This is a genomic window from Cytobacillus sp. QJM3NY_8, from assembly GCF_056173585.1.
Genome location: NZ_CM149681.1, coordinates 563,242 through 677,198 on the forward strand (window position 1 = coordinate 563,242; position 113,957 = coordinate 677,198).

126 protein-coding genes, 4 pseudogenes, 1 riboswitch and 4 other annotated features (2 of these 135 only partly in view) are annotated in these 113,957 nt (G+C 40.0%); of the genes and pseudogenes, 100 read left to right on the forward strand and 30 right to left on the reverse strand.

Annotated features, from left to right (window positions below; genetic code table 11):
* On the reverse strand, window positions 1-95 hold the beginning of the coding sequence (gene pdxR / locus AC0VZ9_RS03030) for a MocR-like pyridoxine biosynthesis transcription factor PdxR (protein WP_251156695.1). 1,339 nt of this gene lie to the left of the window's left edge; 95 of the gene's 1,434 nt are visible here — the first part of the coding sequence; the start codon lies at window positions 93-95; its stop codon lies off the left edge, out of view.
* Between the two features lie 767 nt (window positions 96-862).
* Here pdxR and spxA point away from each other — a divergent pair.
* From spxA to AC0VZ9_RS03045, 3 genes are all read left to right on the forward strand, one after another.
* Window positions 863-1,258: a transcriptional regulator SpxA gene (gene spxA / locus AC0VZ9_RS03035; RefSeq protein WP_009335456.1), complete on the forward strand. Its 396-nt coding sequence runs from the start codon at window positions 863-865 to the stop codon at window positions 1,256-1,258.
* A 79-nt stretch (window positions 1,259-1,337) separates the two neighbouring features.
* On the forward strand, window positions 1,338-1,751 hold the full coding sequence (locus AC0VZ9_RS03040; protein ID WP_009335455.1) for an RrF2 family transcriptional regulator: 414 nt from the start codon (window positions 1,338-1,340) through the stop codon (window positions 1,749-1,751).
* Window positions 1,752-1,834: 83 nt separating this feature from the next.
* Window positions 1,835-2,164 carry an IDEAL domain-containing protein gene (locus AC0VZ9_RS03045; protein WP_251264706.1) on the forward strand — a complete coding sequence of 110 codons (330 nt, stop codon included), beginning with the start codon at window positions 1,835-1,837 and terminating at the stop codon, window positions 2,162-2,164.
* Between the two features lie 59 nt (window positions 2,165-2,223).
* On the opposite strand, the gene AC0VZ9_RS03050 is transcribed toward AC0VZ9_RS03045, so the two are convergent.
* Genes AC0VZ9_RS03050 through AC0VZ9_RS03060 form a run of 3 tightly spaced genes read right to left on the reverse strand, consistent with a single transcriptional unit; the run spans window position 2,224 to window position 4,164 of the window.
* Entirely contained in the window at window positions 2,224-3,297 is a 1,074-nt protein-coding gene (locus tag AC0VZ9_RS03050; protein ID WP_475397006.1) for a zinc metalloprotease, read from the reverse strand.
* A gap of 13 nt (window positions 3,298-3,310) precedes the next feature.
* Entirely contained in the window at window positions 3,311-3,847 is a 537-nt protein-coding gene (locus AC0VZ9_RS03055) for a DUF2812 domain-containing protein (RefSeq protein ID WP_009335452.1), read from the reverse strand.
* The gene (locus AC0VZ9_RS03060; RefSeq protein WP_009335451.1) at window positions 3,844-4,164 is read right to left on the reverse strand and encodes a PadR family transcriptional regulator; all 321 of its coding nucleotides are present in this window, start codon (window positions 4,162-4,164) and stop codon (window positions 3,844-3,846) included. Before AC0VZ9_RS03060 ends, AC0VZ9_RS03055 begins: the two co-directional genes overlap by 4 nt.
* A gap of 181 nt (window positions 4,165-4,345) precedes the next feature.
* Here AC0VZ9_RS03060 and AC0VZ9_RS03065 point away from each other — a divergent pair.
* The 4 genes and pseudogenes from AC0VZ9_RS03065 to AC0VZ9_RS03080 form a co-directional block, all read left to right on the forward strand.
* A pseudogene (locus tag AC0VZ9_RS03065) lies at window positions 4,346-4,432 on the forward strand (ATP-binding protein); the annotation flags it as partial.
* A 70-nt stretch (window positions 4,433-4,502) separates the two neighbouring features.
* Window positions 4,503-4,922: a hypothetical protein gene (locus AC0VZ9_RS03070; RefSeq protein WP_475397007.1), complete on the forward strand. Its 420-nt coding sequence runs from the start codon at window positions 4,503-4,505 to the stop codon at window positions 4,920-4,922.
* An 18-nt stretch (window positions 4,923-4,940) separates the two neighbouring features.
* A complete protein-coding gene (locus AC0VZ9_RS03075; protein WP_251264711.1) occupies window positions 4,941-5,423 on the forward strand; it encodes a hypothetical protein in 483 nt (160 codons plus the stop codon).
* Window positions 5,424-5,754: 331 nt separating this feature from the next.
* A complete protein-coding gene (locus AC0VZ9_RS03080; RefSeq protein ID WP_475397008.1) occupies window positions 5,755-6,351 on the forward strand; it encodes a hypothetical protein in 597 nt (198 codons plus the stop codon).
* A gap of 69 nt (window positions 6,352-6,420) precedes the next feature.
* Here the strand turns inward: AC0VZ9_RS03080 and AC0VZ9_RS03085 are convergent, their stop codons facing one another.
* Window positions 6,421-6,858 (reverse strand): cell wall hydrolase, encoded by a 438-nt coding sequence (locus tag AC0VZ9_RS03085; protein ID WP_009335446.1) that lies wholly within the window; start codon window positions 6,856-6,858, stop codon window positions 6,421-6,423.
* 595 nt (window positions 6,859-7,453) lie between these two features.
* Between AC0VZ9_RS03085 and AC0VZ9_RS03090 the strand changes: the two genes are divergently transcribed.
* Entirely contained in the window at window positions 7,454-8,341 is an 888-nt protein-coding gene (locus tag AC0VZ9_RS03090; RefSeq protein ID WP_475397009.1) for a gluzincin family metallopeptidase, read from the forward strand.
* Window positions 8,342-8,374: 33 nt separating this feature from the next.
* Here the strand turns inward: AC0VZ9_RS03090 and AC0VZ9_RS03095 are convergent, their stop codons facing one another.
* Entirely contained in the window at window positions 8,375-9,760 is a 1,386-nt protein-coding gene (locus tag AC0VZ9_RS03095) for a sigma-54 interaction domain-containing protein (protein ID WP_071159732.1), read from the reverse strand.
* A 181-nt stretch (window positions 9,761-9,941) separates the two neighbouring features.
* On the opposite strand from AC0VZ9_RS03095, the gene AC0VZ9_RS03100 reads away from it, so the two are divergent.
* The 5 genes from AC0VZ9_RS03100 (at window position 9,942) to AC0VZ9_RS03120 (ending at window position 16,533) form a co-directional block, all read left to right on the forward strand.
* Window positions 9,942-10,961, forward strand: a complete 1,020-nt coding sequence (locus AC0VZ9_RS03100; protein WP_009335442.1) for an NAD(P)/FAD-dependent oxidoreductase — start codon at window positions 9,942-9,944, stop codon at window positions 10,959-10,961.
* Between the two features lie 31 nt (window positions 10,962-10,992).
* The gene (locus tag AC0VZ9_RS03105) at window positions 10,993-12,078 is read left to right on the forward strand and encodes an aromatic ring-hydroxylating oxygenase subunit alpha (RefSeq protein ID WP_192908112.1); all 1,086 of its coding nucleotides are present in this window, start codon (window positions 10,993-10,995) and stop codon (window positions 12,076-12,078) included.
* On the forward strand, window positions 12,071-13,519 hold the full coding sequence (locus AC0VZ9_RS03110) for an aldehyde dehydrogenase family protein (protein ID WP_009335433.1): 1,449 nt from the start codon (window positions 12,071-12,073) through the stop codon (window positions 13,517-13,519). Before AC0VZ9_RS03105 ends, AC0VZ9_RS03110 begins: the two co-directional genes overlap by 8 nt.
* 18 nt (window positions 13,520-13,537) lie before the next feature.
* Window positions 13,538-14,629, forward strand: a complete 1,092-nt coding sequence (locus tag AC0VZ9_RS03115) for a tartrate dehydrogenase (protein WP_192908113.1) — start codon at window positions 13,538-13,540, stop codon at window positions 14,627-14,629.
* Window positions 14,630-14,979: 350 nt separating this feature from the next.
* Window positions 14,980-16,533 carry a BCCT family transporter gene (locus AC0VZ9_RS03120; protein WP_009335424.1) on the forward strand — a complete coding sequence of 518 codons (1,554 nt, stop codon included), beginning with the start codon at window positions 14,980-14,982 and terminating at the stop codon, window positions 16,531-16,533.
* Window positions 16,534-16,628: 95 nt separating this feature from the next.
* Here the strand turns inward: AC0VZ9_RS03120 and AC0VZ9_RS03125 are convergent, their stop codons facing one another.
* The gene (locus AC0VZ9_RS03125; protein WP_019381064.1) at window positions 16,629-17,558 is read right to left on the reverse strand and encodes a DMT family transporter; all 930 of its coding nucleotides are present in this window, start codon (window positions 17,556-17,558) and stop codon (window positions 16,629-16,631) included.
* Between the two features lie 208 nt (window positions 17,559-17,766).
* Here AC0VZ9_RS03125 and AC0VZ9_RS03130 point away from each other — a divergent pair, with 208 nt between their 5' ends.
* From AC0VZ9_RS03130 to AC0VZ9_RS03145, 4 genes are all read left to right on the forward strand, one after another.
* On the forward strand, window positions 17,767-18,243 hold the full coding sequence (locus tag AC0VZ9_RS03130) for an Lrp/AsnC family transcriptional regulator (protein ID WP_009335421.1): 477 nt from the start codon (window positions 17,767-17,769) through the stop codon (window positions 18,241-18,243).
* A 367-nt stretch (window positions 18,244-18,610) separates the two neighbouring features.
* A complete protein-coding gene (locus AC0VZ9_RS03135; protein ID WP_192908114.1) occupies window positions 18,611-18,841 on the forward strand; it encodes a hypothetical protein in 231 nt (76 codons plus the stop codon).
* A 12-nt stretch (window positions 18,842-18,853) separates the two neighbouring features.
* On the forward strand, window positions 18,854-19,180 hold the full coding sequence (locus AC0VZ9_RS03140; RefSeq protein WP_192908115.1) for a hypothetical protein: 327 nt from the start codon (window positions 18,854-18,856) through the stop codon (window positions 19,178-19,180).
* 113 nt (window positions 19,181-19,293) lie between these two features.
* A complete protein-coding gene (locus AC0VZ9_RS03145; protein ID WP_009335418.1) occupies window positions 19,294-19,497 on the forward strand; it encodes a ChaB family protein in 204 nt (67 codons plus the stop codon).
* Window positions 19,498-19,542: 45 nt separating this feature from the next.
* Here AC0VZ9_RS03145 and AC0VZ9_RS03150 read toward each other — a convergent pair whose 3' ends face one another.
* Both AC0VZ9_RS03150 and AC0VZ9_RS03155 read right to left on the reverse strand, forming a co-directional pair.
* Window positions 19,543-19,683 (reverse strand): hypothetical protein, encoded by a 141-nt coding sequence (locus tag AC0VZ9_RS03150; protein WP_226280672.1) that lies wholly within the window; start codon window positions 19,681-19,683, stop codon window positions 19,543-19,545.
* A 50-nt stretch (window positions 19,684-19,733) separates the two neighbouring features.
* Window positions 19,734-20,012 carry an SRPBCC family protein gene (locus AC0VZ9_RS03155; protein WP_226280673.1) on the reverse strand — a complete coding sequence of 93 codons (279 nt, stop codon included), beginning with the start codon at window positions 20,010-20,012 and terminating at the stop codon, window positions 19,734-19,736.
* Between the two features lie 159 nt (window positions 20,013-20,171).
* On the opposite strand from AC0VZ9_RS03155, the gene AC0VZ9_RS03160 reads away from it, so the two are divergent.
* From AC0VZ9_RS03160 to AC0VZ9_RS03195, 8 genes are all read left to right on the forward strand, one after another.
* Complete coding sequence (locus AC0VZ9_RS03160) at window positions 20,172-20,372, forward strand: hypothetical protein (RefSeq protein WP_009335416.1); 201 nt, start codon at window positions 20,172-20,174, stop codon at window positions 20,370-20,372.
* A 188-nt stretch (window positions 20,373-20,560) separates the two neighbouring features.
* On the forward strand, window positions 20,561-21,124 hold the full coding sequence (locus AC0VZ9_RS03165) for a VanZ family protein (protein WP_192908116.1): 564 nt from the start codon (window positions 20,561-20,563) through the stop codon (window positions 21,122-21,124).
* Window positions 21,125-21,144: 20 nt separating this feature from the next.
* A complete protein-coding gene (locus tag AC0VZ9_RS03170; protein ID WP_009335414.1) occupies window positions 21,145-21,828 on the forward strand; it encodes a response regulator transcription factor in 684 nt (227 codons plus the stop codon).
* The gene (locus AC0VZ9_RS03175) at window positions 21,818-22,936 is read left to right on the forward strand and encodes a sensor histidine kinase (RefSeq protein WP_192908117.1); all 1,119 of its coding nucleotides are present in this window, start codon (window positions 21,818-21,820) and stop codon (window positions 22,934-22,936) included. The genes AC0VZ9_RS03170 and AC0VZ9_RS03175 overlap by 11 nt, the downstream gene beginning before the upstream one ends.
* A 185-nt stretch (window positions 22,937-23,121) precedes the next feature.
* Window positions 23,122-23,664 (forward strand): GNAT family N-acetyltransferase, encoded by a 543-nt coding sequence (locus tag AC0VZ9_RS03180; protein ID WP_192908118.1) that lies wholly within the window; start codon window positions 23,122-23,124, stop codon window positions 23,662-23,664.
* 394 nt (window positions 23,665-24,058) lie between these two features.
* Window positions 24,059-25,591: a maltose/glucose-specific PTS transporter subunit IIC gene (locus AC0VZ9_RS03185; RefSeq protein WP_009335411.1), complete on the forward strand. Its 1,533-nt coding sequence runs from the start codon at window positions 24,059-24,061 to the stop codon at window positions 25,589-25,591.
* Window positions 25,592-25,615: 24 nt separating this feature from the next.
* The gene (locus tag AC0VZ9_RS03190) at window positions 25,616-26,308 is read left to right on the forward strand and encodes an N-acetylmannosamine-6-phosphate 2-epimerase (protein WP_009335410.1); all 693 of its coding nucleotides are present in this window, start codon (window positions 25,616-25,618) and stop codon (window positions 26,306-26,308) included.
* Between the two features lie 158 nt (window positions 26,309-26,466).
* Complete coding sequence (locus AC0VZ9_RS03195; RefSeq protein WP_009335409.1) at window positions 26,467-27,306, forward strand: MurR/RpiR family transcriptional regulator; 840 nt, start codon at window positions 26,467-26,469, stop codon at window positions 27,304-27,306.
* Between the two features lie 49 nt (window positions 27,307-27,355).
* Here AC0VZ9_RS03195 and AC0VZ9_RS03200 read toward each other — a convergent pair whose 3' ends face one another.
* Both AC0VZ9_RS03200 and AC0VZ9_RS03205 read right to left on the reverse strand, forming a co-directional pair.
* Entirely contained in the window at window positions 27,356-27,703 is a 348-nt protein-coding gene (locus AC0VZ9_RS03200; protein ID WP_019380224.1) for a DMT family transporter, read from the reverse strand.
* Window position 27,704: 1 nt separating this feature from the next.
* Window positions 27,705-28,028: a DMT family transporter gene (locus AC0VZ9_RS03205; RefSeq protein WP_019380225.1), complete on the reverse strand. Its 324-nt coding sequence runs from the start codon at window positions 28,026-28,028 to the stop codon at window positions 27,705-27,707.
* Between the two features lie 168 nt (window positions 28,029-28,196).
* On the opposite strand from AC0VZ9_RS03205, the gene AC0VZ9_RS03210 reads away from it, so the two are divergent.
* The 15 genes from AC0VZ9_RS03210 (at window position 28,197) to AC0VZ9_RS03280 (ending at window position 45,280) form a co-directional block, all read left to right on the forward strand.
* Window positions 28,197-29,405, forward strand: coding sequence for an erythromycin esterase family protein (locus tag AC0VZ9_RS03210; protein ID WP_019380226.1), 1,209 nt, complete (start codon window positions 28,197-28,199; stop codon window positions 29,403-29,405).
* 46 nt (window positions 29,406-29,451) lie between these two features.
* On the forward strand, window positions 29,452-30,309 hold the full coding sequence (locus AC0VZ9_RS03215; protein WP_009335405.1) for a manganese catalase family protein: 858 nt from the start codon (window positions 29,452-29,454) through the stop codon (window positions 30,307-30,309).
* 135 nt (window positions 30,310-30,444) lie between these two features.
* Complete coding sequence (locus AC0VZ9_RS03220) at window positions 30,445-31,218, forward strand: TerC family protein (RefSeq protein WP_019380227.1); 774 nt, start codon at window positions 30,445-30,447, stop codon at window positions 31,216-31,218.
* A 233-nt stretch (window positions 31,219-31,451) separates the two neighbouring features.
* Window positions 31,452-32,564 (forward strand): sugar ABC transporter substrate-binding protein, encoded by a 1,113-nt coding sequence (locus AC0VZ9_RS03225; RefSeq protein WP_019380228.1) that lies wholly within the window; start codon window positions 31,452-31,454, stop codon window positions 32,562-32,564.
* A gap of 81 nt (window positions 32,565-32,645) precedes the next feature.
* Window positions 32,646-34,166, forward strand: a complete 1,521-nt coding sequence (locus tag AC0VZ9_RS03230; RefSeq protein WP_019380229.1) for a sugar ABC transporter ATP-binding protein — start codon at window positions 32,646-32,648, stop codon at window positions 34,164-34,166.
* Window positions 34,167-34,178: 12 nt separating this feature from the next.
* Window positions 34,179-35,354 carry a sugar ABC transporter permease gene (locus AC0VZ9_RS03235; RefSeq protein ID WP_019380230.1) on the forward strand — a complete coding sequence of 392 codons (1,176 nt, stop codon included), beginning with the start codon at window positions 34,179-34,181 and terminating at the stop codon, window positions 35,352-35,354.
* A 212-nt stretch (window positions 35,355-35,566) separates the two neighbouring features.
* The gene (locus AC0VZ9_RS03240) at window positions 35,567-36,544 is read left to right on the forward strand and encodes a sugar ABC transporter substrate-binding protein (RefSeq protein WP_019380231.1); all 978 of its coding nucleotides are present in this window, start codon (window positions 35,567-35,569) and stop codon (window positions 36,542-36,544) included.
* The gene (locus AC0VZ9_RS03245) at window positions 36,541-37,980 is read left to right on the forward strand and encodes a sensor histidine kinase (RefSeq protein ID WP_019380232.1); all 1,440 of its coding nucleotides are present in this window, start codon (window positions 36,541-36,543) and stop codon (window positions 37,978-37,980) included. The genes AC0VZ9_RS03240 and AC0VZ9_RS03245 overlap by 4 nt, the downstream gene beginning before the upstream one ends.
* On the forward strand, window positions 37,977-39,518 hold the full coding sequence (locus tag AC0VZ9_RS03250) for a response regulator (protein WP_475397010.1): 1,542 nt from the start codon (window positions 37,977-37,979) through the stop codon (window positions 39,516-39,518). Before AC0VZ9_RS03245 ends, AC0VZ9_RS03250 begins: the two co-directional genes overlap by 4 nt.
* Window positions 39,515-40,618, forward strand: coding sequence for a D-xylose ABC transporter substrate-binding protein (xylF, locus tag AC0VZ9_RS03255; protein ID WP_019380234.1), 1,104 nt, complete (start codon window positions 39,515-39,517; stop codon window positions 40,616-40,618). Before AC0VZ9_RS03250 ends, xylF begins: the two co-directional genes overlap by 4 nt.
* Before the next feature lie 384 nt (window positions 40,619-41,002).
* Window positions 41,003-42,247, forward strand: coding sequence for an MFS transporter (locus AC0VZ9_RS03260; protein ID WP_071157358.1), 1,245 nt, complete (start codon window positions 41,003-41,005; stop codon window positions 42,245-42,247).
* A gap of 118 nt (window positions 42,248-42,365) precedes the next feature.
* Window positions 42,366-43,061 (forward strand): Type 1 glutamine amidotransferase-like domain-containing protein, encoded by a 696-nt coding sequence (locus AC0VZ9_RS03265; protein ID WP_256814880.1) that lies wholly within the window; start codon window positions 42,366-42,368, stop codon window positions 43,059-43,061.
* A gap of 49 nt (window positions 43,062-43,110) precedes the next feature.
* On the forward strand, window positions 43,111-43,818 hold the full coding sequence (locus AC0VZ9_RS03270) for a DNA alkylation repair protein (protein ID WP_475397011.1): 708 nt from the start codon (window positions 43,111-43,113) through the stop codon (window positions 43,816-43,818).
* A gap of 156 nt (window positions 43,819-43,974) precedes the next feature.
* Entirely contained in the window at window positions 43,975-44,184 is a 210-nt protein-coding gene (locus AC0VZ9_RS03275; RefSeq protein WP_009335393.1) for a hypothetical protein, read from the forward strand.
* Between the two features lie 166 nt (window positions 44,185-44,350).
* Window positions 44,351-45,280, forward strand: a complete 930-nt coding sequence (locus tag AC0VZ9_RS03280; RefSeq protein ID WP_475397491.1) for a bifunctional helix-turn-helix transcriptional regulator/GNAT family N-acetyltransferase — start codon at window positions 44,351-44,353, stop codon at window positions 45,278-45,280.
* 297 nt (window positions 45,281-45,577) lie between these two features.
* Here AC0VZ9_RS03280 and AC0VZ9_RS03285 read toward each other — a convergent pair whose 3' ends face one another.
* Entirely contained in the window at window positions 45,578-46,093 is a 516-nt protein-coding gene (locus AC0VZ9_RS03285) for a hypothetical protein (RefSeq protein WP_009335391.1), read from the reverse strand.
* A 314-nt stretch (window positions 46,094-46,407) separates the two neighbouring features.
* Between AC0VZ9_RS03285 and AC0VZ9_RS03290 the strand changes: the two genes are divergently transcribed.
* The 4 genes and pseudogenes from AC0VZ9_RS03290 (at window position 46,408) to AC0VZ9_RS03305 (ending at window position 49,670) form a co-directional block, all read left to right on the forward strand.
* On the forward strand, window positions 46,408-47,445 hold the full coding sequence (locus tag AC0VZ9_RS03290) for an ROK family transcriptional regulator (protein ID WP_009335390.1): 1,038 nt from the start codon (window positions 46,408-46,410) through the stop codon (window positions 47,443-47,445).
* Between the two features lie 13 nt (window positions 47,446-47,458).
* On the forward strand, window positions 47,459-48,685 hold the full coding sequence (locus tag AC0VZ9_RS03295; protein WP_009335389.1) for an MFS transporter: 1,227 nt from the start codon (window positions 47,459-47,461) through the stop codon (window positions 48,683-48,685).
* A gap of 21 nt (window positions 48,686-48,706) precedes the next feature.
* A pseudogene (locus AC0VZ9_RS03300) lies at window positions 48,707-49,267 on the forward strand (sugar O-acetyltransferase).
* A gap of 244 nt (window positions 49,268-49,511) precedes the next feature.
* Window positions 49,512-49,670 carry a hypothetical protein gene (locus tag AC0VZ9_RS03305; RefSeq protein WP_009335387.1) on the forward strand — a complete coding sequence of 53 codons (159 nt, stop codon included), beginning with the start codon at window positions 49,512-49,514 and terminating at the stop codon, window positions 49,668-49,670.
* 274 nt (window positions 49,671-49,944) lie between these two features.
* Here the strand turns inward: AC0VZ9_RS03305 and blaI are convergent, their stop codons facing one another.
* The gene (gene blaI / locus AC0VZ9_RS03310) at window positions 49,945-50,331 is read right to left on the reverse strand and encodes a penicillinase repressor BlaI (RefSeq protein ID WP_009335386.1); all 387 of its coding nucleotides are present in this window, start codon (window positions 50,329-50,331) and stop codon (window positions 49,945-49,947) included.
* A gap of 34 nt (window positions 50,332-50,365) precedes the next feature.
* On the reverse strand, window positions 50,366-52,147 hold the full coding sequence (locus tag AC0VZ9_RS03315) for a BlaR1 family beta-lactam sensor/signal transducer (RefSeq protein WP_475397012.1): 1,782 nt from the start codon (window positions 52,145-52,147) through the stop codon (window positions 50,366-50,368).
* Between the two features lie 247 nt (window positions 52,148-52,394).
* On the opposite strand from AC0VZ9_RS03315, the gene bla reads away from it, so the two are divergent.
* Window positions 52,395-53,336, forward strand: coding sequence for a class A beta-lactamase (gene bla, locus AC0VZ9_RS03320; RefSeq protein WP_009335384.1), 942 nt, complete (start codon window positions 52,395-52,397; stop codon window positions 53,334-53,336).
* Window positions 53,337-53,862: 526 nt separating this feature from the next.
* Window positions 53,863-54,717, forward strand: coding sequence for a manganese catalase (locus AC0VZ9_RS03325; protein WP_009335383.1), 855 nt, complete (start codon window positions 53,863-53,865; stop codon window positions 54,715-54,717).
* A gap of 161 nt (window positions 54,718-54,878) precedes the next feature.
* Here AC0VZ9_RS03325 and asnA read toward each other — a convergent pair whose 3' ends face one another.
* A complete protein-coding gene (gene asnA / locus AC0VZ9_RS03330; protein ID WP_217026191.1) occupies window positions 54,879-55,841 on the reverse strand; it encodes an aspartate--ammonia ligase in 963 nt (320 codons plus the stop codon).
* A 610-nt stretch (window positions 55,842-56,451) separates the two neighbouring features.
* On the opposite strand from asnA, the gene AC0VZ9_RS03335 reads away from it, so the two are divergent.
* The 5 genes from AC0VZ9_RS03335 to AC0VZ9_RS03355 all read left to right on the forward strand — a co-directional run bounded on the left by AC0VZ9_RS03335 (window position 56,452) and on the right by AC0VZ9_RS03355 (window position 61,827).
* The gene (locus tag AC0VZ9_RS03335) at window positions 56,452-57,282 is read left to right on the forward strand and encodes a glycerophosphodiester phosphodiesterase (RefSeq protein WP_019380248.1); all 831 of its coding nucleotides are present in this window, start codon (window positions 56,452-56,454) and stop codon (window positions 57,280-57,282) included.
* A gap of 107 nt (window positions 57,283-57,389) precedes the next feature.
* The gene (locus AC0VZ9_RS03340) at window positions 57,390-57,911 is read left to right on the forward strand and encodes a GNAT family N-acetyltransferase (RefSeq protein ID WP_009335380.1); all 522 of its coding nucleotides are present in this window, start codon (window positions 57,390-57,392) and stop codon (window positions 57,909-57,911) included.
* Between the two features lie 247 nt (window positions 57,912-58,158).
* The gene (locus tag AC0VZ9_RS03345; RefSeq protein ID WP_009335379.1) at window positions 58,159-59,367 is read left to right on the forward strand and encodes a hypothetical protein; all 1,209 of its coding nucleotides are present in this window, start codon (window positions 58,159-58,161) and stop codon (window positions 59,365-59,367) included.
* Between the two features lie 18 nt (window positions 59,368-59,385).
* Entirely contained in the window at window positions 59,386-60,648 is a 1,263-nt protein-coding gene (locus AC0VZ9_RS03350) for a Zn-dependent hydrolase (RefSeq protein ID WP_192908121.1), read from the forward strand.
* 3 nt (window positions 60,649-60,651) lie between these two features.
* Window positions 60,652-61,827, forward strand: a complete 1,176-nt coding sequence (locus AC0VZ9_RS03355) for a M20 family metallopeptidase (RefSeq protein ID WP_475397013.1) — start codon at window positions 60,652-60,654, stop codon at window positions 61,825-61,827.
* Window positions 61,828-62,012: 185 nt separating this feature from the next.
* Here AC0VZ9_RS03355 and AC0VZ9_RS03360 read toward each other — a convergent pair whose 3' ends face one another.
* The 4 genes from AC0VZ9_RS03360 to AC0VZ9_RS03375 all read right to left on the reverse strand — a co-directional run bounded on the left by AC0VZ9_RS03360 (window position 62,013) and on the right by AC0VZ9_RS03375 (window position 67,437).
* Window positions 62,013-62,369 carry a cyclic-phosphate processing receiver domain-containing protein gene (locus AC0VZ9_RS03360; protein WP_019380254.1) on the reverse strand — a complete coding sequence of 119 codons (357 nt, stop codon included), beginning with the start codon at window positions 62,367-62,369 and terminating at the stop codon, window positions 62,013-62,015.
* 165 nt (window positions 62,370-62,534) lie between these two features.
* Window positions 62,535-63,023: an SRPBCC family protein gene (locus AC0VZ9_RS03365; RefSeq protein ID WP_192908123.1), complete on the reverse strand. Its 489-nt coding sequence runs from the start codon at window positions 63,021-63,023 to the stop codon at window positions 62,535-62,537.
* A gap of 153 nt (window positions 63,024-63,176) precedes the next feature.
* Window positions 63,177-64,376 (reverse strand): threonine--tRNA ligase, encoded by a 1,200-nt coding sequence (thrS, locus tag AC0VZ9_RS03370; protein ID WP_192908124.1) that lies wholly within the window; start codon window positions 64,374-64,376, stop codon window positions 63,177-63,179.
* 52 nt (window positions 64,377-64,428) lie between these two features.
* Window positions 64,429-64,661 (reverse strand) — a binding site (T-box leader).
* A gap of 40 nt (window positions 64,662-64,701) precedes the next feature.
* Window positions 64,702-64,935 (reverse strand) — a binding site (T-box leader).
* 40 nt (window positions 64,936-64,975) lie between these two features.
* Window positions 64,976-65,210 (reverse strand) — a binding site (T-box leader).
* 67 nt (window positions 65,211-65,277) lie between these two features.
* Window positions 65,278-67,437, reverse strand: coding sequence for a YhgE/Pip domain-containing protein (locus AC0VZ9_RS03375; protein ID WP_475397014.1), 2,160 nt, complete (start codon window positions 67,435-67,437; stop codon window positions 65,278-65,280).
* 220 nt (window positions 67,438-67,657) lie between these two features.
* On the opposite strand from AC0VZ9_RS03375, the gene AC0VZ9_RS03380 reads away from it, so the two are divergent.
* The 6 genes from AC0VZ9_RS03380 (at window position 67,658) to AC0VZ9_RS03405 (ending at window position 70,913) form a co-directional block, all read left to right on the forward strand.
* A complete protein-coding gene (locus tag AC0VZ9_RS03380) occupies window positions 67,658-68,119 on the forward strand; it encodes a GNAT family N-acetyltransferase (RefSeq protein ID WP_019379584.1) in 462 nt (153 codons plus the stop codon).
* 148 nt (window positions 68,120-68,267) lie between these two features.
* On the forward strand, window positions 68,268-68,471 hold the full coding sequence (locus AC0VZ9_RS03385; RefSeq protein WP_019379583.1) for a hypothetical protein: 204 nt from the start codon (window positions 68,268-68,270) through the stop codon (window positions 68,469-68,471).
* 242 nt (window positions 68,472-68,713) lie between these two features.
* On the forward strand, window positions 68,714-68,938 hold the full coding sequence (locus AC0VZ9_RS03390) for a hypothetical protein (RefSeq protein WP_019379581.1): 225 nt from the start codon (window positions 68,714-68,716) through the stop codon (window positions 68,936-68,938).
* Window positions 68,939-69,046: 108 nt separating this feature from the next.
* Window positions 69,047-69,343, forward strand: a complete 297-nt coding sequence (locus AC0VZ9_RS03395) for a short-chain dehydrogenase (RefSeq protein ID WP_236888049.1) — start codon at window positions 69,047-69,049, stop codon at window positions 69,341-69,343.
* 151 nt (window positions 69,344-69,494) lie between these two features.
* Complete coding sequence (locus tag AC0VZ9_RS03400) at window positions 69,495-69,893, forward strand: cytidine deaminase (protein WP_019379579.1); 399 nt, start codon at window positions 69,495-69,497, stop codon at window positions 69,891-69,893.
* A 258-nt stretch (window positions 69,894-70,151) separates the two neighbouring features.
* Window positions 70,152-70,913, forward strand: a complete 762-nt coding sequence (locus tag AC0VZ9_RS03405; RefSeq protein ID WP_019379578.1) for a class I SAM-dependent methyltransferase — start codon at window positions 70,152-70,154, stop codon at window positions 70,911-70,913.
* A 300-nt stretch (window positions 70,914-71,213) separates the two neighbouring features.
* Here the strand turns inward: AC0VZ9_RS03405 and AC0VZ9_RS03410 are convergent, their stop codons facing one another.
* Window positions 71,214-71,909 (reverse strand): ArsR/SmtB family transcription factor, encoded by a 696-nt coding sequence (locus AC0VZ9_RS03410; RefSeq protein ID WP_019379576.1) that lies wholly within the window; start codon window positions 71,907-71,909, stop codon window positions 71,214-71,216.
* A 93-nt stretch (window positions 71,910-72,002) separates the two neighbouring features.
* Here AC0VZ9_RS03410 and AC0VZ9_RS03415 point away from each other — a divergent pair, with 93 nt between their 5' ends.
* The 7 genes from AC0VZ9_RS03415 (at window position 72,003) to AC0VZ9_RS03445 (ending at window position 77,850) form a co-directional block, all read left to right on the forward strand.
* A complete protein-coding gene (locus AC0VZ9_RS03415) occupies window positions 72,003-72,617 on the forward strand; it encodes a flavin reductase family protein (RefSeq protein ID WP_009335370.1) in 615 nt (204 codons plus the stop codon).
* Between the two features lie 187 nt (window positions 72,618-72,804).
* Window positions 72,805-74,253 carry a sensor histidine kinase gene (locus AC0VZ9_RS03420; RefSeq protein ID WP_071157390.1) on the forward strand — a complete coding sequence of 483 codons (1,449 nt, stop codon included), beginning with the start codon at window positions 72,805-72,807 and terminating at the stop codon, window positions 74,251-74,253.
* Entirely contained in the window at window positions 74,250-74,936 is a 687-nt protein-coding gene (locus AC0VZ9_RS03425; RefSeq protein ID WP_009335368.1) for a response regulator transcription factor, read from the forward strand. Before AC0VZ9_RS03420 ends, AC0VZ9_RS03425 begins: the two co-directional genes overlap by 4 nt.
* Window positions 74,937-75,126: 190 nt before the next feature.
* Window positions 75,127-75,834: an ankyrin repeat domain-containing protein gene (locus AC0VZ9_RS03430; protein WP_475397015.1), complete on the forward strand. Its 708-nt coding sequence runs from the start codon at window positions 75,127-75,129 to the stop codon at window positions 75,832-75,834.
* Between the two features lie 29 nt (window positions 75,835-75,863).
* Window positions 75,864-76,832 (forward strand): DUF4822 domain-containing protein, encoded by a 969-nt coding sequence (locus tag AC0VZ9_RS03435; RefSeq protein ID WP_009335366.1) that lies wholly within the window; start codon window positions 75,864-75,866, stop codon window positions 76,830-76,832.
* A 203-nt stretch (window positions 76,833-77,035) separates the two neighbouring features.
* Window positions 77,036-77,236, forward strand: coding sequence for a hypothetical protein (locus tag AC0VZ9_RS03440; RefSeq protein WP_009335365.1), 201 nt, complete (start codon window positions 77,036-77,038; stop codon window positions 77,234-77,236).
* Window positions 77,237-77,367: 131 nt separating this feature from the next.
* Window positions 77,368-77,850, forward strand: coding sequence for a 2-thiouracil desulfurase family protein (locus tag AC0VZ9_RS03445; RefSeq protein WP_009335364.1), 483 nt, complete (start codon window positions 77,368-77,370; stop codon window positions 77,848-77,850).
* Window positions 77,851-77,936: 86 nt separating this feature from the next.
* Here the strand turns inward: AC0VZ9_RS03445 and AC0VZ9_RS03450 are convergent, their stop codons facing one another.
* Window positions 77,937-79,397 carry a DHA2 family efflux MFS transporter permease subunit gene (locus tag AC0VZ9_RS03450; RefSeq protein WP_475397016.1) on the reverse strand — a complete coding sequence of 487 codons (1,461 nt, stop codon included), beginning with the start codon at window positions 79,395-79,397 and terminating at the stop codon, window positions 77,937-77,939.
* A 172-nt stretch (window positions 79,398-79,569) separates the two neighbouring features.
* Between AC0VZ9_RS03450 and AC0VZ9_RS03455 the strand changes: the two genes are divergently transcribed.
* Entirely contained in the window at window positions 79,570-80,124 is a 555-nt protein-coding gene (locus AC0VZ9_RS03455; RefSeq protein WP_475397017.1) for a TetR/AcrR family transcriptional regulator, read from the forward strand.
* Between the two features lie 42 nt (window positions 80,125-80,166).
* Here the strand turns inward: AC0VZ9_RS03455 and AC0VZ9_RS03460 are convergent, their stop codons facing one another.
* Together AC0VZ9_RS03460 and AC0VZ9_RS03465 are read right to left on the reverse strand one after the other, a co-directional pair.
* Window positions 80,167-80,634: a DUF3291 domain-containing protein gene (locus AC0VZ9_RS03460; RefSeq protein ID WP_475397018.1), complete on the reverse strand. Its 468-nt coding sequence runs from the start codon at window positions 80,632-80,634 to the stop codon at window positions 80,167-80,169.
* A 140-nt stretch (window positions 80,635-80,774) separates the two neighbouring features.
* Window positions 80,775-81,191, reverse strand: coding sequence for a DUF1284 domain-containing protein (locus AC0VZ9_RS03465; RefSeq protein WP_009335360.1), 417 nt, complete (start codon window positions 81,189-81,191; stop codon window positions 80,775-80,777).
* A 205-nt stretch (window positions 81,192-81,396) separates the two neighbouring features.
* Window positions 81,397-81,613: a binding site (T-box leader), on the forward strand.
* A 63-nt stretch (window positions 81,614-81,676) separates the two neighbouring features.
* On the opposite strand from AC0VZ9_RS03465, the gene proS reads away from it, so the two are divergent.
* Complete coding sequence (proS, locus tag AC0VZ9_RS03470; RefSeq protein WP_009335359.1) at window positions 81,677-83,116, forward strand: proline--tRNA ligase; 1,440 nt, start codon at window positions 81,677-81,679, stop codon at window positions 83,114-83,116.
* A gap of 296 nt (window positions 83,117-83,412) precedes the next feature.
* Window positions 83,413-83,970: a cysteine hydrolase family protein gene (locus tag AC0VZ9_RS03475; RefSeq protein ID WP_009335358.1), complete on the forward strand. Its 558-nt coding sequence runs from the start codon at window positions 83,413-83,415 to the stop codon at window positions 83,968-83,970.
* A gap of 130 nt (window positions 83,971-84,100) precedes the next feature.
* On the opposite strand, the gene AC0VZ9_RS03480 is transcribed toward AC0VZ9_RS03475, so the two are convergent.
* Window positions 84,101-84,664, reverse strand: coding sequence for a restriction endonuclease (locus AC0VZ9_RS03480; protein WP_019379573.1), 564 nt, complete (start codon window positions 84,662-84,664; stop codon window positions 84,101-84,103).
* Between the two features lie 174 nt (window positions 84,665-84,838).
* Between AC0VZ9_RS03480 and AC0VZ9_RS03485 the strand changes: the two genes are divergently transcribed.
* Window positions 84,839-85,399: a DUF6434 domain-containing protein gene (locus tag AC0VZ9_RS03485; RefSeq protein ID WP_475397019.1), complete on the forward strand. Its 561-nt coding sequence runs from the start codon at window positions 84,839-84,841 to the stop codon at window positions 85,397-85,399.
* 155 nt (window positions 85,400-85,554) lie between these two features.
* A complete protein-coding gene (locus tag AC0VZ9_RS03490) occupies window positions 85,555-86,085 on the forward strand; it encodes a GrpB family protein (RefSeq protein WP_009335355.1) in 531 nt (176 codons plus the stop codon).
* A 48-nt stretch (window positions 86,086-86,133) separates the two neighbouring features.
* Here AC0VZ9_RS03490 and AC0VZ9_RS03495 read toward each other — a convergent pair whose 3' ends face one another.
* The gene (locus tag AC0VZ9_RS03495; RefSeq protein WP_019379571.1) at window positions 86,134-86,343 is read right to left on the reverse strand and encodes a hypothetical protein; all 210 of its coding nucleotides are present in this window, start codon (window positions 86,341-86,343) and stop codon (window positions 86,134-86,136) included.
* A 151-nt stretch (window positions 86,344-86,494) separates the two neighbouring features.
* Between AC0VZ9_RS03495 and AC0VZ9_RS03500 the strand changes: the two genes are divergently transcribed.
* The 10 genes from AC0VZ9_RS03500 (at window position 86,495) to AC0VZ9_RS03545 (ending at window position 92,418) form a co-directional block, all read left to right on the forward strand.
* Entirely contained in the window at window positions 86,495-86,944 is a 450-nt protein-coding gene (locus AC0VZ9_RS03500; protein ID WP_009335354.1) for an NUDIX hydrolase, read from the forward strand.
* Between the two features lie 226 nt (window positions 86,945-87,170).
* Complete coding sequence (locus AC0VZ9_RS03505) at window positions 87,171-87,824, forward strand: lysozyme inhibitor LprI family protein (RefSeq protein WP_019379570.1); 654 nt, start codon at window positions 87,171-87,173, stop codon at window positions 87,822-87,824.
* A 272-nt stretch (window positions 87,825-88,096) separates the two neighbouring features.
* A complete protein-coding gene (locus tag AC0VZ9_RS03510; protein WP_226280675.1) occupies window positions 88,097-88,417 on the forward strand; it encodes a hypothetical protein in 321 nt (106 codons plus the stop codon).
* A 323-nt stretch (window positions 88,418-88,740) separates the two neighbouring features.
* Entirely contained in the window at window positions 88,741-89,037 is a 297-nt protein-coding gene (locus tag AC0VZ9_RS03515; protein WP_009335351.1) for a DUF5316 family protein, read from the forward strand.
* A gap of 46 nt (window positions 89,038-89,083) precedes the next feature.
* Complete coding sequence (locus tag AC0VZ9_RS03520; protein WP_009335350.1) at window positions 89,084-89,257, forward strand: hypothetical protein; 174 nt, start codon at window positions 89,084-89,086, stop codon at window positions 89,255-89,257.
* A gap of 65 nt (window positions 89,258-89,322) precedes the next feature.
* Window positions 89,323-89,541 (forward strand): hypothetical protein, encoded by a 219-nt coding sequence (locus tag AC0VZ9_RS03525; protein WP_475397020.1) that lies wholly within the window; start codon window positions 89,323-89,325, stop codon window positions 89,539-89,541.
* Window positions 89,542-89,669: 128 nt separating this feature from the next.
* Complete coding sequence (locus AC0VZ9_RS03530; RefSeq protein WP_009335348.1) at window positions 89,670-90,119, forward strand: hypothetical protein; 450 nt, start codon at window positions 89,670-89,672, stop codon at window positions 90,117-90,119.
* A gap of 244 nt (window positions 90,120-90,363) precedes the next feature.
* On the forward strand, window positions 90,364-90,918 hold the full coding sequence (locus tag AC0VZ9_RS03535; RefSeq protein WP_009335347.1) for a sigma-70 family RNA polymerase sigma factor: 555 nt from the start codon (window positions 90,364-90,366) through the stop codon (window positions 90,916-90,918).
* On the forward strand, window positions 90,902-91,924 hold the full coding sequence (locus tag AC0VZ9_RS03540) for a hypothetical protein (RefSeq protein ID WP_475397021.1): 1,023 nt from the start codon (window positions 90,902-90,904) through the stop codon (window positions 91,922-91,924). The genes AC0VZ9_RS03535 and AC0VZ9_RS03540 overlap by 17 nt, the downstream gene beginning before the upstream one ends.
* Window positions 91,925-91,995: 71 nt before the next feature.
* Window positions 91,996-92,418, forward strand: coding sequence for a VOC family protein (locus tag AC0VZ9_RS03545; protein ID WP_009335345.1), 423 nt, complete (start codon window positions 91,996-91,998; stop codon window positions 92,416-92,418).
* 88 nt (window positions 92,419-92,506) lie between these two features.
* Here AC0VZ9_RS03545 and AC0VZ9_RS03550 read toward each other — a convergent pair whose 3' ends face one another.
* On the reverse strand, window positions 92,507-93,040 hold the full coding sequence (locus AC0VZ9_RS03550; protein ID WP_009335344.1) for a GNAT family N-acetyltransferase: 534 nt from the start codon (window positions 93,038-93,040) through the stop codon (window positions 92,507-92,509).
* 256 nt (window positions 93,041-93,296) lie between these two features.
* Between AC0VZ9_RS03550 and AC0VZ9_RS03555 the strand changes: the two genes are divergently transcribed.
* The 10 genes from AC0VZ9_RS03555 (at window position 93,297) to AC0VZ9_RS03600 (ending at window position 101,584) form a co-directional block, all read left to right on the forward strand.
* Window positions 93,297-94,022 (forward strand): DUF421 domain-containing protein, encoded by a 726-nt coding sequence (locus AC0VZ9_RS03555; protein ID WP_009335343.1) that lies wholly within the window; start codon window positions 93,297-93,299, stop codon window positions 94,020-94,022.
* A 121-nt stretch (window positions 94,023-94,143) separates the two neighbouring features.
* The gene (locus AC0VZ9_RS03560; RefSeq protein WP_019379566.1) at window positions 94,144-94,743 is read left to right on the forward strand and encodes a hypothetical protein; all 600 of its coding nucleotides are present in this window, start codon (window positions 94,144-94,146) and stop codon (window positions 94,741-94,743) included.
* A 308-nt stretch (window positions 94,744-95,051) separates the two neighbouring features.
* A complete protein-coding gene (locus AC0VZ9_RS03565; RefSeq protein WP_019379565.1) occupies window positions 95,052-95,264 on the forward strand; it encodes a hypothetical protein in 213 nt (70 codons plus the stop codon).
* Window positions 95,265-95,437: 173 nt separating this feature from the next.
* Window positions 95,438-96,409 carry an NAD(P)H-dependent flavin oxidoreductase gene (locus tag AC0VZ9_RS03570; RefSeq protein WP_026041542.1) on the forward strand — a complete coding sequence of 324 codons (972 nt, stop codon included), beginning with the start codon at window positions 95,438-95,440 and terminating at the stop codon, window positions 96,407-96,409.
* A gap of 141 nt (window positions 96,410-96,550) precedes the next feature.
* Window positions 96,551-97,180: a dienelactone hydrolase family protein gene (locus tag AC0VZ9_RS03575; protein WP_475397022.1), complete on the forward strand. Its 630-nt coding sequence runs from the start codon at window positions 96,551-96,553 to the stop codon at window positions 97,178-97,180.
* A 233-nt stretch (window positions 97,181-97,413) separates the two neighbouring features.
* Window positions 97,414-97,662 carry a hypothetical protein gene (locus AC0VZ9_RS03580; protein WP_475397023.1) on the forward strand — a complete coding sequence of 83 codons (249 nt, stop codon included), beginning with the start codon at window positions 97,414-97,416 and terminating at the stop codon, window positions 97,660-97,662.
* 269 nt (window positions 97,663-97,931) lie between these two features.
* A riboswitch (cyclic di-AMP (ydaO/yuaA leader) is annotated at window positions 97,932-98,081 on the forward strand.
* Between the two features lie 128 nt (window positions 98,082-98,209).
* Window positions 98,210-99,472, forward strand: coding sequence for a cation:dicarboxylate symporter family transporter (locus tag AC0VZ9_RS03585; protein ID WP_475397024.1), 1,263 nt, complete (start codon window positions 98,210-98,212; stop codon window positions 99,470-99,472).
* A 290-nt stretch (window positions 99,473-99,762) separates the two neighbouring features.
* A complete protein-coding gene (locus tag AC0VZ9_RS03590) occupies window positions 99,763-99,906 on the forward strand; it encodes a hypothetical protein (RefSeq protein WP_252245879.1) in 144 nt (47 codons plus the stop codon).
* A gap of 166 nt (window positions 99,907-100,072) precedes the next feature.
* Window positions 100,073-100,633 (forward strand): DUF4256 domain-containing protein, encoded by a 561-nt coding sequence (locus AC0VZ9_RS03595; protein WP_033196451.1) that lies wholly within the window; start codon window positions 100,073-100,075, stop codon window positions 100,631-100,633.
* A 174-nt stretch (window positions 100,634-100,807) separates the two neighbouring features.
* Window positions 100,808-101,584 (forward strand): SDR family oxidoreductase, encoded by a 777-nt coding sequence (locus AC0VZ9_RS03600; RefSeq protein WP_252246497.1) that lies wholly within the window; start codon window positions 100,808-100,810, stop codon window positions 101,582-101,584.
* Window positions 101,585-102,129: 545 nt separating this feature from the next.
* On the opposite strand, the gene AC0VZ9_RS03605 is transcribed toward AC0VZ9_RS03600, so the two are convergent.
* Entirely contained in the window at window positions 102,130-102,552 is a 423-nt protein-coding gene (locus AC0VZ9_RS03605) for a hypothetical protein (protein ID WP_019379556.1), read from the reverse strand.
* A 581-nt stretch (window positions 102,553-103,133) separates the two neighbouring features.
* On the opposite strand from AC0VZ9_RS03605, the gene modA reads away from it, so the two are divergent.
* On the forward strand, window positions 103,134-103,943 hold the full coding sequence (modA, locus tag AC0VZ9_RS03610) for a molybdate ABC transporter substrate-binding protein (RefSeq protein ID WP_251267359.1): 810 nt from the start codon (window positions 103,134-103,136) through the stop codon (window positions 103,941-103,943).
* Window positions 103,944-103,990: 47 nt separating this feature from the next.
* Window positions 103,991-104,139, forward strand: a pseudogene (locus AC0VZ9_RS03615) (molybdate ABC transporter permease subunit); the annotation flags it as partial.
* A gap of 226 nt (window positions 104,140-104,365) precedes the next feature.
* Here AC0VZ9_RS03615 and AC0VZ9_RS03620 read toward each other — a convergent pair.
* Window positions 104,366-106,009: a hypothetical protein gene (locus AC0VZ9_RS03620; protein WP_251157278.1), complete on the reverse strand. Its 1,644-nt coding sequence runs from the start codon at window positions 106,007-106,009 to the stop codon at window positions 104,366-104,368.
* Between the two features lie 2 nt (window positions 106,010-106,011).
* Window positions 106,012-106,791, reverse strand: coding sequence for an ABC transporter ATP-binding protein (locus tag AC0VZ9_RS03625; RefSeq protein ID WP_192908135.1), 780 nt, complete (start codon window positions 106,789-106,791; stop codon window positions 106,012-106,014).
* A gap of 198 nt (window positions 106,792-106,989) precedes the next feature.
* On the opposite strand from AC0VZ9_RS03625, the pseudogene AC0VZ9_RS03630 reads away from it, so the two are divergent.
* Window positions 106,990-107,519 (forward strand): annotated as a pseudogene (locus tag AC0VZ9_RS03630) (SF0329 family protein).
* Between the two features lie 77 nt (window positions 107,520-107,596).
* On the opposite strand, the gene AC0VZ9_RS03635 reads toward AC0VZ9_RS03630, so the two are convergent.
* Window positions 107,597-108,007 carry a VOC family protein gene (locus tag AC0VZ9_RS03635; RefSeq protein ID WP_009335329.1) on the reverse strand — a complete coding sequence of 137 codons (411 nt, stop codon included), beginning with the start codon at window positions 108,005-108,007 and terminating at the stop codon, window positions 107,597-107,599.
* Window positions 108,008-108,097: 90 nt separating this feature from the next.
* Here AC0VZ9_RS03635 and AC0VZ9_RS03640 point away from each other — a divergent pair, with 90 nt between their 5' ends.
* From AC0VZ9_RS03640 to AC0VZ9_RS03675, 8 genes are all read left to right on the forward strand, one after another.
* Entirely contained in the window at window positions 108,098-108,793 is a 696-nt protein-coding gene (locus tag AC0VZ9_RS03640; RefSeq protein ID WP_252245883.1) for an RNA polymerase sigma factor, read from the forward strand.
* Complete coding sequence (locus tag AC0VZ9_RS03645) at window positions 108,790-109,347, forward strand: GNAT family N-acetyltransferase (RefSeq protein WP_009335327.1); 558 nt, start codon at window positions 108,790-108,792, stop codon at window positions 109,345-109,347. Before AC0VZ9_RS03640 ends, AC0VZ9_RS03645 begins: the two co-directional genes overlap by 4 nt.
* Window positions 109,348-109,431: 84 nt before the next feature.
* Window positions 109,432-109,911, forward strand: a complete 480-nt coding sequence (locus tag AC0VZ9_RS03650) for a GNAT family N-acetyltransferase (RefSeq protein WP_009335326.1) — start codon at window positions 109,432-109,434, stop codon at window positions 109,909-109,911.
* A gap of 265 nt (window positions 109,912-110,176) precedes the next feature.
* Complete coding sequence (locus tag AC0VZ9_RS03655) at window positions 110,177-110,482, forward strand: metal-sensing transcriptional repressor (protein ID WP_217034665.1); 306 nt, start codon at window positions 110,177-110,179, stop codon at window positions 110,480-110,482.
* A gap of 230 nt (window positions 110,483-110,712) precedes the next feature.
* Complete coding sequence (locus AC0VZ9_RS03660) at window positions 110,713-110,862, forward strand: metal-sensing transcriptional repressor (RefSeq protein ID WP_475397492.1); 150 nt, start codon at window positions 110,713-110,715, stop codon at window positions 110,860-110,862.
* 100 nt (window positions 110,863-110,962) lie between these two features.
* Window positions 110,963-111,178 carry a copper chaperone CopZ gene (gene copZ / locus AC0VZ9_RS03665; RefSeq protein WP_282141892.1) on the forward strand — a complete coding sequence of 72 codons (216 nt, stop codon included), beginning with the start codon at window positions 110,963-110,965 and terminating at the stop codon, window positions 111,176-111,178.
* Window positions 111,179-111,289: 111 nt separating this feature from the next.
* Complete coding sequence (locus tag AC0VZ9_RS03670) at window positions 111,290-113,707, forward strand: heavy metal translocating P-type ATPase (RefSeq protein ID WP_475397025.1); 2,418 nt, start codon at window positions 111,290-111,292, stop codon at window positions 113,705-113,707.
* 22 nt (window positions 113,708-113,729) lie between these two features.
* Window positions 113,730-113,957: the beginning of a hypothetical protein gene (locus AC0VZ9_RS03675; RefSeq protein ID WP_475397026.1), read on the forward strand. 588 nt of this gene lie beyond the right edge of the window; 228 of the gene's 816 nt are visible here — the first part of the coding sequence; the start codon lies at window positions 113,730-113,732; the stop codon falls past the right edge of the window.

The window sequence follows — 113,957 nt, forward strand, 5'->3', positions numbered from 1 at the left end:
GGAGGGAATGTGCCATCTGCTATTCCGTTTTCTATATACATCGCCAGCTGCTTATAAATAGGTGTTTTTGATTTTCTATCAGGTTTCCAATCCAATTGAAACATCCTTTTTGAAGTGAAACTTTAAAATTATTATAACAGCCTTTTTCTAAAATAATGGATGGAGAGGGTTTAAAAGCGTAAAAAAAAGCAGATATATGGCTATTAAGGTTTGTTCTTTTCCATTAACTTCTGAAAGCCGTAATTAACATTTGCAAGTGCGAAGGAAATCAGGAACAGAGTAATGGGTTTGAATTTTTTAAGCTTGTAATGGCCAATCTTTTGGAATAGTGCATTTAGCGGGAAAGCAAAAATGATGTCCATCACGAAATTAAAGAAAAAATATAGCAGGTATTTACCATAAGTAAAATGAAATACCCATAAATTTATTGCGAAAAAGGGACCGAAAATAAAAGCTAATGCGTCCAATACAATAAATTTTGTACCGCCTTTTACTTTCCACCATTTAAAAAGAAGGTTTAAAAGGGTTTGCACTAACAAAATGCATGAGCAAAATAAGGTAACCGGCAGAAATCTTTTAAAGGACGACTTTGGGAGGAAAATGACTGTTATGGTCCATAAAAGGATTGCGTTAACAACTCTAAAGAAATTTACGTTCAAGAGTAACCCTCCTTTTTTATTATGGTGTTGAATTGTATGGCGATTATTCGAGTAGTAAAAGAAAATATTGACTTTTTTAACTGTAATGATTATCATTACAGTATACCCGATTGGGGAAAGAAGGATTTACTTTTGAATGTTAACTGTAAGAAATTATATTACATTTATAAAAAATATCTAAACAATAGAGGGAGTGTTTTTAAATGGTGAATTTATTCTTATCATCAAGCTGCGGTTCCTGCCGGAAAGCCCGTGCATGGCTTGAGGAGCATCAAATAGATTATGTTGAACGGAACATTGTAACAGATCCGCTTACAGTGGATGAAATTAAATCGATTCTGCGCCTTACAGAAAATGGGACTGAGGAGATTATTTCAACTAAATCAAAAGCTTACCAGGAGTTAAACGTGAATATTGATTCCATGCCGCTAAAAGAGTTATATCAATTGATTATCGATAATCCTCAAATGCTGCGCAGACCGATTATTCTCGATGAAAAAAGACTCCAGGTCGGCTTTAACGAGGACGAAATTCGCAGCTTCCTTCCACGGAAGTTTCGTACGTTTTCATACAATGAACTGCAAAGATTGGCTAACTAACCAGTCTGTAAATTGTTGACAAGTCGATCTGTAACACTTAGTATTACAGTACAGTATGAGAAAATATAGGAGGCCGGCCATGAATAGCGATTTTACTCTTGCCATTCACAGTCTAACTTATCTCGCCCTGCAGCTGGATCGCATGTCAACGAGCGATGCGATTTCTGAAAGTGCAGGTGTCCATCCGGTCCGCATCCGAAAAGTCCTGAGTTTATTAAAAAAACATGGATTTATTAAATCAAAAGAGGGAACGGGCGGCGGATTTATTTTTGCCCGGGATTTAAGCGAAGTGAATCTTTGGGATATTTATAAGATTACTTCTGAAGGCGCACTGCAGCCGAAGTGTCCGGATTCAAATGAAGCCTGTGTAGTGGGGGCTAATATGCAAAGAGTTCTGATCAACATCTTTTTAGGTGCAGAGGAACATTTAGGTGAATATTTAAAGCACTATACATTAAAGAATATTGTTGATTTGATCTATAAAGAAAATTAATTGGGAGCTAATAAGCTTTCCATTCGTTAAAATGTAATGAAAATTATTACAGTTTGAAAATCTCATTTAAGAAGGTGAAAAAAATGATGTCCAACAATAAGGCCATTTTAAAAGCGGGAGATTGGATTAAGGGGAAATCCCGTGAAGGGGAACTAATCGTTGGCTATATCGAAACCCTTGAAGAAGGAATTATTAAGACAAAAGTTATTTCAAGTGATAATAAAACTATTGAAGGCAAAATCATCCCCCTGCTTAGCAAACAGGTTAAGAAAATGCCGGCGGCAAAGGTAGCCAATAAAGAACAGATCCATTTCCTGATCGACCTTGCCCTTTCCACTGGAGATGAAGAATGGTTTTTTGAATTGACCTCGAAGCTGAATTCGATGAGAGAGCTTGTGAAGGATATTAAATAAAAACCAGGGAAGTGCCTGTGTCCGTCTGCTTATAAGCAGGCAGATGCAGGCACTTTGTTTTATATTGCTTTACAGTCTTGTGCATTCTGGCTGTCCATACGATTCCTTATTATTTCTGTCAGCTTTAGTTCTGCATGAAAATAACCGTATTGGGTGCTTCCTTTTCTGCAGGTCCTCTCCACTTCATCAAGAAGGGAATATGCTTTTTCGGCATCTCTATTTAAATAAGCCAGAATGGCTTCGCTTCTTTTGTAGCTGACCTTATCTATTGTATACATATTGCTATGCAAGGTTTTAATTAAAGTCAGATCAGGTTCTAAGGATAGGAATGAGTCGATTTGCCGGATATGTGAAGCAAACTGCAGACGGAATTTCGTTTTGTTGGTTATAGGAAGTTTTTTGAAGGCAGCAATTGATTCCGAGGCTTGCTCATAATTGCTATTCATGAGGTGATAGTAGAATAGCAGGAATGCGGTAGTCATGGCCTCTGGGGAAGCTTCTGTTTTATAAGCTTCCTGGATTAACTGTTCATCCCACTCGCTTGGGGTGCGCGGTGACATCATTTCTTTTAATAGGATAAGCCCGGCGAGATATGTCTGTGCTTCTTTGCCGCCTTTGTGCAGAAGCAGAAAAACACTGCCATCTGAGTTAAAGGTTCCTTTAAAGGGAATAGCCGTTGCAAAGAAAATGGCTAAGTTCAGCACTGTAAGCATCATAGCCATTTCGGCCTTTGTCATAGCCCAAATGGATAAACTGATTACAAATGCAATTAAAGTAAATACAGGACCGCCTGCCACAAGCCATTTGTGCTTCTTAACCATCTTCGTTAAGTTTATTTCGTCCGGCATGCAGCTGGCCAGTCCGCCAAAGGCAAGCCAGCTTTGGTTTGGCACTATTTTTAAAGCAGGGCTCTTTTCGATTGTGATAGGCCCGACTGTCAAAAATAAAAACGTGTAGCCGGCAAGCTTCCCGCCGATGACATGGCCGAGTTCATGGATAAAGAGAACGATGAAAGCACATGCGGCCACAAGCCCAATAGAGAAGGCTTTATCTGCATGGGAAGTAAAAGAGAAGCCGATTAGGAGAGCAATGCCTAATAAGCATATATAGAAGGGGGTAAAAATTTTACTCATTGAGATATCTCCTTTAATTTTTGCTGGATTTATTTACTTTTAACAGCTGTATGAAAAGCGCCATGGATGTCATAAGCATCGGGATAAATAAAACAATAGAGATGAAGAATCCTATTTTGCCTGCCTGATTAAGGAATCCCTCTGCTAATTTCATGAATGCTAGAGCAATAATTGTGAACAGGAGGGCAGCAATGGTTACTATGTATACTGGCTTAGCCGTTCGTTTTACCTGATCTGTTTTGGACGCAGCATCACTATAAATAGGCGGTGTGCCGGGAACCGCTTTAAACAGGTGAATTCCTGTATGTGAGTAAACATGTGTCCAGCCGGCAGCTGCAAATAAATCGCAGTATTCTTCTTCGTCTTCTGGTGTCAATTCATGATAGTCGATACTGAATATCACATCTTCTGGGCCGGACTTTGTAAATGTATACAGGCCGCCTTTAAAGGATTCGACCATCCACCCCTCTGCAGCTTTTTCCCGCAGCATCTGTAAATCCTTTTGTTCAAAAAAAGCGAGTCCATTCGAGATTTTATATGTTTTCTTCATTGTACTCTCCCTTTATTCAATCCATCTTCCGCAAATTGCACCATCGTTTTTCTCCTTTCAATATCAGCTTGAAGAATTTCACGGCCTCTTTCTGTCAGTACATAAACCTTCCTCCTCGAGTTTGCATCGTCGAATAGCTCAACATACTCCTGTTTGATCAGCTTTTTGATAATGGTATATAGGGACGCCGGCCCAATATTCACCTCGCCGTTTGTTATTTCTTCAACCAGGCTCATCACTGCATAGCCATGCCGGGGCTCTGTAAAGGCCGCCATTATATAAAAGACGGAATCTGTTAATTGTTCTAAAGATTTCATGCCAGCACCAACTTTGTATCATTTTTCGATATATCTAAAAGTAATATATCAGAAAGTGATATAATAATCTATAAAAATTTCCAATTTATTTGAAGGAAGTTGGATATTGGTTTCGAATATGTACAGGAAGGTATTAATATAAATTCATGTTAACAGCAGATTTTGAAACGGAGCTGCAGGTGTGAAAAGGTTAGCGATTATGACTGTCGGCAAAACGCATAGCGGGAAAACGACATTTGCGAAGGCTTTAGAAAAAGAATTGTCCAACGTGCCAGAGGTTATCCGTATTATAGCTGATATTTCGATGCGATTGGACTGAAGACTATTAAAGAAGGGGAGTGTTTTTCTTAAAGGTAAATATAGAAAGTATGCTGTATGCTCTGATGATCGCAATTCCCATTCAGCTTATGCTGAATGTCTGCAGAATCAGCAGACTGACAGAATGGACTATTGATACCGTTAATATTGTATCGTCTGTTATTATCATCAGCGGATTTATCCTTTGCTCTGTTTTCCTTATTAATTTAACAAAACGCTGGCTGTCTGAAACAAAGGCCTGGTATTGTAATGTCATACTCTGGCTGCCTTATGTTGTGCTGTTTTTATATATGACAACAAGTCTTTTTCCAATTACTTACCAGGGGGATGTTCCGAACACTGCTTCTGGCCTTATGGCAATTGGAGCTTTAGCTGTTTTTCCGTTTTACATTTTGTTGATCAGTCTGGTTAAGAAGAATGAGCAGGGATGGTATGTATGAAAAAGGAGCGGCAATAAGTTGGGCATCAGTCAAATGTTTGCAAGAAAAGTAATAGCTGCATCGATTTCAGGGTCACTGTTCGCGGTTGTGTTAGGTCTGATTGCAACGGATCCGTTTGTTGGAGAAGCTGGTTCGGCTGGTGAATACTTTCGGGGAGCTATTATATCCATTCCCTTCTATCTTTTATACAGCTTCCCGGTCATTTTGATTTATGGCACATTAACTTCTGCCGTTAGTGACTTATTAGCCTTTTTTATTTCGAACCATACAAACAGGAAACTGGAATTATATATTTCATTAATCCTGCACTTGCTTTTTGGGTCAATTCTGTATGGTTTAAGTTTAGGAGCGGCTGTGTTATTTTTTATAACGGATTATATTTTGCGCCGCAAACAATTCGGAAGCTGGAGAAATGCTTTGAAATCTTTAGGATTGCCTGTTTTGGTTTGGATTGTCTTTATGGGTGGCGTGTATGTTATGGATGCTTCCTTACTGAAATAGTAAGAAGAATGGATTGTTTTGATAAGTAGTTCTTCGAGAAAAAGGCGGCTATTTTTATTCGATCTGGGGTTACGTTCCATTTTTATTAATACCATTCAGTAAAGAGGCGGAAAAATGAACCTAATCCTTTTTGCTATTATCCACATTGTAATTGGGTGTGTGTTCATTTATACATACGGTAAATTGCCAAAAGCGATGTCCACATTTGCATTCGTTTTTCTTACTATGAGTTTTCTTTATTAGGGAGCAGTGTTAATCAATTTTGCTAGTTAGTCAGCTGCCAGAAGGGCGGCTTTTTATTTTTGGAACGATGGATGCAAAGGGGGATTTGATGAAGAAGACAAATGCGAAAAAGTATTTTAAGAGAATGTTAATTATATTATTGGTGTCAGCTTTTGTTTATAGCATTTATATAAATCTCGGATACAGGCACTTTATAAAACAAAGCCAGGAAAGGAATTATGCACATTTGAGGTCCATAGCTGCAGTAGGCGATAATTCGGCTCACTGGCTTGAGGAATTTGTTCAGATACCTATTGAGAAAGAGGATGAATGGAAAGACGAGTTATATAATTCATGGAGAGTTGTGAACGGAGAGAGCAGAAGTATCAATTCCTATTTGTCTGCCATGTCTGTTTTTGATATGGGAGAGGATGCACCTGATTGGAACTTGCTTCAATATAGCTTATTTCGTGTTGATGGGTTTATAAATGGCATGACGGATAAGTTTCTTGAAAATCAATCATATCGTATGAGTAAGGAAGAAACAGAAAGAATAGAAGCGGTTATTACAGTTTATAGCAGTGTTAGCGAAGAACTGGAAAAGGAATCTGTCAATGTAGAAAGACTCCTGGAATCTATAAAGGAACCGATGCTGGTAATAGATGATTATTATGCGGATGCCCTTGAGAAAGTGGATAGTAACTAAGAGCTTTCTTTTGGGATTTACATACACTAAAGGAAGGCAAATTATCCCCCACTAAACGTGGGGGTATGGTCACCTATAAACACTTTCACATGTATTAGCTTGGGGTTCATAATAGCAATGCTGTTTGAATTGTCCTGAAAAAGGCTGATCGTACCATGTTGGCGGACATGGAGCATATGGATTGAAATACCAGAGAGCAAACTTGGAAGGATGCTGCCTCCAATAGTCTAAGGTTTGTTTAGCCAATCGTTTCTCTACACCTCTGGCCCTGTTGTAAAAAACATTTCCTTTCTGTACAGCTTCAAAAGAGTAATTTCCTCCCTGCACTTGAAATATGACTTGAGGTATTGTCCGGAGACCTACAAAATCGAGGCAATCAGCCGCTCTTCGATTGACTATAACATTTCCGACCATAAGCATCCCCAGTTTTCCTTCACCTTCGGCTTCTGCCCTCATCATCCTTGCCATTAAAGCCACGTCACTGTCGGTATATTGTACTCTTGGCACTTTTTATCACCTCTAAAAGAATTGTATTAAGAAATCCTGTAAACATGCTAACGGGTTCAAAGGAAGAAATATTAATTGGGGGTGCAAACCGCATTGCGTGTTCAGCACCCCTTATTACAGATATATAAACAGTTAGTGTGGCTTAACTGCTTCGAGCTCTATTTAAATAAGCTACCTAATTTATATGCTGCCTCCGTTTGAAATATGCAAAAAAGGGGAGTTTAATGAAACCTTTTCTATGGAAATTCGTACCATTACTTATGAGGGGTGGGTATCTTGAAAACTCAAAATGATAAAAGTGCAGTAAGCCTGAAGAAATTTTTATATGGTATAGGCCTATTTATTTTCGGGGGATTGGCTTTAACAAATGTGACGGCGCCGCTGCCTTTAAAGGAATCAACCAAAGAATTTCTTTTGTTTATTTTTGGGTGTGTACTAATCTATTATTTTTTAGTAAGTGTCTACTTCATAGGCGGATTATGGAGGAAAGTTTTTTATGCGATTTTAATTTTGCTATGCGGGTTTAGTATATTAATGGTTTTTTATTTGATAACACATTCAATACCTCACTAATATTTAGAAAGGTGGAGATAAATTGAGCAGATCAATAAAAATCAGCTGTTTTGTATTTTTGCTGTTTTTGATGACTGGCTGCAGCCACTCTGATTCAGATCCGGTTACTTCGGAAAAAGCAGATTCAACTGAAGAGAGTAATCTAAAAAACTTTAAAACAGACGATGGAAAAATAGAAATTGTTACTTTTAATAAAGGAAATTTTTCCGAAGATGCATTAAAAGCAATCAAGGAAGAAACCCTCGATTACTACAATCATCTGCAAAAGAAAAATATTTCAATTCCCTCCCCATCTAAAATATATTTACATCTATATAAAGAGGAAAAGGTAAGTTATTCAAGCGGGAATACTATACACCTTTATTGGGTGAAAGATGGAGATTATCCTCTCGTTCACGAACTTACTCATGTATTATTTGGCCATAATCATGACCATGTTACACAAGAAGGTCTGGCGATTTTTATGCAGGATTCCTATTCGGACGAAAAAGTATTTCCTAATTATAAGGGAGATATCCATGGCATCATGAACTATTTAATGATGCAAGAAGTTATGCTGCCTCTGGAAACACTGCTGCAGAAGGATCAAATTTTTTCATATTTAAACCCAAATAAAGACTCTCATTCTTTAAGGTGGCTGGCTTATATTGAATCTGCTTCATTTTCGAGCTTCCTTATTCATGAATATGGTATTGAAAGTTTCCTTAAAATCTATGATAAGCCGAATTTAACCAACGAAATACATACTGTATACGGGAAAAAATTGGAACAGCTCGAGGATGAGTGGAAAGAGTTTGTTCAAGAGAAACCCGTACTAAATGAAGAATTAATTCACCGCAATGACTCTCAGCTTCCTGAGATTATTAATCACTTAGAACTGAATAAAAGTGAGTTATTAAAACCTTTATAATTTGAGAAGGGGACAGGAATACTGCCCCAATTTTCAATAGGGATGAGGAACCTGTCCCTCTGCTCCGCAATACTCTTTAATCAGCCTGGCTGCTTTCGTTTGGCTGATGCCAAGGTCGTTTGCCACTTTTCTGGAGGATTTATGGGTCTGATACGATCTTCTTACCAGAATCCTTTTGGTTTCATCCAGAGCTTTGTCCAGGCTAGTGGAATGAGATGGGTATACTGCTTGATGAGTATTTTCCTTGATCATGTCAGGGAGATCAGAGACCTGAATAATGGAATTGCTGATAATGACTAATCTTTCAATCAGGTTTTCGAGCTGGCGCACATTTCCCGGCCAGGAATAGTGAGTAAGAACATTAAGGCACTCTTCAGAAATGACTTTATTCTCTTTATATTTTTGGTTAAATTTATTCAGGAAATTATAGGTGAGCGGAATGATATCTTCCCTTCTTTCCCGCAATGGCGGCAGATGAATATCAATTACATTTAAACGATAAAATAAGTCTTCTCTAAATGATTTGTTTTCAATCATAGTGGTCAGATTCTGATTAGTTGCCGCTATGATGCGGACATCCACTTTCTTTATTTCGCTGCTTCCGACAGGGATGAACTGTTTCTCCTGTATGAGCTGAAGCAGTTTTGCCTGTACGGAAAGGGGCATTTCTCCGATTTCGTCCAGGAAGAGGGTGCCGCCGTCCGCTGCTTCAATTAATCCTTGTTTTCCTAATTTATTTGCTCCGGTGAAGGCGCCTTTTGAATAGCCAAATAGTTCGGATTCCAATAGTTCTTCCGGAATGGCAGCGCAATTGATGGCAAGAAATGGCCCTTTATTCCGGTTGCTGACTTTGTGAATATATTGAGAAAAGGCACCCTTTCCGGTTCCGGATTCTCCCAGAATAAGAATATTTGAATCTGTTGGAGCTACTTTTTTACAAAACTCCAATATTTCTTTAATCTCTCCGCTGTTGGTTACAATTGTTATTTCCTTTTCTTCATGCTGAGTCGATTTTGACTCGATTTTATCCTCCCTTGCATTCACCATATTAATTTTTTGTATTTCCGTAGAGGTGATGACAACCAGTTCAATTTCGTTTTTGTTATTTAAGATCGGGATGGCCGTAGTCATGAGCTCTGCCCCGATATATGTCTGCTGTCTTAAGTAGCACGGCTCTTTCCGCCGATATACCTCAGGAACAATAGAAGGCTTCCAGTAGCCCTTTTCAAAAAGTTCCACATTGTACTTTCCAATTACATCCCTTGGCTTAAGTCCATAGTGCCTCTCACATACTTTATTCACATATAGAATCCGCATTTCACCATCTAAAACGAAGATTTCATCAGAAGAATAATCAAGAATTTTTAACAGGGTTTCCAATGTCATTTCTACATTGCCTGTATTTGTTGGCATTTTCATTCGGTGAAGCCCTCCTGAGTCATTTTTGATTCAAGAATATCAGATATTGAGTATATTTTAACTCAATATCTGATATTTTTCAGTAAATTTTCAATTGTTTGTTTAATTATTAAGGGTTTGCACTATTGGCACAGTACTTGCATTAAAAAGGTGTATAGAACGATATAAAGGAGGTTCAGGAATGGGCAATTATCCAGATGCTTTCGATATCACCATTATAGGCGGAGGCCCAGTTGGTCTTTTTACAGCTTTTTACACTGGTATGCGCCAGGCTTCGGTGAAAATTATTGAGAGTCTTCCGCAGCTGGGCGGACAATTATCAGCACTATATCCGGAAAAATATATTTATGACATAGCTGGTTTTCCTAAGATAAGAGCTCAGGAACTGATAGATAATTTGATAAAGCAAATGAATCAATTTAATCCATCTGTCTGCTTAGGGGAATCAGTGGAAGGCATCGTCCGCCTGTCTGATCAATCATTTGCGATTCACACGAATAAAGGGACCCATTATACGAAGGCAGTGATTATTACGGCAGGGAACGGTGCTTTCCAGCCAAGGAAATTAAATATCGGCAGCGAGGACAAATTTGAAAATAAAAATCTTCATTATTTTGTCCAAGACTTAAATCAGTTTGCCGGCAAAAAGGTTGTGATCTTTGGTGGAGGGGATTCAGCGGTTGACTGGGCTTTGATGCTTGAGCCGATTGCCGGCAAGGTAACGCTCATTCATAGGAGAGATAAGTTCCGGGCGCATGAGCATAGTGTGGAACGATTGAGACATTCCAGTGTGGAAATGCTGACACCTTATATTCCAGTGGAGCTGGCAGGTGCAGAAGAAATTGAAAACGTAATGGTAGAAAACACGGCTAGCGGGGAGACAATGCTCATCCCGGCAGATGATGTACTAGTGAATTTTGGATTTGTATCTTCATTAGGCCCCATTAAAGAGTGGGGGTTGGAAATAGAGAAAAATGCGATCCTGGTAAACTCCAAAATGGAAACGAATATTCCAGGAATCTATGCGGCAGGTGACATCTGTACCTATGAAGGCAAAGTAAAGCTTATAGCCAGCGGATTTGGGGAAGCGCCGACAGCTGTCAGCAATGCAAAGGTTTATATTGATCCAGGTTCAAAGGTCCAGCCGCTCCATAGTACAAGCATTATGGCAGATAAGGAAAAAACCGGTTCAGCAATCTAAAGGAAAAATTCATTTAAGAAGGAGACAAATCATGACTGCTTACAATAAAGTGCAAAATGCAACAAATCGTACATTTGAAAGAACCTTAACCTATGACAAATACACAGATCCTAAAGTTCTGGAAAAAGAGATGGACCTTGTGTTTTCAAGGTCCTGGCAGCTCGTAGGACATGTTAGTCAGGTGGAAAAGGCTGGAGATTTCTTTACTGCAGAAGTGGCAGGCGAGCCTATTATCGTAAACCGCGGTAAAGATGAAGTAGTCCGTGCCTTTTACAATGTTTGTCCGCATCGGGCAACAAAGCTTGAAAAAAATGCAGCCGGGAATAAAAAGATTCTCCAATGTGCTTATCATGGATGGACATTTAAGCTTGATGGCCAGCTGAATAAAGCGCCTAACTTTAGAGGGGAAGACGAGGCTTGTGTAAAGGATGCCTGTCTGCGTTCGGTGCGGATGGAAATTTTGGAATCACTTATCTTTGTAAATTTGGATGACAATGCAAAGCCATTAAGTGAGTCATATGGAGATTTCTTTGAAAGGTTGAGCAAGAATTCCTTTTTAAGCGAACTAAAAAGAACCGGCCAAAAAACACGTACATTCAAAGCGAACTGGAAGGCTTTTATGGATAACTACCTGGAGTGTGACCACTGCCATGTTGCACATCCAAGCTTCGTTGCTGCACTTGATATGAATGATTATCAGATTATTACGTGTGAGAATTATTCCATGCAAGGGACAATTGTCAAGCCAGATAAAAAATATGGAACAGTTGATTTAAATGATGCCGAAATGCAAGGCGGCCAATTCTACTGGCTATGGCCAAATCTGATGCTGACCATTTATCCGGGGCCAGGCAATATGGCGACCATTCAAATTATTCCGATTGATCATGAAACATCCATGGCTGTCTACACCTATTATTTCCGTGATGAGAACCTGTCCCAGGCGGAAAAGGATTTAATGACGTTTGCGGAGCAAGTCCGCTCGGAAGATATTGAATTGGTAGAACTGGAACAGATTGGTTTTCGCTCCCGAGCTTTCAGCAAAGGCAGATATTCATCCTCAGAAAAAGCAATTGTTCAATTTCATGAAATGGTATTGGAGGCCCTAAATGAGTAAAATAACCGGAGTTCAGCCAGCAAAAAAGTATTTAATGATTAATGGCAAAAAAGTAGAAACAGATCGATACGCATCTCTTTTTTCACCTTATTCCGGGGAAGAAATTGCCCAAATCGCGATGGCAAATAAAGAACAGACTGAAATGGCCATTGTTGCTGCTTACGAATCCAGGCATTTGATGGCAAAAATGCCAGCTTACAAGAGAGCTGAGATTTTAGAAAAAGTCGTTTCGCTTTTGATTGAAAAAGCGGATCAGGCTGCAGAGATCATTACCCGAGAGTCGTCCAAACCTATTATGTTCTCAAAAGCGGAAGTTGCCAGAACGGTCGAAACGTATAAATTTTCGGCTGAGGAAGCGAAGCGCATTCATGGGGAAACCATTCCTTTTGATGCTGCTTCAGGCGGGGTTGGCCGTATTGGATATACATTGAGAGAGCCGATTGGGGTCATAGGAGCCATAACTCCTTTTAATTTCCCTATGAATCTTGTAGCTCATAAGGTAGGACCGGCAATTGCCGCAGGGAATACAGTTGTCTTGAAGCCAGCCTCACAGACACCGCTCTCGGCACTGTTTATAGCCGAATTATTTGAAGAGGCAGGTCTGCCGCCGGGTGTGTTAAACGTTATAACCGGTCCTGGAAGTGTAGTAGGGGAAGAAATTGTCAGAAATGACCTGGTCAGCATGGTCACCTTTACAGGAAGTCCGGAAGTTGGGATTGGGATACGCAGCAGAGCAGGCTTAAAGAAAACAACATTGGAGCTGGGATCGAATTCAGCCTTAATCATTGATAAAGATACAGATGTCGACCAGATTATTGACCGCTGCATAATGGGGGCTTTTTCGAATCAGGGTCAGGTTTGTATTTCGCTTCAGCGCATTTATGCACATGAAGAGGTATATGAAGAATTCACAGAAAAATTTATTCAGGCAGCAAAGCAGCTGAAAGTTGGCGATCCGCTTGCACCGGATACGTATATTTCTTCTCTAATTTCAAAAGGAGAGGCTGATAGAGTACTAGGATGGATTGAGGAAACAAAAACCACGAATGCATCTATTGCAGCCGGAGGAAGCCTTCGAAATGGGGTGCTTGAGCCTACGATTATTATCAATGCGGAGCATGATTTAAAAGTATCCTGCCAGGAAGCCTTTGCCCCCGTTGTTGTCGTAAACAAATTCAGTTCCATTGAGGATGCCATAAAGCATGTCAACAACTCACGGTTTGGCCTGCAGGCGGGAATTTACACAAATAATGTGAAGCATGCCCTCTTTGCTTCGCAGGAACTTCATGTTGGCGGAGTTATAATCAATGATGTTCCAACCTACCGTGTTGATCAGATGCCGTATGGCGGTGTAAAGGAAAGCGGCACTGGACGGGAAGGCATCAAATATGCAGTTGAAGAAATGACCGAGATGAAATTAATTGTCTGGAATAATAACTAAAGGTAAAGGGAGATTTTTGTGAAAATTTATAAAATTGCGGTTATAGCAGGTGATGGAATTGGACCTGAAGTGATTGGCGAAGGGATCAAAGTACTAAATAAAGTGGCGGCGATGGATTCAGGTTTCCGCTTTGATTTTACTTATTTCCCTTGGGGCTGTGAATTTTATGCGAAACACGGAAAGATGATGGATGAAAATGGCATGGAAGAATTAAAGAAGTTTGATGCCATTTATTTGGGGGCAGTCGGGTTTCCCGGCGTCCCTGACCATATCTCTTTATGGGATCTGCTTTTAAGAATCCGCAAAGAATTTGATCAATATGTGAATATCCGGCCAGTTCATTTACTGAAAGGGGCAAAAACTTCCTTAGTGGATGTAAAACGGGAAGACATAAATCTGCTTTTTATCCGTGAGAATACCGAAGGAGAGTATGCGGGTGCTGGTGAATGGCTGCTTAAGGGGCAGCAAAATGAAGTTGTCCTGCAAAACAGTGTGTTTTCCCGAAAAGGAACGGAAAGAATCATCCGGTATGCGTTTGAAGCAGCTCGTAAGGAAGGAAGGTCTCTCACAAGCATATCAAAGGCGAACGCATTAAATTATTCAATGGTTTTCTGGGATCAGGTTTTTGAAGAAATAAGCTCTGAATACCCTGATGTGGAAACAGCCTCCTACCTTGTAGATGCCGCTGCCATGCTGATGGTTAAGGATCCAAAGAGGTTTGAAGTGGTCGTCACTTCCAATTTATTTGGCGATATATTAACAGACCTGGGTGCTGCTATTGCAGGAGGAATAGGGCTTGCCGCTGGTGCCAACATTAATCCTGAAAGAAAGTATCCTTCCATGTTTGAACCTATTCATGGCTCTGCTCCTGATATTACAGGTAAGGGGATTGCCAATCCGCTTGCTTCCATTTGGTCAGCCAGTCAGATGCTTGACTTTTTTGGTTATGAGGAATATGGAAAACAAGTGCTTGGAGCCATTGAGGATTTGCTGATCGAGGATGAGACACTTACACCGGATATGGGAGGAACCGCATCTACCGCGGAAGTGGGTAATCGGATTATTGACATCATGGAGACCCGGCTTGTATCTGGTAAACTAAATGTTTAAAAGTCAGCGGATATCATAGGAAGAATTGATTCTTCCTATGGTATAGGTTGATTTTTCTTCCATTTCTTTTATACTTAACTTTTATTAGCGGCGGTCGTTATAAACCTGTTTCCACTTTTTAGATGGGAAGAATACTGATGCACCGCAAAGTCTGATAAATAGATAAAGTGACCGTTATGGGTCAGGGAATCTGCTAACGATCAAAATAATTGTGAAGGTGAAAAGGAAGAGTACTATTTTTTATGCGCTAGTCCGATTTACCTTTTCTCTCATTTATTTTTTGGAATAACAAGAAACCGCTTACATTTAAAATACTGAAAATTCAATATTCTGGAAAGAGGAGTGTTGGCATGAACGGTAAAAAAACTGTCTTTTTTTCCTCGTTAGCCATAAGTTTGGTTTTAATAAGTATAGGGGTCTTTGCCCCAAAGCAAATGGAAAGCTTTTCAAATCATTCACTGGAATTTATCTATAATAACTTGGGCTGGTTTATTCTGGGCAGTGTCTTTTTCTTCTTTGCTTTTTGTATGTATATTGGGCTTTCAAGATTCGGGAAAATCAGGCTGGGGGACGATCATGATCGGCCAGAATACAAAACAGCTACATGGGTAGGGATGCTGTTCAGTGCCTCTATTGGGATAAGTCTTGTATTTTGGGGTGTGGCAGAACCAGTTTCATACTATATTGATCCTCCCTTTGGGAAAGGATCTTCAGAAGAATCCGCAAAGCTGGCAATGCAATTTGTTTACCTGCATTGGGGGGTCTCTGCATGGGCGTGTTATGCAGTTGTAGGAGTCTCCTTAGCATTTTTCCAATTCCGCAAAAAGCTGCCGGCCTCACTGAGTTCTGTTTTTTATCCATTAATAGGCGACAAAATTAGGGGCCCTTTTGGCAAACTGATTGATGTCGTTGTCATTCTTTCCATTGTCATTGGCATAGCCACATCGCTGGGATTTGGAACGCTTCAAGTGAATAGCGGTATGAATTATCTGTGGGGTCTTCCGGTAAGCTTTTATACCCAAGTTGCTATTATTCTCGTTGTAAGTTTTATTTATGTCGGTTCCACTGTTTCAGGCCTTCAGGGAGCGATGAAGCATTTGTCCAACCTTAATATGCTGCTGGCATTTGCACTATTGGCATTCGTATTGTTTCTTGGACCAACCCAATCCATCTTAAAGATCTTTTTTCAAGGGATAGGGGATTACGCCCAGAATTTCATTGGGATGTCGTTTAGGACTGAGCCCTATAGTGATGGAACCTGGATTGCAAGCTGGACACTGTTTTATTTTGGCTGGTGGATCGCCTGGGCTCCGCTTGTCGGCAGTTTCGTAGCCAGAATTTCAAAGGGCAGAACCATCAAAGAGTTTATGATCGGGGCCATCTTTATCCCTGTTGCAGGAGCATTCTTCTGGTTTGCCGTGATGGGCGGATCGGCCATTGATCTCATTCAGAACATGGGCGAAACAGCGATTGCAACGGCGGTTTCCACCGATGTAACCTCTGCCTTATTTAAGTTTTTTGATTATTTTCCAATGAGTGTCTTTTTAAGTATTTTAGCTATGGTACTTGTACTTGTTTTCTTTATAACCTCTGCGAATTCTGCTGTTTTTGTATTAGGGATGATCAGTGAAAATGGAAACCCTAATCCATCTCACTCAACAAAAGTCATATGGGGGATTGTAATTGCTGGGGTCTCTGCTGTATTAATTATGACAGGAGGCCTATCCGGCTTACAGTCAGCCCTGGTTGCCACATCCATCCCGTTAGCCATTCTCATGCTTTTCATGTGTTACTCCACTTATAAGGGCTTAAAAGATGAGCTAAAAGCGATGAGTGAAAGCCGGAATCAAGATGAGCCTATCGTTAAAAGTATAAGAAAGAAAGCCGTTGCCAAAAAGGCATAAGCGGGGACAATGGGACAGGTACACTGTCCCTAATTACTCAAAAGATTAGAAGGAATCATAGTGCCTGCTCCCTATAAAGGGGCAGGCACTGCTTTTTATCTCTCCTTAACCGGCTCACTTATAAATACTGGTGCAGGAATCCCCATTGTTGTTTTTCCAGTCCTGGTTTTAAGTGCAGAGAATAAGAAACACCCCGCAATGACAATGATGCTTCCGACCGCTTGTATCCAGTTCAAGACCTCTCCTAAGAAGATAAAAGCTAAGATGGCTGTGAAAATGGGATTAAAGTTTAGGAACAGGCCGGAAGTGCTTGGTCCCAGCTGGTTGACCCCGATGTTCCAGAGTACCATGCATAGGACTGTTGAAATCAGACCCGTATACAGAATGGATAAAAGAAAGGAAGCACTGACATCTGTAACGGTGAAACCAGCAGTGTTGAACGGCAAAAGCACGAGAAGGCCAAATATGCCTGAGTATAAGATGGACATCATAGGTGTAACGAAAGACATGGCCCATTTGCTGCAGACCGAATAGATTCCCCACATGCCCACCGCGGCCATCATATAAAGGTCCCCATTATTAAACTGAAGAGAGACCAGCAACTCCAGGCTACCTTTTGAAAGGACCAGCAGTACGCCAAACAATGAAATGAACATGGACATGAGCTGCAGTATGTTTATTTTTTCTTTTAGAAAAATGAAAGAGAAGGCAGCAATGGAAAACATATTTAATGTAGAGATTAAGCCAACGCTGGTGGCCGATGTTTTTTCCAGTGCCATGAATTGCAGGGCCTGGAACAAAGCTACTCCCGTGATGCCCATTAGCAGTAATGGCAGGATTGCATTTTTCGGCGGCAGCAGCCGTTTCTCTTTATGCCAGACAAGAGGAACGAGACAGATAATGGCGATGGCCCATCTTAAAATGGTTAAGGTAATAGGAGATGCATGATCCACAAGCGTCTTTCCTACAATGAAATTTCCGCCCCAGAGAAGACTTGTTAAAAGAAGGAGAAGATAATAGTTCACGTCATTAAGCTCCTTTTCAGAGCCATTGTGCACAATGACATTATTTATATGAATAATTTTAACATTTATTTAAAAAAACAAAAGATAATTTTGTATAATGAAATTAATTCAAAATAATTAAAAGTATATAAGATTATAATTGTAGAATATTCAGTTTGAGTGTGTGATTTGATCCGTATTTTGAATAATTGAAAAGGGCTGATGGATAGTGGAATCAATTGTAAGCAAGGTATTAGATCACCTGGATATAAAAATCCTGGATTTGCTTCAAAAGGATGCTCGGATTAGCAATCTGGAACTGTCGAAAAAGGTGAATCTTTCTGCTCCAGCTGTACATGCAAGGATTAAGCGTTTGGAAGCGGAAGGGTATATCCAGAAGCATGTGGCTATTTTAAGCCATGAGAAGCTGGGCTTTGATTTATTATGCTTCGTGTTCATGAGCACCAATATGCACCAGGCTGAAAAACTGGAATCTCTTGAAAAAACGCTGGAATCAATGAAGGAAGTTTTAGAATGTCATTGTTTAACAGGGGAGTATGATTATCTGCTGAAAGTAGCCTGCAAGGATCGCAAGGGGCTGGAGATGTTTATCAGGAAGCTGAATGAATTGGGAATTACGAAGATTCAGACCAGCCTGGCATTGAGGGAGATTAAGGATTCGACGGTGCTGCCAATACAGGATTAGAGTCTTTAACGAATGCCTTGAAACCTTTTCCAATAATTATCGTAGAAAGCAGGAACAAAGGTCAGGAGGGATTAGTTTGACAAAAAAGCTCGAGCAGCTCGAAACACGTTATTATGTGCTTTTTGGCGCTGTAATTGGTTCTGTGATCGGATTAGTGGCTTATGTGAAAGATTGGATCTAATCGATGAAAATTATTGATACATTTCCGTTTTTTATGCGCAGCTGCTTTATCAGGAAGGAGCGGCTACCCACTTTTCCAGAATGACAGAGCCTGGTTTAAACACGTCTGTCTATTTTTCCTTCGATGATGGAGGGGACGAGTGGCTGGAATTCGCAATATCCAATCAGCATGATATCATGCTGGAATTTGCTGAAGATTATTTTATCTAAAACAGCGGATGCGATATTTCTTGAATGGTTTTCCATTCGTGGCGGTGAAAGATTGGGATATAGCCGATTGGGATATTTTTTGGGGGATATGTTTTTCCAAAGCCTTGTTGAACGGATGGAAGAAAGACATGCCATCACTGCATGGAAAAGACCTGACTTTATTGACTCTGCTGAAGTTTGGCTCGATGGAAAGGGGATTGTGACATGATGAGGTGGAAGAATGAATGATCATAAAGATAAACCTAATGCAGGGTATACGCTGTTTAAACCAACAGGTGTACGCCATGAATTTCCTCTTGTCGACTTGGTGAAACAACAAGTGACGGGAACTGTTCTTTACAAGGATAAAATATATATGACTGTTGTTGTTGACGTAAAGGCAGATACAGTACAAGTTCAAGGAGACACTGCTGATTTAGGGGATTTAGCCATTAGCAGAGAGTCTTACATTGATATGTTCAAAGATCAGGCGAAGTTTTTCATTGATAACCATATTTATAATCCGAAGGCGTATTATGATGAACTAATTAATAATCCTTCCGAGTGATGACGGGCAGCTGAGTGGCTATTCCTGGACATGGGGACTTCCTGGGGATGTGTTTAAAACACACATAATTAGGAAAAATACATAAAAGAACATGTGCAGGGGAGGAAGCAAAAATGCCTTATGATAAACTAAGCGATCTGCCTGATTCCGTCAAAGATAATCTTCCGCATCACGCACAGGAGATCTTTAAGGAAGCGTTTAATTCTGCAAGCGAAGAATATGACGAGGAAGAAACGGCCTTTAAGGTTGCCTGGAGTGCAGTGAAGAAGAAATATGAGAAGAATGATGATGATAAATGGGTGAAGAAGGAAGAGTAAATATGCTTTTACAGTAAAAGGTGTCCCGTTCCAGGACACCTTTTGTTATTCATCATCAACCGCTTCATTTTCCACATATCTCTTCAAGTTCTGATATTGCTCTTCAAACACAAATTTAGCCGTCCATCCTAATAGTCTGGTTGTCAGTTTATAGAAGAAGTTGCTTGGTACAAGGCTTGCTTCCACGATCAGGCGCGTGCCGTTGTGTTCTCTTGATAAGAGATACTTTGAAATGCTTAAGCCTTCTTTGGAATGAGAGTGCATAACAACTTTATGGGAGCTTTATATTCAATTAATTCGGAATCGATTTTGATGATTTTTTTATCTAGTTTCTGAACGGTGACAAACTTAGTGCCAGGCACTGGGACTGGTTTATTTTCCTCATTGTCATAGATGTTTTCGATCAGCATGGTATTCCAGAGCTTTATTTTTTCATCATCATCGACGTACTTAAAAACCAAATCTATTGGGGCATGAATTACATCTTCATACCTGTAAACCAGCATTTCTTTCATTTTAAAGTCCTCTTTCTTTCTATTTATTCAAAGGCATCTTAATAGTTTTTTCGGCAGAACTTGCCTGTTATTAACTTTATAAATGGATCGGTTATTTTGTTTCAATTTTCTGAAACTAAATAAACCATCATCCGTATATAAAAATAAGAGGTGATGGAAATGTCAGGATTCATTATTATTGGTTTACTTCTTATTATCATGATCGCTATTGGTGATTCCAGACCATCGAATCGTTCTTATGGCAGCGGAAAAAATCATTCTTCCTATCACCATACAGGAGATTATAGCAGTTCGCATAATTGTGATAGTTTTGGAGGGGGCTTTGGCGGAGATGGCGGAGGCTGCGGGGGAGGCGATTAGTCATTTGTTTTTTTTAACATCTGTATGCAAAATTTAAAGATTGTGTTAAATTCCATAATACAAAACCCGCCAATCAGGGCGGGTTTTATTTATGTACTAACTTTTTACTGATTCTTAATCTCTTCTTTAAAAACTCTTTAGAACTTCTTCCTATACTATGTTTATTGAAAGATAAGGAGGAAGTTAAATTGAAAGAAACAATGTCGATAATGTTTTCCATTCCATCATGGTATGTACTTCTGCCAGCTGCTTTACTGGGATTAATAGGGCTCTGGATCTGGATGAGGCACCGTAAGGAAAAGATAAGGCCGTTACAACTTGCCGTTCTGATTTCCTTCGGGATCTACTTGCTTTGCGTCCTGCATCTGGTCTTTTTCCCAATCGATGTGAATATAGGGATGTATGCAAATCGGACGCCCTGGTATAAGGCAATCAATTTTATTCCCATTTTGACAATCGATCTGAAAACGTTTTTGTTAAATATTATTATGCTGATTCCTTTTGGCATATACTTACCGTTTATAATGAAGTCGAAAGGCAGTTCTAAGAAAGCTGCAAAGCTTGGATTTCTGCTGAGTGCTTCCTTTGAGCTTCTGCAGCTGATCATTCGAGTGACGCTGGGAAGCGGAAGAAGCACAGATATCAATGACTTGCTTGCGAATACTCTGGGAGCAGTTATTGGATATCTGATTGTTAAGCGCATGTTTAAGGTAACTCCTTTAAATAGTATGCTCAAACAGTTTCAGCTTTAGCTGATGGGAGGAGACAGGCAATGACAAGAATCCTGATTGTTGATGATGATCGGCAAATTGCTGATTTGATAGAAGTATATCTGAAGAATGATGGCTATATCATTGATAAAGCCGGGGATGGAATGGAAGCACTTAAGAAACTGGAGCAGGATCCTCCTGACCTGATTGTTTTAGATATCATGATGCCGAAGATGGATGGACTTGAGTTTTGCAAATATGTCAGAAAAAACAATCAGGTGCCGATCCTGATGGTCAGTGCCAAGGCAGAGGATATGGACAAAATCATGGGTTTAATGACTGGTGCCGATGACTATATGATTAAGCCGTTTAATCCCCTGGAGCTGGCTGCGAGAGTAAAGGCATTGCTCCGCAGGGCAAATTATAAAACAACTGGAAAAGCTGATGATGTATTATATATCGGATCTGTCGCCATCGATAAGCGGAGCCATGGCGTTACCGCTGAGGGAAGCGAAATAAAGCTAACAGCACGGGAATTTGAGATTTTATATTTGCTGGCTAAGAATCGCGGCCGTGTGTATGCATCGGAGGAGATTTTTGAAAAGGTCTGGAATGAACCTGGTGAAGGGTCAAACAAGACTGTCATGGTTCATATCAGCAATATTCGCGAAAAGCTGGAAGCGGCGCTGCCAGGTGAATCGGTCATTCAGACCGTCTGGGGAGTGGGGTATAAAATTGAAAAATAATATTATGAATCTGCTCCGATATCTGCCTAAGTGGAAAGTCATGATGTATATCCTGCTGTCACTTTTCCTGGCGGTGGTTATGGGAGCTGTTCTCCTGCCGGCAGTATGGTTTTTAGAGGACAATTCCAGATTTTTTGAGAGCCTGTTTTTCATCCTATCCTATTTTCGTGAATTTTTCTTCCTTGTTTTCTATCTTTTGGCCACCGGGTTATTTTTGCTGATATTTTATCAGTTTGAGCGGAAACGATATCTTGCACTTAATCTTATTAAAGTGACAGAGGATGTTCAGCGATGGGTAAGGCAGGAGAATGCTTCAGAAGGTTTTTACGTGCAGCCGGAATTTCAGGCACTCGCAGATGGCATACAAAAGATAATTGAAAAATCGGAGGAGGCAATTAAGGAAGTCAAAAGGACAGAGCAGCTGAAAAATGAGCTTGTAACGAGTGTAGCGCACGACTTAAGGTCTCCGCTTACATCTATTATAGGATACCTGGATCTTATTAATAATGACCGGTACAGTAATGAGCTCGAGCTTCGCCACTATGTTCAAATCATTCATGCAAAGACATCAAGCTTATATGCGTTAATTAATGATATCTTTGAATTCACTTATATGCAGAACCAGCAGATCAAGCTGCATAAGGAAGCTATTAATATCGAGGAAATGCTTAATCAGATAGCCGTACAGACAAAGGTGCAATTGGAAGCAGCAGGAATGGAGTTCCGATTATTTTCATCTGTTGATGATCCTGTTGTAGAGGGGGATGGTGTAAAGCTGGCCCGTGTATTCGAAAACCTTATCCAAAATGCAATCCGCTATGGAAGTGATGGCAGGTATCTGGATGCTGCGCTACATGATAGAAAAGACATGATTGAGATCGAAATTGCTAACTATGGCCAGGCCATACCTCGCATTGATCTTCCACATATCTTTGATCGCTTCTACCGCGTTGAGAAGTCACGATCCCAGTATACAGGTGGTTCGGGTTTGGGACTGGCGATTTCCAAAAGCATCGTCGATCTTCATAGCGGGTGCATAGATGTGGAGAGTGCACCAGGGAAAACGGCTTTTACTATTAAGTTATTCAAGAAATACCGAAATAAGTGAGCAGAAGTGCGTTAATCCTCGATTAACGCACTTTTTTAATGGCTGACTGCGGCCTGATCGATGAATAAGCAGGAAACCTTAAGGATACATTTTTTTACTAAGTCTTTACCTGGGTATAGTAGAATGAGAGAAACAAAATGGAAAGAAGTATCCAAAGGAGTAACTATAAAAGGGGCAGATTAATAGTGAATAATGTCATGATAAGAAGGCCAGCTGCTGAGGATGCAAAAGATCTAAACCATTTCTTTCGAATGGTTATAACCGATACGTTTCTTAAAGAAGGCATTGGTGATTTGCTGGAAGACATGGAAGAAGAAATTATAGCCAAGAAAAACTATTTGAATATGGATATGAAAAGCGGCGGTAAAGAACGGTATTTTCTAATCGCTCTACTTGGCGATAAAATCGTTGGTTCAATAGAATACGGAGCAGCCAATGAGCTGATAATTAGAGGTTCGGATCAGGCACTTAATGGCTTTTATGAAGTGGGGACAGTCTTTGTACATCCTGATTATCAGAAAAAGGGCATAGGCAATCAATTATTAGCAGCTATGTATTTGACCTTAAGGAATAAAGGAGTAGAAGAATTCTGTTTAGATTCAGGATATAAACATTCACAAAAGATCTGGAGAAGGAAGTTTGGAGAACCGGATTATTTATTAAAGGATTATTGGGGAGAAGGGTCTCATCATATGATTTGGCGAATCAAGGTTAATTCTATTAAATAATCTTGCCTAGCTGTTTAGTTGACATCTCCTTTTGCAGGTTAATGGCTAAATGTCACTCTCTCCTTAATAAGGAAGGCTCTGTTAGCGATACTTCAATTTCAAAAGACCAGCCAGATATTTTCTGGCTGGTCCAGTATTGTAAATGAAGATTTAACGTAAATATATTAATCAAGTAAGTTTATTTTTAACTATTTTTCCTTTTAACGGCATACAAATTTCGCTTTATGTTTGTTAGGCACCTTAGCAACTGAACGTATTTTCAGCGTTGCCGGCAGAATGATGAAAAGGATTGAAAACGATTTCAATCCCATTGAACTGCTGCAACTGGGAATATATGATACGGATAGAAGGTTAAAGCATCAGGTTACTCAGCAAGATAAAGGGGGTTTATTCAATGAAAAAAGCTTTTGAAAAAGCTCAGCAATTTGGTAAATCGTTCATGCTGCCTATTGCGGTTTTGCCGGCAGCGGGTTTGTTATTAGGGATTGGCGGAGCGCTGTCTAATCCGAATACGGTTTCAGCTTATCCATTTTTAGATATCACCTGGCTTCAGGCCATTTTTACGATCATGAGTGCTGCTGGATCGATTGTATTTGCCAACTTGCCGATCATATTTGCGGTAGGGGTAGCGATCGGTTTAGCCCGTTCAGATAAAGCAACGGCTGGTTTAGCAGCCATGATTGGTTATTTTGTTATGAACAGCACCATTAGTGCGCTGCTTTCTTTAACCGGAGATCTGGCGAAGGATAACCTGGCAGGAGCCGGCCAAGGGATGGCTGTCGGGATTCAAACTTTGGAAACCGGTGTTTTTGGGGGGATTATCGTCGGGATAGCGGCAGCTGCCCTGCATAATAAATACAATAAAATTCAGCTGCCTCAAGTGTTAGGATTCTTTGGAGGATCCCGCTTTATTCCTATTGTCGTTTCATTTGCTTCGATTTTTGTTGGAGCCATTCTATTTGTGATCTGGCCATATTTCCAGGCAGTAATCAATGGGCTTGGATCAGTTGTTACTGGCACCGGGGAAATCGGAACTCTATTCTACGGATTTATTTTACGTATGCTTGGACCGCTTGGTCTGCACCATATTTTTTATCTTCCATTCTGGCAAACGGCTCTTGGAGGAACACTGGAGATTGGCGGGAAGCTAATCAGCGGTACACAAAATATCTTTTTTGCCCAGCTGGGTGATCCTTCGACTGAACAATATTACGAAGGGGTATCACGATTTATGTCAGGCCGTTTTATTACGATGATGTTTGGGTTGCCGGGTGCAGCATTGGCCATTTATCATTGCTCTAAAAAGAAAAACAGAAAAGTGGTTGCTGGAATTTTGTTATCCGCAGCATTAACCTCATTTTTGACAGGCATCACAGAGCCGCTTGAATTTAGTTTCTTGTTCGTGGCACCTCTTCTTTATTTAGTACATGCCATTTTCGATGGTTTTGCTTTTATGATGGCGGACATTTTCAATATTACTGTCGGCCAAACCTTCTCAGGCGGATTTATTGATTTTATTTTATTTGGAATTCTTCAAGGGACAGATAAAACAAACTGGCCATATGTATTGATGGTAGGTATTCCATGGTTCTTCCTATACTACTTTACTTTTAAATTCTTAATCAGAAAAAAGAATTTCAAAGTTCTGGGACGTGAAGATGAAGAACAGGCTGCGGAGCAAGTTGCAGCTACAGATCGTGCTAAAACGATTGTAGAAGGATTAGGCGGAACAAATAATATTGATATTGTTGATTGCTGTGCGACTCGTCTGCGGGTAACCGTAAAGGATGAATCCATGGTAAAAGATGAAATCATTAAACAGACCGGATCAAAAGGGATTGTGAAAAAGGGAACGGGAGTTCAAATTATTTATGGACCTCAAGTCACCATTGTTAAAAACGAGATAGAAGAGTATCTGGGTCAGTAATAAATAATAAGGACGTGTTTTTAAATGCATCAAGTGCTGGAACAAATCAAAAATGGGCTAATTGTTTCCTGCCAGGCTTTAGAAGGAGAACCGCTTCACAGCTCGTTCATTATGGGACGTATGGCATTGGCTGCAAAGGAGGGAGGGGCTGTTGGCATTCGTGCCAACTCTGTCCCTGATATTAAGGAAATAAAAGAACAAGTTGATCTTCCTGTGATTGGCATCATCAAACAAGTATACAAGGACCATCCTGTCTTTATTACACCTACGATGAAAGAGATCGATGCCTTAGCTGAGACGGGTGCCGAAATCATTGCAACAGATGCAACGACCCGGATCCGGCCGGATGGAAACGATCTGGAATCGTTTTATCAGGAGGTAAGATCAAAGTATCCTCATATACTGCTGATGGGCGATGTCTCTTCAGTAGAAGAAGCCATTTTGGCCGATGAGCTTGGATTTGATATTGTCGCACCAACATTATACGGATATACAGAAGAGACAAAAGGATTGAAAATCGATGATCATGACTACTCCGTGATCAAACAAATCGTCAAAGAAGTGAAGCATGCAAAGGTTATAGCTGAAGGAAATGTCTCCACTCCGGAGATTGCCCGTTCAGTACTGGACTTTCATGTTCACTCGGTTGTGGTAGGCGGTGCAATAACAAGACCGCAGATCATCACGAAAAGATTTGTAGAGGCTATTAAAAAATAAGGATCAGCTGAAAACAACTCAGTCTTCTGACTGTTGTTTTCAGCTTTTTGCTTTAGTGAGGCTAGTTATAGATATTTCATAGTTTTCTGCCCTTTGAATAAAAATATGGTTATCATCTTGTATAATGAACCTAAGGATATCTAAAAAGGAGATGGAATATGGAATATCTCGGTGAGAACCTTCTTCATGGCATAGCCTGCTCGATGGAAAAGTTCACAAGCTCGGAGTCGGAATTAGCAAAATATATAATCGGAAATCCTGATGAAATCAGCCAATTGTCAATCAATCAAATCGCGAAAAAAATTCATATTTCTCCTGCTACGATTACCCGATTCTGTCAGAAAATCTCTTTTTCAGGGTTTAATGAATTCAAGCACGAATTAAAGAGATATATCGACTTAAGAAATAAGCCGGCAGCGTCCAGTGACATCAAAGAGATTGATTATTTTTCCAATCTCTATCAAAACCATTTAGAGATCATCGAAACGACTTTCCGGAACATGACTTATTTTGATATTCAGCAAGCTATTACCCTGTTAACGAAAGCGGAGAGAGTGCATGTATACGGCATCGGCAACTCAGGGATTGCAGCACAGGAGTTTAAATGGAAGTTTTTTCGGATCGGAATCCAGGTTGAGTCGATTACAGACCCTCATCAAGCTGTGATGGATGCAGCATTAAGCTCAGACAGAAGCCTTGTCATTGGCATTTCTGTTTCAGGGAAAACAAAAGAAATAATCGATGCTGTCAAAATTTCCAAGAGACAAGGTGCGTCAGTCCTTGCTATCTCAAGTGATAAAACATCCGAACTCTCCCGGCTGGCAGATCTATCCCTTCTGGTTACTAGTAAAAACAGTATGCATATGGGCCAGAACATCTCTCCAACACTGCCGCTCTTCCTGCTCTTTGACTTGCTTTACACAGAACTTGTTGCGAAGGACTATATCAATCGTGTTCAGATTCGGGATAAGACATTGAGGGCCTTGAAGAATATCTAATAAGGGAAAAGGCATAAATGAAGATAAGTCATGGAAACATAAAAGAGCCCTAACGTGAAGGCTCTTTTGCAGTCTCTTCATTACTGGAAGAATTCAATGCGATTATTCCGCCGATAATCAGTATGATTCCCAGTATCTTGAGGCTGCTGAATGCTTCTCCCCATAGTACGGCACCGATTAACGCAGTTAACGCTGTTCCTGCTCCTGACCAAATGGCATAAGCCAGACTTAATGGAATGGTTTTAAGACATAATGATAGGCAATAAAATGAAAGTGCATAGCCAAACAAGACTCCTGCAGATGGCAGCGGCACCGTAAAGCCATCCGACAGCTTAAGCATGGTGGTGGCAAAAATCTCTCCTGCGATTGAGACTGTTAAATAAAAGTATCCTCTCATATTAATGGCCTCCACCGCTATTTAATAAAATAACTCCTCCAACTATTAAAGCCAGTCCCAGAATCTTTTTGTCATTTACATTCTCTTTATAGATGGTGATTCCGACCAAGGCTGTCAGCACGGTCCCGAGGCCAGCCCAAATCGCATAAGCCACACCAAGCGGCAGTGTTTTTAACGATAAAGATAACGAATAAAAAGCTACACCGTATCCAATGATTACACCAAGGGATGGCAGTAGTTTTTTGAACCCGTTTGTTGCTTTAAGCATGGAACTGCCAAACACTTCACTTACAATGGCTAATGCTAAAAGTAAATAGGCATTCATAATATCTCCCCAATTCTTCTCCGAATGGATTCAATTTATTTTACCTTTTCGAAGGTTCTCTTTGCCAAGTATATGAATGTAAGAAAAAGTGAAACCAATTAATTTCCAATTCGTAATCATAGTTATCTTATAGGGAGATCTCCCCGGTTTTGTGATGGAGGTTTGTTCATGAATTTCATAACAAGAAAAACAAGATCACTTTGGATAGATCAAATAGCCAGCAAGAGCTGTGAAATAACGGTTCCATCTGATTTTACCTGTATGGATCCATATGTTGAGGGGAAAAGGGTTGTGATGCTGGGAGAGAGCAGCCATGGAGTCGGGGATTTTTACACAGGCAAAATAAATATGATTAAGTATTTGCATAGTGTCCATGGATTTAATGTGGTTGTCATGGAGAGCGGTCTGCTTGAAGCGGTATTTTGCAGAAAGCTTCTGAAAGACCTCCCTGCTGAGGAGAAAATTCAGCATGGCCTTCTGGATATTTTTCATAATGAAGAAATGCTCCCTTTATTTCAGGAATCCTGGGCGAACCGCCTGCATATCGCCGGTATGGATATACAGCCCGCATACCCGCTGATATCGCAAAACATGCTGGAATGGCTCAAGTTTAATACAGATGAAGAAGTATATGCTTCCATTCATCAGGCAGAAACAGTATTTTTCAATATTGATGAGGAGATAAGGGGACAAACGAAAATAGCTAAGAAGGCTAAAGAAAAGATTCAAATGTGTATGGATCTATATCAGTCCAGTCTGGAGCTTTTTGAGAGCAGATTGAAGGAAGATGATATAGAAAAAGAAAGGAACCTTAAGGTTATAGGGCAGGGACTCAAGAACCGTTTGAAGTGGCTGGAAATCAATACAAAAAGCTGGATTGCTTCAGGAGTCATTCGGGGAACGTATATGTTCAGAAATCTGCAGTGGTTATTGGAAGAGTATTACAAGGGTGAAAAGGTCATTGTGTGGGCTCATAATTTTCATATTAGAAAAAGCAAAACAGTCACTTCTAAGCTGTTTGGTATCACGAATGTCGGACAGCAGCTATCAAAATGCTATGGCGATCAAGTTTACTCCATAGGTTATTATGCCGGAGAAGGTGAGCTTGCCTCCCTGCTTAGAGTGAACTTTCCCATTAATTTGTCTAAAAAACAGTTAGAAAGTTTACTTCTGGAAGCCTGTAGGCATGACAGTTTTGTGCCTTTATGTGAAAAGGGGCTTCCAAAGCGGAACTGGCTGAATCGGAGGTGGCGGCTCCTCGAAGCTGGCATGATAGGGCTGTTGCCTATTGCCATATATCCGCAAAAGCACTATGACGGCATCATGTTTTGCAGAAAGGTTAAGCCTCCTGCTTATTTTATGAATAGGCTCCTTTAGGCAAGGCATTCTAATTAAGAATGCTGGAAAAAGGAGAATGATGAACATGTACTTTTATAAAGAAGATTTAATTAATATGATTGTGCCGGATAAGCCGGATCCGCATGCGGCGAAAGTGCTGCAGGAGGCGTTGGGCGGGCAGTTTGGTGAAATGAGGACGCTGATGCAGTTTTCATTCCAGAGTGCAAATTTCAGAGGAAAAGCGAAGCAATATCGTGATCTGATCAGAGGTGTGTTTTTGGAAGAGCTAAGTCATGTTGAACTCGTTCAAACTACGATTAATCAGCTTCTAAATGATGCTGGCGGAAGTATGCCAGGCAATCAGGCTGAAGATGGGGCTCCATTGGACGATGTGATTCAAGGAGGAGCTAACCCTCATCATTTTATTATGGGGGCAAAGGCATCTCTTCCTGTCGATGCTGGCGGTAACCCGTGGAACGGATCCTGGGTATATGACCACGGCAACCTGGTGGCCAACCTCCTGAATAATGTCGTTCTTGAATCGACAGGTGTTCTCCAGAAATCAAGGATTTACGAGATGAGCAGCAATAAGACGCTAAGAGAGACGATTGCCTTCCTGATTGTCCGGGATAATGCCCATCAAAATGCATTCGCAAAAGCACTGGAAACGTTAGGAGTGGATTGGGGCAAAATATTCCCGATTCCTAATTACGATCTAAATAAATACCCTGAATGCCGAAAATATGTGGAAATGGGCTTCCACAATGCCCAGTTTAATTTCAGGCTTGATGATACCCGGATCGGTGAGGTTTTCCAGGGGACCACTCCAAGCAGAAATGGCGGAGATCTTGCCGTTGTAGAACCGCCAAAAGGCTATCCTGTTCCTGAAATGCCTGATATGCCAAATGAGCATGCCCCGGGTCTTTTTGATTTGAATAATTAGTTTTTTTTCTTCTGGCGTCCTGAATATAGGACGCCATTTTATTATATATTTTTAAGGTTTCCTTCAGCAATTTTGGGGAATCTATAGTTATCGAATCAATGAAGAACATTTTTGTTGCAGAAAGGAGTGTCGCGGATGGAGTCCATTTGGCTCGAGTATGCCTGGGCATTATTGATATTAATTGGTCTGGAAGGATTGCTGTCGGCTGACAATGCTCTTGTCTTAGCCGTCATAGCGAAGCATTTACCCGAAGATCAGAAGAAAAAGGCAATTAATTATGGAATCATTATGGCTTTCGTTTTCCGGTTTGGTGCGCTTTTTGCCATTTCATTTATTGCAAACGTCTGGCAGATCCAGGCGATTGGAGCGGCATATCTATTGTACCTTGGCTTAAAACATGTAATTAAGGCCAAGTTCGGAAAAGAAAACGAAAATATTCGTGAGGATGTGAAGGAAGAAGCGGCAGGGAAAGGATTTTGGCCAACCGTAGGGAAGATTGCATTAGCCGATCTTGCCTTTGCCATCGATTCGATTCTTGCTGCTGTTGCGCTGGCACTAGGTCTGCCGGATTCACCGCTTGACGATTTCGGCGGCATGGATGGCGGCCAGTTTATTGTAGTGGTGCTAGGCGGGATTGCCGGACTGATCCTGATTAAGTTCGCGGCTACCTGGTTTGTTAAGCTCCTTGCTAAACGGCCGGCATTAGAAACAACCGCTTATGCGATTGTCGCCTGGGTTGGTGTCAAGCTTGCTGTTATTACACTTGCCCATGAGGATATCGGTGTCCTTGATCATCATTTTCCTCATAGTACAGGCTGGACATTGGTCTTTTATGGCGTATTGGTGGCCATTGCCCTGTTTGGCTGGTTTGCGCCGGGTAAGAAGCAAACTGAGGGTGAAGCTTTATAAAGAGAAATGCGTTGATCTTTGGATTAACGCATTTTTTTATGGACATAAAAAATGCAGCTAGTGCAGCTGTCTTTTTTTTTATTGTGGAAGAAAAATTTGAGATTGAATTAAGTATAAAAAATTACAGGTGATATTAAAAGAGTGCTAGTGATAACGCTTTCACGGGCTGGTAATAAAGTTATAATTTTTCCTGTAGGCAGGTAATTTTTATCCATTATAAAGGGGGAAAAAGAATGAAAAGAAAGTGGAAAGTCATTTCTCTTATGCTGACGGTTATGATGTTTGCGTTTATTGCAGCAGGATGCAGCCAGGGCACTGGCGGCGGAAGCAGTGAGGTAAGTGTCGGTATCGTTTTGCCAACGAAAGATGAGCCCAGATGGGTTCAGGATGAGCAAAGATTTAAAGATGCGTTAAAAGGAACGGAATATACAACTGAGATTTTGTTTAGCCAGGGATCTTCGGCTAAGGAAAAAGAAAATGTAGAGACATTGCTGAACAAAGGGATTGATGTGCTGATTATCTGTCCGCAAGATGGCGATGCAGCTGCTGCAGCGGTTGAGGCTGCGAAGAAAGATGGGGTAAAAGTCATATCCTATGACCGTTTAATTACCAATACAGATGCAATTGATTATTATGTAACATTTGACAGCCTTGCTGTAGGAGCTGCACAGGCACAATACCTGGCAGATAACGCAACGGGCAAGGACGTGCCTCTGTATCTATACGCAGGCGCTGCTTCTGATAACAATGCTTTCCTATTCTTCCAGGGAGCATGGAGTGTGCTTCAGCCTAAGATTGCAGATGGCACATTCAAGATTGCTAATTCAAGCGAAGCCGAAGCTTTGAAAGAGACAGCTGATCTGTCCCGTGACCAGCTAAGCAAAATCATTGGCCAGGTGACAACGAACTGGGATCCAAACGAAGCGAAGAACAAGGCACAAACGCATTTGACTGCAGCTTCTGACGATATGAAGGGCGATGTGGCAATTCTTGCTCCGAACGACGGAACGGCCCGTTCCATTGCAGATGTTTTTGGAACTGACAGTGCAGTATCCAGCTATCTTGTAACAGGTCAGGATGCAGAGAAGGCTTCCATTCAATACGTTATTGATGAAAAGCAATCCATGACAGTATTCAAGGATGTTCGTACTCTCGTGAAAGATGCAATGGGCATGGCGATCGATATCCTTGAAGACAAAGACCCTGAGACAACTGGTTCTTACGACAACGGCAAGATTGAAGTAAAAGCAAAGCAAACAGCTGTAATCGTTGTCGACAAAGATAACGTGAAAAAAGAACTGATTGATTCTGAATACTATAAAGCGGATGAATTTACAGGACTTTAATCAATAAAGGAGGAGAAATAGTGATAGATGCTTCTATCACTATTTCTCCTTCTGATAGCTGTTTGGCTAGGGGGAATCATAATGAACGATAATATTTTGGAAATGCACGGGATTTCCAAGGAATTTACAGGTGTCAAAGCGCTCAGCAATGTCAATTTCAAAGTGGAGAAAGGTGAGATCCACTGCTTGATTGGTGAAAACGGAGCAGGTAAATCCACACTGATGAAGGTGCTCAGCGGCGTATATCCATATGGCACATATGAGGGTGACATTGTATTTGAGGGCAGTGTGCAGCAATTCAACAAGATCAGTGACAGTGTAAAAGCAGGAATCGTCATTATCTACCAGGAACTTGCATTGTTTCCGGATCTCACAGTCTATGAAAATATCTTCGCGGGCAATGAAATTAAGCAAGGTGGAATCGTCGATTGGAACCGGACCATTGCTGAAGCTAAAAAAATGCTGGATAAGGTTAAGCTCGATGTGAATCCAGAAACGCTCGTAAAAGACCTGAGCGTTGGAAAACAGCAATTAGTTGAAATTGCCAAAGCTTTAAGCAAGGACGTGAAAATGCTTATCCTGGATGAGCCGACTGCAGCACTTAATGAGGATGACAGCGAAAATCTTCTAGATTTGTTAGGGGAGCTGAAAGAGCAGGGAATTACCTGCATCATGATCTCCCATAAGCTGAAAGAAGTCATCTCGATTGCAGATAAAGCGACTGTGCTTCGTGACGGCCAAACCATTTGTACCCTGGACGCCTCAAAAGGAGAAATCTCTGAAAATGTCATTATTAAAAACATGGTTGGCAGGGAGATTGAAGATATTTATCCAAAGAGGCCGAACAAAACATTTGGCGATCCTGTTCTTGAGCTTCGCAGCTGGTCCGCGTATGCTGTGCATTTGGGCAGGCAGGTTGTAAAAGATGTTAATTTTCATGTTAAGAAAGGAGAAATTGTCGGGATTGCGGGCTTGATGGGGTCAGGCAGGACAGAACTTGCCCTGAGTATTTTCGGAAATCCAAAATCTTATAAACTACACGGCGAACTATTGGTGGATGGCGTTCCAAAAACGCTGAAGCATCCGAGTGACGCCATCAGGTCAGGGATTGCGTACGTGACGGAAGACCGAAAAGGGGACGGCCTGTTTTTAATACAGGATATTAAAAACAACATTTCTGCGGCAAACCTCAAACGGATTGCTGTAAATGGAGTGATTAATGATAACGAAGAAGTAAAGGAAACAATGGAATATAAAAAGTCCATGTATATTAAAGCATCTTCCCTTGAACAGGTTGTCGGCAATTTGAGCGGGGGGAACCAGCAGAAAGTGTCCCTGGGCAAATGGCTATTTGTCGGGCCGAAATTGCTGATCCTGGACGAGCCGACGCGGGGCATTGACGTTGGCGCTAAATTCGAGATTTATACGATTATGAATCAATTGATCGAGGAAGGTATGAGCATCATTATGATTTCTTCAGAACTGGGTGAGGTTCTGGGGATGAGCGATCGTGTCTATGTCATGGCGGAAGGCCAAATTAAAGGCGAGCTGTCGATTGAAGAAGCAAATCAGGAAAGCATCATGCAGCTTGCTACGCAATAGGAGGTTAAACTAATGGAATTTATTAACGAAGCGAAAACGCTATTTAAAGATAATATCCGTGACTATGGCATGTACATTGCCTTATTCGTGATTATGCTCACCTTCACCATTATGACTGACGGTCTGTTTATGTCTTCGCGAAATATAAGCAATCTGCTGGATTCAACGGGATATATCGCTGTCCTTGCAGTGGGGATGACGCTGGTTATCGTGATCCGGCACATTGACCTCTCAGTCGGGTTCGTCGCTGGATTTTTGGGAGCGATTGCTGCGATTCTCCTGACGGGAATGGGAGTAGCGTTTTATATCACCATTCCGATTATCCTGGTGATGGGTATTTTTGTCGGGCTATTCAATGGCCTTTTAGTTGCAAAGTTCGGTATCCCATCCTTCGTAGCTACTCTTGCAGGAATGCTGATCTTTAGAGGTGCACTCCTTCAGGTAACAGAGAAGACCGGGACCATTATCGTCAAGGATGATGGATTTAATGCAATCGGAAACGGATTCATTCCTTCGATTATGCAAGTGAATGGACTGCATCTCCTGACACTGATTCTGGGTGTACTGGCCATATTGCTGTATATATACAGTGAAATTTCCACGCGGAAAAACAAGATCAACTATCAATTCGAGGTAGTGTCAAAAGGGATTTTTATTGTCAAATTAGTTTTTGTTTCTGCTATCATTTCCTATATTACCTGGATCCTGGCAGGCTACAATGGATTTTCCTGGACGGTTGTCATTATGCTTTTAGTGGTTGTCATCTATCACTTTCTGACAACGAAAACCGTTCTTGGCAGACATATATATGCTGTGGGAAGCAATCCGGAAGCGGCACATCTGAGCGGAATCAATGTAAATAAAATTACGTATATAGTATTCGGTTCAATGGGGATGCTGGCAGCTCTTTCCGGCATATTATTCACCTCACGTCTTCAGTCAGCGACTACAACAGCTGGGACATTATTTGAACTCGATGCCATTGCAGCTGCTTATGTCGGCGGGGTTTCTTCTGCAGGGGGCGTGGGCAAAATCACTGGTGCCATTATCGGTGCTGTAGTCATGGCCTCTTTATCAAGCGGCATGAATCTGCTCGGGGTAGGGGTTTCCCTCCAGTATATGATCCGCGGAGGCGTATTGGCGGGTGCTGTGATTTTTGATGTCATGACCCGAAAGAAGAGAGGGTAGATTACCAGTTTCCTGCATTAGCAGTTTCGAAAATGGGGCATCCGGCAAAAGGATGCCCTTAAAATGCAGGTGGGCAGCATTTCCTAAAGCACCGATTATCCTCCTGTTAACAGCAGAAAATCCTCTCTCTTTCTAACTCTTCTATAAGCCTTAAAAAGGTGATATGATTAAAATTATTTAGCTGTTCATACTTAGGAAACGGAGATACAGCCTTGCGTAAAACGGGTATTTTAGTATTTTGTCTTACATGTATCGTCCTTGGTTATTTTACATTTACGCTATCAAAGAAAGCGTTTACATCCGAATGGGACCTCCCAGCTGCATCAGATGGCCAGGAAGCGAAATATCGGCTTGTCCTGATAACGCAGGAATTAGAGACCCCTTTCTGGGACAAGGCAGGTATTGCTGCACAGGAACAAGCACGGAAGGATGGGGCAAGCCTGGAAGTCTGGGGAAGTTATGGAAAGAATCAAGAGGAATTTTTGAAAAAGTTAGAGATAGCCATTCAATCAAAAGTGGACGGCATCATTGTTCAGGGTCTGGACACTCAGGAATTCAAAGATTTAACAAAGATAAAAGCAGCTTTTTATGGAATCCCGATTATTACGGTGGCCAATGACGTGGCCAAATCTGAAAGTTTGAGAAAAACGTACGTCGGCTCGGATCAATATCTGGCCGGGCAGTTAATTGCGAAACAGCTTCTTGACGATATGGGCCATAAAGGAAAAGTCATTCTCATGGGTGACAAGCATAAAGAGTTTTATCAGCGGCAGCGCCTTGATGGCATTCATGAAGTACTGAAGGATTATCCAAATATCCAGACAGTCTATGCGGAAACGACTGATGTTAGGGAGGAAATTATCGCTGCCACTCAGAACATGCTGAATCAAAATCCGGATACTGATAGTTTTATAGCTATTAAGGCAAATATAGCCGGAGCGATGATTCAGGAAATTGGAAGGCGATCACAGGTAGAACCTTATTATATCTATTCTTTTGACGATGGTCCGGATTCAATATCTTTGCTTACTCAGGGGAAACTTGATGGAATCATTGAACAGTCTCCTGAAAAGATGGGAAGCCTCAGTGTAGAGCTGATTTTGAAATGGCTTAGGGATGAAGAAGTGCCGCTGAAATCTGAAGGCTATCTCACCGATATCAGGATATTAAAGGCGATGGAAAAGCAATGAACAAAATTCATAAGAAAATCTGGACACTCACGACTGTGATTCTATTGATTATGGCAGCCATATGGATCACACTCACCTATTATAATCAGAAAACTCAGAATCAATATAATGAAATTCTTCAGCGGTACCTTCGAATGAATGAAGTTACAAGAACAAGCCAGCAGATGATTGCAGACTTGAATAACTACTTCATCACGCCTATTCCCGAAAATCTGGACAAACTGAACAAAAGTAGGGGAAAAATAGAAAATGCAAAAAGGGAAGTTTCATATCTTCGAAATTCAGAAAATGATTTCGCTTTGACAAATTATATGAATTTGATTGACAGCCTGGTTGAGACAACTGACCGCTCCCTTCTTTATTTTAATGAAAAGGAGACAGAGGATTCGGCAAAGGAATTCTCAGAAGCGACGCGCATCTCGATGTATATCTCCGAGATGACGCTGACGCTGATTGATAGTGAACTGAATACGTATGAACGGCTTTACCGGGGGATTATTGACCAGTCCGAAGAAATCAAAAAACTGGGGATTTGGCTGATGCTGATAATCACCTGCCTCTTAATGTTCTTGACCTATGGCTTTTCCTTAAGCATTACGAAGCCTGTACAGAAGCTGACCCAGGCAGCCAATGAGTTATCGAGGGGCAGATTTCACTTGCCGATAAAGGTTGATTCGAATGATGAAATTGCTTTTCTTGCCCAGACCTTTGACCGGATGCGGATTAATATCAATAACCTAATTTCAGAGATCCAGCATAAGGCGCAGCTGGAGCATGAGCTGCAGGAAAGCAAGTTATTGCTGAAGGAAAGCCAGCTCTTGAACCTGCAAAGCCAGATTAATCCTCATTTTTTATTTAACACATTAAATACCCTTTCCAAGAAAGCCTATCTGGAAGGCTCTCATGAAACCAGCGACCTGCTTGTTAGTGTTGCCGGCCTGCTGCGCTATAACTTAAAAAGGCTTGATAGGCCAGTAACACTTAGAGAAGAAGTGATGGTCCTGCAGCAATACATGGATATTCAAAAAGCCAGATTTACAGATCGCCTGCATTTGAAAATGTCAATAGATGAAACGTGTCTGAATGTGGACATTCCGGGTCTCACACTGCAGCCGATCATCGAGAATGCCGTCAACTATGCAGTCGAGCCAAGAGAAGATGGGGGAATTATCTGGTTTCGCATTCAGGACGGAAATGACTGTGTGATTATAGAAGTGGAAGACGATGGTCCAGGTATTGAGGAATTTAAAATTAAACAGATTCTTCAAGGGCAGTTCATTCAAAAAGATGGAAACTCTACGGGCATAGGGTTTACCAATGTTGTCAGGCGTTTGCGCCTTTTTTACGGCAATGAAGATGTCATGAACATTGAGAGCAGTGCTGCCGGCACAAAAGTAGTAATAACAATACCGAAAGATAGGAGGGGGGCAGCATGACAAGACTCCTGATCGCGGATGATGAACAAATTGAACGGGAAGGACTGGAAGTGATTCTGCAAAAGGCCTTTCCTGGCGTTGAAATCAGCCAGGCCAAAAATGGAAAGATGGCCGTTCAATTGGCTAAAGCGTTTAACCCTGATTTAATCCTGATGGACATTCAGATGCCAGGGCTGAATGGCCTGGAAGCTATTAAGCAAATCAGTGAAGCCGATCCGCATATTAAATTTATTATGATTACAGCATTCGATACATTCGATTATGCCCGGCAGGCGATAAAGCTTGGGGTCAAGGATTATTTACTGAAGCCAAGCAAGATAACGGAAATTGAAGCAACAGTCGGGAAGGTGCTTGAACAGATTGAGGAAGAGCGGAGATTCCGTGAAATGACGAAGCTTCAGCAGGATGCGCTGCAAAAGGCTCTTCCGGTCATTGAGACGGATGTAGTGACACAGCTGCTGTTCGATCATGTCCATGAAGTTCATCTGGATATGCTGGTGGAAATGCTCGATATTCGCTCAACAGATGAACAGTTTGTCATGAGCATCCTGCTCCCTGATGGACAAGAACACCTCTATACCTCGGTCAAAGAGAAGGTCAGGCAAGCAGGCAGTGCATGGGTAGGTGCACTATATGGCCGCCAGCTTCCCATCATCGTTTTTAGGAAAAAACAGCAATCATTCCGTTCACAGGCCATATTTATAGCCGGAGAAATTCTGTCTCTTGCGAAAAAAGGCTTATCAGAAGACTGGTTCGTCGGGATTGGGAACGCTTGTGGATCAATGCAGTCCATCCGTCAGTCCTATCAGGAATCTCTTATTGCCACCCTGGATTCAACCCTCCCTGTTAAATACCGATTTTATTCCGATGTGCCAGTGCTTAGCGCAGGGGAAGATCTGCAGCTGACCAAAGAGCGGGAAAAACAGTTTTTCGATCAAGTCAGGCTTGGTAAATGGCAGCAAATCAGCTTAAGTGTAATGGAAATGATCCAGCGATGTGAAACAGAAAGGAAAGGGGTGATTCAAGCGCAGCAGCGGGTGCTGCAGCTGCTCTGGATTGCTTCACGTGTAATGAGTGAGATTGGGGTTGAAGCTCCTGCGCCATTTTTTGCGTATCAAACCCAGGATTTCCGGCAGCTGCGCGCTGAAACGAATCAATTGGTAAAGCAAATGAAGAAGGCGTATATGGAGCATTACGACAGGCTGGAAGCGGATACTATCCACCAGCTGAAACAATATATTACCGAACATTCCCACGAGGATATTTCTCTTGAAGCATTGGGTAGGAAAGTGGAGCTAAGCCCGATCTATATCAGTAAAATGTTCAAGGAGAAACTCGGGATAAATTATATCGATTTCCTGACTGAATGCCGTATTGAAAAAGCAAAGAAGCTGATGGCGGATCACGGAAAAAGCCTGAAAGAAATCACCTTTGAAGTGGGCTATCATGAACCGAACTATTTCAGCAAGGTTTTCAAAAAAATGTGCGGCCAGTCACCGACGGAATTCCGCAAAACCCTTCTGGGAAAAAAAGAATGATGGAAGAAAAAGGGGCAAAACAGATGGATAGGATTCAATGGAAGCTGACTCTGGCTGCGCTGTTTCTGGTTTGCCTCCTGTCAGCCTGCCAAACGGAAACAGCACTCAAAAAAAATCCCAGGAAAGCAATTCCTTCTGCAGGCGAAGTGCAAGTAGGAGGGGATGGGGAGAAGGCCGTTAAGATCGGCTTTTCAATGGATACTTTATTGGAAGAGCGCTGGCTGAAGGATAGAGATTTGTTCAAAGAGGCCGTAGAAGAACTCGGAGCCGAAGTGGAGATCATGGCTGCGAATGGGGATGATGCGGTCCAAATATCACAGGCAGAAACATTGATTAAACAGGGGGTCGACCTGCTGGTTGTCGTTCCCCATAATGCTGAAGCCACCGCTTCGATCGTCAAAAAAGCTCACGAGGCAGGCATCAAAGTCATCTCATATGACCGGCTAGTGAAAAATGCCGATATCGACTTATATATATCCTTTGATAATGAAAAGGTTGGAGAGCTGCAGGCAAGGGCCATCACCAAACTGGTTCCTAAAGGGAAGTATGTGTACATTGGCGGAGCAATCACTGACCATAACGCCCATTTATTTAAACGAGGAGTCTTTAACGTGCTTCAGCCCTTAATTGAAAAAGGCGATATACAGATTGTATATGATCAGTGGTCCAGAGATTGGACGCCTGCGAATGCATTTGTAAATATGGAAGAGGCTCTTAAAGCCAACCAAAATCAAATAGATGCCGTGATCGCAGCCAACGATGCTACCGCAGGCGGAGCCATCCAGGCACTGGCAGTGCAAGGGCTGGCAGGGAAAATTCCTGTAGCAGGACAGGATGCTGAGCTTGCCGCTGCCCAGCGGATCATCAGAGGTACCCAGACGATGACGGTATACAAACCTATCGGCACGCTCACCAAAGAAGCTGCTGAACTAGCGGTCAGGATGGCGAAGGGAGAAAATATAGAAGCAAGCCGAAAAATTAATAATGGAAAAATCGAGGTGCCCTCGGTCCTTCTTTCGCCAATTGCTGTCGATAAACACAATATGGATCGTACCATTATTGCAGATGGGTTTCATTCCAGAGAAGAAGTTTATAAGTAGGGACGAAAGGACATGTACACATTCCCGGCCCCCGACTGGAACGAGGAACCTGTCCTAAGTCCCTATTGCATGAACAGGTCTGCGCTGGTATGATTGATATAATTAAAATGAAATGGAGGTTTTCCTGTTGACAGCATCAATGAGATTAAGAAACCCGCTTTTCAATCGTTAATTGAATACGTTTGAAGGCTCTGCCTATGTTCAGAGCGACGGGATTGGTCTGTCTATTTAAGGAAACCTAAATTTAACGGTTATTTTTAAAGAGGAGATGAATTTCTCCTCTTTTTTGCTGTCTTTAGAAATAGAATGTATAGAGCGGATTAATCAACTGAATATAGGCAAAGCTTGTTTTTATTAACTAATATAGAAATGAGTGATTAGACAATGAGTACAAAAAATCCTAATCTGCAGGAGAATTGGCTTAAGAATATTATTCTCTTTTTAAGCAGTCAGACGATCTCGCTGTTTGGATCGTCCCTTGTTCAATACGCCATTATGTGGCATATTACCTTAACGACAGAATCTGGTTTGATGATGACGCTCTACATCATATGCGGTTTTATTCCGACCTTCTTTTTATCACCGGTCGCGGGTGTCTGGGCAGACCGGTATAACCGGAAAATGCTGATTATTTTAGCAGATGGTCTTATTGCCTTTTCAACTCTGATTCTCGCTATCCTCTTTTTTATGGGTTATGAATCCATTTGGCTTCTATTTGTCATGGCAGCGATCCGTGCCCTTGGAACAGGGATTCAGACTCCTGCTGTCGGGGCGATTCTGCCTCAGATTGTCCCGAAGGATAAGCTCACAAAGGTAAACGGAGCAAACGGAAGCATTCAAGCCGTTATCATGTTTGTCTCGCCAATGGTCAGTGCTGCTCTGCTGGCAATGTCATCACTTGAAATCATCTTTTTCATCGATGTCATCACAGCAGCGATTGCCATTGTTACACTGATGACTTTTGTCAAAATTGCTGTGCACGAAAAGGCCACGGCCAAACAGACTACGAGCTACTTCAGCGACTTTAAAGAAGGTCTGCAATATGTAAACAGCAATCCATTTCTGAAAAAGTTCTTCCTGTTCTTTGCTGTCTTCTTCGTGCTGATGGCGCCTGCCGCCTTTTTGACGCCGCTGCAGGTTACCCGCACCTTTGGCGGAGATGTATGGAAGCTGACAGCCATTGAAATTGCTTTTTCAGTCGGCATGATGATTGGCGGAGGAATCATTGCTTCCTGGGGAGGCTATCCAAATAAAATTAAAACGATGACCCTCGCCAGTCTCATCATGGGAATATGCACTTTGGCGCTTGGCATTGTCCCGGTCTTCTGGATCTATTTAGTGTTCATGGCCTTGTTCGGTGTGGCGATGCCAATATTCAACACGCCAACTACTGTCATGCTGCAGGAAAAAATTGAAGAGAACTATTTAGGCAGGGTGTTTGGAGTCATGGGGATGATCTCCACCTCCATGATGCCGATCGGCATGCTGATATTTGGACCAATTGCAGATATCATTGCCGTCGAATGGCTTCTTGCTGGAACAGGGGCATTCATTATCCTATTAGCATTCATATTAGGGCGGGATCAGGTGCTTCTTGAAGCGGGGAAGCCAGCGCTGAGTGAATCGTAAGATATCTTTTATAATGGAGCTGTCATATGGGCAGCTCCATTTTTTTAGTTAGTTGAACAAGGAACGTCAGTCATGAAGGAGAATATTTATACTAAACATGTTTGGGGGGAGCTGGAATATGAGACAAATAATCGCTCTTGGAGGCGGGGGATTCTCTATGGAACCGGAGAATCCATTATTAGATGAATATATTTTGCGGCAGTCAGGAAAAGAAAATCCTAAAATCTGTTATATTCCTACGGCTACAGGAGATTCCGACATTTGCATCAAGTGGTTTTATGACTTTTTTGAAAATCAGAAGTGCCAGCCGTCCCACTTATCTTTATTTAAGCCGCCAACAAGAGATATAGAGGGGTTTATACTGGATAAAGATATCATCTATGTTGGAGGCGGAAATACGAAGAATTTATTGGCTTTATGGAAAGAATGGGGACTAGATAAGATTTTAAGAAAGGCATGGGGCCAAGGGATTGTATTAGCGGGCATCAGCGCAGGATCCATTTGCTGGTTTGAAGAAGGGGTTTCGGATTCATATGGCGATAAACTGGAGCCCTTAACATGCCTGGGCTTCTTAAAAGGAAGCAATTGCCCTCATTACGATGGGGAAGCGGAAAGAAGGCCTGCCTATCATGAGCTTTTGGCTTCTGATAAAATAAAGCCTGGAATTGCAGCGGATGATGGAGTGGCTATCCACTTTATTGAGGAAGAGGTCAGCCGAATCGTAAGCTCAAGACCCAACGCCAGGGCCTATAAGGTCTATTACGATAAAGAAGTAAAAGAGATTGAACTGAAAACAGAATACTTGGGGTCTTGAGGCGCACAAGTGAAGTTAACATTATTAAAATGGAAGGAAGTGCTTAAAGATGGATTTACAAACGGTTATGCAGGAGCTCGAAGCTCTCAGCAAGGAACGGACCAAGAAAATGTACATATCAAACGGCGCGCACGAGCCGCTTTTTGGAGTGGCAACAGGTGCAATGAAGCCAATCGCCAAAAAAATTAAAAGAAATCAGCCTTTGGCAGAGGAGCTATACGCTACAGGGAACTACGATGCCATGTACTTTGCAGGCATCATTGCAGATCCAGAAGCCATGACCGAAGCGGATTTTGACCGCTGGATGGATGATGCATATTTTTATATGCTGTCCGACTATGTGGTGGCCGTTACATTAGCTGAAGCAGATATTGCACAGCCTGTTGCCGATAAATGGATCGAAAGCGGGGAAGAGCTGCGGATGTCAGGGGGCTGGAGCTGCTACTGCTGGCTTTTGGGGAATCGTCCGGACGCTGAATTTTCCGAAGAGAAACTGGCCAAAATGCTTGATAAAGTGAAAGACACCATCCACGATTCTCCGGAGCGTACAAAATCCGCCATGAATAATTTTGTCTATACAGTGGGTGTTTCCTATTTGCCGCTCCATGAAAAAGCAGTTGAGACAGCAAAAGCCATCGGGCCGGTTGAAATGAAGCGGGACAAGAAAAAAAGCAGTTTCCTGCACGCCTCAGAAAATATCCAGAAGGAAGTAGATAGAGGGAAGCTTGGCTTTAAACGAAAATATGTAAGATGTTAAACAATCAGTGATACTGGAATGGATGGGGCAATGAACCTGTTCCTTTGTCCCCAGACCATGTTATAATGAGGAACTTAGGAATTATGAGTAGTGCTCATGGTGGAACGGATGCCCAGAAAAGCCTCCGCCTAGTGATTAAATATGGAGGTGTGTAGTATGAATAAACGATGGACAATCAGTAAAATTAATGAATTTGTTGAGAAAAATTCAGATAGTAAGCTGTTATCGACGGAATATCATGGTTTTTCTCAAAAACTGCTTTTTAAATGTGCATGCGGCAGTGAGTTTGAAAAAACATTTACGAAATTTAAAAATAATCACCAGCGTAAATGTGATGTGTGCCAGCCGCCTAAAGCATCACGCTAAACGAATATAAGGAAATAAACGAAGTGCCGATTTCAATTTAAAGAAATTGGCGCTTTTTCTTTTAACAAGCTTCCTCTTTGTTCCGGAAAGAAGTTGACTGAAGCAAATAAATTAATTATTATATTTGACAAAGGCAACTATATTCTGAGGAGTGATTTCTTTGTCCATGATCCCGTTTGAGGAAAGAATCAGTGCTGTTCGCCATTTTAACCGTTTTATGACCAGACAAATAGGAGCTTTGCGGGAAGGGTTACTGCATAGCCCCTATTCACTGACAGAATCCAGAATCCTGTTTGAAATCGCCACTAACGAGGACCCTGCAGCATCAAATTTAACTCAAGAGCTGGGTTTAGATGCAGGCTATTTAAGTCGAATATTAGCCCGATTTGAAGAGAAAGGCCTTATAAAGAAAGAACGTTCTGCTAAAGATGCCAGGCAGCGCATTTTAAAGCTTACGCCAGAGGGAGAAAAAGCTTTCTCTAAACTAAATGAACGTTCATACAATGAAATAGCGGATCTTCTTGGGAAATTATCGGAAATTGAACAGCAGCAATTAATTAACGCTATGAAAACCGTTGAAGGACTGATCAGCAAGAATGAAAGCCTAAAATTTTCAGGCCCGTATTTTCTTCGTCAGCATGAACCTGGTGATATGGGGTGGGTTGTACACAAGCATGGTCTTTTGTATTCACAAGAATATGGATGGGATGAGAGATTTGAAGCTCTTGTATCTAAAATTGCAGCAGATTTTATAATCAACTATAATCCTAAGCGGGAACGCTGCTGGATTGCCGAAATGAACGGAGAAATAGTGGGTTCTATTTTTGTTGTAGAAGGAAGTGAGGATACGGCTAAGCTTCGTCTATTAATAGTAGACCCAAAGGCGAGAGGAATGGGCCTTGGTTCACAAATGGTTGAAGAATGCATAAACTTTTCCAAACAAGCAGGATATAAGAAACTCGTTCTATGGACAAACAGTGTTCTTAAAGAAGCGCGGCATATCTATCGGAAAAAGGGATTTCAGCTTGTTAAGGAGGAAAAACATCATAGCTTTGGGCACGAATTAGTTGGAGAAACGTGGGAACTGCTGCTTTAAGGGACACGGGGACAGGTACACTGTCCCTTTTGCTGATCTTTCAGAGAAATTGTGTCCCCCTCAGGTCATTGGATTAATAAAAAGCCTCCATTCAAATTGAATGGAGGCTCATAGAAGGAACCGGGATTACGGATGAATGGCCGTCGGCCTCCAGTAGCCATGGTTGGTTATTGGTTACGGATGAAGTTGTAATGGGTCATGGATAATCGGTTTGCCATTGCCATTACAAGGTACCTTTGTACACAATAGGAGGGTGTTCCTTCTATGCCTTGAAGCAGAGTCTCACCACTTCAAGGTCTAGAAATACTTTTCGCTGTCAAACTCTAATTCTATCAAATAATTCTTGTTATTGATTAAGTTGGACAGACGATTCGCCTGGCGTTCGGCTTCCAGGCCCTTTAATCGGTACTGCTCCGGATCAAATAGCGCCATTTTCACCATCGACACGTTTTCCGACACTGTATAAAGGAATTCCTCTCTGGCTGCTGTGCCATATTCCTTGAATTTGCGGGCCTTTGCCCGATATTGGGTGGCAAGCTCAATTGCTTCTACGATTGGCAATGATTCATTGTTAAAGGTGATGTCATTTTCAATATTGGCTTTATATACAAGCTTATCCAGCAGTCTCATGTCTTTACGGACTTCATCCATCTCTTTTTCCACCATACCAAGCGATCTTGGCATTTCAGGAAGCTTGCTGCCTTTTTCAATATCGGCAAATGCTACACGGTCCATTTCTTCTTCTAACTCGTGAATTCGTTTAGCCAGAACACTTTTTAATTTTACTGCTTCAGCCAGGGTAAGTTTTTGCATGCCTGAATCTGCTCCTTTAATAGATTCGTTCTTAGTATTATTATATAGTCGGGAGTAATATATTGGAAGGAATAGCTTTCTCCTTGACTCTCAGGGGCGCCTAGAAAGGTAAAAAAAATTAGTATTCAAGCTCAACGAGGAACCTTGTAAAGACAGTCTGCTGAAAAATTACTTCTCTGATAAAGGGAAGGTTGTTTTCGGTTAATTTTAATGATATATTTCCAATAATAAACTTATTAAAGATCTTTAATAAGTTTATTATTGAATACTTTTTATATCTGTTTAATAAGTATGATTTGCAGGTGGTGAGAATAATGAAGACTGCTCCAAAAGCTTTAAGCCTGGGCATCCTTTCTGGTATTCGCAGATCGCTTTTAGACCTGGGAAGTGCAACCAAAGTTGAACTAAGTGATAAATTGGGAATCAGTTTTCCGACGATAAGCAAGTTCCTTTCACAGATGGAGAAGGATGGGGAAATTCTGTCGTCGGGACTGGATGAATCCAGCGGAGGGAGAAGAGCGAAAAGATATACATACAATCCTGACTATATGCTGGGCCTGGCAATTTTCTTAGAGAAGACAGAGACGAATTATGCCATTTTTAATTGTGCGGGAGAAGTGAAGGAACAAGGAACCCTTCAAAGTGTATTGACTGACGGCGGGCTGAATTTATTAACGGGCTCGATTGAAAAATTATTGGCAGATAAACAAGCAATCCGGTCGCTTGCCATTGGGGTGCCGGGTTCCGTTAAGAATGGGCGGATCTTTTATATACCCGGCTATGAACAGTTTCAAGACTTCGATATTAAAGGATATTTTGAGAATCTCTTTTCGAGGCCAGTTGTTGTAGAGAACGACATGAATGCTGCTGTTCTTGGATATCACCATTCTAATGGGATAAAAGATCATCAATCCCTTGTGTATTTATATTCCGGTCAAAATGGTCCTGGTGCGGGATTTATGATCAACGGGGATGTTGTGCGGGGAAACACTTTTTTTGCCGGGGAAGTTTCATTTGTTCCTCAATATGATGACCGAAACTTCCGCGAAGCCTTGGAAAATGGATTCAGTCATAAAGAGGTGCTGATATCCAGAGATAATCAGGTTGATGCTATCAGCAGATTAGTAGCCTCAATTACGGCTATCATTAATCCTCATACGTTCATCTTCTGCAAAGATGAAGTGGAAGAGACCCTGGTAGAAAAAATTGCAGCAGCAAGCTCAGAATACATCCCGGCAGAACATCTGCCCATTCTGGCAATAAGTGATTGGAAACAGGACTATTTATACGGATTGCAGAGTCTGGGGCTGGCGCTTATGCTTGAGTCGCCTGAAAAATATATCAGAAAATAGGTGAGGCTGAAGCATGGCAACAATCCTTTTGGTGATCATATATTTGGCTTTTATTAGTCTGGGTCTTCCGGATTCAGTGTTAGGGGCGGCATGGCCTGTCATGCAGGCAGACTTAGGCGCCCCGCTGGAGACTGCCGGATGGCTTTTTATGACAATAGCTGGCGGTACAATCATCTCGAGCTTAGTTAGCGGAAGAATACTCAAACGGTTTGGAACTGGGAAGGTATCTTTTTTCAGTACGTTAATGACTGCTGCCGCGTTACTTGGCTTTTATTTTGCTCCATCGGTTTATTGGCTATTTCTATGTGCCATACCTCTCGGATTGGGGGCAGGTGCAATTGATGCAGGATTAAACGATTATGTTGCTGCGCATTATAAAGCACATCATATGAGCTGGCTGCACAGTTTCTGGGGAGTCGGAGCCACCATTGGCCCGATCATCATGGCCCAGTATATTGCAGGGGGGAACTCCTGGAGCAATGGGTATTTTGCCATTGCAGGAATACAATTTGTGCTGGCAATCATCCTTTTGCTGACTTTGCCTTTATGGAATAAAGGAAAGAAAAATAATAAAGCTTTAGTTGGAGAGGCGGAGGAATCAGGAGAAAGAGTGGATCATGCTGAAATTGTAAAACCGCTCCAAATCAGAGGAGTTAAATTAGCTTTATTATCCTTCTTGTTTTATTGCGGGGCAGAAGCCACGATTGGGCTCTGGGGAAGCAGCTTTCTGGTAAGTATGAAGGGCCTGCCGGCAGCGGAGGCTGCCCAATGGGTTTCCTTTTATTTCGCAGGCATTACAATTGGCAGATTTATTACTGGTTTCATTACGTTTAAAGTGAATAATGGTACTCTCATTCGGATGGGGCAAATTCTTGCACTTGCTGGTGCCATCCTTCTTTTCCTGCCATTTACATCCGTTTTCGCGCTTGCAGGTTTTGTTTTGGTTGGATTAGGATTGGCACCAATCTTTCCGTGTATGCTGCACGAAACGCCAGCGCGTTTTGGGAAGAAGCATTCCCAGACCATCATGGGTTATCAAATGGCTGTTGCATATACAGGCAGTACCTTTCTGCCGCCTGTTCTAGGCTTCATTGCCTCTCATTCAACAATTGGGATTTTCCCGTTATGTATTGTTCTTCTTGCTGCAGCAATGTTCTTAAGTTCTGAAAAACTGAACCGCCTGCTGAATAAGAAAGAGATTAATAGCTCTGAGGATGTTACCTTTAGCACAAATAGATAAATTTGAAAGTAGGCCATTAAAATGAAAACAGAAAAAGAGAAAATGCTGGCTGGAGAAATGTATGATCCTGCTGATCCGGTATTACTAAAGGAGCGCGAAGAAGCAAGGGGAAAGGTCAGAATTTATAATCAAACTCTGGAGACTGAAGGAGAAAAAAGGACAAAATTATTAAAGGAACTGCTCGGTTCAACCGGGAAAAACGTTTATATGGAGCCAAATATCAGATTTGATTACGGTTATAATACGCATGTAGGAGAAAACTTTTTCGCGAACTTCGACTGCACTATTTTAGATGTCAGTGAAGTTCGTTTTGGAGATAATTGCATGCTTGCACCCGGAGTGCAAATTTATACGGCAACACACCCGCTTCATCCTGCTGATCGCAATTCAGGCAGATAATACGCAAAGCCGATCATGTTTGGAAACAATGTATGGATTGGCGGAAGTGCCGTAATCAATCCAGGTGTAACAATTGGGGACAATGTTGTTATCGCTTCAGGTGCAGTTGTTACGAAAGATGTGCCTGATAATGTAGTAGTTGGCGGAAATCCAGCTAAGATAATTAAACAAATTGAGCTTTGAATTCTCCTAAAGCATCAATAAAAAGAAAAGCCAATTCCCATTGCGGAATTGGCTTTTCTTATGTTTCAAGGTGCAGGGAAACTGACTTTATTTTTCAAGCTTCCGTTAATTCTTAACTACAGTGGTTTTTGCATGAATATGGCGTTATTGCTCATTAGAAGTGCTGCTCCCATGAATCTCCTCAACACGAATAATATTGCTCATCTAAGATAAAACTTTTAAATAAAAACATTGGAGGAAAGACATGAGAGAAAAGAAAGAAAAGCAGCTCGGGAATATCCAAAAAAATGCTCAGGATTTATATGAAATAAGCAATACTGAATACGGACTTGAATCAGTTGCTGAAGGCTGTGATTTCGCTGAGGGGGAAAAGGATACACCGCCCAATTGTGGAGAGTTATAGGGTAATGGCCTAGTGTTTGGGATTGATCTGAAACAGGCATTCAAAAGGAAGGCTGCGATTTAGCAATAAACATACAAAGTGAACAGGTAAAGACCGAATGAAATAGTAAGCATGAATTACAAAGTATAAAGAAGAAGGAGAGCAATGGATTTGCACAATGCTCTTCTTCTTTTTTAGTATTATTGTTAAGGTAATCCGGTAACAGGTATTTAGGCTCCAGCAAGGATAGCAGAAGCTAAAAACCCCAGCCGTTGTAGAGGGCCACGCATGTAGGTTATTGATCCTTCTCTTGTTTCTTTGCCAAAATCGTCCGCAGTTCGTTAATTTCCTCATCAGACAGGGAGTCTTCCTGGATGAATTGGACTAGCATGGATTTCACCGTTCCGCCATAGATTCGCTTGATAAAGGATTGAGCTTCAGCCCGCTGGCATTCATCCTGTGAATAGAGCGGGAAAAAGGTATAGATTCTCTGGTTTTTATTTACGCCGACTACATTCTTATGTACAAGCCTATCCAGAAGAGTACGGATTGTTTTGGGCTTCCAGTCTGTACTCTCTTGTAAGGATAGAATGACTTCATTAGCCGTTTTGGGTGCGCCGTGCCAAAGAACAGTCATGACTTCCCACTCGGATTCTGAGATGCTGGGAATCCTATCAGTCATATTACCGCCCTCCTTCTTTAATGAGATGAAGCAATTAATAAATGCCTTTCTGCTTCAAAATGGATAATGTAATTTCAGCTGCTTTACTTCCATTAGAGTCATCTTCATTCTGTATATTCGTTGCAAAAAAGTATGTGTCCTGCCCTGACTCAACATATCCAATGAACCATCCATTGATGTTTTTTCCATTTACAGTACCTGTACCTGTTTTTCCTGAAAGGAGGGCTCCCTCTTTTCTCTCTAGTTTAATGGAATCCTTCACTGTTTGGATATTCTTTTCTTTAAATCCAAATTGATTTGCATAAAATTTTTTAAGCAGCTGAACTTGTTCCACTGGAGAAATTTTAAGGGTCGATTCCAGCCAATATTCGTCTATTCCACCAGTTAGATCACGATTCCCGTACTTGATTCGGTCTAAGAAGGTTTGAATCGTACCGGGCTGCACCTGCTGGTCTAACGATTGAAAATACCATGTAACAGAATTTCTTATTGCAGAAGTTAAATCCTGATCCGCATTCCAGGAATCAATAGGATACTTAAGTCCGTTCCATTTGGCCGACGAGTTTTCAGCCGTTATGGTGCCTGATTCTAAACCAAGCAGAGCACTATAAATCTTATAAGTGGAATTTGGTGAAACCCTTAATGTGCTTTTATTCCGATTATGAATTAGATATTGGTCTGCTTCTTTATCATACAACACAAAGCTTCCATCAAACCCTGCAAAATAATTGCCTAAATCCTCATAAATAATGTTATCATCCTTAAATTTATAGCTGCTATTTTCATGAGCCATTACAGAGATAAATGGAGCTTGGCCTGCAATAAATATCCCCGCAAAAAGGAGTACTGCCGCACTTTTCCATCTCAGCAGTTTTGATTCCGGTTTAAAACAGGCAATTTTTTCGATTCTCGTTTTGATCTGTTTCTTTGACCCGTTTAAATGGTTTGCCAAATCGACAGTCACTGCCCTTGAGGCATTATGGGCAAAATGAATAATGCTGTTTCCATACTCCATATAAGCCTTCTCATCCAAAGAATTTAAAACCTTAGCATCACAGGCGATTTCGCGATCCAGCCTCATTCTCCTAAAAGCAAGCCAAACTAGAGGATTAAACCAATATAAAACTTGAAGAATCACCATAAAATAATTGACTGCAAAATCTTTATTTTTATAGTGGCTCAGTTCATGTAAAAAGATATATTCTATATCCTTTTCAGAAAGCCACTCGTCAAAATGGCGGGGAAGCACCACATAAGTCTTTAAAAGGCCAAACGTCATTGGGGTTTTAACGAGAGATGACTCTCCGACAATAATACATCCAGTAATCTTCAGTTTGTGTTTGCAGTCCTCGAATAATGATAAAAGCCCGTTATTTCTCAGGCTGTTTGTGTGTTTCTTTATTTTACTGATCTTAAGCATTGCGAGCAGCGTAAATACAGTTAAAATAGCCACTCCTGAAATCCAAATAAAGAATAAAGCATTATTTAATAATGTTAAATCATAGCGTTCCACCGAGACGGTTATGTCCTCCATCCAATTATTTTGCCTTAAAGGAACCTCTGCAGATGGCGCAGTTTGGGATGGAAGGCTGCTATTGCTATTCCAAAAGGATAATGAATCTGCAAATGGCATCAATTGTAATGGAATAAGAGGAAGTGGCAGAGCAAGCAATACTAGAAACCAAAGATTATAGTGAGCTTGGGCTGTTAAATGTTTCTTTAAAAGTCTTTTTAACAGAAGAACGACTCCGATTGTAAAAGAAGACACCAGCAGACATTCCAAAAAAACAGATAAGAACTGTGAGCTTGTAATCATCCTCAGACCTTCCTTCTAAAATTTTACATCTAGTTTTAATTCCCTGGATAAAATGAATACCAATCCTGCTAGCATTCTATTTTTACTTTATCAAATCATGGTGATCTTGTGAAACACCATAATATCATGGGTTTCTAGCGGTTGACAAAACAAGATTACAAATGTAGTATTATATTACACTTGTAGTCTCTATGTGTTGTTTAAAAGTAAAAAGCTTAAAATTTTTATGGAGAGAGGTAATAATATTATGAGGAAACAATATCATTCTGTTTTTAGTAAGAATAGGTTAAAAGCAGTCCGGCTAGTCAGTTTGGTTCTGCTTCTTGCCCTGACTGGCTGTGCAAATGGCAGTTATCAATCAGATGTCAGTGCGGCAGAAAACTCCAAAGAAACTTCTGTAAATACAAAACAAAAATTCAAAAAGCTGGAGAAGGAATTTGACGCACGGCTTGGTGTGTATGCATATGACACAGGAACGAAAAAGACAATTACTTACAGGTCTAATGAGAGATTTGCCTACGCATCTACATTCAAGCCGCTGGCAGCTGCAATATTGCTGCAGAGAAAATCACTGGAGGAAATGAATGAAATCATTACATACACAAGTGATGACCTGGTGACATATTCTCCTGTTACAGAAAAGCATGTAAAGACTGGCATGACTTTAAGGGAACTCTGTGAAGCGGCAATCCGGTTTAGCGACAATACAGCAGGCAACTTAATTTTAGAGGAATTAGGAGGGCCTGAAGGATTCGAAGCAGCTTTGAAAGAAATGGGGGATACTGTTACAAAGCCTGAGCGGTTCGAGACGGATTTGAACGAGGCAGAGCCAGGGGACATTCGGGATACAAGTACACCTGAAGCACTTGCAGCAAGCCTTCAGAAAGTTTTAATTGGCCATTTTCTGTCTGAAGAAAAGCGGAACATTTTAACCGAGTGGATGCGGGGTAACGTTACTGGGGATCCATTAATCCGTGCTGGTGTGCCAAGCGGCTGGGAAGTAGCTGATAAGAGCGGTGCAGCAGGCTTCGGAACACGTAATGACATTGCGATTGTCTGGCCGCCGAACAGGGAGCCGATTATCATGACGATCCTTTCCAGCCGGGATTCAAAGGATGCCGAATATGATAACGCTCTGATTGCAGAGGCTGCGGAGATGGCAATAAAGGCTTTGGATGATGAAGCTTGAATGACTGGGGAAGGACAAAGATTATGTTTTCCTCCTCCCGCCAGTTTTTATATTCGAAATCTGAGAAAAATAGACATGAAATTGATAGTTTCGATTTAGAACATATCCGAATTGATAAATATGATGGGGGCACTATCGGAGGAGTTCTACTGTTTCAACAGCGGGACTTAAACTAGATGAATGGAAAGTCCTTGAGTGGAAAGAGTTATGGGGGAGGAGTATCTTCATGGTGTTAGGATGATGGATATTAAATCCGAATTTTCATCGGTTTATAGCGAAAGGTACTATTTGACTCAATTGAGTCTTACCAAGCATTTTCATTATTTTGTATATAAATAGGCAGCCAAGCAATTTATGAGTTCACTTTAGCGCTGCTTTCATAACTAGCTCTAAAGTTAAGCATCATCATGTATTAACCACTGCGCGTCTCTATATATTCCTTTTTCATTAATCCAAGGTACTGAGCATAAACGAAAGCAGGCATTCATAAAGTTATATGGTATGAGAAAAATTAGGGAGGGCTTATATGTTTTATCACATCAAAGAATTACAATATCATGCCAAACCTGAAAGACCTGATCCTGTTTATGCGAAGAAACTTCAAGAGGTACTTGGTGGCCAATTCGGCGAAATTTCTGTAGCGATGCAATATCTGTTTCAAGGCTGGAATACCCGGGGGGATGGGAAATACCGCGATCTTTTAATGGACACAGGGACAGAAGAATTGGCACATATCGAAATGCTTTCAACGATGATAGCAAGATTGCTTGATGGAGCACCGGTGGGGGCACAGGAGGAGGCAGCCAAAGATCCTGTTTTGGAAGCAATTTTAGGAGGGATGAACCCTCAGCATGTAATCGTTTCTGGATTGGGGGCAATGCCTGCTGATAGTGTCGGCAATAGGTGGACAGCGGATTATATTATTGCGAGCGGAAACCTATTAGCTGATTTCCGGGCGAATCTTACAGCAGAATCCCAAGGGCGTCTTCAGGTAGCCAGACTCTATAATGAAACTACTGATCCAGGTGTAAGAGACATGCTGGCCTGGCTCCTTGCAAGGGACACTATGCACCAAAATCAGTGGATCGCAGCGATTCGGGAATTGGAATCAAAAGAAAATATCGTGGTTCCGAGTACATTCCCTAAACACTTAGAAAAACAGGAAGTCTCATATGTTTTATTCAATTTTTCAGATGGCGATCAAAGTGCCAAGGGGCGCTGGGCAAGCGGGCCAAGCATGGATGGCCAGGGAACATTCCAATATGTTAAAAATCCGCAGCCATTTGCAAAAAAACCTAAGCTTAAGCCAGCTCCTCCATATATATATAATACACCGCCTTCAGTTATGAGGCAGGATCAAATTCCTCCCAGTCTTTCATAAAACTACTCCCTGACTTTTCGTATGAAAAGCAGGGAATTTTCATCTTTTAATATGGGATACTGTGTAGTCAAGCCTACACTAGACATTTGGAGGAAAATAAAGAGCTGATAACTTGGCAGGAAGCTATCAGCAGTATTGTTTATAAATCAAAAAGGGGTAATTCACAGCAGGTTAATATTATTTTCTTGGCAGTATCTTAGTATTTCTACATTCCAAACTGAAGCCTGGACTTCCCCAATATGTGCTTTCTTTAATAAAAACATGCATAATCTGGACTGCCCTATACCTCCTCCTAGTGTATAAGGGAGTTCTCCATTAAGAAGAGATTTATGAAACTCCAGTAAGATTCGTTCCTCATTATTTTCAAGCTTTAATTGTTTTAGCAGCGTATTTTCATCTACCCGGATACCCATAGAAGAGATTTCAATAGACCTTTCCAGCAGTGGGCTCCAAAATAAAATATCTCCGTTAAATGACCAGTCATCATAGTCTGGAGAACGGCTGTCGTGCTTTGTTCCAGACCGCAGAGCTCCACCGATTTGCATTAGAAAAACAGCGCCGTATTCCTTTGAAACGGAATCCTCTCGCTCCTTTGGGGTCAGGTGGGGATAGAGGTCCTCCAGCTCCTGTGCTGTGATAAAATAAATATCCTCTGGCAATACCGGCTTAAGTGCGGGGTGAAACTCATACATGTGTTTTTCCGTCGACTTCATTGCCTGATAGATATTCCTTACCTCGGCTTTGAGTGTTTTCAGATTTCGCTGATCTTTTGAGATTATTTTTTCCCAGTCCCATTGATCCACATACATTGAGTGAAGGTTGTCTAATACCTCATCTCTCCTAACGGCATTCATATTTGTGTAAAGTCCCTCACCAATAGTAAACCCATATCTGCCTAAAGCGACTCTTTTCCACTTTGCTAAAGATTGAACGATTTCAATTTGATGATCTTTAATATCTAAAGCATCAAATGAAACAACTCGTTCGCTTCCGCTTAAGTTATCGTTTATTCCATTGCCTTCACTTACTAATAAAGGTGGTGATACCTTTATCAGGTTTAAGTTCTCTGAAAGCCTGGCTTCAAAATGCTTTTTTAATTCATTAACAGCAATTTCTGTATTCATTACATTAAGTATAGGTTTGTATCCACCTCTTGGAATGACTAATGTCTTAGGTATTTTAATCACCTCCAAATTTTTTGGAAAACAAGACTGAAACCCTAACTGATAATTTTCAGGCTATTTTTATGAATGGATGAGTCTTAACCATTTAATATTAAAAACTAAATTATGTTATGTATTCTTTTTCGAATCGTTACTGTTAATTTTTATGGGGAATAAGCAGCAAAAAGTGAGTGGAGGACATTTCCCCTCCGCCTTGACTATATTGCAGGCTGCCCTGTATATGGATAATGTATGATGCACGTCGTTCCTTTTCTGGAGGAAATGTTTTCCATTTTTGCAGTTTGCTGTGTATTAAACATTGGATGCTGATAATAGCCATGCTGGTTTTCAACCATCCCCAAACATCAAATACTATTTCCTGGATACAGGTAAAATTGACTGATAAAGCATTTTCACTAAATTGTATAAGTGTAATTGTAAAAAAACCTAGGGAGAAAGGCTGGTTTTTTTTCATACTATCTTTATTTATCTATAAAGACATCAACACACTAGATCAACATCTCTTTTTTAGAATATGGTTGAATACATATTTAGATAGGAGATGGAGAGCATGAACAAAAAATTATTAATTGGTACAGGGGTGGCTTTGTCACTGCTGTTCAGCCCAATCAGCCAGGCGTTCGCAGCAGAACCGACAACAGGAGAAAGGAAACAAGTGGATAATATAGCGCATCGCGGTGCCACAGGGTATGCACCGGAGAATACAGTAGCCGGCTTTGATCTGGCTGTAGACATGAAAGCTGATTATATCGAAATTGATGTTCAAAGAAGCAAGGATGGCGAATTAGTGGTAATTCACGATACATCTGTGGATCGTACAACAGATGGAACCGGAAAAGTGGGGGATTTAACGTTTGACTATTTAAGAAGTCTCGATGCCGGCAGCTGGAAAGGGGAACAATTTGCAGGGGAACCAATCCCGACATTTGAAGAGATTCTGGATCGCTACCATGGTAAGGTTGGAATATTAATAGAATTGAAGGCTCCAGAGCTTTACCCTGGCATTGAAGAACAAGTGGCGGATAAAATAAAAGAACGAAATCTTGATAAACCGCAAAATGAAAAAATCATTATCCAATCTTTTAACTTTGAATCCATGAAAACAATGGATCAGCTTCTGCCTAATGTTCCCATTGGTGTACTGACATCTAATCGTGCGGATACTACAGCGGAAGCTTTACAGGAATTTTCAGCCTATGCAGATTGGTTTAATCCAAGCTATGGAATTGTCACAAAAGAATTAGTGAATCAGGTTCACTCTCTTGGCATGCAAATTGGATCATGGACAGTGCGCAGCCAGGATGCCGCCGACTTCCTGTTCGAAATGGATGTTGACGCCATTATTACCGATTATCCGGATTATGTTGATCCTAGAAACTAATATCAGGAAAGGGAGCAGCTGCTGCTCCTTTTTTTTGCTGAATTGGGAAAGGGATTATTTGTGTTTCTATTGAATATAAACCTTATCCTTTTTCAGAGGTGAAGCTCATGAACATAAGAAAAGCTGTTTTAGCTGATTCAAAGGGTATTGCGAAAGTACATGTTGATAGCTGGAGAACAACCTATAAAAATATCATTCCTGATGAATTTTTGAAGAAGCTATCCTATGACAGGCGTACGGAATTATGGAATGAAAATATTATAAAAAAGGGAAATTATGTATTTGTTGCGGAAAATAGCAATGGTAAAATCATCGGATTTGCTGATTGCGGCAAGAGAGAAAGTAATCATGTTCCGGAATCCGGTGACTTAACTGCCATTTACCTCCTAGAGGAATATCAAGGTAAGGGAGTTGGCAAGAGGCTATTAAGGAAGGTTTTCCTGCAATTTGAAGAACTTGGCTTTAATAGAATTTTTGTTGAGGTACTTGAAGATAATAAAACCCGCCATTTCTATGAGTATTATGGTGCAGAATTATATAAAACAGAAAAGATTACTATTGCAGGTGCTGAATTGAATCTTCTTATATATGAATGGAATAACATTGGGGATGTATTAATTAAATTCTAATCCAGAAAACTCGTCATATTGACGAGTTTTTATTTTTCTCCAGCTCTCATGAACTTATAAAATAATATTATTATTTTACCAAACTATATAAAGAATTAAGTTCCATACAAAAACTGGAATGACATCGCTTTCATAAAATTTTCAATAATTTAAATTGACTGAAAAGTATAATTGTATTATTATTCTAACAATATATATTTTTCGCAACACGAATGAATAGGTATTCAACATAGAGGGGGAAGGGTTTATGTCACAGCTGTTAGCGTTAGTAATTCTTTTGCTTATTTTATTTATTGGAGATTTGGTTGCGGTTCGCACGAAGGCATGGGTGCCGTCCATTTTCGTCTGTGCCGTACTGTTCCTTGCCGGCTATTGGACTTTTTTTCCGCAGGACATCGTAGCTTTGGCAGGAGTTCCGCCGGTTGTGGCTACGATGATGATGTACTTATTGATTACCAATATGGGGACTTTGCTATCGATTCAGGAATTGAAAAATCAGTGGAAGACGATTGTGATTGCTTTGTCAGGGATTTTGGGAATTATCGCGATATTACTTGGAATCGGTACCTTTATCTTTGGATTTAAAACGGTGGTTGTCGCCATTCCGCCATTGGTTGGAGGCGTTGTATCTGCCCTGATTATGTCCGAAGGAGCGAAAGAAGCGGGACTGGCTTCTTTATCTGTCTTTGCAATCGTGATTTATGTTATGCAGGGATTTGCTGGATATCCGCTCACCTCCATTGTCCTGAAAAAAGAAGGAAAGCGGCTTTTACAGCAGTACCGAAGCGGAAAGCTTGCTTATAAGACACAGGGCATGGCGAGTGAAGAGACGGCTGCAGCAGCAGAGGCAGCTCCAAAACCTGAGCTTAAGCTTTTTCGAAATATGCCGGAGAAATATAATACAGATTTCTTCAAATTTTTAAGATTGGCGGCAGTATCCTACCTTGCTTATCTGACATCAACACTGCTGGCTCCAGTTGCGAGTGTCAGTCCATTTGTACTTTGTCTATTGTTCGGGGTTATTGCCACAAGTATTGGCTTTCTTGAGAAGCAGGTACTGCAGAAAGCAAATGGTTTTGGCTTTGCGATCATGGCCCTGATGCTCTTTATTTTTGACGGCTTAAAGCAGGCTACACCCGGGATGATGCTTGAGATTATTTATCCGCTGGCAGGAAGCATTATTCTAGGCGTAATAGGAATGTATATCTTCTCATTCATCGCAGGGAAAATTTTAAAGGTGAGCAAGGAAATGGCTTTCGCGGTTTCGCTGACGGCACTATATGGTTTCCCGGCTGACTACATTATTACAAATGAAGTGATTAAATCATTGACAGAAGATGAAAAAGAGAGGGAAATGCTGACCAGCAACATGCTTCCGCCTATGCTTGTCGGGGGATTCATCACGGTGACGATTGTGTCGGTGGTATTAGCCGGAATTTTTGTCGGACTATTATAAGAAAGGGATTGGATCGAAATGAGTGAAGTTCAAACAGGGAAAAATGTGAATCTGGAAAAAGTACAGGGGCGAATCGAAAACCATATTGACACATTAAGCACTTATACAGCGACTCCAGGCAAAGGAACAACCCGGCTGACGTATAGTCAGGAGGATCTGCTTGCGCGGCAGTATATTAAGGGGAAAATGAAGGAAGCGGGCTTGGCTGTCCGTGAAGATGGATTGGGCAATATCTTTGGAAAGCTTGAAGGGTCCCTAAAAGATGCACCAAGTGTTCTGATCGGTTCTCACTTTGATTCCGTCCCGAATGGGGGATCCTATGATGGGCCTGCCGGAGTTGTAGCAGGACTTGAAGTCGCTGCACTTTTCACTGAGAACGGATTAACGCCAAAATATCCTCTGGAGGTTATCGCCCTTATCGAAGAGGAAGGCTCCAGATTTGGCGGCGGCTTAATGGGTTCACGCGGAATGGTCGGTTTGCTGGCTGAGGAAGACTTTAAATCATTGAAGGATAACGATGGCATTACGACCGTTGAAGCCATGAAGAAAATCGGGCTCGATCCGTCTCTTCCGAAAACAAGAGACCAGCAGTCAGTAAAGGCTTATCTGGAATTGCACATTGAACAGGGACCTATCTTAGAAGAAAAGAATATCCCAATAGGGGTAGTCGAAGCGATTGTCGGCTTAACGCAATTGGAAGTAACCGTAAAAGGACAGGCCGGGCATGCCGGGACCACTCCAATGGACAGGCGGTCTGATGCGCTGGTTGCGGCCGCCGGGATGATAGCCCAATTCCCGGAGCTGGCTGCTGCCGAAGGAGAAGGAACGGTAGTAACCACTGGGCAAATGCAGGTCTATCCAAATGGAGCCAATGTAATTCCGGATCAAACGGTCTTTTCTGTAGACATTCGCTCCGGCAAGGAAGAACATGTCCAGAATGTTATTCAAAAAGTAAAAGAATTAGCAGGGATCTATCGTGATAGCGGAGTAGAAATAACGGTTGAACAGCTTTTATATATTCAGCCAAAAGAGATGAATAAAGAGATTGTGAGTCTGTTAAAGAAGAAAAGCAGTGAACTGGGTTTCACTTCATGCCCCATGAATAGCGGCGCCGGGCACGATGCAATGGTTTTCGCTGATTACACAAGTACTGGGATGCTGTTTATTCCAAGTAAAAATGGCCTGAGCCATTGTCCGGAAGAATGGTCGGATTCCAGGCGTATTGCCGAAGCTGTTCAAATCCTGTTTGAGGCAGCAATAGAGTTAACGGAGGCGGAGTAAGAGATGATTCATAATGGGCTAAAAGAATTAATTGGAGCATATAGTGATGAATTAACGAAGCTGCGAAGAAAATTGCATCGTGAACCAGAGGTGTCATGGGAGGAATTTAAAACCACCCAATTTATTTGTGAGTACCTAGATGGTCTGGGCATTCCCTTTAAAAGAACGGAACCAACAGGTGTTATTGCTGAAATAGCAGGCGGGAAGCCCGGAAAGACGGTAGCTTTAAGGGGAGACATGGATGCGCTGCAGGTGGAGGAATTGAATAAGGATCTGCCTTATGCCTCCCTGGAAAATGGCAAAATGCATGCATGCGGACATGATGCCCATACCGCGATGCTGCTGATTGCCGCCAAGGCATTAAATGAGATAAAAGAAGAATTGCCGGGGAAAGTCCGCCTGCTGTTCCAGCCAGCCGAAGAAGTAGCGGAAGGGGCGAAGATGATGGTGGAACAGGGAGCAATGGAAAGTGTGGACAATGTCTTTGGCATCCACATATGGTCGCAAATGCCGACGCATAAAGTGTCCTGTACACCTGGGCCATCCTTTGCATCAGCTGATATATTCAAGGTGACATTCAAAGGAAAAGGCGGGCACGGGGCGATGCCGCATGACTGCATTGATGCTGCTATAGTGGCCTCATCCTTTGTCATGAATGTCCAGAGTGTTGTGTCCAGAACCATTGATGCCCAGCAGCCTGCCGTACTCACCATTGGAAAAATCATGGTGGGCACAAGGTTTAACATCATCGCTGAAAATGCAGTCATCGAGGGAACAGTCCGCTGCTTCGATCCTGAAACAAGGGATCATATTGAAAAACAGCTTGAGAATTATGCTGAGAAGACGGCATCGATCTATGGTGCTGGTGCAAAAGTGGAATACATTCGGGGTTCCCAAGCGGTAATTAATGAGGAATACAGTGCAAACCTTGTGCAAAAAGTTGCTTCTGAAGCTTTCGGGGAAGATTTTCTATATAATGAAAATCCAACAATGGGGGCGGAGGATTTCAGTTTTTACCTGGACAAAGCACCTGGCAGCTTCGCCCTAGTCGGCAGCGGCAATCCAGAGAAAGACACCGAATGGGCTCATCACCACGGCAAATTCAATATTGACGAAGACGCCTTATCGACAGGCGCAGAGCTATATGCACAATATGCCTGGGCATATTTGAACGTATAGGAGTAAAATCTTAAAGCTAAATCCGCTCCTCTATATGGAGAAGCGGATTTATTTTTGCCTGGTTCCAGTTATTCATATCATTTTTAAAGTCATGAAAAAAGAAGCAGTTAAAAACTCTGCTTCCCATATACTGGTGACATATATATATATCCTGTGATCAAGGGGAATAGGTATGGTGAATTCTACTATTTTTGCAGATGATTTGGCGGAATGAAGTTTAGGGGCAGTGGCCTTAAGATTACTTTAATATCAGTGGGCATTTCAAAATCCTGCTGTGCTTGTTTTAAATAATGATACATAGCTTTCCCGCCTGTGGAATTGGCAGAGTGAACAGTTATGCGATCCGCAAATAACTGTTTTTGAACCATTAAATGAACAAGCATAAGACCATTTCTCGATTTACTTACTAAATCATGGTCTAAAGACAAGTGGTCAATTTCAAAGGTCTGAAGCAAATGGATACACTCATCAATGGTCTCAACTAATACATGACCATCAGGCGCTTTCCGATAATCATCCAGGAATACGCTTATTTTCTCCAATTTTATCCCCCTTTCGAAGGGGTGACTAAGAAAAGTCAAGTTGACCCTAAGGGTTTGATTCACCTTTCATTGTAACATACATATGTAAGTAAAGATACCGAAGAGGGATTAATTGGAAGAAAATTGACTGCGGTTTTAAAAAAGAGTGTCCTCAGGTATTTGCTTTCAAGGCTGGCAGCAGAGGTTTCCTTCGCCCTTTTCAAGAGCTGATTTTAAACTGTCCAGTACACCTGACCAGGCCATTTGATGCCAGTTTATCGCTTCAATCCAATCTTCATGATTCTTAAATCCTCTATGTTCAACAATCACCTTTGCTGAATTTTCATGGATTGCCTGGAAACTTACATGAACAGTTGTTAATTCATCCTCATTATTCATTAAATCCTCAAATTGGTCTGGGCCTTTCCATGTGAACTCAAGCTCATTTTCAGTAATAAGCTTAGTAATTTTACATCCCTTCGTATTCATGCCCGTACTATTTCCGGGAATAAAATAAAGCTCATAAGCTCCGCCTTCCTTAGCTTCTACTTTCACTTCAGGTGCAAACCATTCAGATACCCTATCAGAGATTGTCCAAGCGAGCCATACCAGATTGAGTGGTGAATTGATTGTTGTCTCATTAATAATGGCTTTCTCAATTGCAGTGGTTTTCAAAATAATCCTCCCCCAAGTGTAAAATTATTACATTTAAATAATAACATTATTTTGAAGATTAAGATATTGTTAAATGGAGAAAATTCGGAGAGATAGATTATTTGTAAAAGAGGAAAGCCCAAAAGGAATAAATTCCTTCTGAGCTTGAAAGATTTATCTGCCGCCGTTTGTTTCATTAATAAACCGCTCAATTACTTCCTCAATGCTCATCACACCGATATTTCCCTCTTTACGTTTTCTCAGTGACAGGGATTGCTGGTCCATTTCTTTATCACCAATCACCAGCATGTAGGGAACTTTCTGTTTTGCGGCTTCCCTGATCTTGAGTCCCATTTTCTCTGTTCTAAAGTCGGCTTCAGCACGGATGCCTGCTTCTTCCAATTGTGATTTCACATAGTCTGCATATTCAGCATGCGAGTCAGAGATTGGAATGATCTTTGCTTGAACGGGTGACAGCCACAGTGGGAAATCGCCTGCAAAATGTTCAATTAGAATAGCCATGAAACGTTCAACTGAACCAAAAATTGCCCTGTGAATCATAATGGGAAGGTGAAGTTTGTTATCTTCACCAACATATGCACAATTAAACTTTTGCGGCATTTGAAAATCCAGCTGGATAGTACCGCATTGCCAGCTTCTGCCGAGCGAATCCAATATATGAAAGTCAATTTTCGGCCCGTAAAACGCCCCATCACCAGGATTAATCTGATAGTTTACTCCTTTGTTTTTCAAAACAGATTCCAAAGCTCCTTCAGCACGTTCCCACATTTCTTGTGATCCCATGTATTCCTCCGGGCGTGTTGAAAGTTCAACTTTATAGTCAAAACCGAAATGGGAGTAGAACTCATCAATTAGGACAAGTATTTTATCAATCTCGGCCTCAATCTGATCAGCCATCACAAATAAATGGGCGTCATCTTGAGTGAACGACCGGACTCTTAACAGTCCATTCAAAGAACCCGAGAGTTCGTGTCTGTGGACTAATCCCAGCTCCGCATAGCGGAGAGGCAATTCCCGGTAGCTTCTCCGTTTGCTATTGAAAACCAATATCGCACCCGGGCAGTTCATGGGCTTTATCGCATAATTTTGCTCATCCACATTTGAGAAATACATATTTTCATGATAATGATTCCAATGGCCGGATTGTTCCCAAAGTTCCTGTTTCATCATAATCGGTGTCTTAATTTCCTGATAGCCTGCCCGCTGGTGTTTTCGTCTCCAATAACTTTCAAGTTCATTTCGCATCACCATTCCATTTGGCAGGAAAAAAGGCATTCCTGGGGCTTCCTCCATGGATGTGAAAAGCTCCAGCTCTTGACCTAACTTTCTATGATTTATTTTTTCTGCTTCCATTTCAATTCCTCCTGATTTTTAGTTATAAAAAAAAGACCACACTCCTCCCAAACATAGGGACGAGTGTGGTCGTGGTGCCACCCTAATTCCATAAAGCAATCGAAAGACTGTTTTATGCTCAAAAAGATAACGGATTCCCCGATTATGGATACTCTGATATAGATCATTTCCCCATAATAGCTCCAAGGCGGTAAATCATTCCCTTTTCTTCAGGGCTTGCAGCCGGTGACCCTGATCTCTGGAAAGAAAATAAAGAATGATTCATGTCCTTATCAACGCTAATTATATAGTTTTAATTAAAATAAAAAGCCGCACTCATCCCAGCAAAAGGGACGAGTGCGGCCGTGGTTCCACCCTAATTCCATAAAGCATGCCGAAAGACTGCTTTATGCTCAAAAAGATAACGGATTCCCCGATTATGGATACTCTGATATAGATCATTTCCCCATAATAGCTCCAAGGCGGTAAATCATTCCCTTTTCTTCAGGGCTTGCAGCCGGTGACCCTGATCTCTGGAAAGAAAATAAAGAATGATTCATGTCCTTATCAACGCTAATTATATAGTTTTAATTAAAATAAAAAGCCGCACTCATCCCAGCAAAAGGGACGAGTGCGGCCGTGGTTCCACCCTAATTCCATAAAGCATGCCGAAAGACTGCTTTATGCTCAAAAAGATAACGGATTCCCCGATTATGGATACTCTGGTATAGATCAATTCCCCATAATAGCTCCAAGGCGGTAAATCATTCCCTTTTCTTCAGGGCTTGCAGCCAAATGGCCCTGATCTCTGGAAAGAAAACAAAGAAAGATTCGTATCCTTATCATAGCTCATATTTATATTTTTACTGATTTTATTACACATTTTGGAAAAGGTCAAGAGGGTTAATAAAACTTTTAAATCCTAATGAAACAACCCCGATTCCTTTGATTTTTTCATTAGCGCTTTTGTTTTTCTGCTTAATGGCTCTTTCAGGAAGGTTCCAATTAATAGTGCAATGAAACCGAATAGCGTCAGGACCAGAAGGTCTCTGTAAACTCTTTCCCAAACAATGCCTCCAACAGCTTCTCTCATTAAATCAATGGCATAAGAGAAGGGCAGGAAGGGGTGGATGGTTTGGAAAAATTCAGGAAGCAAGGCGGTCGGATAGGTTCCGCCAGCACCTGCAATCTGAAGCACCAGCAAGACAATCGCCATGGCTTTTCCTACATCGCCAAATACAGATACTAATGTATAAACAATTAATATAAACACTAAACTGCTTATCAGTCCAAACAGGATAAACCATACTGGTTCAGCTGCATCCACTCCGAGAATTAAGATATTCCCTATTGTCACTACGAGGGTCTGTGCAAATCCAATGCTTAGGAAGGTCAGTAGTTTGCCGAAATAGATTTGTTTTCCCGTAAATTCTTCATGATGATGAACATCTGTAGCCAAAAGGGAAATTAATAGAAGGGCACCTACCCATATCGCAAGTACGGTATAAAAGGGAGTCATTCCTGTTCCGTAATTTTGGATTGGGAATAGGCTGTTTTTATTAAGCTGAACAGGTTCCTCGAAGAAACCCTTCTCTGCTTCGGGATCATTTTGCAGCAGCTCAATGATCTCGTTGATGTCTGTCTCGCCCTTGATGTCCCGAATCCGATCGGCTAATTGATTAATCTTTTCGCTTATATATGGAAACTCTCCGATAATGTGCTTAAGCGTTTTTTCTCCTTCACCTAAGTTCCCCTCTGTATTCGCAAGGATTTTTTCGATCTCAGGCATGGCGGATTGTATTTCAGTCAGGATATTCCGGGCATTACTCAATGTTTCCTTGGCGCTGGCCACTTCCTGTTTGATGGCTGGCCGGATGTTTTCATTATATTCTTTAACGAATGCGTCGATCCTGCCTGCGGTTACAGCTGAATTTTCCTGAAGCCGGGTGATTAAATCATCTGCTTCCTTCTGCTTGTCTGAAAGAAAGGCATTGATCTTTTGTCCGTTTTCCTGGATAGTCTGCAGTTCCTGTTTTAATAAGGCTATTTGTTCCAGAGCCTGATTGATTTGTTCCTGATTTTGGCTTGTGCCTTGTTCCTTATTGGATTCCTGCAGCTGCTTTAGCGCTGTTTCGATAGTCTCGATATTCTGAAGCGAACCTGCTATCTGCTCATTGATTTGATTGCCTATTTCCTTTCCCTGGTCCAGGTTCAAATCAGAGGATTGAACCGAGGAGATAAAATCGTTCACCTTTACCGCCATATTCTGGACCTTCTCCAGATTCTCCTGAATCTGGGGCTCCATTGCATTCAGGCGATTCTCAGCCTCATTTATAAATTTCATCGTTTCATTAATGGTCTGCAGACCGTTTCCTGTTGCGCGTTTGGCATCAGGAACGAGTGCTTGTGCCTTATCAATCATTTTTTGGGCATTTTCTGCATCTGACAGGGAGCTGCTTAATAAGGAATGGATTTCAGGAAGCTTTTCCTCCATTTGAAAAACATACTCTTCGAACCGCTTTATATCCGGAAGGTCTTTTTCAATCTCCAGACCCAATTCATTAAACTTCTCAAAAATAGTGCCGTTAACGGTTGAGATGAAATTGCTTGTAACCGTATCGACAATCCCGCCTGCACCTTTTTCTGTGATTTTAGGTGCAATGGCATTGATTTTTTCATTCACATAATACTCGATTTTCGCTTTTTCGGGCTGGTCTTCAATGACGGTTCCTAGCTTCTGGGAGAAATTATCCGGAATCACAATGACAGCAAAATAGTCGCCGTATCCCACCTTATCCATCGCGTCTTTACGGTCATCAAAGTGCCAGTCCATATCATCGTTCTTCTTTAATTCCTTGACGATGTCATCTCCAATATGTATGTCCTTATCACGAACCACTGCTCCGGCATCTTCATTCACGATTCCTACTGGAAGCTGATCCGTTTGACTATAGGGATCCCAAGAAGCCTCGATGTTAAACCAGGCATATAAAGAAGGCAGTAACGTCAAGCCTCCGATTAATACTGCCGCAACCCAATTAGTAAAAATACTTCTAATATCCATTTTGTAAATTTTCCACATGCTGTTCAGTCCAATCTGCTTGTCTTCCTATAGATTTTGTGAATAATCGGTTAAATATATTCAGAATCTCAGTGCACAACAATTCTACCCCTATAAAAAAAATGTGTAAAACCAAAAAGGCGTGAGTAATTACTTTTGGGTCTAAAGGAGGAGAAGACATTATGGATTGATTTGGTAAACTGTTCTGGATGAGAAGAATAAAAAGCTGGGAGAGGGTAAAATGGATTGGAATATCAGAAAAGCTGCACTTAAGGATGTTGATGCAATTACTGGATTAAGAATAGAGCTCCTAAAGGCGGTAGGAGACGTTAGTGAAGGAAACAGAGCAATAGTATTTGATGCAAACGGGAGATATTTTCAAGAAAAGTTGTCTAATGGCGGTTATTCTGCTTGGGTAGCTGATGTTAGGAGGACAGTTGTTGCCATAAGCGGCTTAGTGTTTTTTGAAAGACCACCGCATGGGGAAAATATAAGCGGATTAGAAGCATATATAATGAATATGTATACTAAACCGGAATATAGAGGATATGGGCTAGGTCGTTCACTTTTAAACGAATGTATTAATAATTGCAGGAGTTTGGGGGTAGGACGTATTTGGCTGCATTCTTCACAGGATGGCTATCATCTTTATAAGAAAATGGGTTTTATTGATAAGGATTCTGAGATGGAGTTACTATTATGAAATCAGCTGCCAGTGCAGGCGGCTTTTTTTATATGCAAAAAAATTTCAGAATCCTCAATTAAAGGTATTTCTTTTTTGTGTTAAAATGGAAATTAAAGGATGTCCGTGTTTTGTGTTAGATTGGAACAACTTTGTGAGGGGATTCAAAGTGAACGCTGAAGAGAAAAGAAGAAAAGTCCAGCGAAAATATCGGGAAAAAATGAGCAGCATAAATGAATCCCAGGAATATAAGGGTGGAATCTTTTTTATTTTCATTTTAATCATTTTCATTTTTTTATTTAATTCTGGCTCGCTGTTCATGGAAAGAGATGTAAGAATTATAGAAGTGAAATATGTTGATGATGGGCTGTAAAGCGGAAGAAAAAGAAATTACTGCTTCTTTTGCCTTTCCTCTAAATAAACCCATGAGTAGTAGCTCATCCAAAAACGAAGGGAACTATTGATACGAGATAAAATTTATAATCTGGAACCACAATAATGGAGGTTATAAATATCAAAAGGGCTGGAATAAACAGAATAAAGTATTTTCTCCAGTGCATATCCATCCCCCCCTTGGTGCTTGTCAAATAGATTTATATGCATAGGAGAATAAATATGATTAACATATATAAACAAGCCATGAACGGCTTTTTGGTAAATAATTTAACAGCATTTGATAGTGAAGAGAATGATCATCAGCTTATTTACCATTTGAAAAAAGGCCCTGTCCAGATACTGGGTGAATTCAGTTCACAGAAATATGAGAGCGGGTGTGCATATGTGATTTATGCTGAAGAAGAGGTTATTTCTGTTGATAAGGAATTGGTAAAAATAAAATAAGCTACATTCGGGAATCCAAGGAATTAGATGGGGCACCCTTTGCTTTAGGAGTTAAACACAGTGCCTGTCCACGAATTTGGCATAATTGAAGATATAAATAATAGTTAAATTGGAATTGCGTATGAACCGGTAAAATATGATTGTATTTCTGTTGATGATGAAATAGTTGATACTATATATGAGAGATTACTTATTGTAAAAACCTATTTTCATTCACTTGACCGCCCAGAGTTTGGATTGGCATTTAGCGGCATCACGATCATTCCGCCAGAATCATTATCATTATTCTATGATGTGGTTATTTCATTGAACTTGTATGAAAACTCCCTTGAACTTTATGAACTAGCACAAAAGATTAAAGAGGCATATGAAGGCAGAAAATATATGATTCATTATGGAATATGATATATTGAGCCCCTTCCTCTATTCATGTATGAAAATATCAAGTCTTTATTGACAAACATTTCAAAAAAATATATATTAAAAATCCTGCCAATTTTACATTGGCCTAAGGGACTGTGAAAAGTTCATTCTTCTTTGAAAAGGATGGGTAACTATGAATAAAGAGCAATTGATGGAAAGTGCACGCAGTATGAGGGAAAGAGCTTATGCTCCGTATTCAAAATTTCCGGTTGGAGCCGCTTTATTACTGAAAGACGGCACTGTCATTAATGGAGTGAATGTGGAGAATGTATCGTTTGGTGCGACGAACTGTGCCGAGAGAACAGCTATTTTCACTGCAATTGCGAATGGTTACAAAAAAGGTGATTTCCAGGCTATAGCTGTAGCAGGAGATACGGCAGATTTTCTTCCGCCTTGCAGCATCTGCAGACAAGTTTTAGCCGAATTCTGTTTGCCGGAAATGCCGGTTTATTTAACAAATGAGAAAAAAGAAATATTAGAATTGACATTAAAGGATTTATTGCCGTATGCATTTACGGATTTAGAGATGTAGCATAAATGGAGGGCGAGTTTTGAGAGATATTAATCAAAGCTTGCCCTCTTTATTTTTTTTTGCAGTAATATGCTTATATAAAATGGGAAAGAAGGAATTTCCAATTAGATAAAGAATATTGAAATGATGTTCAGACAATGTTTGGCAGGGGGATTTGAAATGAATTTATTGGAGCATGAAATATAACAATCCGCTAATTATATTAGAGGACCGCCTTCCTATCCTTATAAAAATAAGGAACTCCCGGGAGGCAAAGTGATGATAAAAGATAGTCAATTTTCTAGTTTTTTAAAAGACGTAAATAAAGAGTTTTTAGGATGGGATTTTTCATTGATTACTGGAACAGGACGCATGAGTAGCGGTTTGCTTTCATGGTCCTATGGCAGTATGGCGCGTTCTCTCATTCAAGATGCCGAATCAGTGCTGGACATGGGTACAGGCGGTGGTGAATTCTTATCGATGCTACGGCCATTTCCTGGCTTTGTTTTTGCAACAGAAGGCTACAGGCCAAACATTGCATTGGCAAGAAAAAAGCTTGAACCTCTGGGTGTAACGGTTGTTCCGATTGAGGAAGATAAGGACCTGCCTTTTGCTGACGATCAGTTCAGCCTGATTTTAAATCAGCATGAATCCTACTCACCCAACGAAGTCAGAAGGATCATTCAAGAAAATGGCATATTCCTGACACAGCAGGTCGGGGGCTTAGATTGTATAGCAGTCAATAAATCGTTAGGTGCAGCAGTGAATCATGAATTTGAAAATTGGAATCTGGCGAGAGCCGTACAGCAACTAGAAGAAAACCAGTTTGAAGTATTGTATGGAAATGAAGAATTCCCCATTCAGCGATTTTACGATATAGGTGCATTAGTATATTATCTAAAAGCGATACCTTGGCAAGTTCCAGGGTTTAGTATTGAAAAGTATGAAGAGAGTTTGTATGAAATACACAAAACAATTCTCTATAAAGGCTTTATTGATGTGAAGCAGCATCGTTTTGTTATGAAAGCCAGAGCGATATAAAAGAAATAAGGTCCTCTTGTTAGAGAGGACCTTGGCTTATTATTTTCATACTGTCCATTTTATAGGAGGTGCTGATCTTGGGTGAAAAGGATAAAAATCAAGTGAATACAAAAGCAATATGGGCAATGTTTGGGTTAGCATTTGGTGCAGGTGTATGGCATTCTTAGGAATTGTTGCTTACAATTTTCAGTGGCTTGGTTGAAATCATAGTCCGGCTAAAAAAGAACGTTGCTGCTGTAAATTAAGTGTGACAATAGGACTGCTAATGGTTCTCACACCTAGAATGTGTGAGAACCATTCTTATTTTCTATCCAAATCAATAGCAAAGTTTTCCTTGAAGCCCTTCATTCCCTGAGGGGTTATTTTGATGGCACGTGTTTTGGGGATGCGCTGTATCCAATTTCGCTCTAGGAATTTTTCCAGGATGGCATTCCCCAGTGCGCCTGCAAGATGATGGCGTCTTTCGCTCCAGTCGAGACATTTGTGGGAAAAAGAACGACGCTTCTTTTTCAAAGAGGTCAGGTCGATTTGCATAGAGTGAAAGAATGCTATTCCATCTTCCGTAACACTGAATGTGTCATTTTCTTCAGCAATAAATCCTTTTCTTTTTAGTGATTCAGTTATTTGCACTCCTAAATTTCCAGCGAGATGATCATAGCACGTCCTGGCAAAGCGGATCGCTTTATCTTCAGAGGCATGTTTAAAAGATTTAATTTCTGCAGCAGGCGCAATAGATAGAAAGGATTCCATCACTTGGGCAACTTCTTGATTCATGATGCCATAATACCTGTGCCTTCCCTGTTTTTCTGCTGACACCACTTGAGCATCCAGCATTTTTTTGAGATGAAAGCTGGCCGTTTGCGGTTTAATCCGTGCCATATGGGCCAGTTCATTTACAGTGTGATACCGGCCATCCAATAAGGCGGTCAGTATGGCTGCCCGACTTGGTTCACTGACCAGAGAAGCGACTTTTGCTACATTTGAATTCATATTCATATCTTATTCCTCCATGTAATCCATATTTCGATGATAATTGAAATATCTACCCCTTACAATGATATTTGTAAAAAAGTTCAGGAGGAAACTGCAATGAAAAAGGAAGAAAACCAAATAATCACCAAGTCGATTCAGCCTAAAATCTTATACTATGGAACTCCGGTGATATTGTTAACAACACTTAATGAGGATGGGACATCCAACATCAGCCCCTTATCCTCGTCATGGGCATTAGGGGAATGCATTGTCCTTGGAATCGGGGAGGGGGGAAAGGCTTTGGAAAATCTTCGCAATCATCCCGAATGTGTCGTAAACGTTCCTGGCCCTGGCCTTTGGGAGAAAGTAGAGGCATTAGCGCCACTGACAGGCAAGTACCCAGTACCGGAATACAAACGGGTTAATTCATTCCGCTTTGAAAAAGATAAATTCTCTGCAGCCTCCCTTACGAAGAAGGAAGCAGAAATTGTAAAGCCCTTTAGAATCCTGGAATGTCCACTTCAGATCGAGAGCAGGGTGGAGCACATTCGAGTTCCGGAACATGACTCTCACTTTGCCATTGTGGAAGTAACGGCATTAAAGGTCCATGCGCATACATCCATCCTTAAGGATGATCATCATGTGAACCCTCATGAATGGAGTCCCCTCATTTATAATTTCAGGCACTACTATGGACTAGGCGAACATCTGGGGAAAACATTTCGGGCATAGTTCTATGGAAATCACTTTTGCTCAGCTGTTTAGAAATATTTCATACATATTTTAGAAAGTTTTAAGATTTATGTGATATAGTTCTTTTAATTTCTTAATCTGGATAATAGGGTTTATAAAATTATCTTGAATGCTAAGAATAAGGTATGATCTAATGAAAATTTTTATAACAGAGTGAGTGAAACAGATGTCCATTAAAATGAGGTTTCTGCTGTCTTATATTGGAGTGATTCTTTTTTCGATCACTTTATTATTGGCAGCAGGTTTTTTAATTATTTTTGCCATAACAGGTGATGTAAGATCTATAGAGCATCTTTACAAAAAAACATATATACAAAAACCTTTGACAACAGTTGAAGAAAGTGTGTTTCTCGATTTAAAGCTTTTTGCTAAAAATAATCCGAAACAGCTCCTAAATGAAAAGGAGCTTAAAAAGATTGAGAAAGAGGATATCGACATTGTTGTTAGAAAAGGCACAAAAGTTGAGTACGCTTCCCATGCTCTTGACAAACAGGCATTGGTTAAATCCCTTCCAGGTTTTGAAGAAACAAACATCAATACTCGAGATACGATTAAACTCAACGACTATTTTTTTACCTATGTAAAGTTTGATTTTTATTTCCCGGATAAAAGTGAAGGAAGTGTTTTCGTATTAAGGAAGGCCAGTTCCTATGCTGAGGTCATTAGAGAATTGTTTCCTATTTTATCAGGACTTTTACTGTTTCTGTTTATTATGATTATTGGTATATTAAATTATTTAGTCTCACGAAGCATTATTAAACCTATCTCAGTTCTTAAAGAAGGTGCTGAAAGAATAAAATCAGGAGATTTAAATTTTGAAATCGGAGCTGTTTCAAATGATGAAATCGGACAATTAAATAGAGCATTTGAGGAAATGAGAATTAAACTAAAAGAATCGATAGACCTCCAGCTTCGGTATGAAGAAAATCGAAAAGAGCTTCTGGCCAATATTTCGCATGATTTGAAGACACCTATCACATCGATTATTGGATATGTTGAGGGGATAAAAGATGGTGTAGCCAATACCCCTCAGAAGATGGAAAAGTATTTGTCGACTGTTCACTTTAAAGCAAAAGACATGGATTCATTAATTGATGAGCTTTTCTTATTTTCCAAGCTGGATTTGAAAAAAGAACCATTCCATTTCGAAACTGTCGAACTGGATAAATATATGAAAGACTATGCAGAAGAACTTTATTTGGATTTACTTCAGCAAGGAATCCATTTGGAGCTTCATCTTTTGAATAAACCAATCTTCGTGAAAGTGGATAGAGAGAAATTGAAACGAGTATTGGCCAACTTAATAAGTAATTGTGTTAAATATATGAATAAAGACAGGAAGAAGATTTCTATTTCTCTTCATGATCGATTAGGCGATGTAATTGTTAAAGTCGAAGACAATGGGCAAGGGATAGAACCTTCTGCCTTGCCAAATATTTTTGAACGTTTTTACCGTGCAGAACAATCAAGAAGTTCCGAGACAGGCGGAAGCGGCTTAGGACTTGCGATCGCGAAACAAATAATTTTGGAGCATAGAGGGGAAATCTGGGCTTCAAGCGAGATGGGTAAAGGTACAAGTGTATTCTTTTCCCTAAAGAAAGGTGAAAAAATATGAAAAAAATATTGCTTATTGAAGATGACATTAGTATTGCAGAATTGCAAAGAGATTATTTAGAAATAAATAAGTTTCGTGTCGATATTCAACATTCTGGTGAGGAAGGACTCCAAAAGGCTCTTCAAGAACACTATGATTTAATTATTTTGGACATCATGCTTCCAGGAGTAAATGGGTTTGAAATATGTAAACAAATACGCGCAGTTAAAAACATTCCTATCTTGTTTGTGTCAGCCAAAAAGGAAGATATCGATAAAATTCGGGGTCTCGGCTTAGGGGCAGACGATTATATTACCAAGCCTTTTAGTCCGAGTGAACTGGTAGCCAGAGTGAAAGCACATTTAGAGCGATATGAACGTTTAGCAGGAAAACAGACTCAAACAAATACAATTTTCGTACATGGGATAACAATTGATAAGTCAGCACGTAAAGTTTATATTGACGGAGAAGAAACTCCGTTTACAACAAAGGAATTTGATTTATTAGTATTTCTTCTAATGCATCCAAATCAAGTATTGAGCAAAGAACAGCTTTATGAAAAGATTTGGGGGCTGGAGTCAGCTGCAGATGTTTCAACAGTCACCGTTCATATTAGAAAAATACGAGGGAAAATTGAAGGAGACCCTGCACAGCCGAAATTCCTGGAAACCGTTTGGGGAGCCGGTTATCGATTCAATGTTTAAATTAATCTGTGTTTAATTTGATCCGTCACAAAGGTGACGGCTATTTTTTTTATATATGAAGAAATTTTAAGATTAAGTTTATCTTTCTTTAAGAATTTTTTTAGAGGGATTTCACATTTTGATACTAACATAATAGAAGCAGTAACTAGTCTGAGTCATTTTATTTAAAGAAGATAGGCAGGTGAAGTAGATGAGGAGGTGGCTAACAATAGTGATTGGAGGCGTTATTCTCCTTCAAGGCTGTGTCTCAGATAATAATGCAGATACAAAAACACAGGAAAAAGAGGTACGGGAAGATATGGATATGAGTGAACCATTGCTTCAAGCTGCAGAGCGCAGGGAAACAGAAACAATAAAGAGATTGATTGAGGAAGGTGCTGATCTAAATAAAAAGGACTCAGACGGACGAACTGCTACTATGATTGCAACTTACAATAATGATGTCGAAACCGCCAAAATCCTGATTAAAGCGGGGGCTGACGTCAATATTCAGGATAATATGAAAAACAACCCTTTCTTATATGCAGGCGCAGAAGGATACGTTGAAATTCTTAAGCTTACGATCGAAGCAGGTGCGGATCTGGTGATAATTAACCGGTATGGTGGAACTGCATTGATCCCTGCTGCAGAACATGGCCATATAGATGCCATCAAGGAACTTCTCAACAAGACTGATATTGATGTAAATCATGTAAATGATCTCGGCTGGACAGCTTTATTAGAAGCAATTATTTTGAATAATGGAAATGTAAAACAGCAGCAAACTGTGCAATTACTAATCGATCACGGGGCGGATGTGAATACTCCGGATAGAAAGAATGTTACTCCTCTGCAGCATGCACGTGAGAAAGGGTTTAAAGAGATTGAACAGATTTTGTTAAGAGCAGGAGCAAAATAGGCAAAAATGAGAATGAGGAGACGATATAAATGAACAAAAAAGCAAAAGCAATAACATCCATACTTCTTGGATTTACATTAGTAGCAACGGGGTGCAGCGCTGGTGCAAATGCCCAGGAAAATCATAGTAAGCAGAAGCAAGAACAAGTGGTTAAAGAGACTAAAAAGGATCATAAATTAACCAAAGGACAGGAAATGGCTAACATTCTCAGCGGCACAAATTGGCAAGGTACAAGAGTGTATGACAAAAATAAGAACGACTTAACAAAAGAGAATGCAAACTTCATAGGTCTTGCGAAATATGATGTGAAATCAGGAAGATATGAATTTTTCGATGCGGAGACAGGCGAAAGCCGTGGCGACAAGGGAACCTTCTTTATTACCAATGATGGGAAGAAAAGAATATTAATTTCAGAATCAATGAATTATCAAGCTGTTGTCGAAATGACAAAACTAAATAAAGATATTTTTACTTATAAAAGAATAGGGAAAGATGCTAAAGGCAACGACGTAGAGGTATTTGTTGAACATATTCCCTATAAAGAAAATGAGCTTTCTTTTACTGATCCCAACAAGCAGCTGGACGCTGTTACGGGGGATATCGTTAAAGATATAGATGGAGATAAAATTTTAGGCAGTACCCTCTGGAACGGAACAAAGGTATTAGATGAAGACGGCAATGATGTAACAAAGTATAATACGATGTTTATAAGTCTGGCAAAGTTTGATGACAAAACGAATCAATACGAATTTTTCAATCTTGAAACAGGGAAAAGCCGCGGTGATTTTGGCTACTTCGATATTGTGAACGAAAATAAAATAAGAGCCCATGTTTCAATTGGGGCTAATAAGTATGGTGCAGCGCTTGAACTTACCGAACTTAATAAGAATAAATTTACTTATAAAAGAACGGGTAAAGACAAAGATGGCAAAGATATAACTGTGTTTGTTGAACATGAACCTTATAAGGGTGATTTTAAACCGAAATTCACTAAATAAAAACATTAAATAAGAGCAGCATCTTTTCATGAAGGAATGGATTTTTTCCGTTCCTTTTTTGTTTTCTTTAACTTAAACTTTTCTTATTGGAAATGAATAGTATGTTTAAGAACAAATAAAAAGCATAACAAGGCAATGAAAGAAGGAAATACTAAAGAAGAAACGAATGAAATTAAAGAAAGAATGGATTTATGGGGGAGTCTATGTCAAAGTATATTAGTATTTTTTTCTTATTTGCAATCGTAAGTGTCTTACTCTTTTTTATGTTTGGATCCGTATTTATGGGTGGAGGCAATCCGGCAGAAGAAGCGGTTTATATATTTGGAACCATAATTGTATTACTGCTATCATTTATAATTTCACAGCTTTACTATTTAATAGATTTGTTTAGGAAGAACCGGTAATTCCCTGCCTTTATGGCGATTCGATGTGTATAGTTACTAACAATAATTGCAGTAAAGTCCGGTTAGACAATTAAGGACTCTTTTTTATTTTCGCTTAGTGGAAGAATAACTATTAGATTGAGGTGTCACTAATGATATTAGTCAGTTCTTGTTTAGCAGGGTTGGAAGTAAGATATAACGGCACTCATTGCTTAAATCAAAAAATCCGTCAAATGCTGGAGCAGAAGAAGGCAATTACTGTTTGTCCTGAGTTGCTTGGAGGTTTTTCAACACCAAGAGAACCTGCTGAGATAATAGACGGTGACGGAGCAGATGTTCTTGATGGCAAAGCTAAAGTAATTGAAAAATCAGGCAGAGATGTTACCGATTTTTACATAGAAGGAGCCTATATCACGTTAAGAAAGGCCCAAGAGCTGCAAGTTACTGCAGTCGTGCTAAAAGAATATAGTCCCTCCTGTGGAAGTTCAATGATTTATAACGGCGAGTTTAAGGGCAACAAAATTCCTGGAGATGGAGTCACGTCGGCCTTGCTTAAAAGGAATGGCATTAATGTAGTATCAGAAGAGGGGCTGGCAGATTTACTTTTGGAAGAAGGATCCAATTATACAGACTAAAAATCAAGAGACTGCGCTTAAGCACCCATTTTTAAAATCGAGAAATAGCAAAGCATACCCAAGAAATCTTAGGTATGCTCGTGTTATTAACTTTGGCTTTGTTGAGCCAATCCTTTATCATGGGTGTTTTTTGGCGATTTTTTAGGCACAAAGAAAACTAAAATCAGTGTTGCAAGGGATAGGACTAACATAAAGACATAGGCAGAACTTGAACCAAAGATCGAAGCTAAGCTCTCCAGTTTGCCTCCTGTCATGTTTTCTTTGGACAACTCCGAAGCATATGAAGTTGCCTGGATCGTATATAAAGTGATGACAACTGCAGTTCCAATCGCACCTGACAATTGGCGAATGGTGTTGTTAACGGCTGAGCCGTGAGATCCCAGCTCTCTTGGCAGAGCATTCAATCCTGCTGTATTTAAAGGCATAGTAATAAAGCTTAATCCTATTCTCAAAATAATGGTGCGGACCATTAAATACATATAAGTAGTCGATTCGTTCAAATCGATTACTCCCCACATGGAAATACTGACAAATACTAATCCTGTAATAAAGAGTGGTTTTGCACCGTATTTATCATACATTCTTCCAGTAACTGGAGATAAGAACGCGTTGATGATAGCTCCGGGCAATAAAAGCAATCCTGCTTCGAAAGCCGTGAACTCGCGCCCGTCCTGCAGGTAAATAGGCAGAAGGATTAAATCCGCATACATAATCATCGTAATTAGGACATTGATAAGCGATGTGAGAGTGAAGATTTTATACTTAAATACAGATAAATTCAGTAAAGGCTCCTTTGATTTCATCTGCCGCAAGCAGAATAGAGCTGTAAAGAATATTCCTGCAATGATCGTTGTAAGGACTATAGGATTTTGCCATCCTTTGCTTCCCGCGGCACTAAATCCGAATAAAATGCATCCAAAGCCAATCGTGGACAAAATAACACTTGGGAGATCCAATCTCGCTTTTGATGTTTCCGATACATTCATCAAATATTTGAAAGCCAGAACGATGACGATGATTAAAAAGGGAATTAACCCAATAAACAGCCATCTCCATGAAACAAATTCAATAATAAAACCGGATAGGGTAGGAGCAATGGCCGGTGCAAAGATTACTGCAAAGCCAATTTTCCCCATTACACTTCCGCGATGCTCGGCGGGGTATAAATATAGAATGACGGTCATCATCAGGGGCATGATAATTCCGGCACCGATTGCCTGAATCATCCTCCCTGCCAGCAGCATGCCAAAGTTCAGTGCACAGGCGCTAATGACAGATCCGATGAGTAAAAAGAACATTGAACTAATGAACAGCTGCCTTGTTGTAAACCGCTGCATCAGAAATGCTGTGATGGGGACTAATACCCCATTTACAAGCATAAATCCGGTTGATAACCATTGGACCGTTGCTGCTTTTACGTTGAATTCCTCCATGAAACTGCTCAATGCCACATTTAATAAAGTCTGATTCAAGGTGGATAAGAAACAGCCGGCAATCAGAACGATTAATAATATTTTTTTATTGCTTTCTGTTATTTCATTGCTCATTCATAAACTCCTTCGTTCTGAACTTGTATTCTCAACATGTTGTCGATAAAATTCATAGTAACAAAACCATCTATTCTTGACCATGAACAGTTTTCTTGTGTGTGTTCACTAATCGACAGCGTGAATAGGGGCTGTTGAGAAAGTCCATGAAAATCTATAAAGGAGGGTTAGAATGTCTGCGCCGAAAAAGGAAGATCCCCGTACAATCCGTTCAAAGGAAATGTTCAAAACAGCAGCTTTTTCCCTGCTATCAGAGGAATCCGATATTTCAAAACTGACCGTTCAGAAAGTTGCGGCCGAAGCAGGATTAAACCGGACAACATTTTACTTGCACTATCAGGATATTCAAGATTTTCTAACGCAAATTACCGGAGAAATTTTAAGCGGGCTATCTGATGAAATTGCAGCATTGATACAATCGGAAGATCTATCAGAAAAGCAGCAGCTGACCCAATTGCTTGATTATTTATATATCCACAGAAAGTATTTGCTGTTCTTATTCAAGCTGAATCAATTCGAGGAAAAACTATTCGTATTATTAAAACAGTTAGTAGAAATAAGAAGAAAGAATACACAGAAGGAATTGCCCGACGAATATGTTTCTATAGATATTAAAACAGCCTCATTGGTAGGCATCATCATGTGGTGGCTAAAGAAGGGACTTCATTTTAGTTCCGATTATATGGCTAATGAAATTCATTTAATGTATAAGGTGAGGCCGCAGTAAAGTGCTGATAGGAAAAATGCTGTGCAGGAGAATTAACCCCAGCTATTTAAGCAGGATCGGTTTCCCAAATTGATCAAATGCACGTCTAAAGTCAAACGCAAAAGAATCAGGTCCATGCTGGATATAATAATCATATCTTTTGAAAGCTTCCTTCCAGGATACATCCGATAACATATCCGTCCACCACACCACATAATTTGGCTGTCTCTCTGGAAGAGGCCCAAACCACTTATTCCTGTCCTGCAATGCCTGCCTATGCAGGCCAGAATAGGTAAACTGATATAAAGATTGAAGGTTTGTCCATACTGTTAGGGTGAGAATGGGGGTACCCTCTCCTTTAATCGTTTCTTCAGGAAACTTAGCTCTAGTTGGTGAGAATTCTTTTATGAGGTGCCCTGTTTTAGCAGCCTCTCGCATGACTTCAATTCCCGCTTCAAAAAATTCCCGGGAGGCAGGATGTTCTTCTGAGTGCTTCAGCCGTCCAACCGTCAAAATAGCCACAAATGCCATGATAATTCCTCCATTACCCTTTTTTCACATATATTCTGAAAGGACTCGACTAATTCCTGTATAAACAGGATAATAATGGTTGTTGCAGATCTAAAACAGTTCTCAAGCAAGTTTAAGAATGGGTATTTAACAGGGGAGGGTCACTTTACTTCCCTTAAGCCCTTCCCTTCAAGAATATCTTGAATACCTTCTTCACAAACGCCGTATGAACGCCAGGAACACGTTTCGCAAACAGTTTGAATATCTGAGGGAAGGGCATATTTTTGGATGTTCGACTCAATGTCCTTCCAATACAGGATTTGCCCGATCTTAAGTCCAAGTTTTTCTAAAATAACGGCATCTCTTTCATAAATATCGTTGTGTTCACAGTGGTATTCACCTGAGTTGGGATACTTTTCACACAGTTGATCTGGCCCTTTTACAAGCTGTATCCATGTCCTGGGGTTGTCTCTCAAGGCTTGGTGCAAACGTGTCATATTTTCCACGTATTCCTGAGAATAGCCCATTCCCCGATATCCCAGAAGGCAAAAAAGATGATGGCCTCGCAGCTTATACATAAAATCCCCCCAATTGAAATGGTTCGTTTACGTTTGAATGTTAACTAAAAAAATGTATAGTTAACATACTTGTTTATCATAACATTTAAAATTGATCAGCTGAGGGTCTTTTTTAAAGTCTTTTGGGGCAGGATGTTTAAAATGGAAAATAAACTCCTGTAAATATTGAATTGCCTGTGACAAGTTGATATATTAACTTATATATATGGAATCAATGATGTGATCAAGTAAATAAGGATTGTGAAACAGAAAATATAGCCTGGGCTGAAAGCTATATCACCCCTCCTTATTGAACCCTGCCACGGAGATTGTTAGTAAAGCTAACCGGGTCGTTTCGTTACAAACGTTTAGAGGACTTTAGATTTTAAATTAAAGTCGAACTAAGGTGGTACCACGTCTATTAGCGTAAAGACGTCCTTTTGAAGGACTCTTTATGCTTTTTTATTTTTTAAACAAATTTCATTTTCCAAGGAGGAAAAAAGAAGATGTCTCAACAAAAGCCAAACAACTTTTCAAAATGGTATCTTGATACGATTCAAAAAGCCGATTTATTTGATTACACCCCAGTTCGCGGCTGTATTGCCTTTAAGCCGGATGGCTATGAAATATGGGAACATATTCAGGAAGAGATGGATAGGCGTTTTAAAGAAACCGGTCATCGCAATGCATATTTCCCCATGTTAATTCCAGAATCCTTCTTTCAGAAGGAAAAGGATCATATTGAAGGATTCTCGCCAGAGCTTCCATGGATAACAGAAGCGGCAGGTGAGAAACTGGAGGAACGTCTGGCACTGCGCCCAACTTCTGAAACAATGATTGGACATTTGTATTCAGATTGGATTAAGAGTTATCGGGATCTGCCTGTATTAATAAATCAATGGGCAAATGTATTCCGGTGGGAGAAGAAGACTCTTCCATTTATCCGCACTTCTGAATTTTTATGGCAGGAAGGCCATACGGCTCATGTGGATGAAGAAGATGCGCGTAAGGAAACAATGCAAATGCTTTCCATTTATAAAGAGGTTGTAGAAGGATTACTTGCGATTCCGGTTTATGATGGCCAAAAAACACCATCAGAACGCTTTGCCGGTGCGGTTGATACTTTTTCCATTGAAGCGATGATGAAAGATGGAAAAGCTGTGCAGGCAGGTACCTCCCATTACTTAGGTACAAAATTTGCCGAAGCTTTCGATATCAAATATTTGAATAAAGAAAATAAACACACCTTTGTCCATACAACATCCTGGGGTACGTCTACACGGTTAATTGGCTCCGTTATCATGGTTCATGGAGATGAGCAAGGCCTTGTGCTGCCTCCAAAAATAGCACCGACTCAAGTTGTGCTGATTCCAGTCGGGCCATGGAAAAAGAACCCGGCCATTATGGAGAAGTTAGATGAAATCTTTGCAGCATTAAAGGCAGAAGGAATCCGCGTCCGCTTAGATGATTCTGATCAATCACCAGGATATAAATTTAATGAGTGGGAACTGAAAGGTGTACCTGTCCGCATAGAACTCGGTCCACGTGATTTAGACCAAAATCAATGCTTAATGAAGGCCCGTGATCTTGGAGACAAAGTTGCGGTACCGCTTGAAGCCATTATTGACAGCATTAAAAAAGAGCTTGAAACCATGCAGAATCGTCTATTCGAAAATGCAAAAGCGTTCCGCTCGGAGAATTCACACACACATATTGATACAATGGACCAGTTAGAACAGCACATAGCAGAATCCGAATTAAATGAAACCATTCCTGGCTGGATATTGGCTGGCTGGTGCGGTGAAGACGCCTGTGAAGAAAGTGTCAAAGAAAAAACAAAATTCACAACAAGGAACATTCCGTTCAATCCGCCGGCAACTAAGGACACATGCATCCATTGTGGTAAAGAAGCGAAGCATACGGTTTGGTTTGCGCGAGCTTATTAAGCTGTGAGTGTGAAATATTACGTGATCTTTCAGGGTCAATTATTTAGGTCCGCCTCACTCAGGCGGACTTTTTTCTTAAAGATGATTGAATGAACGTCCAGGTTTCACAGTAAAGCATTCGAATAAGGAACTTAAACATATTTTATTGTACTGATTAATATGTTAAAATCAAAAATGTCTAAAAATTTAGATAACATTTTCGGACAATGTTATTATGACAATCAATATATTGGCATGAAAATACTATGGGGAACAGATCTCAAATAACTTTATAGGTATTGAAAGGGGAAAATCATTTGAATCAAACATTATTAATTATTGATGCCCAACAGGAGTTAATTGATGGGAATATAAAAGAAAGTAAAGTTTTTAATAAAGAGCGGCTTATTGGGAATATCAATTTAGTGATCGAAAAGGCAAAGCAATCCAGTATTCCAGTTGTCTTTGTTAGGGATTTAGATGTTGCTGAAGGGAAAGGCAAAGGATTTCAGGTTCACGAAGAAATTAATGTGCCTGCGGAAACGAAGTTCTTTGATAAAGCTGCGACGAATTCCTTCCATGGAACAGGACTGCTGGATCACCTTAAATCTCAAAAGGTCAAGCATGTTGTTATAATGGGGTGTAAAACCCAGCACTGTATAGACAGTGCAGTTAGAACCGCAACTATTAGTGGATTGGATGTCACATTAGTAGGTGATGGACATTCAACAACGGACAGCGATGCTTTAAGTGCAGAACAAATTATCAAGCATCATAATGATACTCTTCACGGCCATTACAATGTGGAACATTTTTCAGTTGTCAGAAATGCAGCGGAAGACTTGTTTCATCCGATACATGATTCATATAGGTGAATTGAAATTATAGTATAGAGATATTCCTTATTAACAATAGATTCCCAATTTCTTACTGTGAAATTGGGATATTTAATTTGTGAAAGATAGGCATTCATGAAAGTAGAGGTATACAGGAATTTCCTGAACATCAAGAATGCTGCCCCCGTATTTTTTCCCCTTTTTTCGCTTTTAGAATCCATTTTATAAACTGTTGCCTGTCATATAAACGCATATTGTTTGCTTCGGCAAATTCAATTGCTTGACGGGTGAAACGCTCATTTGTGATGACCCAGCATTCAGCAGCATCAAAAATATCCATTTGCCTTAAAGTTTTTTGGACTAGGCGTATTCCGACTTCTCTTTTATGGCTTTTGACTTTAACAATCACTTGATACCCCGATGGAGAGGCAAGTAAAAAACTTATATCCGGATTCTCATCAATCGGTTTTGTAACTATATAACCAAGTTTGGATAATAGAGAGATGGAGAAATCCTCTAATTGCTCATCTGAAAGTTTGCTGATCAGCCAGATTTCGGAATCCGCCTGACTTTTCTGATCACGGCGAAACCAAAACAATCCGTAAACGAGATAGAAAATCACCTCTCCCAAAAAAGTCAGAAATGCATTTTCCCAATTGTTCGTATTCATAAAGACAATAATCGGCACCAGGATGATCATAAACCAAAGTATTAGATGATGACGTTCATTCAACCTGTAACACATCCTTCATTCTAAAAGTCTTCTAATCTTGTTATATCACAAATCATTTGGGCGGCAAGAATAGGAATATCTAAAAAGATTGGAATCGCCAAAATATATTGGTAAAATTTACATTTACGAACATGTGTTTTATAATATTATTATCTTAAAATGGAGGTAGAATACTTGAGGCCGGAACTAAGAAAGGATTTGGAAGTAAAAGATTTCCTCAGCTATTATTGGTTAAAAGAAGAACTGCAAGTTTTTTGCAGAGAGAATGGAATGAGTGCTGCTGACTCTAAAATGGAGATTACGGATAGAATAGCAGCATTTCTTCAGACAGGAGAAATAAACAAGCCAGCAAAGAAAAAAAAGTCCCCTTCTAAAGATGTTTTGTCAGAATTAAATTTAGATACTGTCATCACAGAAAATCACCGCTGCAGCCAGACCGTAAGAGCCTTCTTCAAATCAATTATCCCTAAATTTCATTTTTCGACTTATATTCAAAATTATTTTAAAGAAAATGCAGGCAAAACATATCGTGATGTGGTTCATGCTTGGTATGAAGAGGAAGAAAGAAAAAAGAATCCGTCTTATAAAAAACAAATAGGGTCTCAATTCGAATATAATCAGTTCACCAGAGATTATTTTGCAGACCCAAAAAACAAAGGCAGTAATCGAGAAGAGGCCATTAAAGCCTGGAATGTATTAAAAAAACTGCCAGGAAGCAACAAATACAGAGGCTGATTTACATATGAAAGCAGGTTTGAAGTTAATCAATTAATTAGAGTAGATGCAGAATGGAATTTAATGGGCAGGAATGGGTGTGGTTGAAAGGGTTTGGAGCAACAACTAATTGTGGATGAATTACCCAATGTAAGTTTTATAATGGAGGTCTCCAAATGAAGATTCGGCTTACGGAATTTAGCGATAATTGGGCTTTAATGTATGAAGTAGAGGCACAGTTTCTCAAAACCATCTTTAAAGATGACATCATAAAATGTGAACATTTTGGCAGTACTGCGGTCCAGGGGATGAAGGCAAAGCCTGTAATCGATATGATATTTATTGTGAAGGACATCGAAAAGATAGACAGTTTTAATGAAGAAATGAAAAACCTAGGATATGAGGCTGCTGGTGAATGGGGAATTACAGGAAGACGATTATTTCGAAAAGGCGGGGAAAACCGATCTCATCATTTGCATTTCTATCAATTTGATAACCCCCAAATAGAACGGCACCTAATATTTAGAGATTATCTGCGGTCCCATCCTGCTGAAGCAGCAAGGTACACTAAATTCAAGGAAGAATTAGCAAAAAGGTTTGATGACACAAGTGAGTATAGCCAAGCAAAAAAGGCATTTGTGAAGGAAATGGAGAAAAAAGCACTTGTTTGGTCTGGGGAAGCAAGGAAATTAAATGCAGAGGAATAGCAATATGCTCTCATTCCTTCACAATTATGGCATTAGGTTAAAAGGATTTTAATTACAGCCAATGTGCTTAACAAACTTTTGGTATGCTTTTGCAGTAATCATTGAAATTAAATAAATGCTTATGAATGAAGCAACAGATACGAAGAGTAAATAAATTACTGTATAAGGTTTAGGAATATCCACATTGAAAAAGGCAAATATAGTTATTAACAATGAAATTCCTATTGCTTTTGTGGTGTGTTTATTTTGAGTGTTCATAAAATCCTCCTTTCGATTAATCTTAATAACTGTCTGTTAGTTAAATAACATATATCTACATATTAACATAAAATCCCATTAATATCTTTCAAAAGGATTTATCTTCCAAATATCGAATTATATAGGGAAATCTTATATTTAGGAGATTACTATGGGGTATGTAATGGAGTTAAGAAAAATAGTTGGAAGCCGTCCTCTTGTTATTACTGGAGCGAGTGTAATCGTTTTAGATAAGAATAATAGGCTGTTATTACAATTAAGGAAGGATAATAACTGCTGGGGATTGGCGGGAGGTTCTCTGGAGCCCGGAGAGACATTGGAAGAGGTGGCTAAGAGAGAGCTGCTTGAAGAAACTGGGTTAACAGCAAATGATCTGCGGTTGTTTAATATCTATTCAGGAGATGAATTTTACTATAAATATCCTCACGGTGATGAAGTATATAATGTCATTGCCTCCTATATCTGCACCGACTATGATGGAGAACTTACAATCGATAACGAAGAGGTTAATGATTTACGCTTTTATCATGTTCATGATATTCCCTCAAATATAAGCCCTCCAGATCGTAAAGTGATTGAGGATTATATTAATTCTATTTAAAAAGGAGTTCCCAACCGGAGCTCTTTTTTCTTCGCTGAAAAACAGAAAATAATGGAATTGGGATAATTTTCTATGAAGAAAATGATAAGATTAATTTAGAAGGAGGGAGGGCAGAAATAATCATTTTCGAAGACATAGATCATCTAATTATGCTCGATACTGAAGGATTTGTTCAAAAATTTAATAGTATAAATTTCGTTACTAAATATAAAAAGGAAGTTGGAATATGGAAAAAAACAAGAAGTTTTTGACGGTACTGATAACAGTAGCATTATCAGGTGTACTGGCTGCTTGTGGAGACTCATCTGAAGAATCGAGCAGCCAGCCAGCTAATAACAGCTCGGCTCAAAATGAAGATGGCGGCTCAACTGATAGGGATTCTGCAGATTCAGAGGAAAATGAGGAAGAAAACTCTTCTGGCAGCAGTGACAACACACAGCTCAATGAACAAGAAAATACAGACAATTCATCTGCAGCCTCAAATGATGGAGAGTCAGTGGAGTCCAGTAATCAAAATGAAAATCATGAAAGTAATAAGGATGAATATCTCAAGAAACTAAACAAAATGGAAGAAGCGGACAGATACGCAGAAGCCAAAACAACCACGGCAGAATTGGTGGAGCAAGAGGCGGAAAGATATAGAAATTGGGATGAGGAATTAAACAAAATTTATGGTCTGCTAGAAGATCAGCTTGATAAAGGGCAGATGGACCAGTTAAGAGAAGAACAGCGGATCTGGATCCAACAAAGAGATGAAGCTGCGAAAAAGTCTTCTCTGAAATACAAAGGCGGTTCGATGGAGCCATTGGAATATGTGGCTACACAAGCAAGTCTTACAAGAGAAAGGTGTTATTTGTTGGTTGCAAAGTATATGAAGTAATTTTTGGCACTAACGAGCAGGTTGCCTCCATCTCCTTTGTACTTATTTTAAACGAGTGAAAGAGTTGCAGATCCAGTAGGGATAGCACCTCCTTTTTCTTCTTCGGCCAGACGGGGCAGATTTGTATTTGGTCATTAAATAATAAATATGTTTAATAGATAATTACACAAGCAAAGATAATAAATTTGAATAAAGATATAGTAATCTATCAAGAAAGGAGTGGATTATGTTGAGTTCATCTTGGCATTCTGAAGGAAGAACAATTTATCATAGTGGTTATAGCTATAATCAGAATGACTACTATCATCATGATGGATATATGCAGGACCAGTATGATCATCATGGTTACTATTATGATCGATGTAGACAGGATAAGTGCAAACCCCATGATTGCCATTATGATTGCAGAAATAAACAGAACAGATGCAATCATCATGCTTGCCATCATGATTGTGGATGCAGATATGACAAGTGTAAACATCATACTTGCCATCATGATTGCTGCTGCAAAAAGAAAGAATGTTTCGAGAAGCACTGCAAAACCATTTGCCAGCATAAGCATAATGAAAAATGCAAAAATGGCTACCGAATAGTTTGGCGTAAAGAAGAAAAATGCTGTAACGATGGACGCAAAATTGTTTGGCATAAGGAGAAAATACCATGCAAAGATGACTGTCGCGTAGTATGCTGGAATAAGCCAATAAAATGTTGAACAAACATCGTCTAGGTGTGTGTTGACATAAACTTGATCAAATGTGGTCAAGTTTTTTTTCAGAGGGAGCCGAAGCGGGCATGTTACATATGTTTTATCATTTGCAACTGTCTATATTGTCCTTGGCAAAAAAGACTGAATAAAATTAAAATTGAAACAATTAAAGACTTCAACCGTATATAGTTAGGAAAAAGGAGGTTTGGTTTGAAGTATCTAATTATCGGAATGGTTTTGTCAATAACTGGTGTTTTACTATCATTTGGTTTTGGGGAATTAAGTAAGGCTTACTTAGTGACAGGAGCAATTGGCTTATTTTTTATGGCCATGTCTGTTCTTATGTCAGGTTCAATACCTGGCCCCCACCGAATAAGGGCAGGCCTAGAAGCACCTGATTCTCCAGACGAAAGACAGAAACGAAAAAGAACAAGCATCGGCTCCGTTTTAATTGGTCTGCCAAATATTATGACTGCGCTGCTTCTTTATCTTTTCTTAGCTAAATAAGTGTATATCAATAAAGGCGGCCTTTCTAACAAGGGGGATTGATTCCATGTGGTGGTTAGTGATTTTTATTGTTGGAATTATACTATTTGCTTTATTTATTGATTGGAAACGCAAGAAAAACAATAATAATCCTCATATCCCAATCAATCCTAATGCAAAACCAGGAGAGAGCTCAAATTATTTGATGGGAGAAAATAAAGACTCAGGAGGATTTCAATAATTTTATGAACTCGTGATTCCTTGCTTCCAGGTAACTGTAATTGAAAAAGTATGGAGAAAATAATAGTGAAAACAGGGATATATTCATTTATTGTCTCCTTTTTCTTATTAGTGGCCTTTATGAAGCGGATAGAAAGCACAACTGATGTTGATGGTATGACTTCAAGTGTTATAACACCTTTTCCTGAGTTCTTTTTTACTATTTTCCGATATTCTGTAATCACTTCAATCATTGCAGTTCTCATTGCAATTGCTTATTTGGCTTCAATGAAGAAAAATGAGTAGCAAACGAAAGCTGCCAATCCAGGTGGCTTTTTCTTTTTGAATAAACAGGGCAGTGAGCTAAAGAAGGAATTGAAAATAATATGACGAACCTTTCTTATATTTATGAATTTGTCTTAAAGGAGGCAAATATGGAGTGGGTTGAAATAAAAGGAAATGATGATATCAAAGGACTTCTAGAGTTATTTGGTTATTTCCACGATAGCTGTTTGAAAGAGCTGATGATGTGGACTGACAGTTATGTAGATCATAACCGGTCAATGAGTGTTGGACTAGGGCTTGATACCAAAATGCAAATGCTTTTTCATAGACAATTTAATAATCCGTCGGCAATAGAAATATTGTTTGAACAAGTAACACATTTTCAACTTAAACCAAGTCCGGAAAATTATGATTCAATCATCTATGATGCCACCCTAATACTGAAAGACGGTACCTTATATTGGGCAGACACTTCTGATTGGACACCTAATGACTATAATGGAGAAGTTACTTGGATTTCAGCTAAAAAGGTTAAATGGCGGGATGCAAGTGATTGGATTGGTAAGGTGAGAAGATACAAATCAGTCATTAAAGAATAGTCCTCCATGTTATTCGGCCTTGTTAATCAAAAAGGTTTTATCATATGGAAATTTGGCGGAAGAATGAAAGGAAGTTATTAGATGAGGACGGGAAAAATACGGGCAATTGTTATTATAGACAGGAACGAAACCGGCACTTATCCGCAAAAGGGTAAGGGCCCTTTTTCTAAAAGATATGGAAAAAATGAAACCTATATCTAACTCATTCGTCTTAGCATTAAAGTGAAAATGGGGTGGGAAGTGTGTGAGAAAGGTCAGGGATGAAGGCCCATTAGAAAATCGTGATGCTTGGCTGGAGTTTATTATGGATGAGTATGGTGAACGGCTCACAAAGCTGGCTTATAACTATGTGAAGGACTGGAAGCTGGCGGAAGATATTGTTCAGGATGTATTCATCGCGTGCTACAGAAATTATGACAAAATCGATGAAGTGATCTCCTTTAAATCATGGATTTATCGATTGGCTATTAATAAATCAAAGGATGTCTTGAAGAGTTATGCGTTTCGAAAAGTGTTGATGAATTCAAGCATGTTTGCTCTTTTTTCATCTAAGGAAATGTCGCCGGAAAAAGATCTGCTGAAGCGCAGCGAGGAAGAATTTCTTTCCTTGTGTGTATTGTCTTTGCCTGTGAAGTACCGGGAAGTCGTTACGCTTTATTACTATGAAGAATGCTCAATTGAAGAGATCCAAGGAATATTAGGCGTGAACCACAATACGATCAAAACAAGATTGAGCAGAGGCAGGATGAAGCTGAAAAAAATGATGGAGAGGTGGGGATATAATGGAGAGCAAGCTTAAGCAGCTGCGGAGGGCGATGGACTCGACGACTCACAAAGGTGGCCACTTTACGGAATTTCAAAAAATGAATATTAGAAAAGCAGTCCATACAGATAGAATAGTGAAGCCAGCCAAACCCAATAAATTCGTTATATTCACTATTTCCACTTTTGCCATCTGGCTCTTGGCCTTCTTCGTTTCAACCGAGTTTTTTGTCAGGAACGATCCCGAAAAGATAAATGGAGGCATGAATAATGAATGGGAAATACGGCATGAATATAAGGTGAATCAAAATATAAAATTTAGCATATTACCCGATCCTAATCTGAAAGCAGGAACGCCTTATGGCTATATTTTTAGTTTCGCAGAGCCTTTTGATACTTATAAAGGAAAAGAACTTTCCATTTCTGCCCTTCATAAAGAAACTGGTGAAAGAATACAAGTTTTGCCTCATCAAGAAATAACAGAACCATCATCCGGCTACCCAAGTTTGCAGCGTTTTACAACCACATTTACAGTTCCTTACGAAGGCTTGTGGAAGTATGAAGTGTACCTGGATGGCAAAGCCTATGGGGATGTAGTTGTCAGTGTGGCTGAAAAAGCAAAAGACGCCCCTATTACTTTCCCAGAGGACATACCAGATTTTGTTCAAGAGAGCGATTTTGACACTATTGATTGGGAGAGAAAAGCTGTGGAGTTCGGTGACAGGGGCATTATCGGAAATGAAAACAAGTCCGGTGTGATAGGCGCTGGCATGCCAAGTCTAAACGGCCAAAAGTGGATGTGGCATCTTTGGGGAGTTGAAGATGCAGATCTGACGATTGTTGGATTTCATAAAGAATCGCAAACTGTCCATCAAATTTTAACGAATGGAATGGGATGGACCATCCATGCTTACGGTCCAAACAACGGGGCAGATGCGCATACACCATCATCTGTTAAAATTCCTAAAAAGGGAGAATGGGCCATTTTGCTTTATGTGGATGGGGAGTTATTCGATCAATTGATTTACGATATAAAGGAATGATTATGCTTTATGATCTTTTCTACGCAAAGATTTGAAAGTTTTATTTTATACGAGTTTATTGGAGGTCTTATATGAAACCGCGGATTTCAGTTATTACATTAGGTGTAGATGATCTAGAAAGGTCCTTACATTTCTATGAAAAGGGTCTTGGACTTCCAACACAGGGGATAGTAGGGAGAGAATTCGAGCATGGTGCTGTGGCGTTTTTTGATTTGCAATCAGGGTTAAAACTGGCACTTTGGAAACGTAAAGATATTGCTCATGATACAAGCATGAACCAGACAGCGATTAGCCCAACTGAATTTACGATTGGGCATAATGTTGGGAGTAAAGAAGAGGTAGATACGGTAATGAAACAGGCTGAGAGTGCAGGGGCTGTTATTGCGGTTCAAGCTCACGACACCTTTTGGGGTGGATATTCTGGATACTTCCAAGACCCAGATGGACATTTGTGGGAAGTAGTTTGGAATCCTGCTTGGGAACTTACAGAATAAGTCCATTGCAATGTCTTTATCAACAAATAGGTACAAGAGCTGAAGATCCAGTATGTGGATCGGCTGCTCTTTTTTTCATCCAGGCCTCTTATTCTGAAAAAGCTTTTGAATAATGGACAACACCGGCAGCTTTTTCAAGAGCATTCTCCGTCAATTCCAGAGCCATGAACACTTCGTCAGGAACTTCAAACGGGGCCTGGATATTCCAAAGGCTGGCTGGCTTAAAGCCGAACTTTGGATAGTAATCTTTATGACCTAGAACGATTACGGATTGAAATCCGCCCTCTTTTGCCTTGTTAAGTGCAGAACGAATCAATTGACTGCCGATGCCTTTTCCTTGATAACCGGGAGCAACCGAAACGGGGGCAAGTGCCAGAGAATCTGCAGCCTTCTCGCCATCAGCTATGGTGATTTTTGATAAAAGTATGTGACCCACAACCTCCTTAGCCTGAGTTAAAGCTACTAAAGAAAGCTCCGGAATAAAAGCATCTGAATTTCTAATCCTTTTAACAAGGAAATGTTCTGTCTTGTCGCTGTATTCTTCATTTAAAAAAGCTTCTCTGATCATTTCTTCCGTCGAATGATAGTCTGCAGGGAATTCCTGCCGAATTAAAATATCCATTTATAATCTCCCGTTCTTATTTATATAGTTCGATATAAATGGCACTTTCTCATGCATGCAGCCATGAAGAACGTGTTACTCCTCTAGCTCTAAACATAAGTTCAACAAACAAAAAACCTCCAATTTGGGATGATTTCATTTTATAAAGTTATGCTGCAGTGGTCAACTTCCTTTCGAATGCGCCTATCTGCCGTATAATCTCCACCTGAGACCGAAAAGATAAGAACAACCAACCAACCAACGGGAGGAGTAAAATATGGGAGAATTTTTTTATCATTGTCTTCTTATTTTAGGAAGAATTATTACCATTCTGCCTCTATTTCTTTTTATTACTCTTTATATGGGGAGACGTTCGATTGGGGAGCTTCCAATCTTCGACTACCTGGTGATTCTTACACTGGGTGCAGTGGCTGGGGCGGATATAGCAGATCCGTCTATCAGGCATCTGGAAACAGGCTTTGCCATTATTGCCATAGGCGTCTTTCAGCGAATCATTGGGAAAGTAAAAATATCGAACAGAAAGATTGGAAAAATGATTACTTTCGAACCGGTGATTGTAATTAATAAGGGTAAATTGCTTCGTGCCAATTTAAAGCGGACTAATTATTCAATCGACAACATTCTTCAAATGCTGAGGGAGAAAAATATTTTCGATGTCCAAAATGTAGAATTGGGAGTACTGGAAGGGAGCGGTATGCTAAGTGTTCAATTGAAACCTTCAATGATGCCTGTTACCCTGGGAGATTTAAAAATTACTGAACACTCCGATCAAATTGCCTTTCCAGTAGTCGTTGAAGGAGAAGTTTACACCACGGTCCTTAATCAGTTGGGCTTGGATAGAGCCTGGCTTGAACGGGAATTGGCCAGAATGGGCGTCTCTATGTTCGGGGATATATTTTTTGCCTCCATCAACTCTAAGAAAGAGCTTCATATTTCCATGAAAAATGAACAAGCAGAATCCATACCACCTTTGAATCATTAACTATCCATCTTGGAAAACCTGTTTCAGCACACCGTGAAAAGTCAGGGAACCTCCTATAAAGGAAATATTTTCTTTTGTATTGAATATGTAAGGGAGTGAGCTTAATAAAGAGGTGACTTCGGTGCTTTTTCATTATCATTTTTGGACTCCGCATGTAGAAGAGACAGAGAGGTTTTATACAAATAATGGATTTCGGATATATCAGCGTATCGGAAAATACCAGGGGGATTTCCAGAACTTTGATCCTCCATTGGTATGGGATGACTTTCGGGAAAAAGATATCCTTTTTCGGATAATTGAAGCAAGAAAAGGGTGCATAAATGTCACTTTTGGATATGGAAAGAAGAGTATATTTGACCATATAGGCTTTTGGGTAAATGAAAAAGAACAAGAGTTTATATGTCAAAATGCAGTTAATTTGAATTGGAATGTTGATAGGGGGGAACGAAGAACGTTTATTACAACCCCTTATTCTTTTAGGATCGAACTTCAGACAAACAAAGATTTAGTAGATTCGGTGACTGATAACATAAAAATAGGGGAATTAAGATTAGAAATAATGAAAAAAGGGTTAGAAGGTGACCTTTCCATTTTGTTTGGGAAGCCTGTCAATTCTATTAAGTCAATAATTGGTGAGACAGTTACAATCAGGGAAGCTGTTATAAAGGATTTCTCATCAAACCCATTAGTGGATCCTAATGGTGTAAGGATTTTGAATTAGTTTTTGGATTAACTGTGTAAGAGGGAGAATTTATGAGATTCCATTGGTTTCTAGTGTTATTTTGCACCTGGGTTATAGTATCTTTTCTATTTCCCGAACCAAGCTGGTGGTCTATCTTCTCATCGGATCGTTCAACGCACGCCCTTTTAATAGAGCAATTTTCTATAGTTAAAGTATTTTTCATTATTACTTTCTTAGGATTAGCTTACCTATTGCATTTTATATTTCAAAAACGCAGGTAAAAGCTTTTCATGCGAGTAAGTGCTGATAAAAAGAATACTTGATGATTTAATATAGGGGGAAACACGATGGGCAGAACAGTTACTTTCTCATTTAGCAGTGCCCGGTATGAGGGGGCTAAGGCGACAGAGACATTCACTTTTGAGAAATTAGGCCTTGAAGCGAGTCTGGATGATATGGCCTTGGAAAAAGAATTAGACGAAATCTTTCATGCTTGGGTTTGGGATAAACTCAATATTTCTTATAGTATAGTAACTGCAAAAGAAAAAGATAGGTTGTGATGATTTCTGGTATATCAGTTATACGATAAAAAGAATTAAGCCCCCATCTTTGTTCTTTCTTGAACTTTGTGTGACGATCGCTAAATTACCACCTGATTTTAGTATCAGGTATTATATTTATCACTATTCAATTAACCCCATTCACACAATAATGGAGAAGAAATAATTCGACGATGAAATGGGGTATTCTTTTGAGATTTCCGCAATTAAGAATTGGTCATATGAAGCCTGAATTTCCAATCATGCAAGGTGGTATGGGCGTAGGTATTTCTTTAAGTGGTCTGTCGTCAGCTGTTGCGAATGCCGGGGGGATTGGAACTATTTCTGGAACAGGAATTAGCATCGAAGATTTAAGATTGCATATAAGAAAGGCTAAGGCATCTATCAAGGGTGAGGGCTATATTGGGGTGAATGTTCTTTTTGCCATGAATGATTTTGCTGAAAAAATGAAAACAGCTATTGAGGAAAAGGTTGATTTCATTATTTCAGGTGCTGGAATATCAAGAGATATGTACAGCTGGGGCAGAGAATCTGGTATACCGGTCATCTCGATTGTGTCATCTGCAAGGCTCGCCAAAATGTCAGAACGGCTTGGTGCTTCTGCCGTTGTTGTAGAGGGCAATGAAGCGGGAGGACATTTAGGGACCAAAAGACCACTATTCAATATTTTACAGGAAGTCGTGGAAGCAGTTAAGATTCCTGTCATTGCTGCTGGAGGAATCATGACAGGAAGAGATATCGCTCATGCCATTCGTATCGGTGCCTCGGGTGTTCAGATGGGAACAAGATTTGTTGCAAGCCGCGAATGTGATGCACCATTATCTTTTAAAGAAAAGTACGTCCGGGCCAAACAGGAAGATATCGTCATGGTGAAAACCACCGTAGGGCTGGAAGGCCGTGCCATTAAGAACCACTTTACAGAGCAGATAGCTGACAATAAAAAGGTGAAAATAAAGAACTGTATCGATTGCCTGAAAAACTGCTCTTATCGCTTTTGTACAATGGATTCCTTGATAACTTCCATGGATGGGGACTGCGAGAATGGCCTTGTATTTGCGGGGGCAAGAGTCCATGAAATTAAAGAAATCCTGCCTGTTCAGACGATCATCAATAACCTTAAAGCTGAATATGAAGCTTTTGTTTAATTTCATAATGGTGCATTTTTAAAGTCTAGCTGCCGTATAGGCGGCTTTTCTGATTAATAGGGGTGTTAGATGTGAAGGAATAAAACATTTAAATATAGAATAATTTTTCTTATGGAATAAGGTGTAAAAATGGATCGGTGAATGGGAGAAGAAATATGGAGAAAAAGGGTCATAATCATGATAAGACAGAGTAATTCTAATTCTTTAATCCTCGTAATCCACGAAATCTATGGAATTAATCAACATATAAAGAGTTTTTGCGAATTATTATCAAAGCAGGGTTTTGATGTGACATGCCCCCATTTATTAGAGCGAGAGATACCTTTTGAATATTCTCATGAGGAAGCCGCTTATCGCCATTTTATGGAATATGCAGGTTTCGACAGAGCTGCCCAAAAAATAAAAGATCTATTATTGGATGTTAAAGATGAATACGAAAAAATATATATCATTGGATTTAGTATAGGTGCAACTGTTGCCTGGCTGTGCAGTGAGGGAGATTGTGTTGATGGTATAGTGGGATACTACGGCTCAAGGATCAGGGACTATTTAGAGTTAACACCCCAGTGTCCCATAATGCTATTCTTTCCACAAGAAGAGCAGTCTTTTAATGTTGATGAGTTACTATTAGCTTTAGAAAAAAAGAAAATTAAAGTACATAAATTTAAAGGGAAACATGGATTCAGTGATCCATATTCCTCCAGATATGATGCAGAATCAGAACAAGAAGCATTTAGCAAAGCCATGGATTTTTTATTGCATATTGATTGAGGTATTATTATGAAGCTAACCGTGAGTGTTATCACCTTGAATTTTAATAAAAGTTTACAAGCCCGTTCAATTTTCTTAATACAAGGATGCTAATTTAGATTTAGCGGGGATAGCATGTGTGGCTATCATTGTATTTGGCGCAGGCGGAGCCAAATGCCTTTTTTGTTTTGCTTATATTCAATTTATAAAATTTACTTTCTATTATTTAGCCTCTATAAAGGATCAAGTGGGAAATGTCCATTATTTTGAGGAGAAAGATCTTAACATCCATTCTTAGCAGTGTGTTATTTGCACTGATTTTTTCAGTGCCAACAGTCTTTGATATGAATGCATTTGTTAATTTATATTATTTAAATCTTATGTTTGTCGCTGCCTATGGAGTAATCACTTCGATGTTCAGTGATTGGTTGAGCAAGAAGATTTTCATTGCAAACACTAATCGTGAAATTGCCTCCTTTTTATTCTATTTGGTTCAGTATTAAAAGAACTTAGTCTTGTTTCTGCTGTCTCTTTTTTCATCATTGACCGTGTACTGACAAAAGCAGAAATAAGGTGGTGGTCAGTAAATACAGCATTATCCGTGATAGTCCTTATATTTATTATTGCTATTAATATTGATTTCCCATAACAAGTCCTAGAGCTGAAAATTCATTGAATTTCAGCTTTTTTTGGTGTGTTAAAGAGGCCATTTAGTTTACTGCCGGGAAAACTTAACTATTTACAAAAAATATCTTGAAATAATATAATGATATAGTGATTTATGCTTAATCTTATTTTAAGAACGGGGGACCCATTATTTACAGCGGAGTTTCCGCTTGGGGTGAATCCTACTATGGAAGGGCTTACTGTTTCCGCAGTCCTAACCCGAAAGCTAACCTCGTCAGCGTTTAAGGAAACATAAGAGAATATGAAATATTGTGAATTGACAAAACCAGCATTTTTGTCGATTTTCTTTTTTATCAGGATCTCATCTTTGTTTCCCTTGCCTGCGCAGCACGTATAAAACTAAACAAGAAGGTAGGGTAATTGATGAAAAAAATCAAATTAAGTTTAGCCACTCAAATTTTCATCGGTCTTATTTTAGGAATCGCTATTGGCGGTATTTTCTATGGAAGTGAAACGGCGCAAAGTGTGCTGCAGCCCTTTGGCGATCTTTTTATCCGCTTAATTAAAATGATTGTTGTTCCTATTGTACTATCAACAATTATTGTTGCCATTGCTGGTGTGGGTGATTTAAAAGCCGTCGGGAAGCTTGGCGGTAAATCATTGACTTACTTTATTGGCATGACTTTGGTTGCTATTGTGGTGGGCCTCATTGCAGGTAATGTTATTCAGCCTGGTGCCGGCCTGAATATGGACAGCCTGCAGCAAAGTGACATTTCGAGCTATGTTGAAACCAATAAAGAGCAGGAAGGCAAGTCGATAGCAGATACATTTTTGCATATCGTACCTACTAATCCTGTACAAGCCATGGTTGAAGGCGATATGCTGGCGATTATCTTCTTTGCTGTTGTATTTGGCCTTGGAATTGCAGCAATTGGGGAAAAGGGAAAACCAGTACTGAGATTTTTCGAAGGCACGGCAAAGGCTATGTTCTATGTGACAAACCTATTTATGAAGTATGCACCAATCGGAGTATTTGCCTTAATTGGTGTAACGATTTCCAAGTATGGTTTTGCCTCATTAATTCCATTGGGCAAGCTGGCGCTTACTGTATATGGAGCCATGATCTTCTTTGTTCTTGTTGTATTGGGGATAATGGCCAAAGTTGTCGGGTTCAGCATCTTTAAATTATTGAAGATGATTAAAGAAGAATTGATTTTGGCATTCTCAACTGCAAGTTCTGAAACAGTGCTTCCGAGAATCATGGACAAAATGGAGAAAGCGGGAAGCCCGAAACATATTTCGTCATTCGTTATTCCGACAGGTTATTCTTTTAACCTGGATGGATCCGTTTTATACCAGGCAATTGCCTCTTTATTTATTGCACAGATGTTTGGCATAGAATTAAGCGTAGGACAGCAAATTACGTTAATGTTAGTACTGATGGTGACATCCAAAGGAATGGCGGGCGTGCCAGGCGTATCCTTTGTCGTGCTGCTGGCTACTTTCAGCACAATTGGATTGCCTGCAGAAGGCCTTGCCTTTATTGCCGGCATCGACCGTATCCTTGATATGGGCCGAACAGCTGTTAACGTGGTGGGGAACTCACTTGCGGCTATTGTTATTGCCAAGTGGGAAGGGCAATTTAACCCTCCAGCAGAAGAAAGATTTGAGCAACAAGCTTCATAATAGATTGGAAAACACTAACAAATGGCAGCATATTTGTTAGTGTTTTTTTTGTATCTTTGTGTTATTCCATAAAGAGAGGATGATGGAGCAGGTTCGGACAGAGAAGCGGGAAACCAACGTGAAGGAGTCCGAAGGTGGAGCAGGCTCGGACAGAAAGGGGAGAAATCAACGTGAGCGAGTCCGAAGGTGGAGGAGGTTCGGACAGAAAGGGAAGAAATCAACGTGAGCGAGTCCGAAGGTGAAGGAGGCTCGGACAGAGAAGCGGGAAACCAACGTGAAGGAGTCCGAAGGTGGAGGAGGTTCGGACAGAAAGGGGAGAAATCAACGTGAGCGAGTCAGAAGGTGAAGGAGGTTCGGACAGAGAAGCGGGAAACCAACGTGAAGGAGTCCGAAGGTGGAGCAGGTTCGGACAGAAAGGGGAGAAATCAACGTGAGTGAGTCCGAAGGTGGAGGAGGTTCGGACAGAAAAGGGAGAAATCAACGTGAGCGAGTCCGAAGGTGGCTTATGAAAAGTTAATGCTGTTCCACTTTTATCAAATAGCCCTTAAGGGTCATAATTATATTATAATAGAGTAAAAACTAGGAGGAGTTAACTTGACAATGGGAAATATGGAGCTGTCACCAGAACAGCGTGAAGAACTGCTGGAAACTCTGAAAGCGCGTTTTGAGAAAAACATGCACCGTCATGAAGGTGTGGAGTGGGCTGATGTACAAGCTAAGCTCGAGGCTAATCCTGAAAAATTGTGGTCACTCAATGAAATGGAAGCAACTGAAGGCGAACCGGATGTTGTACGCCATGATCAAGAGACCGGCGAATACATATTTTATGATTGTTCAGCTGAAAGTCCAAAAGGCAGGAGAAGTGTTTGTTACGATCGTGAAGCGCTGGAGGCACGGAAGAAACACAAGCCGGAAAACAGTGCTATGGATATGGCAGCTGCCATGGGCATTGAGCTTTTAACCGAAGAGCAATACCGGGAGCTTCAGGAGCTTGAACATGTCGATAAGAAAACCTCTAGCTGGGTGCAAACGCCTGAGAATATCAGAAAACTTGGCGGGGCGATCTTTTGTGACCGGCGCTACGACACTGTTTTTGTGTATCACAATGGAGCCGATTCGTACTATGGTGCAAGGGGTTTCCGGGGCTCGCTGAGGGTTTAGATTCATTGCAGAAATTTGGGGGCCTGACTTCCTGAAGACTACAGTTTAATGAACAGGTTTTGTATTTCGCTGCCATTACGGCGGCTTTTTCTTTATATAAAAACTGGCAGTTTAGTTGAATATAGCACCAAATATCTGAATAATACAATATAAAGGAAACCCATTAGAATGGGAGTGTTGTACTTGAAAATACTGGTCACCGGTTCCACAGGCCAACTAGGTTCAGCTTTACTTAATCAACTAAAGGAGTCTGGTTATAAAGTAAAATTAACTTCTAGAAGAAAACCTGATGGAATTGAAGATTTCAAGTGGATTTATAGCGATTTATCGTCAGGTGAAGGGTTAGAAGAAGCAGTAAAAGATGCAGATGTCATCCTTCACGCAGCAACAAGTCCAATGAAGAATTCAAAAAGTGTTGAGGTTTCAGGCTTTAAGGAGCTATTAAAAAAAGCACAGCACGTAAAACATTTTATTTATCCGTCAATTGTTGGGATTGATGAAATACCATTTAACTATTATAAGCTAAAATTAGAAGCAGAAGAATTGCTGAAAAACAGCTCTATCTCTCATACAATTGTACGCGCAACTCAGTTCCACCATTTTATTGATCATTTATTCCTATCCAAATCCTTTCTTAAAAGATATTTTGTCCCGGATAAATTTAAGTGCCAAAGTGTAGATGCGGGTGAATTCGCTGAGCATCTAATAGGTTTAGTGGATAAAGAACCACAAGGAAGAGCGGAGGATTTTGGCGGACCAGATGTAATGACATTAAGAGAAATGGCTGAACTGAAAATCAAACTAAATAATGAACCAAATAAAGTTTTAAGCTTATCTCTAACTGGAAAACTATATAAATCTTTCTGTGATGGGAAAAATACCAATCCTGCTCGAAAAATGGGAAAAATCACTTTCGGTGAATATCTAAGTGAAAAGATAAAGGGGCAGTAGTGCGCTCTTAATGATTGAGGCGTTGATCCAGGAGGGGATTAACGCTATTTTTTTGGAACTGCCTTAATATACAGGTTAATAAGGATCCAGATTAAAAAATACATAATAGAGGTAATAACCTATGATTTATTTTAGATTTTGTTTTTATCAATTCTTTTTATTTTCCACACTCTTTGTTATTAACATCAACTTTGATAAATATATCAGTAAACCATTTACTCGTGTTGATTTAATCGCCATATGTATAAGTTTGCCTATCCTGTTTATTCTTTTTACCGCTGTAAGTAAGTTATATAGACGATTCGAGGTTATTAAATTACGAAATAAAATATTCATTTCAATACCTGTTTTTATCATATCAGTCCTATTTGCAGGGTTTCTGGGACAACTGTTCTTCTAGATGGATTTTTAACATCGAAATCATTTATTTTTAAATAAAATAGACGAATTATTAATTTTGTTAAAGAGAGCTATTTCTGCGACCTGCTTTTTTTAACTAAATAGGCAGATTTGTTGAAAATGTTACAAAGACCGATAAGGGGTTGTTAAAGAGAAAAATCTAATGTTTTTAGTAACGGATCAATTTTTGAGTCAAAGGTGAAAAAGTAAGATTTATTTTCATCATCAAATAAGAGTAAATATGGCTTTTCGTTTTTTGGAATGATAATGATCATTTCATCAATCAAAGCATATATCCATTTGTTTTCTACTCGATGAGACGGCTCTAAGGGGATTTTAATCATGTAGCCTTTGTCTGGAATTGGTTTTAACTTTTTAACAACATTATCAATTTCTTTAATTATTTTTTCAGCTTCGAATTGTATCTTAGGATTTGTTGGGACTGTCTTTGTTATCTCATTTTTTTCAATATCAAGAAGTTCAATATTCGGCCTGGTTTGTGCATTTACTACGATTAGATTCATTAGCAAAAATATGTGAATGAATGAAAGCAATATTTTATGAACCACAAAGTTCACCTCGTTTGTTATTATCACCATCGATTATTAAGTTATGTATGAGCTTGTTGTGCTAATGAAATCTTGGCTGAAGGAGCCAGCTTTTTCTTGATTTAGCTAACGGGTGTGGATTCCTATTCTATAATAATATGAATTTCATTATATTAACGAAAAAAACAGCAATGTTGTATACGGAATTATCTGAGGCGATAGGAGCTGCAGAGGACAGTAATAAGCTGTATTAGCGGGATTCATTTAAGTAAGCACTGCTGGTTCAAAAATATTAAAAGGAAGGCATTGTGCCTTCCTTTTTAGTATGATTCATACTCCTGTCTTGGAAGTATTATAATCCTCTAATGACTTACTTCTGACTGAAACTGTGTGGAAGATTGAATTTCTTTCATAATGGATACTAGCCGGTTTCTTTCAGCTGTTTATTGAATATAGCTGTTGAAGCTTCCGGTAAATAGACCTTATCGCCTTGCAGGCTGATTTTTTCACTGTATTCGCCCAGAGTATCTGACGATAACCAGGGCATTAGCAGTTATAATTAGTTATAATCAGAAATAACAAATTGGGAAGGGAGATTTATAATGAAAAAGCAGTACCTGTTATTTTTTTCATTAATAGTCCTTTTTTTATCATTGGCTGGATGTTCAAATAATGACCAAACTAAAAAATCAGGAGAGGAGAAGCAGGAAGGAACCGAAGAGAAAGTGGAATTGACTATTTCGGCAGCAGCAAGCCTCCAGGATGCCTTAATAGATATTGAAGCAAGCTTCGAAAAAGAACATCCGAATGTACTTGTAAACTTTAACTTTGGAGCATCAGGCTCTCTTCAGCAGCAAATTTCGCAGGGAGCACCTGTTGATCTTTTCTTTTCAGCAGCAGAGGATAAATTTGATAAATTAGTACAGGACGGGCTCATCGAGGAAAAGAATGGGATTGATTTAGTTGGGAATGAACTTGTACTAGTGGTGCCGAAAGATTCAGCATTTGGAATTAAATCATTTAATGATCTTGCTGAAGCAGATAAAGTGTCTATCGGCACTCCAGAATCTGTTCCTGCAGGGAAATATGCGAAGGAGTCTTTAGAAGATACGGGTATTTGGAAAAACATAGAAGAAAAAGTGGTGTATGCCAAAGATGTTCGGCAAGTACTTACATATGTAGAGACAAATAATGTGGATGCTGGAATTGTTTATAAAACGGATGCGTTAGTATCTGAAAAAGTTAACATCGTGGACACGGCAGATGAAAACACTCACGATGCCATTATTTATCCTTTGGGAGTGGTTAAGGATACAAGTCATCCAAAGGAAGCCAATTTATTCTATGATTATCTTCAGAATGAAAAATCAATGAGTATTTTTGAAGAGTATGGGTTTAAAGGCCTTAAATAATTTAAATGGCTGCTGATTTTTGGGCACCAGTTGTTATGAATGTTACCGGAAATATCCCAGGAAAAACACAAACGATCCCAACAGCTATAGTTGTAGCTATTAACTTAGGCAATATGGAGGTGGCCTGGTTATGGGGGCGAGCATGATTGGGATGTCGTTTATCAAGTTAGTTTTAGTCCAGATAATAAAATCTTAAAAATGCTTTTATATTAGCAGGCATCCTTTTGCGGGATGTCTATTTTTATTGGAAGAAGACTGGAATTCGTAAAAAACATCAGGTGACAGTACTAAAAGAGGCAAAAAAAGAGCTGCCAATATTGGCAGCTAAAGCATATAACATATTCAGATTAAAATCTGCGAAGGAGAATTTATGCGGTTATCCCGATATCAAAATGACCATCCTTTGTTAAACGCCAATCGGGTTATTCAACAATCTGTTCCCAACTAATATTGAAAGCAAGCTTCCAAAAAATACGCAGGCAAATAATCGAAACCCCCAAATACAGATAGATTCCATATGGCAATAATGTGCTGGCGAAATGAAGTCCGGCAAATAAGGCTACAATCAGCATTAATCCGAAAATAATGGCACTATTGCCGTTTTGATTGTACTCATCAAAAGACTCCGAAAAGGGAAGAGCTTTCTTTAGGACCATAAAACAAATGACCGCATATAGACAGGCACTGATAAATACAGCGACAAGATCAGGCAGAATTTTTGCCCCGAACAGGAAAAGGAATAGTGCACTCAGAAGCAAGTATACTGGCAAATATAACTTAAAGATAAATGCCTTGATGGTACCGCTGAAAACCGGCTTTAGCTGTTTGAGGGGGGCAACCCGGTAAATAAAGGCACCCTTATATTTCCCTGAATACTTTAGAAGAATCATGATGGTCGGAATGATGATTAAGCTAAAGTAAATCGTTAAATAGGACTTGCTGTCAGATACCTGTACAAAATCTTCTCGAAGAGTATTCATGATAATAATAAACGGAATCACGATAGAAAAACCCAGAGACGGATAGGCTTTTAGCTTAAAATCCCGTTCATTTCTCATCATGCTGCCGGCAAATCTGAACACTGCTCTTTCTTCAGGTGAGCGGCAAATGATGTTGAGAAGGAATTGCCCTACTTTACTTCGTTTCTTTTCTTTGGATTTTCCATGATAAGCAAGCTTTTGCAAGTTTTGCTCGAAGGTGCTGGAAAATTTCATATAAATCCAGATGGACAGGATCGGAACAATGAGTCCTAATGCTGAAAAAATGAGATAAAACGGCTGGAAGGTGCCCTTCATCATCATTTCGATATTTGCCCCAAACCACATTGGAAAGATGAACACCTGCCACCACTTTGGCTGAAGCGAGACCGTTAAGTCAATTAACTCAAAAGAGCGAATAAGCAATTGATAGCCAACCATGATCATAAGGGAAAGCCCAATTTGGACATAGTTGATGATATCTTTTAATTTTTCCCCATCAAAAAATCGCAGGATCGTTAAATAGATCAGTGCGGTTAAACCAACAACCAATAGGTCAATCAGGATGATGTTTACCGCAGCAATAAGGAAAAATAAGAGCCCATTTTTGATAAGTCCCACTATCAAAGGGATTCCAGCAAGCGCAATGGTAAGGAAAGAAAGATAAATCGTAACATGCACCATTTTTGCCGTGCTGATCGTTTTTCGGTCGACTGGCTTTGGAAACAGGATGTTACGATCACGAATATCCAGTAAAACCGAAGAGAAATCGGAAATCATGGAGGTCATAACGAAAAAGGTGAATATCCCATAAAAGAGGCTCATCTGGAATAGGTAATTGTCCCCCATAAGCACAAATGGTATCAAAAACAGCCCAAACAATACATAAATCCATAAAGATTTTATGTACTGATTGTTTTTTTCCTTGTTTTCTTTTTTGGCATTCTGCGAGAAAATGGTGGGCACACGCCGTCCATCCATCGTCAGCTTTACTTGCAGGAGTCTTCTCATTATCTTGTAGTCTACGCCAAAGCCGCTGAAAATCCGCTCAAAACGATCCAATAGTTTAAGAGTGCGATAGTCCTGCATCCCTACATCTCCCTTACTACTGAAACAAATCTGGCACCAAGTTCCTTATGTTCACTGAATCCCGTAAGCTGGTTGAAGATCTGTTCAAGTGAACCTTCCGTATTTTGCTGCCTTAACTCTTCAAAGGTGCCATCAGCAGCAATTCTTCCGTCATGCAGAAGAATAATGCGGCTGCTTATCTTTTCAACCACATCCATAATATGAGAAGAATAAAAGATCGTTTTTCCCTGTTCGGCAAGCTGCGCCATGATTTCTTTGAATATCATAACACTGTTCGCATCCAGACCATTGATGGGTTCATCAAAGAACAGAAGTTCCGGATTATGCAGTAAGCTCGAGATAATGAGGAGCTTTTGACGCATTCCTTTTGAATAGGAGGCTATCCGGGAATGGTAGACTTCCCCTATGCCGAATAGTTCCATCAGGCTTTTTGCCTTATCACTGGCGAGGTCCGTATTAAGGCCATACAATTCGCCAACAAAGGTTAAGTATTCCTGGCCGGTCAAATTATCGTATACTTCAGCGATTTCCGGCACATATCCGATCTTTCTTTTATATTCAATATTCCCATCTGAAATATCCTGGCCAAAGATTTTGACTTGTCCTGAATAATCATCTTCAATGCCAAGCATGATTTTGACAGTGGTGCTTTTCCCAGCGCCGTTCGGGCCAATATACCCGATGATTTCCCCGCTTTTCACCTGAAAAGATACACCATTCAGCACGGACTTCGGACCATAGTTCTTTCTCAAATCACTAATTTCTAAAATAACTTCCTCCATCACCTTAACCTCATTTCAAAATTATTCCATTAATTCTAGTGTAACATTAGAATTGTTGTTGGCTAAAGGGGATTTGGGAATTCTTTTTGGTTTTGTCCTGCTTACTGGAGATGGAATAAAAAGGTTGTTAATCGAATGACCCTTTAAGATAATTAATCTGAAGGGATTTTGGTAATGGAAAATATTTAGGGGGATTAAATGTTGCGGAATCAGCAATGGAGCAAGGTAAAAAAAGATTAGACAGTTTTAAATGTGATTCTCTGAAAGAAAGGCTGCAGTTTACAGTGACCAATTACAGGAGGGCTCACTATCAATTGGGGAGAGCCTTTATTACGGTTGATAAAAAGGAAGTCATCAATATATGTACCATTACTTCTGAGACCGCTCTAAACAGAAGAACTTATGAAATAAAAAGAGAGAAACATATCCCTTATACCGATTGGAGCCAGGAATCAGTGATTTGGGATGAAGCACATGAATGGGTATTAGACGAAGGGATTTTTGCTCAGTATGATTTCTTTGATGCCGTAGAGGAATACTTTCTGCTGCCTATTGAAGAATCAATAAAATCCAACAACATGCTGATTAAAATATTCGCCTTGGTAGATAGGCGGGTGGGGAAAAGGGCTTTAGAAAAAATGAAGCAGTCTATTCTTTGCGAGAAAGAAATCGTCCAGTTCTTTTATCAACTGCGATGTAAAGCTGAAGGTATAAGACTTCATGGTTAATGGAGCAGGAGGTATCCTCGCATGCTAAAAGGGCAGGTTAGTGGAAGCACACCATTCGCTGCTTCCACTATTTAAGTTTACAAATTGTCTTTATGATAGGGCGAATTCATTTCTTCGCTTACCACACTGAAGGTATTCCCATCAGGGTCAAAGAAATCAAACCCTTTCATAATCCCATAATCATGGATGTCTGTTGTTTCCACTCCATTTTGTTTCAACCGATCGTAAGCTTGCTGGATATTATCTACTTCGAAATTATAATATACGTTTTTATTTTTTCCTTTGACAGTAAATTCTGTTGGCTGAGGTTTTTCTGTTTTTATTAAAGCAAGACCTGTGACGTCATTCTCAAAAACATAACCCACACCATGATCAGCCCCATTTTCTTGCCACTCATCTACCTTCGTTAGACCAAGGTTTACTTCATACCATTTTTTAGATCTTTCCAAATCTGTTACCGGAATAAAAACACTGCCTACCTTAAACATGCAAAATCACACTCCTTATTTTTTGTTCCTATACAAACGATTATAATGAAAGAAAAGTTACACAATAATGAAAATTTTTGGGGGGATATAATGATTACAGAATCTTTAACTATTGAGGAGATTTCTTTGAGGCTGTATAAATATTGTTTATCCTTATCATCCTCAGAATGGCTGGCCGAGGATTTAACCCAGGAGACACTGATTAAATTTTTCAAAATAAAAGAAAAAGAGCCAGACCGGGTGATTAACATAACCTTTTTGTACACCATTGCCAAAAATATTTTTATTGATGAAAAGCGCAAGAAAAGTGAAATGCTGATCGATCCTCATGAGTTATTTGAGAAAAGTTGGGATTTTACGGAGTGGGACAGTCTATTAGAAATCTTATATAGTACACTTCCACTCCGTCAGGCTATGCTAATAACGTTAAAAGATGTGTTCCAATATACTTCTGAGGAAATCGCCGCAATGCTGAGAGTCAGTAATGAATCAATTAAAACAGCCCTTCACCGAGCAAGAACTTCATTAAAGAAAAATACTTCTCCAGATGCTAATAAACAGCCATACAATGACAATATAATAAATGAATTTTCATCAGCAGTTAAAAACCATCAGCCTTTAAAGATATTTTACTATTATCGACTGCTGCAAACAGAAAATTTCAAGGTGATGACCAATAGGGAGAAGGGTTTCCATGCCATTTTTATATCAGATCCTGATGGAAATATTCTTCAGATATTTTCAAGAAAGAGTATAGCTATAGGAGTTAAGGGGAGAGAAAAGTGATACCGACATTAGAGACTAGAAGATTAAAGCTGAGAGAAATAGTGAAAGAAGATGCCGAGAGTATATACGCTTGTTTTTCTAATGACAATGTAACTCGTTACTATGGGCAGGAAACATTAGAAAAGAGGGAACAAGCTGAAGCATTTGTTGACTTTTTTGCAAATAGCTACAGGGAGAAAAAAGGAATGCGCTGGGGAATTGAATTAAAAGGAAAGAAAGGAATAATCGGGACTGTTGGCTTCAATGCATTGTCCCATAAACATAAGCGTGCAGAAATAGGATATGAAATACATCCTGAACATTGGAGAAAAGGGTATACTTTCGAAGCTGTGTCGAAAGTTATTCAATATGGATTTCAAGAATTGGATCTTACTCGTATTGGGGCAGTTGTATTTATGGATAATGAGGCATCTAATAAATTGCTGACTAAAGCCGGGTTTCAAAAAGAGGGTATTCTAAGAGGTTATATGCAGCAAAATGGGGAAGCACACGATACCTATGTATATTCTATTCTAAAAGATAATAGGCAGGCTCTACATGATGACTTTATGTGAAAGATTCAAGAGCTGCCAGCCAGTTGTTTTTTTCATTTTACACAAGAGGGGAAAAAGATTTTATAACATTTGAGGTGGCTTATAATGAACACTTACGCAGTTGAGGATTTACCGAGAAATAAAATAACAGAGTTTTTTAAGTTGCAATGGGGAAGCCCAGAAATGGTTACATCCAGTGGAATTTATGATTGTAGTGCATTAGATGGTATTACGGTTGTAAATGAAGAAGACAATATCATTGGCTTAATCACATACATAATTAAAGATAAGGAATGCGAAATTATATCATTAGATAGTATGGAAGAAGGTAAGGGGATAGGTACATCGTTAGTTCAAGAAGTAGAAAATCTTGCAATAAAGAATAATTGCAAAATCCTTAAACTCATAACAACAAACGATAATTTATTAGCACTAAAGTTTTATCAGAAACGAGGATTTATCCTGTCCAAAATTATTAATAATGCGGTGGAGAGAGCAAGAAAGTTAAAACCCGAGATACCCTTAATTGGAAATGATGGTATTCCGATCAGAGATGAAATTGAATTGGTAAAGGTATTGAATTAATGGGTGCTTATATACAAAATTAGCTGCGAATCGAGCAGCTTTTTTCTTTTTCAACTAACTGGGAATTTTTGTTCAAAAACGAATTATTTAAAAAATGTTAACCCTTCCCTATTACTGGTATTATTCTTTTGCACCGACAGTCGAGATATCTTCAAATGAAAAACACAGACTTAAAATTTCTCTTAAATAGAACTTTAAATAATATATGGTACAATATATCATACCCCAGACGAGTATACTTTAATGTATAAGAAGGAGAGAGTTTATGCATAATTCTGAAGAAGAAAAGTTGACCCATAGGTCAACAAAAGAAAAGGATAAGTTAGTCACTCGATTAAAAAGGATTGAAGGGCAAGTACGCGGCATTCAAAATATGATTGAAAATGACCGGTATTGTGTAGATATCCTAACTCAAATATCTGCAATTAATTCAGCCATGAATAATGTTGGGCTTCATCTGCTGGAAAATCATACAAGACATTGTGTTTCAGATGCTGTAAAAGATGGTAATGGAGAAGAAGCGATTCAGGAATTAATGGATGTATTTAAACGATTTTCTAAGTCACAATAACAAAAGCCAGCACTCGATTGCTGGCTTTATTTTTTATATATTGACATACCCATCATGGGTATGGTAAATTTAAAGCGTAATAAAAATTAATCACAAATAAACAAAAAAATGAAAGGGGTGGAATGATTGGCATATCTACTTTTGCTTTCTAAGGAATCCTGTTGTTTTTACAGGAAAAGCTCATTAAAAGGATGAACAGAATAGAAGGGCAAATTAAAGGAATAAAAAATATGACGATTAAGCAAACTTATTGTGATAATATTTTGCATCAAATCACAGCTGCTCAGGCTGCATTAGATTCCGTTTCCAGAGTTTTGTTAGAGAGTCATATAAACACGTGTGTCATTACAAGGTTGAAGAAGAAGATCCAGACATTGTGAAGGAGTTTTTAACGACCATTTCTAAAATTACTAAATAAAATTTTTTTGTTGATTTATACCCAGCGTAGGTATAGTATGTATGATTAAGGAGGAATTTTTTATGGAACAAGTAACACTTAACGTTCAAGGAATGTCTTGTGGACATTGTGTCAATTCAATTGAAGGTAATGTAGGGAAGTTAAGGGGTGTTGAGTCTGTCAAGGTTCATCTTTCAGAGGGTAAGGTGGATGTGACATTTGATTCAAATACAGTAAGCTTGAACGAAATTACAGATGTTATTGAAGAACAAGGATATGATATCGAACAACCAGCCTAAGTTTATGTAGTTGTTAAATAAAAATGAAGCAGATCGTGCCCTTTTCAGCGCGATCTGTTTTCGGAAAAAAACATACCCCACTGGAGTATGAGGACAATAGGAGTGAAAAATATGAGCCAGAAGGAAGCAACCCTTCAAATTGCTGGAATGACTTGTGCTGCTTGTGCAACAAGAATTGAAAAAGGATTGAAGAAAATCGATGGAGTCGAAGACGCCAACGTGAACTTTGCCCTTGAGAAAACAAACATCAAATATGATCCAGATAAAACTGGCACAGCAAAATTTAAGGAGAAAGTCGAATCCTTAGGGTATAACGTTGTAAGCGAGAAAGTGGAGTTTGATATTACAGGAATGACCTGTGCAGCCTGTGCCAATAAAATTGAAAAACGCTTAAATAAGCTGGATGGAGTTGAAAAAGCAGGGGTTAACTATGCAATAGAAACTGTTCTGGTTGAATATAATCCTGATCAAGTTTCTATCCCTGAAATGAAAGAGGCAATTAAAAAGCTAGGCTATAACCTTGAACAAAAGAAAGAAAATGCAGGGGAACAGGTTGACCATCGACAAAAAGAGATAGAAAAGCAGCAAGGAAAGTTTCTTTTCTCTGCCATTTTATCATTCCCGCTATTGTGGGCAATGGTTAGTCATTTTGAATTTACGTCATTCATTTGGCTGCCCGACATGTTTATGAATCCTTGGGTACAGCTAGCCCTGGCTACACCAGTTCAATTTGTGGTTGGTAAACAGTTTTATGTTGGGGCCTATAAGGCGTTAAGAAACAAGAGTGCAAATATGGATGTGCTAGTTGCTCTTGGTACATCAGCTGCATATTTCTATAGTTTGTATCTAAGCTTTGCATCGATAGGCTCCGATGGCCACATGGTTGAGCTCTATTATGAAACGAGTGCTGTTCTTATTACCTTAATTCTATTAGGTAAACTGTTTGAAGCGAAGGCGAAAGGCCGCTCATCTGAGGCGATTAAGAAGTTAATGGGACTTCAGGCGAAAAATGCAACAGTCGTTCGTGATGGCCAAGAAATGATTATCCCAATCCAAGAAGTTTTAGAAGGGGATATTGTTTATGTGAAACCTGGTGAAAAGGTACCGGTAGATGGTGAGATTGTGGAAGGAAGATCAGCCCTTGATGAATCAATGTTAACGGGTGAAAGTATTCCAATTGATAAAACGATTGGAGATAGCGTTATTGGTTCAACAATTAATAAAAATGGATTCTTGAAAATTAAAGCAACAAAGGTTGGAAAAGATACAGCTTTAGCTCAAATCATTAAGGTAGTTGAAGAAGCCCAAGGCTCTAAAGCACCAATCCAGCGATTGGCAGACGTAATTTCAGGTATTTTTGTACCGATTGTAGTTGGTATAGCGATTATTGCTTTCCTTGTGTGGTTTTTCTATATAAATCCCGGAGATTTTGCAGATGCTCTTGAAAAATTCATTGCGGTTCTAGTTATTGCTTGCCCTTGTGCCCTTGGTCTTGCAACACCAACTTCGATTATGGCCGGTTCAGGCCGTGCAGCTGAATTTGGGATTTTATTTAAAGGTGGGGAACACCTTGAAACAACACATCGTTTAGATACGATTATCCTGGATAAAACAGGGACAGTTACAAATGGTAAGCCGTCCTTAACGGATGTCATTTTAGCAGAAGGAATAGATGAAAACGAATTTCTTACGCTGGTTGGCACAGCGGAAAGAAACTCTGAACATCCACTTGCAGAAGCCATTGTGGAAGGTATCAAAGAAAAAGGAATTAATCTTGGGTCATCGGAGGAATTTGAAGCTATCCCTGGTTTCGGTATCCAGTCAACGGTGAAAGGTAAGCAGTTATTAATCGGGACACGAAGACTCATGGCTAAATATAGTGTCAATGTTAAAGAAGTATTGTCCAAAATGGAAAACTTGGAGAAACAAGGAAAGACAGCTATGTTAGTAGCAATTGATGGCAGCTATGCAGGTATGATTGCCGTTGCTGATACCATTAAGGATACATCTAAAGAAGCCATTGCCCGCTTAAACAAAATGGGCTTAGAAGTAGTAATGATCACAGGGGATAATACCCAAACAGCAAAAGCTATTGCGGACCAAGTTGGAATTAAGAAAGTCATTGCGGAGGTTTTACCAGAAGGCAAGGCTGAAGAAGTAAAAAAGCTTCAGCAAGCTGGTAAAAAAGTGGCCATGGTTGGGGATGGAATCAACGATGCCCCTGCACTTGCGACAGCTGATATCGGTATGGCGATTGGTACAGGTACCGATGTGGCAATGGAAGCAGCCGACATCACCCTCATCCGAGGTGATTTATCGAGTATTGCAGATGCGATTTTCATGAGTAAGAAAACAATCACGAATATTAAACAAAATCTATTCTGGGCACTTGCCTATAACGTCATAGGAATTCCAATCGCAGCAGCTGGTTTCTTAGCTCCTTGGTTAGCGGGGGCAGCGATGGCGTTTAGTTCTGTATCGGTTGTTCTTAACGCACTAAGGCTTCAAAGGATTAAGTTAAAAGCTTAAATGTAGAAAGGAGGGACCTATTTTGAAAAAAGGTATTTTGATTTGGACGCTTTCGGCTATCGTGTACCTTGGGGCAGTTATCGCAGGCTACAATGTGTATGCAAGTATAAATCCAAAAACTGAGGAACACGCTAATCAAAAAACTACTAATCAGGAGGGAGAAAATATGAACCACGACCACGGGGACCATAGTACAAATACTATTAGCGAAGTTACACCAAAAGTATCCTACGCTAAAGGAGAAATCACC

Coding starts and splice junctions, on each gene's coding strand:
- AC0VZ9_RS03520 (WP_009335350.1), top strand. CDS start 89,084: ATGTGGTGGTTAGTGATTTTTATTGTTGGAATTATACTATTTGCTTTA.
- AC0VZ9_RS03040 (WP_009335455.1), top strand. CDS start 1,338: ATGAATAGCGATTTTACTCTTGCCATTCACAGTCTAACTTATCTCGCC.
- AC0VZ9_RS03440 (WP_009335365.1), top strand. CDS start 77,036: ATGTCAAAGTATATTAGTATTTTTTTCTTATTTGCAATCGTAAGTGTC.
- AC0VZ9_RS03465 (WP_009335360.1), bottom strand. CDS start 81,191: ATGTATAAGCTGCGAGGCCATCATCTTTTTTGCCTTCTGGGATATCGG.
- AC0VZ9_RS03095 (WP_071159732.1), bottom strand. CDS start 9,760: ATGAAAATGCCAACAAATACAGGCAATGTAGAAATGACATTGGAAACC.
- AC0VZ9_RS03380 (WP_019379584.1), top strand. CDS start 67,658: ATGGATTGGAATATCAGAAAAGCTGCACTTAAGGATGTTGATGCAATT.
- AC0VZ9_RS03235 (WP_019380230.1), top strand. CDS start 34,179: ATGGAATTTATTAACGAAGCGAAAACGCTATTTAAAGATAATATCCGT.
- proS (WP_009335359.1), top strand. CDS start 81,677: ATGTCTCAACAAAAGCCAAACAACTTTTCAAAATGGTATCTTGATACG.
- AC0VZ9_RS03555 (WP_009335343.1), top strand. CDS start 93,297: ATGGGAGAATTTTTTTATCATTGTCTTCTTATTTTAGGAAGAATTATT.
- xylF (WP_019380234.1), top strand. CDS start 39,515: ATGATGGAAGAAAAAGGGGCAAAACAGATGGATAGGATTCAATGGAAG.
- AC0VZ9_RS03110 (WP_009335433.1), top strand. CDS start 12,071: ATGAGTAAAATAACCGGAGTTCAGCCAGCAAAAAAGTATTTAATGATT.
- AC0VZ9_RS03670 (WP_475397025.1), top strand. CDS start 111,290: ATGAGCCAGAAGGAAGCAACCCTTCAAATTGCTGGAATGACTTGTGCT.
- asnA (WP_217026191.1), bottom strand. CDS start 55,841: ATGAATACAGAAATTGCTGTTAATGAATTAAAAAAGCATTTTGAAGCC.
- AC0VZ9_RS03405 (WP_019379578.1), top strand. CDS start 70,152: ATGATAAAAGATAGTCAATTTTCTAGTTTTTTAAAAGACGTAAATAAA.
- AC0VZ9_RS03570 (WP_026041542.1), top strand. CDS start 95,438: ATGAAATGGGGTATTCTTTTGAGATTTCCGCAATTAAGAATTGGTCAT.
- AC0VZ9_RS03335 (WP_019380248.1), top strand. CDS start 56,452: ATGAACAAAAAATTATTAATTGGTACAGGGGTGGCTTTGTCACTGCTG.
- AC0VZ9_RS03170 (WP_009335414.1), top strand. CDS start 21,145: ATGACAAGAATCCTGATTGTTGATGATGATCGGCAAATTGCTGATTTG.
- AC0VZ9_RS03155 (WP_226280673.1), bottom strand. CDS start 20,012: ATGAAAGAAATGCTGGTTTACAGGTATGAAGATGTAATTCATGCCCCA.
- AC0VZ9_RS03270 (WP_475397011.1), top strand. CDS start 43,111: ATGGATTTACAAACGGTTATGCAGGAGCTCGAAGCTCTCAGCAAGGAA.
- AC0VZ9_RS03295 (WP_009335389.1), top strand. CDS start 47,459: ATGGCAACAATCCTTTTGGTGATCATATATTTGGCTTTTATTAGTCTG.
- AC0VZ9_RS03325 (WP_009335383.1), top strand. CDS start 53,863: ATGTTTTATCACATCAAAGAATTACAATATCATGCCAAACCTGAAAGA.
- AC0VZ9_RS03655 (WP_217034665.1), top strand. CDS start 110,177: ATGCATAATTCTGAAGAAGAAAAGTTGACCCATAGGTCAACAAAAGAA.
- AC0VZ9_RS03425 (WP_009335368.1), top strand. CDS start 74,250: ATGAAAAAAATATTGCTTATTGAAGATGACATTAGTATTGCAGAATTG.
- AC0VZ9_RS03195 (WP_009335409.1), top strand. CDS start 26,467: ATGGAATATCTCGGTGAGAACCTTCTTCATGGCATAGCCTGCTCGATG.
- AC0VZ9_RS03495 (WP_019379571.1), bottom strand. CDS start 86,343: ATGAACACTCAAAATAAACACACCACAAAAGCAATAGGAATTTCATTG.
- AC0VZ9_RS03140 (WP_192908115.1), top strand. CDS start 18,854: ATGAATGATCATAAAGATAAACCTAATGCAGGGTATACGCTGTTTAAA.
- AC0VZ9_RS03080 (WP_475397008.1), top strand. CDS start 5,755: ATGAAGAAGACAAATGCGAAAAAGTATTTTAAGAGAATGTTAATTATA.
- AC0VZ9_RS03245 (WP_019380232.1), top strand. CDS start 36,541: ATGAACAAAATTCATAAGAAAATCTGGACACTCACGACTGTGATTCTA.
- AC0VZ9_RS03275 (WP_009335393.1), top strand. CDS start 43,975: ATGAATAAACGATGGACAATCAGTAAAATTAATGAATTTGTTGAGAAA.
- AC0VZ9_RS03305 (WP_009335387.1), top strand. CDS start 49,512: ATGAGAGAAAAGAAAGAAAAGCAGCTCGGGAATATCCAAAAAAATGCT.
- spxA (WP_009335456.1), top strand. CDS start 863: ATGGTGAATTTATTCTTATCATCAAGCTGCGGTTCCTGCCGGAAAGCC.
- AC0VZ9_RS03595 (WP_033196451.1), top strand. CDS start 100,073: ATGGGAAATATGGAGCTGTCACCAGAACAGCGTGAAGAACTGCTGGAA.
- AC0VZ9_RS03660 (WP_475397492.1), top strand. CDS start 110,713: ATGACGATTAAGCAAACTTATTGTGATAATATTTTGCATCAAATCACA.
- bla (WP_009335384.1), top strand. CDS start 52,395: ATGAGGAAACAATATCATTCTGTTTTTAGTAAGAATAGGTTAAAAGCA.
- AC0VZ9_RS03450 (WP_475397016.1), bottom strand. CDS start 79,397: ATGAGCAATGAAATAACAGAAAGCAATAAAAAAATATTATTAATCGTT.
- AC0VZ9_RS03550 (WP_009335344.1), bottom strand. CDS start 93,040: ATGGATATTTTAATTCGGCAGGAATTCCCTGCAGACTATCATTCGACG.
- AC0VZ9_RS03435 (WP_009335366.1), top strand. CDS start 75,864: ATGAACAAAAAAGCAAAAGCAATAACATCCATACTTCTTGGATTTACA.
- AC0VZ9_RS03505 (WP_019379570.1), top strand. CDS start 87,171: ATGGAAAAAAACAAGAAGTTTTTGACGGTACTGATAACAGTAGCATTA.
- AC0VZ9_RS03100 (WP_009335442.1), top strand. CDS start 9,942: ATGGGCAATTATCCAGATGCTTTCGATATCACCATTATAGGCGGAGGC.
- AC0VZ9_RS03205 (WP_019380225.1), bottom strand. CDS start 28,028: ATGAATGCCTATTTACTTTTAGCATTAGCCATTGTAAGTGAAGTGTTT.
- AC0VZ9_RS03620 (WP_251157278.1), bottom strand. CDS start 106,009: ATGCAGGACTATCGCACTCTTAAACTATTGGATCGTTTTGAGCGGATT.
- AC0VZ9_RS03250 (WP_475397010.1), top strand. CDS start 37,977: ATGACAAGACTCCTGATCGCGGATGATGAACAAATTGAACGGGAAGGA.
- AC0VZ9_RS03490 (WP_009335355.1), top strand. CDS start 85,555: ATGAAGATTCGGCTTACGGAATTTAGCGATAATTGGGCTTTAATGTAT.
- AC0VZ9_RS03530 (WP_009335348.1), top strand. CDS start 89,670: ATGGAGTGGGTTGAAATAAAAGGAAATGATGATATCAAAGGACTTCTA.
- AC0VZ9_RS03345 (WP_009335379.1), top strand. CDS start 58,159: ATGTCACAGCTGTTAGCGTTAGTAATTCTTTTGCTTATTTTATTTATT.
- AC0VZ9_RS03160 (WP_009335416.1), top strand. CDS start 20,172: ATGTCAGGATTCATTATTATTGGTTTACTTCTTATTATCATGATCGCT.
- AC0VZ9_RS03350 (WP_192908121.1), top strand. CDS start 59,386: ATGAGTGAAGTTCAAACAGGGAAAAATGTGAATCTGGAAAAAGTACAG.
- AC0VZ9_RS03285 (WP_009335391.1), bottom strand. CDS start 46,093: ATGCAAAAACTTACCCTGGCTGAAGCAGTAAAATTAAAAAGTGTTCTG.
- AC0VZ9_RS03640 (WP_252245883.1), top strand. CDS start 108,098: ATGATTACAGAATCTTTAACTATTGAGGAGATTTCTTTGAGGCTGTAT.
- AC0VZ9_RS03540 (WP_475397021.1), top strand. CDS start 90,902: ATGGAGAGCAAGCTTAAGCAGCTGCGGAGGGCGATGGACTCGACGACT.
- AC0VZ9_RS03220 (WP_019380227.1), top strand. CDS start 30,445: ATGGAGTCCATTTGGCTCGAGTATGCCTGGGCATTATTGATATTAATT.
- AC0VZ9_RS03565 (WP_019379565.1), top strand. CDS start 95,052: ATGGGCAGAACAGTTACTTTCTCATTTAGCAGTGCCCGGTATGAGGGG.
- AC0VZ9_RS03650 (WP_009335326.1), top strand. CDS start 109,432: ATGAACACTTACGCAGTTGAGGATTTACCGAGAAATAAAATAACAGAG.
- AC0VZ9_RS03460 (WP_475397018.1), bottom strand. CDS start 80,634: ATGGCATTTGTGGCTATTTTGACGGTTGGACGGCTGAAGCACTCAGAA.
- AC0VZ9_RS03200 (WP_019380224.1), bottom strand. CDS start 27,703: ATGAGAGGATACTTTTATTTAACAGTCTCAATCGCAGGAGAGATTTTT.
- AC0VZ9_RS03585 (WP_475397024.1), top strand. CDS start 98,210: ATGAAAAAAATCAAATTAAGTTTAGCCACTCAAATTTTCATCGGTCTT.
- AC0VZ9_RS03455 (WP_475397017.1), top strand. CDS start 79,570: ATGTCTGCGCCGAAAAAGGAAGATCCCCGTACAATCCGTTCAAAGGAA.
- AC0VZ9_RS03120 (WP_009335424.1), top strand. CDS start 14,980: ATGAACGGTAAAAAAACTGTCTTTTTTTCCTCGTTAGCCATAAGTTTG.
- AC0VZ9_RS03230 (WP_019380229.1), top strand. CDS start 32,646: ATGAACGATAATATTTTGGAAATGCACGGGATTTCCAAGGAATTTACA.
- AC0VZ9_RS03355 (WP_475397013.1), top strand. CDS start 60,652: ATGATTCATAATGGGCTAAAAGAATTAATTGGAGCATATAGTGATGAA.
- AC0VZ9_RS03340 (WP_009335380.1), top strand. CDS start 57,390: ATGAACATAAGAAAAGCTGTTTTAGCTGATTCAAAGGGTATTGCGAAA.
- blaI (WP_009335386.1), bottom strand. CDS start 50,331: ATGACTGATAGGATTCCCAGCATCTCAGAATCCGAGTGGGAAGTCATG.
- AC0VZ9_RS03280 (WP_475397491.1), top strand. CDS start 44,351: ATGATCCCGTTTGAGGAAAGAATCAGTGCTGTTCGCCATTTTAACCGT.
- AC0VZ9_RS03625 (WP_192908135.1), bottom strand. CDS start 106,791: ATGGAGGAAGTTATTTTAGAAATTAGTGATTTGAGAAAGAACTATGGT.
- AC0VZ9_RS03145 (WP_009335418.1), top strand. CDS start 19,294: ATGCCTTATGATAAACTAAGCGATCTGCCTGATTCCGTCAAAGATAAT.
- AC0VZ9_RS03105 (WP_192908112.1), top strand. CDS start 10,993: ATGACTGCTTACAATAAAGTGCAAAATGCAACAAATCGTACATTTGAA.
- AC0VZ9_RS03190 (WP_009335410.1), top strand. CDS start 25,616: ATGCATCAAGTGCTGGAACAAATCAAAAATGGGCTAATTGTTTCCTGC.
- AC0VZ9_RS03315 (WP_475397012.1), bottom strand. CDS start 52,147: ATGATTACAAGCTCACAGTTCTTATCTGTTTTTTTGGAATGTCTGCTG.
- AC0VZ9_RS03420 (WP_071157390.1), top strand. CDS start 72,805: ATGTCCATTAAAATGAGGTTTCTGCTGTCTTATATTGGAGTGATTCTT.
- AC0VZ9_RS03575 (WP_475397022.1), top strand. CDS start 96,551: ATGGGAGAAGAAATATGGAGAAAAAGGGTCATAATCATGATAAGACAG.
- AC0VZ9_RS03400 (WP_019379579.1), top strand. CDS start 69,495: ATGAATAAAGAGCAATTGATGGAAAGTGCACGCAGTATGAGGGAAAGA.
- AC0VZ9_RS03410 (WP_019379576.1), bottom strand. CDS start 71,909: ATGAATATGAATTCAAATGTAGCAAAAGTCGCTTCTCTGGTCAGTGAA.
- AC0VZ9_RS03265 (WP_256814880.1), top strand. CDS start 42,366: ATGAGACAAATAATCGCTCTTGGAGGCGGGGGATTCTCTATGGAACCG.
- AC0VZ9_RS03060 (WP_009335451.1), bottom strand. CDS start 4,164: ATGAAATCTTTAGAACAATTAACAGATTCCGTCTTTTATATAATGGCG.
- thrS (WP_192908124.1), bottom strand. CDS start 64,376: ATGGAAGCAGAAAAAATAAATCATAGAAAGTTAGGTCAAGAGCTGGAG.
- AC0VZ9_RS03045 (WP_251264706.1), top strand. CDS start 1,835: ATGATGTCCAACAATAAGGCCATTTTAAAAGCGGGAGATTGGATTAAG.
- AC0VZ9_RS03580 (WP_475397023.1), top strand. CDS start 97,414: ATGTCCATTATTTTGAGGAGAAAGATCTTAACATCCATTCTTAGCAGT.
- AC0VZ9_RS03390 (WP_019379581.1), top strand. CDS start 68,714: ATGATTAACATATATAAACAAGCCATGAACGGCTTTTTGGTAAATAAT.
- AC0VZ9_RS03430 (WP_475397015.1), top strand. CDS start 75,127: ATGAGGAGGTGGCTAACAATAGTGATTGGAGGCGTTATTCTCCTTCAA.
- AC0VZ9_RS03215 (WP_009335405.1), top strand. CDS start 29,452: ATGTACTTTTATAAAGAAGATTTAATTAATATGATTGTGCCGGATAAG.
- AC0VZ9_RS03500 (WP_009335354.1), top strand. CDS start 86,495: ATGGGGTATGTAATGGAGTTAAGAAAAATAGTTGGAAGCCGTCCTCTT.
- AC0VZ9_RS03260 (WP_071157358.1), top strand. CDS start 41,003: ATGAGTACAAAAAATCCTAATCTGCAGGAGAATTGGCTTAAGAATATT.
- AC0VZ9_RS03225 (WP_019380228.1), top strand. CDS start 31,452: ATGAAAAGAAAGTGGAAAGTCATTTCTCTTATGCTGACGGTTATGATG.
- AC0VZ9_RS03445 (WP_009335364.1), top strand. CDS start 77,368: ATGATATTAGTCAGTTCTTGTTTAGCAGGGTTGGAAGTAAGATATAAC.
- AC0VZ9_RS03375 (WP_475397014.1), bottom strand. CDS start 67,437: ATGTGGAAAATTTACAAAATGGATATTAGAAGTATTTTTACTAATTGG.
- AC0VZ9_RS03210 (WP_019380226.1), top strand. CDS start 28,197: ATGAATTTCATAACAAGAAAAACAAGATCACTTTGGATAGATCAAATA.
- copZ (WP_282141892.1), top strand. CDS start 110,963: ATGGAACAAGTAACACTTAACGTTCAAGGAATGTCTTGTGGACATTGT.
- AC0VZ9_RS03290 (WP_009335390.1), top strand. CDS start 46,408: ATGAAGACTGCTCCAAAAGCTTTAAGCCTGGGCATCCTTTCTGGTATT.
- AC0VZ9_RS03050 (WP_475397006.1), bottom strand. CDS start 3,297: ATGAGTAAAATTTTTACCCCCTTCTATATATGCTTATTAGGCATTGCT.
- AC0VZ9_RS03635 (WP_009335329.1), bottom strand. CDS start 108,007: ATGTTTAAGGTAGGCAGTGTTTTTATTCCGGTAACAGATTTGGAAAGA.
- AC0VZ9_RS03415 (WP_009335370.1), top strand. CDS start 72,003: ATGAAAAAGGAAGAAAACCAAATAATCACCAAGTCGATTCAGCCTAAA.
- AC0VZ9_RS03055 (WP_009335452.1), bottom strand. CDS start 3,847: ATGAAGAAAACATATAAAATCTCGAATGGACTCGCTTTTTTTGAACAA.
- AC0VZ9_RS03185 (WP_009335411.1), top strand. CDS start 24,059: ATGAAAAAAGCTTTTGAAAAAGCTCAGCAATTTGGTAAATCGTTCATG.
- modA (WP_251267359.1), top strand. CDS start 103,134: ATGAAAAAGCAGTACCTGTTATTTTTTTCATTAATAGTCCTTTTTTTA.
- AC0VZ9_RS03545 (WP_009335345.1), top strand. CDS start 91,996: ATGAAACCGCGGATTTCAGTTATTACATTAGGTGTAGATGATCTAGAA.